Annotated in this window: 103 protein-coding genes and 1 pseudogene (2 of these 104 cut by a window edge); 28 read left to right on the forward strand and 76 right to left on the reverse strand. The window is 62.3% G+C overall.

Annotation, left to right across the window (positions count from 1 at the left end):
* On the forward strand, nt 1-833 hold the final stretch of the coding sequence (locus NCT04_RS19550) for an FdhF/YdeP family oxidoreductase (protein WP_250467326.1). 1,489 nt of this gene lie to the left of the window's left edge; 833 of the gene's 2,322 nt are visible here — the last part of the coding sequence; the start codon falls outside the window, past its left edge; its stop codon occupies nt 831-833.
* A gap of 455 nt (nt 834-1,288) precedes the next feature.
* Here NCT04_RS19550 and NCT04_RS19555 read toward each other — a convergent pair whose 3' ends face one another.
* The 3 genes from NCT04_RS19555 to NCT04_RS19565 are packed head-to-tail and all read right to left on the reverse strand — an operon-like array spanning nt 1,289 to nt 6,483.
* A complete protein-coding gene (locus NCT04_RS19555; RefSeq protein WP_250467327.1) occupies nt 1,289-4,024 on the reverse strand; it encodes an MGH1-like glycoside hydrolase domain-containing protein in 2,736 nt (911 codons plus the stop codon).
* A gap of 51 nt (nt 4,025-4,075) precedes the next feature.
* Complete coding sequence (locus NCT04_RS19560) at nt 4,076-6,010, reverse strand: amylo-alpha-1,6-glucosidase (RefSeq protein WP_250467328.1); 1,935 nt, start codon at nt 6,008-6,010, stop codon at nt 4,076-4,078.
* On the reverse strand, nt 6,007-6,483 hold the full coding sequence (locus NCT04_RS19565) for a nuclear transport factor 2 family protein (RefSeq protein WP_250467329.1): 477 nt from the start codon (nt 6,481-6,483) through the stop codon (nt 6,007-6,009). Before NCT04_RS19565 ends, NCT04_RS19560 begins: the two co-directional genes overlap by 4 nt.
* 409 nt (nt 6,484-6,892) lie before the next feature.
* Between NCT04_RS19565 and NCT04_RS19570 the strand changes: the two genes are divergently transcribed.
* The gene (locus tag NCT04_RS19570; RefSeq protein WP_250467330.1) at nt 6,893-8,272 is read left to right on the forward strand and encodes a hypothetical protein; all 1,380 of its coding nucleotides are present in this window, start codon (nt 6,893-6,895) and stop codon (nt 8,270-8,272) included.
* Nucleotides 8,273-8,276: 4 nt separating this feature from the next.
* Here the strand turns inward: NCT04_RS19570 and NCT04_RS19575 are convergent, their stop codons facing one another.
* From NCT04_RS19575 to uvrA, 3 genes are all read right to left on the reverse strand, one after another.
* Nucleotides 8,277-9,557 carry a DUF445 domain-containing protein gene (locus tag NCT04_RS19575; RefSeq protein ID WP_250467331.1) on the reverse strand — a complete coding sequence of 427 codons (1,281 nt, stop codon included), beginning with the start codon at nt 9,555-9,557 and terminating at the stop codon, nt 8,277-8,279.
* Between the two features lie 6 nt (nt 9,558-9,563).
* Nucleotides 9,564-10,001, reverse strand: a complete 438-nt coding sequence (locus NCT04_RS19580) for an ACT domain-containing protein (protein WP_250467332.1) — start codon at nt 9,999-10,001, stop codon at nt 9,564-9,566.
* A gap of 61 nt (nt 10,002-10,062) precedes the next feature.
* On the reverse strand, nt 10,063-15,885 hold the full coding sequence (gene uvrA / locus NCT04_RS19585) for an excinuclease ABC subunit UvrA (RefSeq protein ID WP_250467464.1): 5,823 nt from the start codon (nt 15,883-15,885) through the stop codon (nt 10,063-10,065).
* 425 nt (nt 15,886-16,310) lie between these two features.
* Here uvrA and NCT04_RS19590 point away from each other — a divergent pair, with 425 nt between their 5' ends.
* A complete protein-coding gene (locus NCT04_RS19590; RefSeq protein ID WP_250467333.1) occupies nt 16,311-18,296 on the forward strand; it encodes a glycoside hydrolase family 28 protein in 1,986 nt (661 codons plus the stop codon).
* Between the two features lie 400 nt (nt 18,297-18,696).
* The gene (locus NCT04_RS19595) at nt 18,697-19,188 is read left to right on the forward strand and encodes a class I SAM-dependent methyltransferase (RefSeq protein WP_250467334.1); all 492 of its coding nucleotides are present in this window, start codon (nt 18,697-18,699) and stop codon (nt 19,186-19,188) included.
* Nucleotides 19,189-19,194: 6 nt separating this feature from the next.
* On the opposite strand, the gene NCT04_RS19600 is transcribed toward NCT04_RS19595, so the two are convergent.
* Together NCT04_RS19600 and NCT04_RS19605 are read right to left on the reverse strand one after the other, a co-directional pair.
* Nucleotides 19,195-20,319 (reverse strand): succinylglutamate desuccinylase/aspartoacylase family protein, encoded by a 1,125-nt coding sequence (locus tag NCT04_RS19600; RefSeq protein ID WP_250467335.1) that lies wholly within the window; start codon nt 20,317-20,319, stop codon nt 19,195-19,197.
* A gap of 28 nt (nt 20,320-20,347) precedes the next feature.
* Entirely contained in the window at nt 20,348-21,112 is a 765-nt protein-coding gene (locus NCT04_RS19605) for a transporter substrate-binding domain-containing protein (protein ID WP_250467336.1), read from the reverse strand.
* Between the two features lie 118 nt (nt 21,113-21,230).
* Between NCT04_RS19605 and NCT04_RS19610 the strand changes: the two genes are divergently transcribed.
* Nucleotides 21,231-22,148: a LysR family transcriptional regulator gene (locus tag NCT04_RS19610; RefSeq protein WP_244829405.1), complete on the forward strand. Its 918-nt coding sequence runs from the start codon at nt 21,231-21,233 to the stop codon at nt 22,146-22,148.
* Here NCT04_RS19610 and NCT04_RS19615 read toward each other — a convergent pair.
* The 15 genes from NCT04_RS19615 to NCT04_RS19685 all read right to left on the reverse strand — a co-directional run bounded on the left by NCT04_RS19615 (nt 22,133) and on the right by NCT04_RS19685 (nt 35,796).
* The gene (locus NCT04_RS19615; protein ID WP_250467337.1) at nt 22,133-22,636 is read right to left on the reverse strand and encodes a DUF6496 domain-containing protein; all 504 of its coding nucleotides are present in this window, start codon (nt 22,634-22,636) and stop codon (nt 22,133-22,135) included. The genes NCT04_RS19610 and NCT04_RS19615 overlap by 16 nt on opposite strands.
* A 72-nt stretch (nt 22,637-22,708) precedes the next feature.
* On the reverse strand, nt 22,709-24,550 hold the full coding sequence (locus tag NCT04_RS19620) for a TadE/TadG family type IV pilus assembly protein (protein WP_250467338.1): 1,842 nt from the start codon (nt 24,548-24,550) through the stop codon (nt 22,709-22,711).
* Nucleotides 24,550-25,227 (reverse strand): TadE/TadG family type IV pilus assembly protein, encoded by a 678-nt coding sequence (locus NCT04_RS19625; protein WP_244829402.1) that lies wholly within the window; start codon nt 25,225-25,227, stop codon nt 24,550-24,552. The genes NCT04_RS19620 and NCT04_RS19625 overlap by 1 nt, the downstream gene beginning before the upstream one ends.
* Nucleotides 25,224-25,706 (reverse strand): TadE/TadG family type IV pilus assembly protein, encoded by a 483-nt coding sequence (locus tag NCT04_RS19630; RefSeq protein WP_244829401.1) that lies wholly within the window; start codon nt 25,704-25,706, stop codon nt 25,224-25,226. Before NCT04_RS19630 ends, NCT04_RS19625 begins: the two co-directional genes overlap by 4 nt.
* Nucleotides 25,707-25,711: 5 nt before the next feature.
* The gene (locus NCT04_RS19635) at nt 25,712-26,608 is read right to left on the reverse strand and encodes a tetratricopeptide repeat protein (protein WP_250467339.1); all 897 of its coding nucleotides are present in this window, start codon (nt 26,606-26,608) and stop codon (nt 25,712-25,714) included.
* Nucleotides 26,605-27,564 (reverse strand): type II secretion system F family protein, encoded by a 960-nt coding sequence (locus tag NCT04_RS19640; RefSeq protein WP_244829399.1) that lies wholly within the window; start codon nt 27,562-27,564, stop codon nt 26,605-26,607. The genes NCT04_RS19635 and NCT04_RS19640 overlap by 4 nt, the downstream gene beginning before the upstream one ends.
* Nucleotides 27,561-28,535 carry a type II secretion system F family protein gene (locus NCT04_RS19645; protein WP_244829398.1) on the reverse strand — a complete coding sequence of 325 codons (975 nt, stop codon included), beginning with the start codon at nt 28,533-28,535 and terminating at the stop codon, nt 27,561-27,563. The genes NCT04_RS19640 and NCT04_RS19645 overlap by 4 nt, the downstream gene beginning before the upstream one ends.
* Nucleotides 28,532-29,941: a TadA family conjugal transfer-associated ATPase gene (locus NCT04_RS19650; RefSeq protein ID WP_250467340.1), complete on the reverse strand. Its 1,410-nt coding sequence runs from the start codon at nt 29,939-29,941 to the stop codon at nt 28,532-28,534. Before NCT04_RS19650 ends, NCT04_RS19645 begins: the two co-directional genes overlap by 4 nt.
* Complete coding sequence (locus tag NCT04_RS19655) at nt 29,941-31,161, reverse strand: CpaE/TadZ family protein (protein WP_250467341.1); 1,221 nt, start codon at nt 31,159-31,161, stop codon at nt 29,941-29,943. The genes NCT04_RS19650 and NCT04_RS19655 overlap by 1 nt, the downstream gene beginning before the upstream one ends.
* A 24-nt stretch (nt 31,162-31,185) precedes the next feature.
* Nucleotides 31,186-31,566, reverse strand: a complete 381-nt coding sequence (locus NCT04_RS19660) for a CpaD family pilus assembly lipoprotein (protein WP_244829395.1) — start codon at nt 31,564-31,566, stop codon at nt 31,186-31,188.
* Between the two features lie 10 nt (nt 31,567-31,576).
* The gene (locus tag NCT04_RS19665; protein ID WP_250467342.1) at nt 31,577-33,076 is read right to left on the reverse strand and encodes a type II and III secretion system protein family protein; all 1,500 of its coding nucleotides are present in this window, start codon (nt 33,074-33,076) and stop codon (nt 31,577-31,579) included.
* Between the two features lie 44 nt (nt 33,077-33,120).
* A complete protein-coding gene (cpaB, locus tag NCT04_RS19670; protein ID WP_244829393.1) occupies nt 33,121-34,098 on the reverse strand; it encodes a Flp pilus assembly protein CpaB in 978 nt (325 codons plus the stop codon).
* Nucleotides 34,099-34,110: 12 nt separating this feature from the next.
* Entirely contained in the window at nt 34,111-34,620 is a 510-nt protein-coding gene (locus tag NCT04_RS19675; RefSeq protein ID WP_250467343.1) for an A24 family peptidase, read from the reverse strand.
* A 64-nt stretch (nt 34,621-34,684) separates the two neighbouring features.
* Nucleotides 34,685-34,861, reverse strand: coding sequence for a Flp family type IVb pilin (locus NCT04_RS19680; protein ID WP_244829391.1), 177 nt, complete (start codon nt 34,859-34,861; stop codon nt 34,685-34,687).
* 497 nt (nt 34,862-35,358) lie between these two features.
* Nucleotides 35,359-35,796: a low affinity iron permease family protein gene (locus NCT04_RS19685; protein WP_244829390.1), complete on the reverse strand. Its 438-nt coding sequence runs from the start codon at nt 35,794-35,796 to the stop codon at nt 35,359-35,361.
* A 47-nt stretch (nt 35,797-35,843) separates the two neighbouring features.
* Between NCT04_RS19685 and NCT04_RS19690 the strand changes: the two genes are divergently transcribed.
* Together NCT04_RS19690 and NCT04_RS19695 are read left to right on the forward strand one after the other, a co-directional pair.
* Nucleotides 35,844-36,428: a DNA-3-methyladenine glycosylase gene (locus tag NCT04_RS19690; RefSeq protein ID WP_244829389.1), complete on the forward strand. Its 585-nt coding sequence runs from the start codon at nt 35,844-35,846 to the stop codon at nt 36,426-36,428.
* A 127-nt stretch (nt 36,429-36,555) separates the two neighbouring features.
* Nucleotides 36,556-37,092, forward strand: a complete 537-nt coding sequence (locus NCT04_RS19695; RefSeq protein ID WP_250467344.1) for a carboxymuconolactone decarboxylase family protein — start codon at nt 36,556-36,558, stop codon at nt 37,090-37,092.
* Here NCT04_RS19695 and NCT04_RS19700 read toward each other — a convergent pair.
* The 3 genes and pseudogenes from NCT04_RS19700 to NCT04_RS19710 form a co-directional block, all read right to left on the reverse strand.
* Entirely contained in the window at nt 37,089-37,862 is a 774-nt protein-coding gene (locus NCT04_RS19700) for a slipin family protein (protein ID WP_244829387.1), read from the reverse strand. The two genes, NCT04_RS19695 and NCT04_RS19700, sit on opposite strands and share 4 nt — an antisense overlap.
* Nucleotides 37,863-37,875: 13 nt before the next feature.
* A pseudogene (locus NCT04_RS19705) lies at nt 37,876-38,361 on the reverse strand (NfeD family protein); the annotation flags it as partial.
* Nucleotides 38,362-38,469: 108 nt separating this feature from the next.
* On the reverse strand, nt 38,470-38,958 hold the full coding sequence (locus tag NCT04_RS19710) for a BON domain-containing protein (RefSeq protein WP_250467345.1): 489 nt from the start codon (nt 38,956-38,958) through the stop codon (nt 38,470-38,472).
* Nucleotides 38,959-39,046: 88 nt separating this feature from the next.
* On the opposite strand from NCT04_RS19710, the gene NCT04_RS19715 reads away from it, so the two are divergent.
* From NCT04_RS19715 to NCT04_RS19725, 3 genes are all read left to right on the forward strand, one after another.
* Nucleotides 39,047-39,466: a secondary thiamine-phosphate synthase enzyme YjbQ gene (locus NCT04_RS19715; protein ID WP_244829385.1), complete on the forward strand. Its 420-nt coding sequence runs from the start codon at nt 39,047-39,049 to the stop codon at nt 39,464-39,466.
* Between the two features lie 72 nt (nt 39,467-39,538).
* On the forward strand, nt 39,539-40,780 hold the full coding sequence (locus NCT04_RS19720; protein WP_244829687.1) for an aspartate carbamoyltransferase: 1,242 nt from the start codon (nt 39,539-39,541) through the stop codon (nt 40,778-40,780).
* Between the two features lie 93 nt (nt 40,781-40,873).
* A complete protein-coding gene (locus tag NCT04_RS19725) occupies nt 40,874-41,188 on the forward strand; it encodes a hypothetical protein (protein WP_244829384.1) in 315 nt (104 codons plus the stop codon).
* A gap of 48 nt (nt 41,189-41,236) precedes the next feature.
* On the opposite strand, the gene NCT04_RS19730 is transcribed toward NCT04_RS19725, so the two are convergent.
* The 8 genes from NCT04_RS19730 to NCT04_RS19765 form a co-directional block, all read right to left on the reverse strand.
* A complete protein-coding gene (locus tag NCT04_RS19730; RefSeq protein WP_250467472.1) occupies nt 41,237-41,419 on the reverse strand; it encodes a hypothetical protein in 183 nt (60 codons plus the stop codon).
* Complete coding sequence (locus tag NCT04_RS19735) at nt 41,337-41,771, reverse strand: BrnT family toxin (protein ID WP_350030017.1); 435 nt, start codon at nt 41,769-41,771, stop codon at nt 41,337-41,339. Before NCT04_RS19735 ends, NCT04_RS19730 begins: the two co-directional genes overlap by 83 nt.
* Nucleotides 41,772-41,784: 13 nt before the next feature.
* A complete protein-coding gene (locus NCT04_RS19740; protein WP_250467346.1) occupies nt 41,785-42,555 on the reverse strand; it encodes a CDP-diacylglycerol diphosphatase in 771 nt (256 codons plus the stop codon).
* A gap of 127 nt (nt 42,556-42,682) precedes the next feature.
* Nucleotides 42,683-44,161 (reverse strand): dihydropyrimidinase, encoded by a 1,479-nt coding sequence (hydA, locus tag NCT04_RS19745; protein WP_250467347.1) that lies wholly within the window; start codon nt 44,159-44,161, stop codon nt 42,683-42,685.
* Nucleotides 44,162-44,207: 46 nt separating this feature from the next.
* Nucleotides 44,208-45,719, reverse strand: a complete 1,512-nt coding sequence (locus NCT04_RS19750; RefSeq protein ID WP_244829381.1) for an NCS1 family nucleobase:cation symporter-1 — start codon at nt 45,717-45,719, stop codon at nt 44,208-44,210.
* Nucleotides 45,720-45,751: 32 nt separating this feature from the next.
* Nucleotides 45,752-47,038, reverse strand: coding sequence for an NAD-dependent dihydropyrimidine dehydrogenase subunit PreA (gene preA / locus NCT04_RS19755; protein WP_244829380.1), 1,287 nt, complete (start codon nt 47,036-47,038; stop codon nt 45,752-45,754).
* A gap of 38 nt (nt 47,039-47,076) precedes the next feature.
* Nucleotides 47,077-48,399 carry an NAD(P)-dependent oxidoreductase gene (locus NCT04_RS19760; RefSeq protein ID WP_250467348.1) on the reverse strand — a complete coding sequence of 441 codons (1,323 nt, stop codon included), beginning with the start codon at nt 48,397-48,399 and terminating at the stop codon, nt 47,077-47,079.
* A gap of 93 nt (nt 48,400-48,492) precedes the next feature.
* The gene (locus NCT04_RS19765; RefSeq protein ID WP_250467349.1) at nt 48,493-49,773 is read right to left on the reverse strand and encodes a Zn-dependent hydrolase; all 1,281 of its coding nucleotides are present in this window, start codon (nt 49,771-49,773) and stop codon (nt 48,493-48,495) included.
* Between the two features lie 352 nt (nt 49,774-50,125).
* On the opposite strand from NCT04_RS19765, the gene NCT04_RS19770 reads away from it, so the two are divergent.
* The gene (locus tag NCT04_RS19770; protein ID WP_250467350.1) at nt 50,126-50,821 is read left to right on the forward strand and encodes a TetR/AcrR family transcriptional regulator; all 696 of its coding nucleotides are present in this window, start codon (nt 50,126-50,128) and stop codon (nt 50,819-50,821) included.
* Nucleotides 50,822-50,842: 21 nt separating this feature from the next.
* Here the strand turns inward: NCT04_RS19770 and NCT04_RS19775 are convergent, their stop codons facing one another.
* From NCT04_RS19775 to NCT04_RS19860, 18 genes are all read right to left on the reverse strand, one after another.
* Nucleotides 50,843-52,168, reverse strand: coding sequence for a DUF1996 domain-containing protein (locus tag NCT04_RS19775; RefSeq protein ID WP_250467351.1), 1,326 nt, complete (start codon nt 52,166-52,168; stop codon nt 50,843-50,845).
* A gap of 453 nt (nt 52,169-52,621) precedes the next feature.
* The gene (locus NCT04_RS19780; RefSeq protein WP_250467466.1) at nt 52,622-52,930 is read right to left on the reverse strand and encodes a DUF4148 domain-containing protein; all 309 of its coding nucleotides are present in this window, start codon (nt 52,928-52,930) and stop codon (nt 52,622-52,624) included.
* Between the two features lie 308 nt (nt 52,931-53,238).
* The gene (gene hutG, locus NCT04_RS19785) at nt 53,239-54,048 is read right to left on the reverse strand and encodes an N-formylglutamate deformylase (RefSeq protein WP_250467352.1); all 810 of its coding nucleotides are present in this window, start codon (nt 54,046-54,048) and stop codon (nt 53,239-53,241) included.
* A gap of 112 nt (nt 54,049-54,160) precedes the next feature.
* Nucleotides 54,161-54,316 carry a hypothetical protein gene (locus tag NCT04_RS19790; RefSeq protein WP_250467353.1) on the reverse strand — a complete coding sequence of 52 codons (156 nt, stop codon included), beginning with the start codon at nt 54,314-54,316 and terminating at the stop codon, nt 54,161-54,163.
* An 18-nt stretch (nt 54,317-54,334) separates the two neighbouring features.
* Entirely contained in the window at nt 54,335-54,910 is a 576-nt protein-coding gene (locus tag NCT04_RS19795) for a HutD/Ves family protein (protein ID WP_250467354.1), read from the reverse strand.
* A gap of 2 nt (nt 54,911-54,912) precedes the next feature.
* Nucleotides 54,913-55,608, reverse strand: coding sequence for a histidine utilization transcriptional repressor HutC (hutC, locus tag NCT04_RS19800; RefSeq protein WP_244829373.1), 696 nt, complete (start codon nt 55,606-55,608; stop codon nt 54,913-54,915).
* Nucleotides 55,605-57,146: a histidine ammonia-lyase gene (gene hutH, locus NCT04_RS19805; RefSeq protein WP_250467355.1), complete on the reverse strand. Its 1,542-nt coding sequence runs from the start codon at nt 57,144-57,146 to the stop codon at nt 55,605-55,607. Before hutH ends, hutC begins: the two co-directional genes overlap by 4 nt.
* Before the next feature lie 119 nt (nt 57,147-57,265).
* Nucleotides 57,266-57,751: a GNAT family N-acetyltransferase gene (locus NCT04_RS19810; RefSeq protein WP_250467356.1), complete on the reverse strand. Its 486-nt coding sequence runs from the start codon at nt 57,749-57,751 to the stop codon at nt 57,266-57,268.
* 129 nt (nt 57,752-57,880) lie between these two features.
* On the reverse strand, nt 57,881-58,258 hold the full coding sequence (crcB, locus tag NCT04_RS19815; RefSeq protein ID WP_244829370.1) for a fluoride efflux transporter CrcB: 378 nt from the start codon (nt 58,256-58,258) through the stop codon (nt 57,881-57,883).
* Between the two features lie 46 nt (nt 58,259-58,304).
* Nucleotides 58,305-58,523 carry a hypothetical protein gene (locus tag NCT04_RS19820; protein ID WP_250467357.1) on the reverse strand — a complete coding sequence of 73 codons (219 nt, stop codon included), beginning with the start codon at nt 58,521-58,523 and terminating at the stop codon, nt 58,305-58,307.
* An 86-nt stretch (nt 58,524-58,609) separates the two neighbouring features.
* Nucleotides 58,610-59,434: a M55 family metallopeptidase gene (locus NCT04_RS19825; protein ID WP_244829368.1), complete on the reverse strand. Its 825-nt coding sequence runs from the start codon at nt 59,432-59,434 to the stop codon at nt 58,610-58,612.
* Nucleotides 59,431-60,441, reverse strand: coding sequence for a DmpA family aminopeptidase (locus NCT04_RS19830; protein WP_250467358.1), 1,011 nt, complete (start codon nt 60,439-60,441; stop codon nt 59,431-59,433). The genes NCT04_RS19825 and NCT04_RS19830 overlap by 4 nt, the downstream gene beginning before the upstream one ends.
* Nucleotides 60,438-61,337: a glutathione ABC transporter permease GsiD gene (gene gsiD, locus NCT04_RS19835; RefSeq protein WP_250467359.1), complete on the reverse strand. Its 900-nt coding sequence runs from the start codon at nt 61,335-61,337 to the stop codon at nt 60,438-60,440. The genes NCT04_RS19830 and gsiD overlap by 4 nt, the downstream gene beginning before the upstream one ends.
* Nucleotides 61,338-61,344: 7 nt before the next feature.
* A complete protein-coding gene (gene gsiC, locus NCT04_RS19840; protein ID WP_244829365.1) occupies nt 61,345-62,265 on the reverse strand; it encodes a glutathione ABC transporter permease GsiC in 921 nt (306 codons plus the stop codon).
* Nucleotides 62,266-62,277: 12 nt separating this feature from the next.
* Nucleotides 62,278-63,807: a glutathione ABC transporter substrate-binding protein GsiB gene (gene gsiB / locus NCT04_RS19845; RefSeq protein ID WP_370652206.1), complete on the reverse strand. Its 1,530-nt coding sequence runs from the start codon at nt 63,805-63,807 to the stop codon at nt 62,278-62,280.
* A 62-nt stretch (nt 63,808-63,869) separates the two neighbouring features.
* Nucleotides 63,870-65,762, reverse strand: a complete 1,893-nt coding sequence (locus NCT04_RS19850) for a dipeptide ABC transporter ATP-binding protein (RefSeq protein ID WP_250467360.1) — start codon at nt 65,760-65,762, stop codon at nt 63,870-63,872.
* The gene (locus NCT04_RS19855; RefSeq protein WP_250467361.1) at nt 65,759-66,727 is read right to left on the reverse strand and encodes an isoaspartyl peptidase/L-asparaginase family protein; all 969 of its coding nucleotides are present in this window, start codon (nt 66,725-66,727) and stop codon (nt 65,759-65,761) included. The genes NCT04_RS19850 and NCT04_RS19855 overlap by 4 nt, the downstream gene beginning before the upstream one ends.
* Entirely contained in the window at nt 66,724-67,695 is a 972-nt protein-coding gene (locus NCT04_RS19860) for a MurR/RpiR family transcriptional regulator (RefSeq protein ID WP_250467362.1), read from the reverse strand. The genes NCT04_RS19855 and NCT04_RS19860 overlap by 4 nt, the downstream gene beginning before the upstream one ends.
* A gap of 192 nt (nt 67,696-67,887) precedes the next feature.
* Here NCT04_RS19860 and NCT04_RS19865 point away from each other — a divergent pair, with 192 nt between their 5' ends.
* Both NCT04_RS19865 and NCT04_RS19870 read left to right on the forward strand, forming a co-directional pair.
* A complete protein-coding gene (locus NCT04_RS19865; RefSeq protein WP_244829360.1) occupies nt 67,888-69,153 on the forward strand; it encodes a mechanosensitive ion channel family protein in 1,266 nt (421 codons plus the stop codon).
* 194 nt (nt 69,154-69,347) lie between these two features.
* Complete coding sequence (locus NCT04_RS19870; protein ID WP_244829359.1) at nt 69,348-70,340, forward strand: LysR family transcriptional regulator; 993 nt, start codon at nt 69,348-69,350, stop codon at nt 70,338-70,340.
* On the opposite strand, the gene NCT04_RS19875 is transcribed toward NCT04_RS19870, so the two are convergent.
* Nucleotides 70,337-70,633 carry a YciI-like protein gene (locus tag NCT04_RS19875; protein ID WP_250467363.1) on the reverse strand — a complete coding sequence of 99 codons (297 nt, stop codon included), beginning with the start codon at nt 70,631-70,633 and terminating at the stop codon, nt 70,337-70,339. The two genes, NCT04_RS19870 and NCT04_RS19875, sit on opposite strands and share 4 nt — an antisense overlap.
* Before the next feature lie 531 nt (nt 70,634-71,164).
* On the opposite strand from NCT04_RS19875, the gene NCT04_RS19880 reads away from it, so the two are divergent.
* Complete coding sequence (locus NCT04_RS19880) at nt 71,165-73,051, forward strand: OmpA family protein (RefSeq protein WP_250467364.1); 1,887 nt, start codon at nt 71,165-71,167, stop codon at nt 73,049-73,051.
* Between the two features lie 89 nt (nt 73,052-73,140).
* On the opposite strand, the gene NCT04_RS19885 is transcribed toward NCT04_RS19880, so the two are convergent.
* A complete protein-coding gene (locus NCT04_RS19885) occupies nt 73,141-73,629 on the reverse strand; it encodes a hypothetical protein (protein WP_244829355.1) in 489 nt (162 codons plus the stop codon).
* A gap of 216 nt (nt 73,630-73,845) precedes the next feature.
* Here NCT04_RS19885 and NCT04_RS19890 point away from each other — a divergent pair, with 216 nt between their 5' ends.
* Complete coding sequence (locus tag NCT04_RS19890) at nt 73,846-74,100, forward strand: GlsB/YeaQ/YmgE family stress response membrane protein (RefSeq protein ID WP_244829354.1); 255 nt, start codon at nt 73,846-73,848, stop codon at nt 74,098-74,100.
* Nucleotides 74,101-74,153: 53 nt separating this feature from the next.
* Here NCT04_RS19890 and hutI read toward each other — a convergent pair whose 3' ends face one another.
* From hutI to NCT04_RS19905, 3 genes are all read right to left on the reverse strand, one after another.
* On the reverse strand, nt 74,154-75,389 hold the full coding sequence (hutI, locus tag NCT04_RS19895) for an imidazolonepropionase (protein WP_250467365.1): 1,236 nt from the start codon (nt 75,387-75,389) through the stop codon (nt 74,154-74,156).
* The gene (gene hutU / locus NCT04_RS19900; RefSeq protein WP_250467366.1) at nt 75,386-77,074 is read right to left on the reverse strand and encodes a urocanate hydratase; all 1,689 of its coding nucleotides are present in this window, start codon (nt 77,072-77,074) and stop codon (nt 75,386-75,388) included. Before hutU ends, hutI begins: the two co-directional genes overlap by 4 nt.
* A 165-nt stretch (nt 77,075-77,239) precedes the next feature.
* Nucleotides 77,240-78,454, reverse strand: coding sequence for an ROK family transcriptional regulator (locus NCT04_RS19905; protein ID WP_250467367.1), 1,215 nt, complete (start codon nt 78,452-78,454; stop codon nt 77,240-77,242).
* A 234-nt stretch (nt 78,455-78,688) separates the two neighbouring features.
* On the opposite strand from NCT04_RS19905, the gene NCT04_RS19910 reads away from it, so the two are divergent.
* Complete coding sequence (locus NCT04_RS19910; RefSeq protein WP_244829350.1) at nt 78,689-78,898, forward strand: hypothetical protein; 210 nt, start codon at nt 78,689-78,691, stop codon at nt 78,896-78,898.
* A gap of 21 nt (nt 78,899-78,919) precedes the next feature.
* Here the strand turns inward: NCT04_RS19910 and NCT04_RS19915 are convergent, their stop codons facing one another.
* From NCT04_RS19915 to NCT04_RS19925, 3 genes are all read right to left on the reverse strand, one after another.
* The gene (locus NCT04_RS19915) at nt 78,920-81,889 is read right to left on the reverse strand and encodes an EAL domain-containing protein (protein WP_409014880.1); all 2,970 of its coding nucleotides are present in this window, start codon (nt 81,887-81,889) and stop codon (nt 78,920-78,922) included.
* Nucleotides 81,890-82,035: 146 nt separating this feature from the next.
* On the reverse strand, nt 82,036-82,710 hold the full coding sequence (locus NCT04_RS19920; protein ID WP_244829348.1) for a hypothetical protein: 675 nt from the start codon (nt 82,708-82,710) through the stop codon (nt 82,036-82,038).
* Nucleotides 82,711-83,333: 623 nt separating this feature from the next.
* The gene (locus NCT04_RS19925) at nt 83,334-83,756 is read right to left on the reverse strand and encodes a hypothetical protein (protein WP_250467369.1); all 423 of its coding nucleotides are present in this window, start codon (nt 83,754-83,756) and stop codon (nt 83,334-83,336) included.
* A gap of 273 nt (nt 83,757-84,029) precedes the next feature.
* Between NCT04_RS19925 and NCT04_RS19930 the strand changes: the two genes are divergently transcribed.
* The gene (locus tag NCT04_RS19930) at nt 84,030-85,262 is read left to right on the forward strand and encodes a sensor domain-containing phosphodiesterase (protein WP_244829346.1); all 1,233 of its coding nucleotides are present in this window, start codon (nt 84,030-84,032) and stop codon (nt 85,260-85,262) included.
* 3 nt (nt 85,263-85,265) lie between these two features.
* On the opposite strand, the gene NCT04_RS19935 is transcribed toward NCT04_RS19930, so the two are convergent.
* Nucleotides 85,266-86,309: an alpha/beta fold hydrolase gene (locus NCT04_RS19935; protein WP_250467370.1), complete on the reverse strand. Its 1,044-nt coding sequence runs from the start codon at nt 86,307-86,309 to the stop codon at nt 85,266-85,268.
* Nucleotides 86,310-86,472: 163 nt separating this feature from the next.
* Here NCT04_RS19935 and NCT04_RS19940 point away from each other — a divergent pair, with 163 nt between their 5' ends.
* Nucleotides 86,473-87,186, forward strand: coding sequence for a lysophospholipid acyltransferase family protein (locus NCT04_RS19940; protein ID WP_244829344.1), 714 nt, complete (start codon nt 86,473-86,475; stop codon nt 87,184-87,186).
* Nucleotides 87,187-87,280: 94 nt separating this feature from the next.
* On the opposite strand, the gene NCT04_RS19945 is transcribed toward NCT04_RS19940, so the two are convergent.
* Both NCT04_RS19945 and pcaQ read right to left on the reverse strand, forming a co-directional pair.
* Nucleotides 87,281-87,649 carry a response regulator gene (locus NCT04_RS19945; protein WP_244829343.1) on the reverse strand — a complete coding sequence of 123 codons (369 nt, stop codon included), beginning with the start codon at nt 87,647-87,649 and terminating at the stop codon, nt 87,281-87,283.
* A 208-nt stretch (nt 87,650-87,857) separates the two neighbouring features.
* Nucleotides 87,858-88,796 (reverse strand): pca operon transcription factor PcaQ, encoded by a 939-nt coding sequence (gene pcaQ, locus NCT04_RS19950; protein ID WP_250467371.1) that lies wholly within the window; start codon nt 88,794-88,796, stop codon nt 87,858-87,860.
* 126 nt (nt 88,797-88,922) lie between these two features.
* Here pcaQ and pcaH point away from each other — a divergent pair, with 126 nt between their 5' ends.
* The 3 genes from pcaH (at nt 88,923) to NCT04_RS19965 (ending at nt 90,639) form a co-directional block, all read left to right on the forward strand.
* Entirely contained in the window at nt 88,923-89,624 is a 702-nt protein-coding gene (gene pcaH / locus NCT04_RS19955) for a protocatechuate 3,4-dioxygenase subunit beta (protein ID WP_244829341.1), read from the forward strand.
* 5 nt (nt 89,625-89,629) lie between these two features.
* Nucleotides 89,630-90,238, forward strand: coding sequence for a protocatechuate 3,4-dioxygenase subunit alpha (gene pcaG, locus NCT04_RS19960; protein WP_250467372.1), 609 nt, complete (start codon nt 89,630-89,632; stop codon nt 90,236-90,238).
* 80 nt (nt 90,239-90,318) lie between these two features.
* Nucleotides 90,319-90,639, forward strand: a complete 321-nt coding sequence (locus tag NCT04_RS19965) for a DUF2288 domain-containing protein (RefSeq protein ID WP_244829339.1) — start codon at nt 90,319-90,321, stop codon at nt 90,637-90,639.
* Nucleotides 90,640-90,674: 35 nt separating this feature from the next.
* Here NCT04_RS19965 and NCT04_RS19970 read toward each other — a convergent pair whose 3' ends face one another.
* The gene (locus NCT04_RS19970; RefSeq protein ID WP_250467373.1) at nt 90,675-91,778 is read right to left on the reverse strand and encodes an AI-2E family transporter; all 1,104 of its coding nucleotides are present in this window, start codon (nt 91,776-91,778) and stop codon (nt 90,675-90,677) included.
* A gap of 248 nt (nt 91,779-92,026) precedes the next feature.
* Here NCT04_RS19970 and NCT04_RS19975 point away from each other — a divergent pair, with 248 nt between their 5' ends.
* Entirely contained in the window at nt 92,027-92,557 is a 531-nt protein-coding gene (locus NCT04_RS19975) for an OmpA family protein (protein WP_244829337.1), read from the forward strand.
* Between the two features lie 17 nt (nt 92,558-92,574).
* Here the strand turns inward: NCT04_RS19975 and NCT04_RS19980 are convergent, their stop codons facing one another.
* The 3 genes from NCT04_RS19980 to NCT04_RS19990 form a co-directional block, all read right to left on the reverse strand.
* Nucleotides 92,575-94,563, reverse strand: coding sequence for an acetyl-CoA carboxylase biotin carboxylase subunit (locus NCT04_RS19980; RefSeq protein WP_250467374.1), 1,989 nt, complete (start codon nt 94,561-94,563; stop codon nt 92,575-92,577).
* A 69-nt stretch (nt 94,564-94,632) separates the two neighbouring features.
* On the reverse strand, nt 94,633-96,240 hold the full coding sequence (locus NCT04_RS19985) for a carboxyl transferase domain-containing protein (protein ID WP_250467375.1): 1,608 nt from the start codon (nt 96,238-96,240) through the stop codon (nt 94,633-94,635).
* A gap of 8 nt (nt 96,241-96,248) precedes the next feature.
* On the reverse strand, nt 96,249-97,430 hold the full coding sequence (locus tag NCT04_RS19990; RefSeq protein ID WP_250467376.1) for an isovaleryl-CoA dehydrogenase: 1,182 nt from the start codon (nt 97,428-97,430) through the stop codon (nt 96,249-96,251).
* Nucleotides 97,431-97,594: 164 nt separating this feature from the next.
* Here NCT04_RS19990 and NCT04_RS19995 point away from each other — a divergent pair, with 164 nt between their 5' ends.
* Nucleotides 97,595-98,329, forward strand: a complete 735-nt coding sequence (locus NCT04_RS19995; protein ID WP_250467377.1) for a TetR/AcrR family transcriptional regulator — start codon at nt 97,595-97,597, stop codon at nt 98,327-98,329.
* Here NCT04_RS19995 and NCT04_RS20000 read toward each other — a convergent pair.
* The 3 genes from NCT04_RS20000 to NCT04_RS20010 all read right to left on the reverse strand — a co-directional run bounded on the left by NCT04_RS20000 (nt 98,322) and on the right by NCT04_RS20010 (nt 101,553).
* Complete coding sequence (locus NCT04_RS20000; protein WP_250467378.1) at nt 98,322-99,215, reverse strand: ferritin-like domain-containing protein; 894 nt, start codon at nt 99,213-99,215, stop codon at nt 98,322-98,324. The genes NCT04_RS19995 and NCT04_RS20000 overlap by 8 nt on opposite strands.
* Before the next feature lie 86 nt (nt 99,216-99,301).
* Nucleotides 99,302-100,753, reverse strand: a complete 1,452-nt coding sequence (locus NCT04_RS20005) for an MFS transporter (RefSeq protein WP_250467379.1) — start codon at nt 100,751-100,753, stop codon at nt 99,302-99,304.
* Between the two features lie 110 nt (nt 100,754-100,863).
* Nucleotides 100,864-101,553, reverse strand: a complete 690-nt coding sequence (locus tag NCT04_RS20010; protein WP_250467380.1) for a TetR/AcrR family transcriptional regulator — start codon at nt 101,551-101,553, stop codon at nt 100,864-100,866.
* 146 nt (nt 101,554-101,699) lie between these two features.
* On the opposite strand from NCT04_RS20010, the gene NCT04_RS20015 reads away from it, so the two are divergent.
* The 3 genes from NCT04_RS20015 to NCT04_RS20025 all read left to right on the forward strand — a co-directional run bounded on the left by NCT04_RS20015 (nt 101,700) and on the right by NCT04_RS20025 (nt 105,789).
* A complete protein-coding gene (locus tag NCT04_RS20015; RefSeq protein ID WP_250467381.1) occupies nt 101,700-103,208 on the forward strand; it encodes an MDR family MFS transporter in 1,509 nt (502 codons plus the stop codon).
* A 251-nt stretch (nt 103,209-103,459) separates the two neighbouring features.
* The gene (locus NCT04_RS20020; protein ID WP_250467382.1) at nt 103,460-104,251 is read left to right on the forward strand and encodes an ABC transporter substrate-binding protein; all 792 of its coding nucleotides are present in this window, start codon (nt 103,460-103,462) and stop codon (nt 104,249-104,251) included.
* A gap of 422 nt (nt 104,252-104,673) precedes the next feature.
* A complete protein-coding gene (locus tag NCT04_RS20025) occupies nt 104,674-105,789 on the forward strand; it encodes a succinylglutamate desuccinylase/aspartoacylase family protein (RefSeq protein WP_250467383.1) in 1,116 nt (371 codons plus the stop codon).
* A 10-nt stretch (nt 105,790-105,799) separates the two neighbouring features.
* On the opposite strand, the gene NCT04_RS20030 is transcribed toward NCT04_RS20025, so the two are convergent.
* Nucleotides 105,800-106,168, reverse strand: coding sequence for a nuclear transport factor 2 family protein (locus NCT04_RS20030; RefSeq protein ID WP_250467384.1), 369 nt, complete (start codon nt 106,166-106,168; stop codon nt 105,800-105,802).
* Between the two features lie 266 nt (nt 106,169-106,434).
* On the opposite strand from NCT04_RS20030, the gene NCT04_RS20035 reads away from it, so the two are divergent.
* The gene (locus NCT04_RS20035) at nt 106,435-107,604 is read left to right on the forward strand and encodes a porin (protein ID WP_250467385.1); all 1,170 of its coding nucleotides are present in this window, start codon (nt 106,435-106,437) and stop codon (nt 107,602-107,604) included.
* A gap of 81 nt (nt 107,605-107,685) precedes the next feature.
* Here the strand turns inward: NCT04_RS20035 and NCT04_RS20040 are convergent, their stop codons facing one another.
* From NCT04_RS20040 to NCT04_RS20055, 4 genes are all read right to left on the reverse strand, one after another.
* A complete protein-coding gene (locus tag NCT04_RS20040; protein WP_244829324.1) occupies nt 107,686-109,326 on the reverse strand; it encodes a bifunctional aspartate transaminase/aspartate 4-decarboxylase in 1,641 nt (546 codons plus the stop codon).
* Between the two features lie 63 nt (nt 109,327-109,389).
* Nucleotides 109,390-111,081: an aspartate-alanine antiporter gene (aspT, locus tag NCT04_RS20045; protein WP_250467386.1), complete on the reverse strand. Its 1,692-nt coding sequence runs from the start codon at nt 111,079-111,081 to the stop codon at nt 109,390-109,392.
* A 446-nt stretch (nt 111,082-111,527) separates the two neighbouring features.
* A complete protein-coding gene (locus NCT04_RS20050) occupies nt 111,528-112,589 on the reverse strand; it encodes an alkene reductase (protein ID WP_244829322.1) in 1,062 nt (353 codons plus the stop codon).
* A 59-nt stretch (nt 112,590-112,648) separates the two neighbouring features.
* The gene (locus tag NCT04_RS20055) at nt 112,649-112,942 is read right to left on the reverse strand and encodes an ArsR/SmtB family transcription factor (RefSeq protein ID WP_244829321.1); all 294 of its coding nucleotides are present in this window, start codon (nt 112,940-112,942) and stop codon (nt 112,649-112,651) included.
* A gap of 181 nt (nt 112,943-113,123) precedes the next feature.
* Between NCT04_RS20055 and NCT04_RS20060 the strand changes: the two genes are divergently transcribed.
* Entirely contained in the window at nt 113,124-113,528 is a 405-nt protein-coding gene (locus NCT04_RS20060; RefSeq protein WP_244829320.1) for a DUF6232 family protein, read from the forward strand.
* A gap of 66 nt (nt 113,529-113,594) precedes the next feature.
* Here the strand turns inward: NCT04_RS20060 and NCT04_RS20065 are convergent, their stop codons facing one another.
* A protein-coding gene (locus NCT04_RS20065; protein ID WP_244829319.1) for a glycogen/starch/alpha-glucan phosphorylase crosses the window boundary here: on the reverse strand, nt 113,595-115,343 show its 3' portion. It continues 705 nt past the right edge of the window; 1,749 of the gene's 2,454 nt are visible here — the last part of the coding sequence; its start codon lies off the right edge, out of view; its stop codon occupies nt 113,595-113,597.

Here is a 115,343-nt window from a genome sequence, read left to right on the forward strand (position 1 = left end):
ATCGCAGCCATCTCGTGCATGGCCGCGACGCGCTCATTCTGCCGACGCTCGGCCGTACCGAGATCGACATGCAGAACGGCGTGGCGCAAGGCGTGAGCGTGGAAGACTCGATGAGCATGGTCCACATCTCGTATGGCATGAACAAGCCCGCTTCGCCGAATCTGCTTTCCGAGGTGGCGATCGTCGCGCGCATGGCGCATGCGACGCTCGGTTCGGGCAAGGTGGACTGGCTTGCGCACGCGAACGACTACGCGCTGATTCGCGACGGCATAGAAAAAGTGGTCGAGGGCTTCGAGCGCTATAACGAGCGGTTGAAGCAACCCGGCGGCTTTCATTTGGGCGTGGCTTCACGCGAGCGCGTCTGGAAGACGCCGAGCGGCAAGGCGCAGTTCATCGTACACCCCATTGCCGTCGATACGCCGATTCACCGCGCCCGCGCCCTGCATGGCGCGCGCCTGATGACGCTCATGACCACGCGCTCGCACGATCAGTACAACACGACGATCTACGGACTCGACGACCGCTATCGTGGCGTGTACGGACAGCGGCGTGTGCTCTTTGCGAACCGCGAGGATATCGACATGCTCGGCTTCGAACCGGGCGACCTCGTGGATATCACGAGTGTCTGGGATGACGATGTCGTGCGCCAGGTGGACGGCTTCACCCTCGTTGCGTACGACATTCCTCGTGGATGCCTGGGCGCATACTATCCTGAGACCAACCCGCTAGTGCCGTTGTCGTCCACTGCTGATGGTGCCGGGACGCCGACTTCGAAGTCCATTCCCGTGTTGCTGAGTTCCGCGAACGAAATCCGCCAGAGCGCTGCTGCTTGAGATCGAAGTTGATGCCGCACCGGGCCACCGCGTTGTGACGCGCGCGGGCGCGTGCGTTCAGGCGGCGCTCCAGTGCATCGGGACCCGTGCACCAGCGGTGAATGACGGCGCCGAGCGCGCCCAGAATGCCGACGCCCGCCATCCAGCCGAGCGCGATGCTTTGCAGCGTGGCCGACACGTAAGCGCCGCCCAGCATGGCCGCCGCGAACACCACCACGACCATTTTGTACGGCGGACTGTCCTGATTCTCGGTCCGTTGGCGGGTTGCGGCGCCCCATTCGGTCTGGTAGCCGCTGACAGAATATCCTTGCGTAGTTTGTTTCATTTTTATCTCCAAACCGTCCTCAAGTTTGCGTTTTCGCAAACTTACGCAGATGGAGACGCAAGCGATATACGACTTTTCCTAACTATCAGCCGGATGGCAGAGGTTGACTTTTAGCGACGATGACGGACCGTTACTTGGCGCCGGCAAACTCCTGCACCTCGGCATCGGTTTCGCCGGCGAGCGGCACGACGCCTGACGGTCCCATCGCCAAGGGCTGCAACAGCAACGCGACGAGCCCGCTCCAGCCGGTCTGATGCGATGCGCCCACGCCGCGTCCGTTGTCGCCGTGAAAGTATTCGTGGAACAACACGAGATCGCGCGAACGCGGGTCCGCCTGGAGTTGCGGATACGCCGCCATCACCGGACGTTCGCCGTTCTTGTCGAGCAAGAAGAGCGTGGTCAGACGGCGCGCGAGTTCGTCGGCGATCTGTTTCAGCGAAAACTTTTGTCCCGAGCCGGTCGGGTATTCCACGCGAAAATCATCGCCGTAATAGCGATGAAATTCGTGCAGCGACGCAATCAGCAGATAGTTCACCGGCATCCAGATCGGCCCGCGCCAGTTCGAATTGCCGCCGAACACGCGCGAGTTCGACTCGGCCGGCAGATACTGCACCGAGAAGCTGTCACCGTTGTGATAGAACACGAACGGATTGTCGCGATGCACCCGCGACAGCGCGCGCACGCCGTGGTCGGAGAGAAACTCGCTTTCGTCGAGCATGCGTCTGAGCAGCGCCTTCATGCGATGCCCGCGCAACAGCGACAGCAGCACGCTATTGCCCTGCCCCGCGATATTCCAGCGCGACACGAGCCGCGCGAGATCCGGCCGATGTTCGAGGAACCAGTGCAGCCGGTCGCGCAGTCCCGGCAGCGCCTTGTGCACGTTCGGTTCGAGCACGTGCACGGCGAACATGGGAATGAGCCCGACGATGGACCGTACGCGCATCGGTACATTCGAGCCGTCCGGCAGACGCAGCTTGTCGTAGAAGAACTCGTCCTCGCCGTCCCACAAACCCGTGTCGCAGTCGTCCTCGCAGCTCACGGCTTCCGCGATATACAAGAAGTGCTCGAAGAACTTCACCGCGATATCCACGAACACCTTGTTCGCGTAGGCCAGTTCGAGCGCGATACGCATGAGGTCGAGCGCGTACGCGGCCATCCATGCGGTGCCATCGGCCTGATCGATATGACCGCCTGTCGGCAGCGGCGACGAGCGATCGAAGATGCCGACGTTATCCAGCCCGAGGAAGCCGCCCTGGAAGATGTTGCGGTCGTCGGCGTCCTTGCGGTTGACCCACCACGAGAAGTTGAGCAGCAGCTTGTGGAATACGAGTTCCAGGAAGTCGCGGTCGCCCTTGCCGGTGATCGCGCGGTCGATCTCGTAGACGCGCCACGTCGCCCACGCGTGCACGGGCGGATTGGCGTCGCCGAAAGCCCATTCGTAGGCGGGCAACTGGCCATTCGGATGCTGATAACGGTCCTTCACGAGCAGCAGCATCTGGCGTTTGGCGAACTCCGGATCGATCAATGCGAAGGCGGCCGCATGGAACGCGAGATCCCACGACGCGTACCACGGATATTCCCACTTGTCGGGCATCGACACGATGTCCGCGTTGCACAGATGCCGCCACTCCGCATTGCGCCCGCGACGGCGCGATTGCGGCGGCGTAGGTTGCAGCGGATCGCCGTCGAGCCAGCGCGTAACGTCGAATTGGTAATACTGCTTCGACCACAGCATGCCGGCGAGCGCCTGACGTTGCACGAGCCGCTGATCGGCGTCGGTGATGTCGTGCTGCAACGCGCCGTAGAACTCGTCGGCTTCCGCGATACGGCGCGCGAAGAGCGCGTCGGCATCGAGCGGCACGGTGTCGGGCGCGGATTCGGGACGCCAGCGCATGAACACTGTCGCCGTCCCGAGTGGCGCGATCTCGAGATGCGCGCGAGCCGTCGCGCGCGTGCCGGTGTCGCGGCGAATCGCGTGTTCGTCCTTTTGGACGATGTAGTCGTTCACGCCATCCTTGAACGGACCCGGACCCTCCATGTTGAAAAGACGCTTGACGTTGGTCTCGTTCTCGCAGAAGAGCCATTCGACATCGGGCGTATCCGGCGACCATGCCGTGAGTACCATCTGTTCGTGTGCGCCGTGTTCCGCCGCGACATAGGTCACGCCGTTCACCGTCTGAAGTTTCAGCGAGGGTTTATCGGACACCTTCTTCCACGACCACGTATTGCGCGCCCACATTTGCGGCATCACGTCGATGGTAGCGGCGCAGTCCGCGCGATTCTCCACTTTCACGCGCATGACGATGTCGTCCGCCGTGTGCTTCGCGTATTCCACCTGCACGTCGAAGTAGCGGCCATCGTCGAACACGCCGGTATCGAGCACTTCGTATTCGGGCTTGTCCGCGCCGCGCCGCGCGTTTTCCTCGATGAGATCGGAATAAGGAAACGCCGCATGCGGATACTTGTAGAGCATGCGCATGTACGAGTGCGTCGGCGTGCCGTCGATGTAAAAGTACAGCTCCTTCACATCCTCGCCATGATTGCCCTGCTCGTTGGTGAGCCCGAAAAGCCGTTCCTTGATGATCGGATCGGCGCCGTTCCACAAGGCGAGCGAGACGCACCAGTTGAGCTTGTCGTCGCCGAATCCGGCGATGCCGTCCTCGCCCCAGCGATACGCCCGGCTGCGCGCGTGATCGTGCGGAAAGTAATCCCACGCGGTGCCGTTATCGCTGTAATCCTCGCGCACCGTGCCCCATTGCCGTTCGCTCAGATACGGTCCCCAGCGTTGCCAGCGCGGGCAATCGCTCGAATGCAGACGCGAGCCTTCGACGGTGTCGATCTGATTGACGGCGCGCGATTTCGGCATGGATATTTCTCCTGATGAGCGGCGTTCGATGCCGCGGGCAAGACTCGTAATTTAGCGTGTTTCGGTCAGAAGCTTTTCTATGCGCAGCAATTCGCCGAGCGACCACGCCTGGAAAGGTGTGCCGCCAGGCGTATGGGGTGCATTGCCGTCGGCGACTTCGGACAGATGATCGAGACCGTACCTGTCCAGATGCGCTTCGAGCGGCGCAATGAAGCGCTCGCGCGCGCCCGCTGCGCCATGCACACGAATCCACGCCTCGATGAACGGCCCGATGAGCCAGGGCCACACGGTTCCCTGATGATAGGCGCCGTCGCGTTCCAACACGCCACCCGCATAACGCGGACGATACGCCGGGTCGGCCGGCGCGAGCGTGCGCAAGCCGAGTGGTGTCAGCAGTTGGGTTTCCACTTGCGCGAGCACGGCTTGAGCGATGTCGCCATCGACGAGCGCGAAAGGCAGACCGCCCAGCGCAAAGATCTGATTCGGGCGGATCGAACGATCGAGCTTGCCGGCTTCGTGATCGGCATCGACGACATCGTACAGCGCGCGTGTGTCGGGATCGACGAAGCGTGCGAGGAAAGCCGCGCGCGCAGCGTCGCGCGGCGCGGTCCAGCGCGCATTCCACGCGCTTGCTATCGACAGCGCGTTGAACCACAGCGCCTCGACTTCCACCGGTTTGCCGATGCGCGGCGTCACCACCCAGTCGCCCGCCTTCGCGTCCATCCACGTGAGCTGAACGCCCGGGACGCCCGCGCGCAACAGACCGTCCGCGTCCGCCGCGATGCCAAAGCGCGTGCCGCGCGTATAGCCTTCGAGAATGGAATCGACCGCGTGTTGCAGGCGGCTCGCGGTCGCGGCGCTGGCGTGGCCCGTCGCCAGGTAATCGTGCACCGCCACGGCGAACCACAGCGAGGCATCGACCGAGTTGTATTCGGGCATGCCGCCGCCGTCCGGGAAGCGGTTGGGCAGCATGCCGTCCGAGAGCGTATCGGCCCATTCGAGCAGAATCGATTCGGCATCGGCGAAACGGCCCGCCGCGAGCAGAAGACCGCGCATCGAGATGAAGGTGTCGCGGCCCCAGTCGGTGAACCACGGATAGCCCGCGATGACCGTCTTGCCAACGTTGCGATCCACGATATAGGCGTCGGCGGAACGCGCGAGCCGCGAGCCGAACGCGGCGCGCCTTTGGCTCTCTCGCGTGGCGAGTCGGGTGGCAAGCGCTACCGCATTGCCCTCGTGCGCCTGTTCGTGGCCGGTGTCGGCATGAAAGATCAGCACCGCATCGCCGCGTACGAGATCGAAGCTGAAGACGCCGGGTGCGGCGAGGTCTTCGGTGAAATCGAGCCCGCGGTCGCGCTCACGCGCATAGCTGAAGTTGCGATACCAGTCCGGCGCGTGCCGATAAGCCCCGTTCGACGTCGCGCCGATAGCCGGCAGATCGGCGTACGGACGCCAATGCACACGCTCCACGTCGACGGTTGCATCGAAGGAAAACGCGCCGTTCTCGTGATGCAGCGCGTGATAGTCGCGGCCCGAAAGAAGCGGCCGCACTTCGAGCGTGGCTTTCGGCACGGGCGTTTCGAGCCGCCAGCGCAGCACCGTCTCGCCGCTGTCCTTTACGACGAACACTTCCGCGCTCGCCACCGTTTCGTCGCCAATGCGAAAGCGCCACGTGGGCCACGGCGAGGTATCGAAGGAGAGGAGGCTCGCGGAGATGTCCGGGTACAGCACGTCGGGCGCGTAGCGTTGCATCGTGAGCGCGTGACGCTTTCCGTTCACATCGAGCCACGCCTCGACGCCATTCACCAGCACGACGCGCCCGGCGGGCGGCGCGGTGGCGGCGAGCAGCAACGCCTGATAGCGCCGCGTGCGCAACGTGCCGACGGTGCCCGACGCGAAGCCGCCGAAGGCATCCGGTTCGAGCCATTCGTCTTCCAGGCGCGCGGCGTCGAAAGGCGCGTCCCGATTCGCTTCGATACGCGTCATGTCGCCGCCTTGTTCCGATAATCGCCGAGCGCGCGCCGCGCCTTCTTCTGGATCGTCGCGCGCATTCGCGGTGTCCAGCCGAGCAGCAAACCGCTCGCGCCGAGCGCCTGACGGCTCCAGCGCCAGAGATCGAAGGTGTCGATGTGCTCGACGATGAAGCCATCGCGGATAGCAAAGCGCGACTCGATACGATTGACGACCGGCCGGCCCGTGGCCGAATAGGTATAACGCGCGATGACGACGGCGCTCGCGGTCTGCCCGATCGAGCGGATTTCATCCACGGTCAGCGAGAAATCCGCCGCGCGGCCGAGCAACATGCGCCACATGTCGCCGACCTCACGGCCGTGCAGCAGGCCGAACGCGGGGTCCTGAAAGCGGATGTCGGGCGCGTAACACGCGGCCATCCCCTCGGCGTCGCGCTCCTGAAAGGCGCGGTAGAACCGCTCGATGAGTTCGGTGTTTGAATTGGGCATGAGCTTCTGGAAGGGCCGCTGGCGCGTGCAAGTTCGCATTCTCTCCCGGCTCGCGCAATGCTGCAGCGCTAATTCTTCGCGACTGCGTGCTTTGTCCGGCGTCTTTTAAACGCGATAGATGCGAAAAAGCAGGATTACAGTCGAGTGATATTCAACTTGTCTTCAAATGCATCTGCAAACGATTACCCACCCATGCACACCCCCCGAAAAAAGGCGAAACCATAATTGACGCCGAAAATTTGTTTATCTAAATTCGTGTCACTTCCTACTTTCTTTAGAAGCCTTCGTTCTAGCCGATACAGCATCGCAATGAAATTGCGGTGAAGCGTCTACACGCTTATTTGGTTTAGTTTCCGGTTTGCGCTTCCAAAAGCCGATCATTTCACAACCGCCCGCTCTCGAGGCAGTCATGCGATTCCGAAAACCAAGAAATGCGCTGATCAATGGGCAGGCCGAGTCCTTTCTCATGGATACCCGAAGCGGCTCGATTATCCGGTCGATCGATAATGCGGATTCTGATTGCGTTACCTACGTGCTTAAAACCCGCGAGAACACACATTATTGCGCGTTATTGAATAAACTCGATCACCCCTACCGAAACGCATTACTGCAGCTTTCAATGGCGCTTGGCTTGCCGGTATCGATCAATGCTAATTGCCAACGATTTATTGACGTTGTTTCCGTAGGCTTGAAACACACGCGGTTATCCGAGACCTCGCTCTTCAAATGGAACCTGCTGAACGACGTCAGGACCGGACTCATCGTGCAGATAGACGATGCCGACAGCGTCGGAACCTTTGGCTATATTCTGCGCTGCCCCGACGGTTCGCATTATTGCGCGCAAATGACGCCGGATGATAACCGCAATCGCCATATGCTGATGCTCATGGCGTTCAGATCGGGCTTGCCGGTGACTATTCGCGCCAGCGCGGATTATTACGTCACGGGCGTTTCGATCGGCTCACGGCGCTTCGGTCCGAATATCGAGTGCACGGCCGAGCCGCTCGGCAATACTCCGCGCACAGGTTTCATCGAAGAGATAATCGATACCGAAACCTGCGACACGCTCGGGATCGTTCTAAAAAGCGTGGACGGCGCGCGTTATCACGCTCGTCTGGAACGGCGACCGGACGCTGAAAAACTCGGGTTAATGATAATGGCAGTGGGTGCCGGCCTGCCACTTACCGTATATGGCAATGAATATCATTATATCACCGGCCTTTCAATCGGCACTTATCTCGCCGAAGAAACGCCGCCGCTGATCTGTTTCAGTCTCAGGCTGACCGAAACGCGTACCGGCTTTCTCACTCGCATAATCGATTACGACATGCTCGATCGAGTCAATTACCTTTTGCGCGCGTGGGACGGCCGCCAATATTGCGTGCAAATGAACGCGAAGATCTGCCCTCACCGCCACCACATGTTGGTCCGCGCGCTGGCGTGGGGGTTGCCGGTCAGTATCACCGCAGACGTCAATTCCGTCGTAACAGGCGTCGCGGTCGGCCTGCCGCGCGCGGGCAGTCCCAGTTTTCATTGTGGTGACGAACGTCATGCCGGCACGAAAACGGGCAATGTCACGCGCTTGATCGATGCCAACTGCGCCGGCGACCAGCCGAGCTACGTGCTCCAGACACCCGACGGCATGGAGTGGCGCGTGCGGACCGCCGCGAACGCCGACGCGAACCGCAACGCATTGCTGGAAATAGCGCTCACTTCCGGCCTGTCCGTGACCATCGATGACGCCGGCGGCAGGCGCTCCGCCGGGCGTCTGAGCGTGGAGCGGCGATAAAGCGTCAGGCCGTAAGAACCGTTACCGCATGAATCAGCAGCCCGACCGCGCCGCCCACGAGCGTGCCGTTCACGCGAATGAACTGCAGATCGCGGCCGATATTCAGCTCGACATCGCGCACGAGCGTGGCGTCGTCCCATTGCTTGACGGTCGCGGCAATGTGTTTCGCAATACCCTCGCGCAACTCCGGCGCAAGCGCTTTCAGCGCGTCGCGCATGTGTTCGTTGATCGAATCGCGCAAGGCCGGATCGCCGCCCAGCGCCTGCGCAAAGCTGCCGGCCACCGCCACGACGCGCCCGTGCAGCGTCGAGTCCGGGCGCTTGAGATCGGCGTCGAGCCAGCCGATGAACTCGTCCCAAAGGCCGCTCACATAGCCGCGCAACTCCGGCCGCGCAAGCCACTCGCGCTTGTGGTCGTCGATACGTGACTTGAACGCCGGATCGCTCCTCAGACGCTCGATGAAGCGCGCGACCGCTTCGTCAAAAGCCTTGCGACGCTCGTGTTCCGGGTCCTCGCTGACATCGTGCAGCCATTGATTCGCGCCGCGCACGAGACCTGCCGCGAACTTCGCGCCGAGTTCCTCCGCGTTCAGTCCGACGAAACCCAGCATGCCGATGAGCTTCGGATACTCCTCGCCCGCCACGCCGACGATGCGCGCCGCCAGCATCTCCTGCACTTCGGGCTTGTCGAGCCACGCGGCCATCTGCTTCAGGCCTTCGTCGAGCAGCAACTGATGACGGCGATCCTCCGTCAGCGTCGACAGTACTTCGCCCGCCGCGCCCGCGAGATCGAATTGCTCGGCGCGGCGGCGGATGGCTTCGTGGAGCATCGACTTGACACGCTCGTCGTCGATCAGGGACAGCAACTGACCGACCGCCGTCACTGCCTTGTTGCCGAGCAACGCGGCGTTCTTGGGCTCGGCGAGCCAGAGCGACAGGCGGCTTGCCGGGTCGAAGGCGTTGACGCGCGCGACGAGCGCATCGGTGCCGAGAAAGCGGTCGCGCACGAATGCGGCGAGGTTGTCCGCCACCCGCGCCTTGTTCGCGGGAAGGATGGCGGTATGCGGAATCGGTACGCCGAGCGGATGCCGGAACAGCGCGACAACCGCGAACCAGTCCGCGAGCGCGCCGACCATCGCGGCTTCCGCGAACGACGAGACCCACGCCCACGCGCCGGCATCGTGCTGACTTTTGGCGAGCGCGAAAAGCGCGCCCGCCGCGACGAGCAGCGCGGCTGCGAACCACTTCATGCGCTTGAGCGCGACGGCTTTATCCTGCGTATCCATGCTGTGCTATCGAGTTGGCGGGTTTGACGAGGGCGCAAGCTTATCAGCGCTTCGCTGCAAGGCTAAGAGGGTGTCGATTGCGCGCCCGGCATGGTCCACCGGCACGAAGATGTGATCGTGATAAGCCGCCGCAAGCACATTGCAACTGATGCCCGCGTCGCCGAGCGCACGCGCGAACGCAGCCGTCAGCCCGACCGCGGCGAGGTCCGAATGCACCGTGAGCGTGATCCACGCGGCGCGAAACAACGGCGCGATGTTGGCCGCTTGCGCCGCCGCTTCCTCCATCACGACGGTCATGCCTTCGCGTTCACGGAACGTGGCGACGATGCCCGCGCCGCTCACCACCGCATCGTGCGGCAGGGACGCGAACACATAGACGCCGGGCTGAAGCTCGGGACGCATCGAAGCGAGCAGCGTGTTCAGATCCGAAATGGCTTGAGACATGATTGCTCCACCCAATGCGACGGCGCGGGCTTGACTGCAAGCCCGCGTCAGATCGCGATTTTCAGGCCGCGTCTTCCGTCGCGCGCGTTCGACCGAGCACGGGCCGCAGCGCCGTTCCGGTGTGACTGCGCGGATGGCTCGCCAGCGTTTCCGGGTCCGCCGCCGCGACGATCGTGCCGCCGTTCACGCCGCCTTCGGGTCCGAGATCGAGCACCCAGTCCGCTTCGGCGATCACATCGAGATCGTGCTCGATGACGATCACGCTATGCCCGCCATCCACCAGCCGATGCAGCACGCGAATCAGCTTGGCGACATCGGCCATATGCAGACCGACCGTCGGTTCGTCGAGCACGTAGAGCGTGTGCGGCGGCTTCTGGCCACGCCGCGTGATGTCGTCGCGCACCTTCGACAACTCGGTGACGAGTTTGATGCGCTGCGCCTCGCCGCCCGAGAGCGTCGGCGACGGCTGGCCGAGCGTGAGATAACCGAGGCCCACGTCCTTCATCAACTGCAACGGATGCGCAATGCTGTTCATCGACGCGAAGAACTCCACGGCTTCGTCGATCTCCATGGTCAGCACTTCGCCGATATTCTTGCCGCGCCAAGTCACCGCAAGCGTCTCCGGATTGAAGCGCTGGCCGTGGCAAACATCGCACGGCACCTTTACGTCCGGCAAGAAGCTCATGGCGATAGTGCGCACGCCCTGGCCTTCGCACGCCGGGCAGCGTCCGTCGCCGGTGTTGAACGAGAAACGCGATGGCGTGTAGCCGCGCGCGCGGGCTTCGAGCGTATCGGCGAAAAGCTTGCGGATGGTGTCCCACATGCCGATATACGTAGCCGGACACGAACGCGGCGTCTTGCCGATGGGCGTCTGATCCACTTCCAGCACGCGATCGATCGACTCGAAGCCGGTCACGCCCGCGCAGCCTTGCCACGCGTGCACGACATCGAACTTAGGGCGCGGCGCTTCGCGCGCGAGCACGGAAGCGCGCGACTTCGCGGGTGCATCGGTCTGCACGGCGCGGCGCGCGCGCCGCACGGCGGGCGACGAAAGCACCGAGCGGCCGACGGCATCGAGCAGGTTGGTCATCAGCACGTCGCGTGCGAGCGTGGACTTGCCCGAACCGGAAACGCCCGTGATGGCGACCAGACGATTGAGCGGCACGCTCGCCGTCACGTTGCGCAGATTGTGCAGCGTCGCCTTTTCGACCGTGAGCCATTGCTCGGGCACGGCGGGCCGCTTGCCCGCGGCCGCGCGCACTTCGCGACGCGGCTGCAACGGATGCACGATCGGGTTCGCGAGCATCTGACCCGTGAGCGAGTCCTTGTGCGCGGCGAGGTCCGACACCGTGCCCTGCGCGACCACCGTGCCGCCACGCTTGCCCGCGCCCGGCCCGATATCGATGATGTGATCCGCGCGGCGAATGGTGTCCTCGTCGTGCTCGACGACGACGAGCGTATTGCCCTTGTCGTTGAGCTTCTTGAGCGCGGACAGCAGGATCAGATTGTCACGCGGATGCAGACCGATGGTCGGTTCATCGAGCACGTAACACACGCCTTGCAGGTTGCTGCCAAGCTGCGCCGCGAGCCGGATGCGCTGCGCTTCGCCGCCCGACAGCGTGGGCGCGGCGCGATCCAGACTCAGATAACCGAGGCCCACTTCCACGAGAAATTGCAGACGCCCTTCGATCTCGCTGATAACATCGCGCGCAATGTCCGCATCGCGGCCTTGCAGCTTGAGCGCCGCGATCCATTCCCGCGTGTCCGTCACGGTCCAGCGACCGACCTCCGTGATCGGATAGTTGCCGAACGTGACGGCGCGCGCCACGTCGTTCAGACGCGTGCCTTCGCACTCGGGACACGGTTGATCGACGATATCGTCCGGTTCCTGATCCACCGAACCGATGCTCTGTTCGCGGCCGCGATCGTCCTGCGCGAAGACCGTATCGTCGAATGCGGCGCGCTGTTCGCGCGTGAGTTTCACGCCCGTGCCCACGCATGTGTTGCACCAACCGTGCTTGCTGTTGTACGAAAACATACGCGGATCGAGTTCAGGGTAACTCGTGCCGCAAGTGGGACATGCGCGCTTGGTCGAGAACACGATGGTCTCTTCCTTGCCGCGCTTCTTGCCATTGGACAACGCGCCGTGCAGATCGTCGAGCGGCGCGCACAGATGCATCACGCCCTTGCCGAGTTCGAGCGCATCGTCCAGCAGGCGGCGCAGTTCCGCTTCGTTATCCGCCGATACCACGAGGTCCGCCACGGGCAGTTCGATCGTATGTTCGCGGAAACGATCGAGCTTCGGCCAGGGATCGACGGAGAGGAATTCGCCATCCACACGCAGATGCGAGTTGCCGCGCGCCTTTGCCCATTTCGCGAGATCGGTGTAGACACCCTTGCGATTCACGACGAGCGGCGCGAGCAGGCCGACGTGCTGACCCTTGTAGTCGCGCAAAATCTGCGCGGCTATCGACTCCGAACTTTGCGCCTGCACCGGCGTGCCGTCGTTGACGCAGTGCTGTATGCCGAGCTTCACATAGAGCAGCCGAAGGAAGTGCCAGACTTCCGACGTGGTCGCGACCGTGCTCTTGCGGCCGCCGCGCGAAAGACGCTGTTCGATTGCCACGGTCGGCGGAATGCCATAGACCGCATCGACTTCCGGCCGGCCAGCGGGCTGCACGATGGAACGCGCATACGCATTGAGCGATTCGAGGTAACGGCGCTGACCTTCGTGGAAAAGAATGTCGAAGGCGAGCGTCGATTTGCCCGAGCCCGACACGCCCGTGACCACGTTAAATTTGTTGTGCGGGATATCGACATCGAGCGACTTCAGGTTGTGTTCGCGCGCATTCACGATACGCACCACGTCCTCGCCCTGTAGAGCACGGCGCGCGCTTGCCACTTCCGCGGCTAGTTGCAGCGGCACGCCCGCGCGCTTGTCGGCGGCGCCGGGCGTCATCGCTTCTTCATAATCGACGAGCGCGCGGCCCGTGTGCGAATGCTCGCACGCGGCCACTTCATCCGGCGTGCCGACACATACCACCTGACCGCCGCCGTCGCCACCTTCCGGACCGAGATCGATGATCCAGTCGGCCGCGCGAATCACGTCGAGATTGTGTTCGATGACGATCAACGAATGCCCGCGTTCGAGCAGACGGCCGAGCGCACGCATGAGCTTGGCGATGTCGTCGAAATGCAGGCCCGTGGTGGGCTCGTCGAACATGAAGAGGCGGCCGTGCTTCGCTTCGCTCTTGCTCGCGGGCGACGCGGTTTCCGCCAGAAAACCCGCGAGTTTCAGGCGCTGCGCTTCGCCGCCCGAAAGCGTGGGCACCGGCTGACCGAGCTTCACGTATTCGAGGCCGACATCGACGATAGGCTGCAACACACGCAATACTTCCGCATCCTTCGCAAAGAGCTCGACGGCTTCGCTCACCGTGAGTTCGAGCACGTCCGCCACGCTCAGATGCCGGCCGCCGCGCTCGATCTTCACATCGAGGATTTCCGCGCGATAACGCCTGCCGTCGCAATCGGGACACCGCAGATAGACGTCGCTCAGAAACTGCATCTCGACGTGTTCGAAGCCCGAGCCGCCGCAAGTCGGGCAGCGGCCATCGCCGGAATTGAAGCTGAACATGCTTGCGCTATAGCCGCGCTGTGCGGCAAGCGGCGCTTTCGCAAAGAGCTTGCGCAACTCGTCGAACGCGCCGACGTAACTCGCCGGATTCGAGCGCGCCGTGCGGCCGATAGGCGATTGATCGACGAAGACCACATCGCTCAGTTGCTCCGCGCCCTTCAACGCGCGAAATGCGCCCGGCGTCTCGGTCGCCTTGCCGAAGTGACGCATGAGCGCGGGCGCGAGCACGTCCTGAATCAAGGTCGATTTGCCCGAACCCGATACGCCTGTCACGCAGACGAGGCGTTGCAACGGAATCTCGACCGTCACGTCTTGCAGGTTGTGATCGCACGCGCCTTCGAGCACGAGACGCGGCGTCTTCGCGTCGGTCGCGCGACGATTCCAGTTCGACGCGTGCGCCACTTGCTTGCGGCCGCCGAGATAGGCGCCGGTGAGCGTGTCGCTCGACTCGATATCGCCCGGCGTGCCGTCATAGACGATCTGCCCGCCGCGTTCACCCGGCCCCGGACCCATGTCGATGAGACGATCCGCCGCAAGCATCACCGATGGATCGTGCTCCACGACGACGAGCGTATTGCCCGCATCGCGCAGACGATGCATGGCCTCGACGATGCGGTTCAAGTCGCGCGGATGCAGCCCGATGCTCGGTTCATCCAGCACGAAAAGCGTATTGACGAGCGAGGTGCCGAGCGCGGTCGTCAGATTGATACGCTGCACTTCGCCGCCCGACAGCGTGCGGCTCTGCCGGTCCAGCGTGAGATAGCCGAGCCCGACATCGCAGAGATACTTCAGACGCGTGCGCACCTCGGCGTGCAAGAGCTTGAGTGCTTCATCGAGCAAGGTCGAGGGCAGCGTGAGCGAATCGAAGAAGCGGCGGATGCGCTCTATCGGCATCAGCATGAGATCGTGCACGGTGAGACCGGGCAGCGCTTCGAGCTGCTCGCGTGTCCAGTCGACGCCCTTCGGCATGAAGCGACTGGCCGGCGCGAGCACGGCATCGGCCTGCTCCTTCGTGCCAAGACGCCACAGCATGGATTCGGTCTTCAGACGCGCGCCGTCGCATGTCGGGCACGTCGTATAGCTGCGGTACTTCGAGAGCAGCACGCGGATATGCATCTTGTACGCCTTCGACTCCAGATAGTCGAAGAAGCGCTGCACGCCGTACCACTGGTTCTGCCACTTGCCGGTCCAGTCGGGCGATCCGTGGATGACCCAGTCGCGTTCCTTCTGCGTGAGTTCGTTCCATGGCACGCCTAGACGAATGCCCGCCTTCGCGCCATAGCGCACGAGATCGTCCTGATTTTCTTTCCACGCGGGCGTTTGCAGCGTCTTGACCGCGCCCTCGCGCAGCGTCTTCTTTTCATCGGGAATGACGAGGCCGAAATCCACGCCGATCACGCGGCCGAAACCACGGCACGCTTCGCACGCGCCGTAGGCCGAATTGAACGAGAACAGCGCGGGCTGCGGGTCCGCGTAACGCAGATCGCTTTCGGGGCTATGCAGACCGGTCGAGAAGCGCCAGATTTCCGGCTCGCCTTCGTCCTTCAGCATGTAGACATTCACGCGACCGGTGCCGCGCAAGAGCGCGCTTTCGATCGCTTCGAGCGCGCGCGAGCGTTCGGTGTTGTGCAGGCGAAAACGGTCCGCGACGACGTCGAGCAACTGGCGCTTGCCGCTTTCGGTTTCGATGTGACGTTTCGCCTGAACGCGCGTATAGCCGCTCGCGGAAAGCCATTGAGCAACTTCGTCATCGCTTGCGCTGTCCGGCAATTCGACCGGGAACGTGATCGCGAGACGCGGGTCGTCCGTGCGCGTGCGCTCGAGCAGTTCGGCGTAAATGGTTTCCGGCGTGTCGTGACGCACGCGCAGCGCGGACTTCTTGTCGAACAGTTCGGCGGCGCGGGCGTAGAACAGTTTCAGGTGATCGTTCAGTTCGGTCATCGTGCCGACGGTCGAGCGCGAGCTGCGCACCGGGTTCGTCTGGTCGATGGCGATGGCGGGCGGCACTCCATCCACGCGATCCACCTGCGGCCGGTCCATGCGATCGAGAAACTGCCGGGCGTAGGCGCTGAAGGTTTCGACATAGCGCCGCTGGCCTTCGGCATAAAGCGTGTCGAACACGAGACTCGATTTACCCGAACCGGAAGGGCCGGTGACAACCGTCATCTGGCCGGTGTGCAGGTCGAGATCGAGATTCTTGAGATTGTGTTGCCGAGCGCCGCGGATGCGGATTGCGTTGTTCGATGCCAATTTTTCAACCGGTTCAATGAGTTGGACGGCTGTCACGAGCCGTTTGCAGCGGCGCGTCGATTGCTCGAAACGCGCCTCTTGCAGCGAACAGTACTGTACACGCATACAGTATTCGCTGCCAAACGTCGCGGAAGTGTCAGCCGGGGTGTTGGGTAGTGTCGCAAAGTTCTCGCCCGGCGATCGGCGAAGAGAGCGGCCGCTGTTCGGTTGCGTTCGGCCTGCGACCTATGCGGGAAAGTCCCAACCCGACGCTGCCTGACTTTACTTGACCAATGCCTGACAACTTCGATATCGTAAGTCAGGAAAACGATTTCCCGAAGCTTCGTCGCGATCCATTTGCTGCAACTCAAGCATCCGGTTAACCGTTGTACGAAGACTTCACCGAATCTACAAAACCGGCCCCGACCGGATCTAGGAGACAACAAATGAAATCCCCAAAACCGTCAGCAGGTTCACTATCACGACGTTCTTTCGTCAAACTCGCGGGCGTCTCGGCAAGCGCCCCACTTTTCAGCGGAATCAGCGCAATGAGCCTTCTTAGCGCCTGCGGCGGTCATGACGATTCGGCCCCGGCCACCGTGCAAGACGCGATCTGGGGGCCGTCCGGCTCCGCCACGCAAATCGTCAATGCGCTCAAGGGTGTATCGACGTCGATGGTGCCGAGCCGCCAGTTCCTCGTCACCGATTACGGCGCGAAGCCATGCGCTGTCGTGGCGGCGGTGAATCCTTATACGGATGCCACGAAGTCGCCCCTGAGCAGCGGCGCCGATCAGACGCAAGCGCCCGGCTCGTTCGATTCGCGTCCCGCCTTTTTCGCGGCCATCGCGGCGTGCAGCGCGGCGGGCGGCGGACGCGTCGTCGTGCCAGCGGGCAACTGGTATTGCGCGGGGCCGATCGTGCTGCAATCGAACGTCGACTTTCACCTGAGCGCGAACTGCGAAATCTTCTTCAGCCCGAATCCGGCCGACTACGCGAAAGACGGCCCGATCGACTGCGGCCCGAACGGCAAGTTGTTTTACAGCCGCTGGCAGGCAAACGATTGCCTCAACTACGGCCCGCCCGTCTATGCGCGCAATCAGACCAACGTCGCGCTCACTGGCGAAGGCGACACGTCCGTGCTCAATGGCCAGGCAATGACGCCCTTTGCCGGCAGCGGCAACACCGCGACGAGCTGGTGGACGTGGAAGGGCAATAACGGCGTGTATGGCTGCGTCAGTTCGTCGACGCCGTCACAAGCGTCGAGCAACTCGAAGAACGTCGATCTCAAAACCGCCGCGCCCGGCATCTCCGATACGCTCTATGCCGAACTCACCAACCCCGCCACGCCGTGGCAGCAGGACCAGAACTATCTGCCCGCGCTGTCCGAGGCGGGTGTCGCCATCGAGAAGCGCATCTTCGGTCTCGGGCATTATCTGCGGCCTTGCATGGTGGAATTCATCGGTTGCACGAACGTGTTGATGGAGAGCTACCGCACCATCAATACGCCGTTCTGGCAGCATCATCCGACCGACTGCAAGAACGTGGTAATGCGCAGCGTGACGGTGGACAGCATCGGTCCGAACAACGATGGCTTCGACCCCGACGCCTGCGACATGGTCCTGTGCGAAAGCGTCGTGTTCAACACGGGCGACGACTGCATCGCCATCAAGTCGGGCAAGGATCTCGACACGCAATACGGCCCGGCGCAAAACCACGTCATTCAAAACTGCACCATGAACAGCGGCCACGGCGGCATCACGCTAGGCAGCGAAATGGGCGGCGGCGTGCAGAAAATCTATGCGCGCAATCTGCAGATGCTCAACAAGTTCTGGGCGACCAACTCGCTGAACATTGCGATTCGCGTGAAGACGAACATGAATCGCGGCGGCTTCGTGAAGGACTTCTACGTCGATAACGTGACCTTGCCCAACGGCGTCAGCCTCACGCCGTCCGGTTACGGCAGCAGCCTGCTCGCGGGCAGTCCGATCAACGCGACCGTGCCGCTCGGCGTGGCGACGGCCAGCGCGGCGAATCCATCGGCGGCGCAGGGCGGCATCATCACCTTCGATTGCGATTATCAGCCGTCGAAAGACGCCATCCGCACGCGTCCCGCCCTCGTGCAGAACGTGAACATTTCCAACGTGAAGGCGAGCAACGTCACGGCGAACGGCGCGACGGGATCGTGTTTTCAGGCGATCGTCGCGCAAGGACCGGTCGCGTTCGATTACAACGGCCCCGCGCCGGTGCCGGCCATTCCGGCCATCACCGGGGTGACCATCACCGATTGCGATTTCGGCACGCCCGTTGCGGCCGGACCGGCGACGGCGGCAACGCCCGGGCCGATCTATGCGTACAACGTGCATGACATCGTGTTGAAGAACACGGTGATCGCGGGGCAGACGTTGAATCAGACGGTGAGTGACGCGCGGTAAGAAGCTTCGGGTTGCGGGCTTCGAGTCCGCAGCCGCTTGCCGTTATGTGCCCATTCGCGGCATGTTGAAATGCGCGCCCACTTTCATCTGATACGACGATGTTGTTCGACGGCATGAATAAGGCTGCGCCTTATTCAACATGCGAATGCTGCGCGAAACCGAGCGCCCTGTGTGGACTCGCCGACTTCTCGCGCGGTGGCGCGGATCATCTGGCTGGATGTAAAGTCGATCCGTATTTCGGCACATCGATCTACTACCATCGTTGCGAGCAATGCGGATTTATCCACGCGCCCGCCTTCGACGAATGGACGCCGAACGACTTCAGCGAACACATCTATACGCGGCTTACGAACGGCAAGATCTTGACTACACCTTCGCGCGGCCAAATGCCAACGCACGGATGATCGCCGAGTATTTTCCCGGCCTCGCGCAGGAAAAGCTTCTCGATTACGGCGCCGCATCAGGGATTCTCGAACAGCAACTTCGGCTTCGCGGGTTCGAACGGATACGCTCGTACGATCCCTTTGGCGAAGCGTCCGACCATACGTCACTGATCGACCGATACGGCGTCGTGCTTGCATTCGAAGTCTTCGAGCATCACGTCGAACCGCTTAGACTCGTCGATACACTGGCAAGGCTTATCGACGGCAACGGCGCAATCCTCTTCAGTACGCTGTTCGTTCCTCAAAGCAATTTGCGCGATGATATCGGACAGTGGTGGGATTGCATGCCTCGCAACGGCCATGTGTCGTTTTATACGGCGTCTGCACTGTCGCTACTGGCATCAGTGAACGGTCTCGAAGCCGCGACATTCAGCGAAGGCCTGCATCTTCTTTATCGCCGCGAATTTCCGGATTGGGCGAGGCACGTCAACCACACGCTCTTGCACTAACCCACCTCATGCCCCGATCAACACCCCCGTCCTGAACGCCGTCTGCCCCGTCACCCGCCCCATCGGTGCACCGGCCTGCGCGAAACGGATCGCACGCCGCATATAAAACACGCCATCGTTTTTCGTCGCGACCGTGGTCACGGCATCCGTCAGTGGATCGACGATATCGAACACCGCGTCGCCAGCCTTCAATCTCGCCCCGACCGACGCGCGATACACGACGATGCCGCTCACCGGCGCAATCAACTGCTCGCTGCCCGCAAGCGGCGTCGCGCCGAGTACGAGCGGCGGCAACGCGCGCGCCTCGCCTTCGATCACGCCGCGCGCGATCAGAAAGTCAACGATGGCATCCGCATCGTGTTGCGCCGTCTCGTAGCTCACGTCGCGCTGCCCGCGATGCTCCACCGTCGCCGCGATGTTCGGCGCACCGAGCGGCACGTCGCCGCCGAGCAACGCACGGACTTCGTTCCACAAGAGCGCGTGGATTTCGTCGAACGACTGCCCGCCCGAATCCGTTGCGAGCAGCACGCCGTTCGCGCCGAGATAATGTGCAAGCGGTTCCAGCGCGGGCCAGCTTGCCGGGCTCGTGTAGAGATGCATCGTGGCTTCGAGCGAACAATGCAGATCGAGCACGATGTCGGCATCGGATGCGAGCGTCAGCAGCGTCAGCCGCAGCGACTCGAACTCGTTCTTCGCGCGCATTTCGCCGAGCATGTCCCGCACGGCGCGACGCAAGAGGCGCGCGTTGTATGCGGCGTCGCTGCTCGACCACGCCATGCCGATACGTTCGATCAACGCCTGCGCGGGCGGCATCGGAAAACCGCGGTTGAAGTTGTGGCCGCTATTCGCGTCGAAGCGGCCAAGGAATTGCCCGAGCACATGCTGCGACAAGCCGACAGGATTCGCCACCGGCACGAGGACGATCTCGCCACGCAAGCGCCCTTCCCCTTCGAGTTGCAGCAGACGCTTCTTCAGCTGCCACGCCGTGAGCATCGCGGGGGTTTCGTCGGCATGCAGCGAGGCCTGGACATAGACCTTCTCGCCGCTTCGTTCCGCACCGAAATGAAAGCTGACGAGTTCGCGCGCCGTACCGAGCGTCGTGGAAACGAGCGGCGTGTGTCGTGTTTGCATCAATGAAAAAGTCCGTGAAAGATGAGGCTCAGTCGCCGTAGACGTCGAAGTCGAAGTACTTGTGCGCGATCTTCTGATACGTGCCGTCCGCGCGCATGTCGGTCACGGCCTTGTCGACCTTCGTCTTCAGCGCGGCATCGTCCTGGCGCATGCCCATGCCCACGCCGTGATCGCCCATGGAAAGCGGCGCGCCGACGAACGCGAAGCCCGCGCCGCGCGCGGTCTTCAGGAAGCCGTGCTCCGCTTCGACGGAGCCGAGCAACGCGGCATCGAGCCGGCCCGCGACGAGATCGTTGAACACACCCTCCTGACTCTGATACGCAACGATTTCCACGCCGCCCGGCTGCCAGTTCTTCATGGCGTAGGTCTCGAACTGACTGCCGCTTTGCACGCCGACGCGCTTGCCGGCGAGACCCTGCGCGCTCGGCGCGAGCGACGCTCCGCTCCTTGCGATCAGACGAGAGCGGAACTGGAACAGCTTCGTCGAAAATGCGATCTGCTTCATGCGCTTGTCGGTGATCGCCATCGACGACATGATCCCGTCGATCTTGCGCGCTTGCAGCGCCGGAATCATGCCGGAGAATTCCAGCTCGACCCACTGGCAGCGCATCGCGATGCGGCGGCAGATTTCATCGCCGAGATCGACGTCGAAGCCCGCGACATGGCCGTCGGGCGTCTTCACATCCATCGGCGGATAACCAGGGTCGATGCCCAGGCGCAAGGTATCGGCGTCCTTCGCGCTTGCAACGAACGGAGACATCGCAAGCGTGGCGGCAAGAGCGCTGCTGAGCATGAACGTTTTGAACATGGGTCGGCGGGATATTTTCGGGATTGGAGCGCTCATGCTAAGCGGACAAAGCGCCCTTAAAAAGAGGCATTTTAATTATCATGATCACTTTTCGAGATCGCCGATGGAATTGACGCTGACCCAATTGCGAATCTTCGTGGCCGTTGCAGAGGCGGGCAGCCTGCGCGCGGCCGCGCGGCGTCTGACAATTGCGCAGAGCGGCATCACTCAGCAGTTACGCAAGCTGGAAGCGCTAGCGGGCGGGCCGCTTTTCGAACGCGATGTACGTGGCGTGCGGCTGACGAGCGCCGGCGAACGCCTGCGTGTGCGCGCCGATCTAATACTCGGCGAATGTGCGAAGACCGAAGAAGAGATGCGTCAGATGCGCGGCGAATTAACCGGCAGCGTTGCGCTTGGTCTGGCAGCCGATGCGACCATGCGGCTGTTTCCCGCGCTGCTCGCGAGCTTCAGAGAGCGCTGTCCGCGTATCGATGTGCATTTGACGAGCGCGACGTCGCGCGTGCTGACGTCATGGGTGCGCGAGGGACGGCTCGATTTTGCCCTCGCACTCATTGCGCCCGACGCGGACATCCATGATATGGAGACGACACGGCTTTTCGATTCCAATGTCGCGGTGATCGCGCGGAAGGGGCATCCGCTTGCACGCGCGCGCAAGCTTTCGAGTCTCTGCAATGCCGAGTGGGTGAGCACGCGTCACGCGGGCAACAAGCTGTCCGCGCTATTCGATACGGCCCGGCTCACGCCGCCCAACGTCGCGGTAACCACCGAAGCGGTCTTCGACACGCTTCATTGCATTACCGCAAGCGACTACCTCGCGCTCGAACCGGCGAGCCTCGTGGCGCATCCGTTTTTTCGGGAACACATCACCGTGATCCCGATTGCCGAACGCGCCGCGCCGACGCCCGTCTGCCTGCTTCGAAGAGCGGGCGTGCCGCTCACGCCCGCGGCGCAAGAACTCGCGATGATGGCCGTATCGTTCGCGCGAATGCTCCCGCGCGCGGCGGATCAACGTGCCGAGTGACGCGCAGATGAACCCTTCGATGCAGCGCTGGCGTTCTTGCGCCGCGTTGCCCAGCCCTTCTTCGCGGCAGCCGAGCGATCCGCCGCCGAGCGCCGGCTTGCGCTTGCATGCGCCTGCCGCGACAGCGACTTGTGCGATGCCGCCTTCGTGCTTTCGCGCTTCAGCACGCGCGTGGACGTCGCGGAACGCTTTGCCTTCGACTCCGTGCTCGGACTCTTTCTCGTGCGATGCGCGGCTTTCGTGTCTTGTGCGGCTTTCTTGCGCGTGGCCTCGGACGTGGTGGCCTTCTTCGGCGTCTTGACCTTTACGCCGGAGCGGCGGGCTTCGGATAGACCGATGGCGATGGCCTGCTTCGCGGACTTCGCGCCATGCTTGCCCTCGCGGATGTGATCGATCTGTTCTTTCACGAAATTGCCCGCCTGGGTGCTGGCGGACTTGCCTGCGCGCTTCGCCTTGGTGGCGCTTTCGACGGTTTTCTTTTCGGGCATGTCGGTACTCCTTGGGAAGTTGACTTGCACCGGGAGAGGCAAGCAACGCACGTGCCCGCCTGCCGCTTTCCCTTACTGCGTAAGACGCAATACACCCAGGTTGCCCGCAATCTGCTGGAAGATCTGATTGAGCGTTGCGTTGTCGGGTGCGTGATAGTAGTTGCCGCTCGTCGCGCAGGATTGCATCGTGTTTTGCGCAGCCACGCTCGCCGAGTCCGTCCCGTAGGTGCCGAAAGTGATCGCGTAGATGATGATGCCGCTGTTCTTCATCGCCTGACAGATACCGAGCTGGAACGTATTGACGTCGTCCGGGCTGGACACCAAACCGTTCAGCGCGTTACCTGTCGAGTCGTACACCGTCGGCGACTTGAGCGTCTGATTGCCGAGCGCGAGCTGATTAAAGAACGGCTGCGGCATGGTCCCCGACGGATCGCCGGGATCGTTCTCGCCGTCGGTCAGAACGATAGCGACACGCTGCAAACCTTGCGTCGTTTCCGGACGCGGCAGCGTGCCGTCGTTCGAAATCCAGCCGTTGTTGCTGCCCGCCACCGACTTGGACCAATCCGATGAAAGCATGCGCCAGCCCCACAGCAGACCTGTCGGAATCAGAGTCGAGCCATTGGCCACCATGTTGTTGATGGCCGTCGTCAGCGCGTTCTGGTCTTGCGTCAGGAACACGGCAGGCTGGATGGAGCATGGCCGGCTGTCGTAGTCGCTGCCATTCTGGTCATAAGTGACCGTACCCGAATACGGATACTGCGCCATGAAGTTGGTCGGCACCGTGGTCGGCGTCTTCGACTGGCAAAGCCCCGGCGATGCGTAGTAATACGCGTAGCTGAGCGGCACGCCCTTCACGACCGTCGTGCCGTTCTTCTGCAGATTACAGTTGTTGTCGTAAGTCTGGACCGTGAAGCCGGTAGACGGCACGTTGAAATACCAGGGCGTAAAGCCCGGCGAATCCTTCGGCGCGTAAGCCTTCGGATAGACGTTGCCGGCCGTGTCGCGTGGCTCGACCGCGCACCCACCCCACTTCGACATCGACATGTTGGTGGGGTTGTAGGCGAACTGCTTGCTCGTGGTCTGCGTCATCCAGGTTCCGCTCGAACTGAGTGCCGAGCCGACGTTCACCATCGTCGTGAACGGCACGAGCCCGATATACGAGTCGTTGCCCTGCACGCCAAGGATATTCGCCACGAGCGAGTTGGCGGCATCCTGCAGGCCGCTCAGCTTGCTCGTCTTGCCGCCCTTGGCGGCGGCGGAAGCCATCGAGCCCGTGTTGTCGAGAATCAACGCGAGTTCGAGCGTGCTCTTGGGCACGCGCAACGCCGTATTGCTCGCCGAGATAGTTTGCGTGCTGGGCAAGGTGCTGCCCGAACTTCCGGAGCCCGAACCCGATCCACTCGACGATGTCGACTTGGTGTTGAGGAAGGTCGGCGCGTAGAGCGGCACCGAACCCGATGCCGACAGCTTGATGACCTGCCCGGTGGCTGGCGTGCCGCTCACCGACGCCGCGAAATTCTGGTCGGGCATGGTGAGCGACATGTAGCCCGTCGGCATGTTCGCGTTGTAATAGGCGCGCGCGTCGGCCTGCCATGCAGCGAGGTCCGCGCTCGTTGTCATTGCATAGTGCGAGAGGTCGGCACCGGCCGAAAGCGTCGCCACGTCGAGCGCCATCTGCATGCGGCCCTGCGTCTGCGCATAGTCGATGGTGTCGATCGCCGTGCACAGCGTGCCGATCATCATGCTCGCGGTCACGGCGAACAGCACGGTCAGCGCGCCCTCGTCGCCACGCACGAGTTGAGCGAGCGTGCGGGGTGCGGCGGGACCACCGAAGTTGGCGAAGAACGGCGCGCGCAGCGCGGGCGTCGCGCAGGAGGAAGCGCCGCGGCGCATCGGAAAGAGTCGGCGTTTCATCAGGAGCTCGCCAGGTCGAGCGGCTGGCCGGTTCGCGAGCGCACGTAGATGCGTTGATAAAGCGTCTGCGTGCCGACCGAGTTCTTCCAGAATGCGGAGGTCATGGCAAACGGGTTGAACTGGTAGTAGATCTCGACGATGATCGCCGAGTCGCCCGCGCGAAACGGCCAGGTCGACGGCAACGGCGCGGTGCTCGACACCTTGGTCGTCAGGCCCGACAAGTTCCACGGCGCCGATGCGCGCCAGTGAACGACGGCCTTGCCAGGATCCGTCCCCGGCTTGCCCGGCGGCAAGACGCAGGTCGTGGCATTGGTGTCGCACACCGAGGTGATGATGACCGCGCCCTGCCCGTTGATCGTATTGGGTGCGGCGAGCAGCGTGGCCGCCGACCACAGCGAACCGAGGTTATTGGCGTTGCTGGTGGAATTGTCGTTGATGACGCGCGGCATCTGACCGAGCGAATCGGCGAGTGTGAAGGTCGCATGTTCCAACACGCTCACCGCGCGCAGATACATGTACGCTTCGACGAAGCCGGTCAGGATCAGCGCCATCAATGGGAAGATGATCACGAACTCGATCGTGACGCTGCCGCGCTTCGAGCGCCACAGGCGGGAGAGAAAGCTGCGGCGGCGCGACGCGCTGGCGGCCCCGGAAGCGGATGAGCGAGCGTGGGTCATTTTTCGTTCTGCACGATGTAATTGCGCTGGAACGTCAACTGGTTGACGCCGAAGATACGGGGAATGCCGGTGATGGGCGGCATGGTCAAGGTGATGTTGTAGGACACGACATCGCCGAAATTGCCCATGCTGCTCTGGTAGTTGCTCGTGCCCACGTTGCTGTAAGTCCCGTAGGTCAGCGTATTGATCGTTATCGTCGCGCCGATGTTGGTCCAGCCGCCGAGCATGTTGTTGATGAGGTTCTGAGCCTGCTGATCGCGCGTTCCGCTCGCCGGCGCGCTGGTCGTGAGCCCGGCGCGCGACGCTTGCTGCGCGGCGATCTGCACGGTGGCGTCCACCATCATGTCGAGACCGAATTCGATCGTCGCCAGAATGAGGATGAACGAGAGCGGCGCGAGTATCGCGAACTCGATCAGCGAGCTGCCGCCGTCATCGCGCAAGAAGCGCGACACGTTGCGGTGTGCCCGGGCATGAAGCACGGCGCTCACCTGAGGCTCACGGCGGCCACCGCCGGCGCAGCGACGGGCGCCACGCTTGCGTTGGAGCCGCTGGTGGCCGACGCGCCCGAAGTGCCCGAAGTGCCGATACGCTGGCGCTGCAGTTCGTAGAAGCGCAGGTTGTCCTGCACCGACGCCTTCGGCAAATCGCGGCTCAGGATTTCGGCGGCGGCGTCATCGTTGCCGAGCAAACCGTAAGCAAGCGCGAGATCCTGGCGGGCTTGCGGCGGCGCGGCGGGAAAGCGCGTCACGTCGAGCAGCACGTTCGCGCCATCGCGCGGCTTGCCCGCCATGATGAGCGACGTGCCCAGGTTCACGGAAAGCGAGGTATCGCCGGGATTGCGCTTGAGCGCATCGCGCAGCACGGCTTGCGCCGTCGCGTGGTCGCCCTTCATGTCGTACGCGGCGCCGAGACCGGCGGCCGCAAGCGGATCGTCCGGGCTTTCGGCGAGCACATGCCGATACGTCGCGATGGCGTCGTCGAAACGGCGCTGATGAATCGCCACGCGCGCCATGCCGATGAGCGGCGCGGGGGCGTTTCCGTCGATGGCTGCCGCCTTGCTGTAATAGACGCCGGCGCGCGTAAAGTCGCCCACCGAGTAGAGCGTGTTGCCAAGGCCGGTCATGGCTTCGACCGAACGCGGATTCGCCCGCAGGATCTTTTCGTAGATCGTGGTCGCCATGTCCATGTTGCCGGATTCGAGCGCGGATTCGGCGATACGCAATTCGCTCATCGCACCGGGAGCGCCGTCTTGCGAAACGGAGCGCATGCCGGACACCTGATGCGAGGTCGTGGCAGTGGTCGTGCAGCCGCTCGCGACGAGCGCGATGAGCACCGCGCCGGCAAGCACGGGAAGGCGGCGAAGATAGAAGTCGGTCTTCATTTGGTTTTGGCGATAACGTCCAGTAGTTGGAGCACGGCCGGCCCCGCGGCAATCACGACAATGGCCGGGAGAATGAACAGCATCATCGGCACGACCATCTTGGGGGCGAGCTTCGCGGCCTTTTCTTCCAGCGAGACGATATGCTGCAGACGCTCGGTACGCGACAACGTGCGCAGCGCCTGCGTGATCGGCGTGCCGTAGCGCATCGACTGAGTGAGGGTGGAAATGAGCGCGCGGATCGAAGGCAGATCGATGCGCTCCGCGAGCCCGTTCAACGCGCGCGTGCTGTCGCCAGAAAGCTTCAGTTCGTCGGCGGTAAGGGAAAATTCGTCGGAAAGCGGCGGGCAGATGCTTGCGAGTTCGTCGGCCACGCGACGGATCGACACGCCGAGACTATTGCCCGCGTTGGTGCAGATCACGAGCAAGTCGAGCGCGTCGGGCAGCGAGGCGGCCATCGCCCTGCGGCGGCGAGCACCCACGAAATTCAGCAGATATTCCGGAACGATCATGCCGACGATGAACACCATCAGCATCGCCGCGCCGCGCACCGCGGGATACGCGCCGATCATCGGAATATGCGAGCCCAGCATGACCGTGAGCGTCGCACAGATGAGCCCCACGCAGAATTTCGACGCCAGCAGAACCGAGACGGCGAGATTGCTGCGATAACCGCTTCTGATCAGTTCCTTGCGCAGCTTCAGGCGATACTTGGCGTCGAAGAGCGGCAGCTTGTCGCCAATGCGCGCGAGACGGCGCATCACGCGCGCGCGAAAGTTGAGTTCGTCGTCGTTGCCGGTAGCGAGGTCGATGCGCTCGGCATGCGCCGCGAGCCGGGTGCGCTCCGCAATGCGGCCGCGCTGGCCGCCATGGCGCGTCAGCCACCAACCCGCGAGCCCGGCAAAGAGCGCAATCAGCATCAGCAGGTTGATGAGCGTCTGGATCTGTTCCGGGTTCATCGCGAGGTATCCAGCTTCGAAATCTTGTTGATGACCATGAGTCCCATGACGATCGAGATCACGGCGAAGGTCAGGAGCTTGCTGCCGCTGTCGGTGTTGGTGAGCACCTTCATGTAGTCGCGGTTGAGGAAGTACAGGCTGCCGATAATGCAAGCCGGCACCGCCGCCAGAATCTTGGTGGTGATGCGCGCCTCGCCTGTGAGCGCTTTGGTCTTGACGCGAATCTCGCGGCGCGTGCGCACGATGTTCGCCAGGTTTTCGAGCGTCTCGCCGAGCTGACCGCCGGTTTCCCGCTGCAGGAGCAAACACACGCAGAAAAAAGAGAAGTCCGCGATCTCGATCCGCTTGACCGCCACCGTCAGCACTTCCTCGAGGTCTAGACCCACTTGCAGGGAATCGCTCATGATCCTGAACTCGCTCCTGAGCGGCTCGGCGCATTCGTCGGCTGCCGTGGTGATGACGTGCGTGACCGGCACGCCCGCACGCACCGCGCGCACGATCAGATCGATCAGTTCCGGGAAGCCGTTGAGAAAACGGCGGCGAAAGCGCTCCACGAGAAAGTTGTACGCCTTGACCAGCGTGAAGACCGGCAGGAAGACGATCAGAAGCGGCTGGACGAAACTCGGCAGCGGCATGATGTCCACCATGCCGATGGCGAGCAGCTCGCCGAGAATCGCCGCGACGATCACGATTCGCATGCCGTTCTTCCCCGCCACCGTTTTCAGGCGCGACACCTTGGGCCCGAGAAAGCGCGAGTACACGCTCTCCTGCTTCTTGACCTTGAACAGATTGATCTCGTTCTTGCTTGCGTTCTTCTCGGGCGAACCGTGCATCTCGAACGATTCGCGCATGCGCGTGCGAATGCGCGCATGCGGCTGGTTATTCCGCATGTCCTGCACGATGAAAAACATCATGCCGCCGAGAATTGCAATGACGAACGCGCAGATCGTGACGAGGTTGATCGTGTTCATGGCTGCATCGCCTCGAGCAATGCATCTTCGAGACCGTAGTACTGAGCGCGCTGCGAGAACGCCGGGCGCACCGCCGCCGATTCGTACGCGCCCTTCACTTCCTCGCTGTAGGCGGTTGCGTCGTAGCGGAACGTGAACAAGTCCTGCGTGATGATCACGTCGCCTTCCATGCCCACCAGTTCGGTGATGCGCGTGACGCGGCGCATGCCGTCACGCATCCGCTCGATCTGCACGATCAGGTGCACCGCGCTCGCGATCTGGCGGCGAATGGACAGGAGCGGCAGATTGCCGTTTGCCATCATCACCATGCTCTCCAGACGCGTGATGCCGTCGCGCGGCGTGTTCGCGTGGATGGTGGTCATAGAGCCGTCGTGGCCGGTGTTCATGGCCTGCAATACGTCGAACGCTTCGGAGCCGCGCGTTTCGCCGAGAATGATGCGGTCCGGGCGCATCCGCAGCGCATTGCGCACGAGGTCGCGCTGCGTCACGGCGCCGAGACCTTCGGCATTCTCGGGGCGCGTTTCCAGGCTCACGACGTGCGGCTGCACCAGTTGCAGTTCCGCCGCGTCCTCGATCGTCACCGTGCGTTCGCCGTGACCGATGAAGTGCGACAACGCGTTGAGCAGCGTCGTCTTGCCCGAACCCGTACCACCCGACACGATGACGTTGAGCCGGCACGTGCTCGCGAGTTTGAGCACGGTTGCCATCGCGAGGGACATGTTGCCCTGCTGCGCCATGCGGTGCAGCGTGATGTTGCGCTTCGAAAACTTCCGAATGGAAATCGACGCGCCATGAATCGCGAGCGGCGGGAGCACGACGTTGACCCGGCTGCCGTCCGCGAGACGCGCATCGACCATCGGGCTGCTTTCGTCGACGCGCCGCCCCACGCCCGCCGCAATCCGCTGCGCGACGTTGGTCACGTGCGCGTTGTCGCGGAACTTGCAGCTCGTGAGTTCGAGACGGCCGTGGCGTTCCACATAGACCTGATCGGGACCGTTCACCAGCACGTCGGTGATGCTTTCGTCGGCGAGCAGCGGCTCGATCGGCCCGAGGCCGTACATGTCGTTGAGCAGTTCGCCCACGATCTGCTGCTGCTCGGACATCGTGACGTTCAAACCTTCGCGCTCGGCGATCTCCATCACGAGCTGCTCGATGCCCGGCTTCATCTGCTCGCGCGTCTTGCCGACCACCACCGATGCGTTCATCGAACCGAACACGCCTGCGCGAATCACCTTGAACAGATCCGAGCGCACCAGCGATTCGCTGCTCTCCGCCACGTGCAAGCGCGCGGGCGCGTCCGCCACCGGAATGGCCGGCTCGGCAATACTCGCCTGGTCGGATGCTCCTTCTTGAGCCAGTGCAAATGCAGAATGCGTCGCCCGGGATGCCTGCTTCTGCCCGAACATCAGCCTCTCCTCAGACTGAACTTGCGCAGCAAAGAGCGCCCGGCGGCAGCTTGCTGGCCGGTGAGATCGCTCGCAATACGCGTAATAGCCTGATTGAACCCGTTCGGCGTCTTATCTTTGGGCGCTTCGCCAAGGTTTTCGGCGGTGGCGAGCGCCTTGGCTTCGAATTGGATCTCATGCAGAACGGAGCGGCCCACCGCCGACATGAAGTCGTTCGGCTGCACCTTGCCCGCGCTCACCGCACTCGGGTTATTGAGCAGGATCGAGGTCGGCGGATTGTTGTCGCGATTCTCGATGTAACGCAAAAGGCGGATCGACTCGCGCGTCGAATGCACGGAACGGTCGGTCACGAGATACGCGCGGGACGCATGGTTTAACGCTTCCTGCGACAACGGCGCGCTCGGATTGCCGATATCGATGATCACATAGTGAAAGCTGTCGCACAGCAGTTCGATCACGCGGGCGAGCGCACCGGGCTTGTACGGCGGCTCGGCGCCGTAGTCGATATCCGCGGTGAGCATGAACAGACGGCTGCCGTTCGCCATCAGCGTGCGCTCGACGTATTGCGGATCGAGACGATGCGCATTTTCCAGCACGTCCGAAAGACCATTGTTGCTCTGCGTGCCGAGCATGCAGTTGGCGGCGCCGCCGGTGAGGTTCAGATCGACATACGCGACCCGCCGATGCGTGGTGTCTGCCAGATGTCGCGCAAGATTGAGCGCGAGCGTCGTCACGCCGACGCCGCCGCGCGTGCCCGCGAACGCAATGGTCTTGCCCGTGCGCGTGAGCGTCACCGGCGTCACCTTGCCGTCGGCGGTGTTGACGGTGCGCTTGAGCAACTCCACCGTCAGCGGCTTGACGAGATAGTCATGCACGCCGATCTTGAGCAGGCTGCGGAACAGGCCGACGTCGTTGCGCTCGCCAATGCCGATCACCTGCACCGAAGGCTCGCACACTTCGGCAAGCCGGCCGAGGTCGGACAGAGGCATCGCCGAGTCGTGCAAATCAACCAGCAGAAACTGCGGCGAACGCTCGAGCTTGGTGACATGCGAGATGGCATCGTCGATACTGCCCACCGCGATATGCGCGTGCGGCATCGCCTGCTCCAGCACGAAGGCTTTCAGAACCTGCTCGGTCTGGCGGTCGGCGACGAAGGCGATGAAGTCTGCGGCCCGCACGGCGGACTTGCCTTTGATCAACGAGAATTCAGTGGTGCTCATGGCGTCGGTGTCTCGAAGGCGCGCTTACTTGCCATTGCGCGTAGTCGTCGTGGTGTCGAGCGGAATCACTTGACCCGTCTCATAGCGATGCACGGCGCTCGCGGCGACCGCGGCATCGGCGGGGCCGAGCGTCTGCGGATTCACGAGGTCTTGCGGGTTCGCGACCTGCGCCGCGAGGTTGGTGTAGGTGGCACAGCCCCATTGCATCGACGGGCGTCGCACGCCGGAATCGAACAACAGCGAGGCGCGCGTGAGTTTCTCGCAGTCGGGCGGCACGGCGGCGTTGCCGTCGTAACCAATGACGCGTGAATCGGGCATGCTCACGGGCGGCTTGATGAAGCAGCCAGCAAGCGGCAAAGCGAGCGAGCAGGCGGTGAAGAGCGAAATGAAACGTGCGTGGTTCATGGCATCAGGCTCAATAGACGTAGCCGGCCGCGCCGACGAGACGAGGGTTTCCCGGTGCCGATTCGGTGCCCCCAAACATTCGGGCGAAACCATATTCGATGTCGCCGCTCGGCGACACCAGCGACTCGATCGGTGTGCGCAGCTTGGCCGGATCGGTCGGCTCGACGATATACGGCGTCACCATGATCACGAGCTCGGTCTTGTTGTTCTGGTAGTTCGACGAGGAAAACAGCTTGCCGAGCACAGGGATCGAGCCGATGCCGGGTACTTGCGATACGAGGTCGGTCGTATTGCTCTGGAGCAGCCCGCCAATGGCGAAGCTCTGACCGCTCGCCAGTTCGACGGTGGTATCCGCGCGGCGCACCGAAAGGCCCGGCACGGTCACGCCGTTGGTCGTCACGCTTGCCGTCGTGTCGATCTGGCTGACTTCCGGCCGCACTTTCAGGCTGATGCGGCGGTCGTTGAGCACGGTCGGCGTGAAGTCGAGCTTGACGCCGAACTGCTTGAATTCGACCGTGATCGCGCCGTTGATCTGCGACACCGGAATCGGAAACTCGCCGCCCGCGAGGAAGCTCGCCGTCTGGCCCGAAAGCGCGACGAGATTGGGCTCGGCGAGCACCGTGAGCAGGCCTTCCTGATTCAGCGCATCGACTAGCGCGCGGATATCGGTGTTGGCCGTCCGGAACCCGCCGAACAGCGAGTAAGCGTTGTTGGTCGCGAGATTGAGCGGATAGGTCACCGAGCCCGACGAAGTCGTGATGGGCTGGTTGTAGTTGTAGATCTGACGGCCGCTGAAGATGCCGCTATACCAGTTGCCGGCCGCGCTGCCGATAGCCTGCCAGTTGATGCCCCACTGCTGCGTCACGTTGCGGTCCACTTCCGTGATCCGCACCCGCAGTTGAATCTGCAAGGGCTTGTCGATGGTCATGCGATTGACGAGCACTTCCTTGTCCGCGAGCATCGGTGTGATGGCCTGCACGACGGTATCCGCCTCGGCGGGATTCTGCGCCTGGCCCGTCAGAATGAGCGAGCCCTGTATGCCGTTCACATCGATATTCGTGTTGGGAAAGCGCGCCTTCAGCATGGCGCGCAACGCGACCATGTCGCGCGTCACGACAACGGTCTTCTGAAAGATCGGCTTGTTGTTCGCGCCGAGCGCGTAGACCGTGGTGGAACCGGCCTTCTTGCCGAGCACGAAGACCGCGCGCGGCGACGGCACCTGCACATCCGCGACGCTCGGGTCGGCCACGAACACCGAAACGGCGTCCTCGGGCAGATGAAGCATCGAGCCTTTGCCTGCATCGAGTGCGAGTACGCCCTGGCTTGCCTCGGCGGTAGCGGCACCTTTAGACGGCACGGCGCCCGCGCCCGGACGAGCCGCGACGTTGATCACCTGAGCGCCGGCGGCATGCGCGAGCGGCGTCAGGCCGAATGCCGCGCACACGAGCGCGAGCAGGCTCGCCGCGGTGGGCAGCATCGGCGTCGATCTCCAACTGAACTGCGTTTTCATGACTATCTTTTCCTTGGTCGCCGGATCACCGCCGGCTTGGGGCATTAGCGCTGGACGGGAAGCGACGGAACGCCGGGCAACGGTGGCGCGTTTTCGGGCGCCCCGCCTGCCGCCTGGGCGACGTTCTGACCATCCGACTTTTCCGAGCCCCGATAAACCATCACGGTGCGCGGCATGGGCGGCGCGGCGGCCACGCCAGGCGCGCTCTGCGGCGCGCGGCTTGCGTGCGGCAACGAGCGAACGGCGCGCGAGATGTCGCCGGCCCAGATTGGCGGACGTTCGGTCGACGTCGCGCTGGCTGCCGCGGCGGCGGCGGCCGGATCGCGACTTGCAGTAGCAAACGAGCGCAAGGCGAGCGAGAGACTGCCGAGGCGCGCGGCAACCGCCACGACTTCGCCCATGCGCGGCGTCACTTCGAGCGTGACGGTGCGCGCGCGCGCGCTCATATCGGGTACATCGCTGCTGGCTTTCGGGCGCTTGATTTCTGAACCGACGGCCAGTACGCGCACATGTTCGACCACCGTTTCGCTCGACACCGCGAGGTCCGGCGAATCGGTGCGGCGGTCCATCTGCTGCGTGAGGATCAGGTCGATGTAGTCGCCCGGCTGGATCAGGCCGGCATTGCCGGAGACATCGTCGACGGCTACGGAGACGGCGCGCATCTCGGGCTTGAGCGTCGCGGCGAGAAAGCCCGGCGCGTTCGGCAGAATCACGTCGTCGGCGACGAGTACCGCGCCGCTTTCGACCGGATGGCGCAACAGCGCACCCTTGAGTTCCGGCGCATTCTGCGCGCCCGACACGACGGCATTGACCGGCACTTCGTTGGCCGGCATCGGTTTCCAGGTGATGTCCTCGTCACGCAGAAGCAAGCCCTGCGGCAAGGCGGCTGCACTGACCAGCACCTTCTCCGTGTTGACGGTGGGCGCGGACGGCTTGCTCGCGCTTGCCACCACCACACGCACGACCAGAGCGATGAGCAGGGCGCCGACGAGAAGAACGGCGAACTTGATGAAGTTGGACATGTGAGTGCCGGCCTAATGCGTCATTAACAAGGGAAGCGCGGCCGGCAGCACGATCACAAGACCGCCGCCGAGCGCCAGCGCCACGCCGTAAGGCACGCCGCGCGCGCCGGAGAACATCGCCAGCGCGCGCATGGGCGACGATGTCTGATCGGCCTTCATGTTGCGGGTGGCGAGACTGACGAGGGACACCACGGTCCCGATCAGCGAGATGAGCGTGAGAGCCGGCAGCGACAGACTGACGCCAGCCCAGAGAAAGATGACGGCCGCGAGTTTCGCATCGCCTCCGCCGAGCATCTTTGCGGCGAAAAGCGCGGCGCAGACCGCGAACACGACACACGCGAGTATCAGATGCGCGATGATCTCGTCGAGCGACAGCTTTCGCAGCAACGCATCGACAAAGAAGAGCGAACCGATCGCAAGCACGATCCCGGTCGGCAGGCGACGCGCACGGACATCGATGACGGCGAGCACCAAGAGCGCGCACAGCACGATGAGACGGATGGCAAGGGATGCGAGCAGCACGATGGACCGGATACCGAGTGAAAGAAAGGGGGAGATCCGCGAGACGCGGATCTCGAATACGTCGTTACTTCTGGGCGGCGGTGACTTTGGTGTTGAGGTACGTGAACCAGCCCGAAACGCTGGTGCTGAACGTGCCTGCCACGGCGACGAGCGCCACGCCGACGATCCCAGCCAGAATCGCGTATTCCATCGCGCTGACGCCACGTTCGTCGCGGATGAATTTCTTGAAAAACTTGGTCATTTTGGTCATTCCTTGTTTTTGCATTGAGTAGGTAGGTGCGGCCCGGCATTAGGGGTACCGGGTACAGCAATCCTAGCTAGAGCCACAAGGAATTACTTCGCCATTTAGAGGCCGGAAATGGCCTTAATTCGACGTTTTAAAATGAATGAACTAGACCGCTGTCGGCAAACAACGCTAAAACTTTATAGAGAGAAATTTTTCTTTTAGCGGGTTTGAAGCGTGTCTTGACAGCGAGCGCGCGACTCTTCGTGTCTTTGTATTTTTTTCAGAAAACGTTTGCCAAGCGTACGGGCTCCGCCTTTACATGCAGGGCTTCGACGGCGTTCGAGGCCGTCACTCCGACCGATGCTGCTTAATATTCAAGCATCGCTAAAACCGGATATCGCGCTGTAAGGTTAATGCTACAACCATTAATACCTGCTTGTCACGCGCTTTAGCACGTTCTGCAAACTTTTTGTTTAACCTTGAGCGCGACTGTCATCGTGCGCAATATCCCACTATTTCTTTTCCTTGCGTCTGGCATCGTTCGGGAAAATCGGCATGTCGATATCCTTGCTCGCCGAGCGCAAGTCGTCACGCGCTTCCTCCGCCAGTTTTGCATAGCGCTTACGAAAAATGGCCAGGTCTTTCTCGTCGAGTTCTTCGAGGTCGAGTAAAGCGTTATGCGCGTTGTCCACTGCACGGATCAATTCATCGAGCTTGATCTGCATGGCGGCCGTATCGCGGTTCTGGGTGTTCTGGATGAGGAACACCATGAGAAACGTGACGATGGTCGTCGACGTGTTGATGACAAGCTGCCATGTGTCGCTGAAGTGAAAGATCGGCCCGGAGACGGCCCACACGATCACCAGCACGACCGCAATGATGAACGTCGACGCATGTCCCGCCACGCGCGAGAGACCATTCGAGAATTTGAGGAACCAGGAAGACTTCATGTGAGCATCTCTCCGTCGTTATCTTGTGCGCGGTTAGAATACCTTCTGTGAAAGCCAAGCCCACACTCCATTCTGCTATCGACTTCAATGCCGCGTCGGACATCGTGGCGCGGCGGCTGATCGGCGCCATCGTCACTTTCGATGGCGTCGGTGGACGTATCGTCGAAACCGAAGCATACGACCGCGAAGATCCCGCTTCGCATACTTTCTCGGGTCTCACGCCGCGCAACGCGGTCATGTTCGGACCGTCCGCTCATGCTTATGTCTATCGATCCTATGGCATCCACTGGTGTCTGAACTTCGTTTGCCGCGAAGAAGGTCATGGCGCCGGCGTGCTGATTCGCGCCATCGAGCCGCTCGTCGGACTCGATCTCATGCGCGAACGACGCGGGCTCGAACCCATCAAGCTGCTTTGTTCCGGTCCGGGCCGCCTAGCGCAAGCCCTGGGCATCACGCATAAGCAGAACGGCATGTCGCTGCTCGAAGCGCCGTTCTGCGTCGAAGCACCGGACGATGCAGTCGATATCGTGAGCGGGCCGCGCATCGGCATTTCCAAGGCAATGGACGTGCCCTGGCGCTTCGGCCTCGCCGGGTCGAGGTTCGTGAGCAAACCCTTTCCATCCTCTTCTTGAAACATCATCCACTCGATTGAGACGCGCGAGCATCTTTCCGAGCCTGGAGAGCATTCACGCGATTCCCGCAAAGACATACAGTGCATCCATGCCAGGACACATGGCAATCAACCAAAAGGAGCACACCATGTCCCGCATTTCCAAAGTCGATGTGAACGAAGCCACGGGCGACGCCGCCGAACTCTTCGCCAAGATCAAGAAGGCCGCAGGCCGCGTACCCAATGCGTATGCAATCGTCGGCACGCATAGTCCCGGCGCGCTCGCGGCATCGCTCGCCAATGACGCGACGCTCGCTAAAAGCAGTTTGAGCAAAGCCGATATCGAAGCCGTGAAGCTCGCCGTCAGCGGACAGGCAGGTTGTGATTATTGTGAAGCCGCGCACACGGTCGTCGGCAAGCTGGCCGGTCTCACGCAGGAAGAAACGAAGCAGATTCGCGCGGGTACCGCCACCGGCAACGATAAACGCGATGCGCTCGTGCGCTTCGTGCGCGAAGCCACCGGTTCACGCGGCACGGTGAAAGCCGAAGTGCTCGATGCCGTGCGCGCGGCAGGTTACAGCGACGCGCAAGTGATCGACGCGCTCTTCGCCGCGAGCGTCATCAACTTCACGAATCTCTTCAATCGCGTGAACGACACCACGCTGGACTTCCCCGCGCTGGTTTAACTCTCGCGGCCACCCTTGCCGATCTTGTCGAGCACCGCGCTCACGATATCGATCGGTATGGGGAAGACGATCGTGGTGCTCTTGTCGCTGGCGATCGTCGTCAACGTCTGCAAGTAGCGCAGTTGCATGGCTTGCGGCGCCTGCGCCAGCATCTGAGCCGCTTGCAGAAGTTTCTCGGATGCCTGCAACTCCCCTTCCGCATGAATGATCTTCGCGCGGCGCTCGCGCTCGGCTTCGGCCTGGCGCGCGATGGCGCGGATCATCGTCTCGGCGATATCCACGTCCTTGATCTCGACATTCGATACCTTGATGCCCCAGGCATCGGTCTGGGCATCGAGCACGCGCTGAATGTCGCTGTTCAGGCGCTCGCGTTCCGAAAGCAGATCGTCGAGTTCATGCTTGCCGAGTATCGCGCGCAAGGTGGTCTGCGCGAGCTGACTCGTGGCTTCCAGAAAACGCGCGACCTGAATCACCGCTTTCTCCGGGTCGACGACGCGAAAGTACACCACCGCATTCACCTTCACCGAGATGTTGTCGCGCGTGATGACATCCTGCGGCGGCACGTCGAAGACGACGGTGCGCAGGTCCATCCGCACTACTTGCTGCACCGCCGGAATGATCAGCACGAGCCCCGGCCCCTTCACTTTCCAGAAGCGGCCGAGCGTGAACACGACGCCGCGTTCGTACTCGCGAAAAATGCGCACCGACGAAAGCACGAGAATGATGACGAGCGCAATGACAATGCCGCCAAACCCAAAAGTAAGCCCCATTTTTAATGCCTCGTTAGTGTTGATGCGATTGCCGGTCGCGCTCCAGCGCTTCGACCATGAGCGTCAGTCCGTGCCGCGACAGCACACGCACGAGCGCGCCCTCGCCTGGAAGTTCTCGCGATGAAGCCGTCTGCACGCGCCAGCGTTCACCGTGCACACGCGCCCAGCCACTTGCGGGCGCGGCGCCGGTTGCATCGAGCATCACGCCGATACTGCCTGGCATCGCTTCGCTGCCGCTCACCACGGGCCGCTTGCGCGCCTTCAAGGCGACGCTCGACACGCCGAACACGAAGAGCGCGGCCACGATAGCGAACCCCGTCAAGAGGCTCAAGGGCATGCCGAAGGCAGGCACTCCGCTATTGATGAGCATGAGCGCGCCGGTCGAAAACACAATGATTCCGCCGATGCCGAGCGCGCCGAAGGTCGGCAGGAACATTTCCGCGACGAGTAAGCCGAGCCCCAGCACGACGAGACCCAGACCGGCGGAGTCGAGTGGCAAGAACGTGGCCATCAGCGACATATGACTGAGCCACTCGGAAAGATGGGTTTTCATGGGCGACGACCGCCGGGGACGATGCTGCTTTCAGCTTACGCGCGAATTGCGCGCTCAGGGCTGCGTTGTCGTCCGGTCGATGATCTTTTCGACATCGGCGGTCTCGCCTAATTCCGATACGAAGCGCGCTTTGTCGAAATCGCGCGTGACGCAGCCGTCGAGATAGATGAAGCGGCGCTGGATCGTGAGCCACAGGCTGGTGTGCTCGCGCCACTGCAGCGACGCGTTGAGCGCGTTGAGGCGGCGCGTCGTGCTCTCGGCGATTTCCCGGTCGTACGCGTAGCTGTTCGAGAGGCGGCAGCGTCCCGCGATCCAGCAGCTATTGCCGCGCTCGATGCGGTAATGCGCTTCGTCGCGCCATTCCTGTTCGGTTTCGACGGGACCGCGTGGGGTCGGGCAATTCGCGATTGCTTTCGATACTTGCATGAACGGGTCGTCACCGCGATTGACGCGTGCGTCGTCGGCGAGTGCCGCAAGCGTGACGGGCAGCAGGCAAGCCAACGCGGTCAGATAGCGCCATCCGGGCGGGACTTTCGATGTCATCGCTCTTTGCTCCCTTGCCAAAAGCATAGCCGGTAGACTGACAGAAGCATCTTCCCGCATCTTTCGTATCTTTTCGAACGGGACCGACATGAAACAGGCACTTCAACATCTGACGGTTGCAACCGGCTCGCGCGGTTTGCACGAAGTCACGCGCGCCATCGACCGCTGGGTCGATCATCAGGATATCCGCACCGGCTTGCTGACCATCTTCTGCAGACACACGTCCGCGTCGCTCTTGATTCAGGAGAACGCTGATCCCGACGTGCGCACGGACCTCGAACGCTATTTCGAAACCGTCGCGCCCGAAGCGCCGGGCCGCTATGTCCACGACGCCGAAGGTCCCGACGACATGCCCGCGCATCTGCGCACCGCGCTCACCACCGTCCAGCTCTCGATTCCGGTCGAAGCGGGCCGCATGGTGCTCGGCACGTGGCAAGGCATATACGTATTCGAGCACCGCACGGCATCGCATGATCGCGAACTGGTGTTGCATCTGATCGGCGAGTGACCTAATATACGCTCCGCGTACATTCAAGGAGCGACGACCGTGAGCCAGCAACAGACCGTGCTTCGCGACGCCATGCGGCGTCTGAACATGACCCGCGATGCCTTCGCGGCCCGCATCGGCGTGTCGCGGCGTGCGCTGGACACATGGCTTCTGCCGGACGAGTCGCCGGAATCGCGCGCCATGCCGGAGATCGCCGCGCGCTATGTCGGCGAGATTCTGGACGGCATGCCCGAGGGTGGAACATCTACGCAAAGCGTATACCCGTCGATTGCGTACGAAGGCCGCCCGCAGCTCGTCTCCATCGATCAGTTCTCGCGTGAATCGGCCGAAGCGCTCTTTCGCACAGCGGACATGATGCAGCCCATCGCGCGGCGCCGCAAAATCACGCGCGTGCTAGAGGGCGCGGTGCTGGCGAACCTGTTCTTCGAGGCGAGCACACGTACCCGTGTGAGTTTCGGCTCGGCGTTCTGTCGGCTCGGTGGCTCGGTGGTCGACACGACCGGCTTCACGTTCTCGTCGATGGCGAAGGGCGAATCCATCTACGACACGAGCCGCGTGATCAGCGGCTATGCGGACGCTATCGTCGTGCGGCATCCCGAGCAAGGCTCCGTCGCGGAGTTCGCGCGTGCGACCAACATTCCCGTGATCAACGCTGGCGACGGCCCCGGCGAGCATCCGAGCCAGGCGCTGCTCGACCTCTACACGATCCAGCGCGAGTTTTCGCGGCTCGGGAAAATAGTCGATGGCGCGCATATCGCGATGGTCGGCGACCTCAAATATGGCCGCACCGTCCATTCGCTTGCCAAGCTACTCTCGCTTTACAAGGGCCTCAAGTTCACGCTGATTTCGCCGGGTTCGCTGGAAATGCCGGCGCATATCATCGAGCGCATCGCGCGGGGCGATCATGTTATCGAACAGACGAGCGATCTGCGCGCGGGTCTTGCGGGCGCGGATGTCGTCTATGCCACGCGCATTCAGAAAGAGCGTTTCGCGGACGAGTCCATCGAAGGCTATACGCCGGACTTCCAGATCAACCAGGCGCTCGTGAACGAAGCCTGCGGACGCGACACGCTCATCATGCATCCGCTGCCGCGCGACAGCCGTCCCGGCGCGAACGATCTCGCCACCGACCTGAATCACGATCCGCGTCTTGCCATCTTCCGGCAAACCGACAACGGCATTGCAGTTCGCATGGCGATCTTTGCCGTTCTGCTGGGCGTGGAGCATCAGGTGCGGCATTCCATGCGCGACGCGACGTGGAAATCGCCGGCTTCCATCGGCCCGGACGACGCGGTTTTTCAGGGCTTCGATTGATGAGATTTTTACGCGCCGCATCTGTTTCCTGATACGGCGTTGACAAGGCCCCGCGTATGCTTATATCAAGAAAAGACGCGATGGAGCCCGATCATGGATATGACACTTGCGCAGTTTGCCGGCCATCACGGCGGCGCTTGTCAGCGGTTGCGGATCATGGCGCGCGCCCGCATGGCGAACGACGATGCATCTTGCGAGCGCATCCGCCAGTTGTTTCACTCGCCTCTCGGCGTATATGTCAGTCAGGCGCAGCGCGAAGGATGCGCGCTAAGGCTCGAATTCGATGTAGCGAGCGAAGACCTTGCGTTCACATTACGCACTTTGCGACGGGTCATGCCGGAAGCGCGGGTCGAAGGCGTCGGTCCGCGAGTGTTCGCGCATCGAGTGATAAGCCGTGAAGCGCATTGACCCGTTGCGGCGCGACTGACTGGGGAAGTCAGTCGCACATGCAGGACGTCAACGCGGCGGCGTAACTTGATTTGCGGTTAATTCACCGGACTGGCTGTCTGCCCAGCGCATGGCGGCTTCGAACTCGGCGTCGGACATGACGTAGGTGTCAGGGTCCATCTGAATGCCCCGTTCGATCTCCGCCTCCTCTTCCGGCGTATTGCGGTAAAACCTGTACGATGCTTCGCTCATATCTCTCATTCTCCCGGTTATTGGCGCGACGCAAGCTGATGATTCGCAATGCGCCGCCTCGCTGCGTGAACACCACGCAATGTACTTTCCCTTCTATCGGCACGAAGCCGACCTCGCGTACCTCGCCGTAGTCGCGACGAGCGTCTGCGTGACACATCACCTCTCGCCACGCGATTTCCCGCGTACGTTCCAGCGACATGCCATGACGATTGACGTTCGCCGCGTCCTTCTGCGGATCGAACAAGATGTCGATGTGCATTATCGTGACTACATGAAAGAAGTTTGACAAGAGGCGTCCAAGCGGCGTCACAAAATTTTTCTTCGTGATCCGAATGAAACAGCCTGCCGTCATTCTTGCTCTTTCGTCACGGTTTCTCTATAGACCGATCGGCTAACGCGCACGTGTGATCCTGCAGTTCTTCCGACGAAGCCCAGTCACCCGGTTGCACATGATCGTTGAGAAGAAAGAATCCGGGCTTGCCATCGGGCAACCATGCGCCGGCCAGCAATAGCGTCTGGTCGCCCATCGTTTGTCCGCGACGCGCCGCGTAAGGCGCGAGCAGCGCAAAAGGATCGGTATGCGTAAGATCCGCGTCGTCGATCCGCATGGCGTCGTACCGATGCCCGCGCAAGCGCACCGGCAACGGCGCCCATTCGCGGCCGATGCCCGTCCCGACTTCGCGCAACGTCTGCGCGACGTCGGACGCGAGGCAGTCGATATGAATATGCAACTGGTTCTGCGTGCGCCCGCTTGCCGAGTTGATTGCAAGCGACACTTGATCGCGTGGCAAGGAGCGGCGAAGTTTGTCATCGACATAACGGCGCGCTCGCCATGCGTCGCGCCAGTAATTCGGCGTCTGCGGCTCCAGTATCAAGGGACTTTCGATGCCGCTCACACGCGCCGTCGGAATCAACAGATATTGCGCGACGCCCACGATATCCTTCAGCACCGCGTAGCCGTCCGTGAGGTTTACGTCGGCGCATTTCTGCTTGACCGGCGCGCCCTCGGCGGCGGGCTCGCAATAGTCGTGGACGATTTCCCACAGCGCGTTCGGATTCGCCGCGCGCGCAGTGGAAAGCGTCGTGCAAAAGGCCGTCGTGACGGCGAGAAGGCAAAGCTTGTGGAGGTTTCGCATCGGCATGATTCGGGCAGCGCTGGATAAGAGGACAGCGTGCCGGATTATGCTTGCAAGCGTGTGAACATGCTTCGGATGTGACCAAGCCCCGTGCAGCGTCGAGCCACACGAGGCCGGTTCGAACCACTCAGGCGGCCTTCATCGCCTTATCCCCCGCGCGCTCCACCGGGTGCTGCTCCTTCAGCTTGTTCTGCACGCGCGCCGCCTCGAAGTACGACGAATTTGGCGGACGCTTCAGGTATTGACCCGCGCCGCGTACCGCGCGCAAATCGCCATCGGTCCAGGCGAGTTCGCCGCGCGTGAGCGTATGCGTGGCCACGCCTTGCACCGTCATGCCCTCGAACACATTGAAGTCCACCTTCTGATGATGCGTCTTCACGGAGATGGTCCGCGTCGCCGCCGGGTCCCACACGACGAGGTCCGCATCCGAACCCACCTGCACCGCGCCCTTCCTCGGATACAGATTGAAGATCTGCGCCGCGTTGGTCGATGTCACGCGCACGAACTCGTTCGGCGTGAGACGCCCCATGTTCACGCCGTGATGCCACAACACCGACATCCGGTCTTCCACGCCGCCGCAGCCGTTTGGAATCTTCGTGAAGTCCTCTCGCCCCATGGCCTTTTGCGATGCACAGAACACGCAATGATCCGTCGCCGTCGTGTGAAGCTGCCCGGACTGCAGCCCGCGCCATAGCGCCTCGCGATGCTCGCTCGTGCGAAACGGCGGGCTCATCACGTGCGCGGCGGCACGCGTCCAGTCGGGATCGCGATACACCGATTCATCGATCACGAGATGCCCCGGCAGCACTTCGCCGAACACACGCAGGCCATCGTTGCGAGCACGCGCGATGACATCGACGGCATCTTTCGCCGATACATGCACGATGTAGATAGGCACGCCGAGCACCTGCGCGATGCGAATCGCGCGATTGGCCGCCTCGCCCTCCACTTCAGGCGGCCGCGAAAGCGGATGCGCCTCCGGTCCCGTGAAGCCCTTCGCAAGCAGTTGCTTCTGCAACTGGAACACGAGCTCGCCGTTTTCCGCATGCACGGTCGGCAGCGCGCCGAGTTCGAGCGAGCGCGTGAAGCTGTTCACGAGCACTTCGTCATCGGCCATGATCGCGTTCTTGTAGGCCATGAAATGCTTGAAGCTGGAGACGCCGTGCTCATGCACGAGCAGGCCCATGTCGCGATGCACCGATTCGTCCCACCACGTCACCGCGACGTGAAAGCCATAATCCGCCGATGCCTTCGCGGCCCAGCCGCGCCACTCCTTGAACGCTGCCATGAGCGGTTGCTTCGGGCTCGGAATCACGAAATCGATGATGCTCGTCGTGCCGCCCGACAAGCCCGCCGCCGTGCCGGTATAGAAGTCGTCGCTGGCGGTCGTGCCCATGAAAGGCAGTTCCATGTGCGTGTGCGGATCGATCCCGCCGGGCATCACGTACTGTCCGCCCGCGTCGACGATCTTCGTGCCCGCCGGTGCTTCGAGATCCGGCCCGATCGCCAGGATCGTGCCGCCGGACGCGGCGTCGGCGCACAAGACATCTGCGCGATAGCTGCGTTCCGGATCGATGATGGTGCCGCCGCGAATCAGGGTTGGCATTGTCTTCTCCTTGCGAATCTTGGGCTTCGAAAATTCCTTCGGACGCTCATGCGCTCAGAACCCCGGCCTGCGGGCTGCCACGCAGCTTCATCCACGAACCATACACGAGCGCGGCCAGCACGAGCCCGACGAACCAGGCATACGTATAAAGCATGTTGAAGAACGCCGGCACGTTAGGGAACGACGCGGGGAACGCCGTATGCAGGAAGCCCGGCAAATTGGGCAGCACGCCGACGAGCAGCGCCACGACCGCCGCGATATTCCAGCCGCCGCTATACGAATATTCGCCGTGTTCATCGAAGAGTTCGCGGTGATCGAGCCGGGTGCCGCGAATCAGGAAGTAATCGACCATCAGAATGCCCGCGACGGGCCCGAGCAACGCCGAGTAACCGACGAGCCAGGTAAAGATATAACCCTGCGTGGTGGCGAGAATCTTCCACGGCATCATGACGATGGCGATCGTCGCCGTGATCATGCCGCCCGCGCGATACGAAATGCCCTTTGGCCAGAGACTCGAAAAATCGTAAGCCGGACCGACGAGATTGGCCGCGAGATTGCAGCACATGGTATCGAGCGTGAGGATGACGAGCGCAACGCCCACGCCGATGCCCGTCATGCGGCTCGTCAGGTCGATCGGGTCCCAGATCGCCTTGCCGTAGATCACGACGGTCGCCGATGTCACCACCACCGAAATCACGGACAACAAGGCCATCGGCGCAGGCAGACCGATGGACTGCCCGATCACCTGATCGCGCTGCGAGCGGGCGAAGCGCGTGAAGTCGGGAATGTTCAGCGCGAGCGTCGCCCAGAAGCCGACCATCGCGGTGAGACCCGGCCAGAACGTCGCCCAGAAGAGTCCTTCCTTCTTGCCACCCGCGACGAACTGCGACGGCGCCGACAACATGTTGCCGATGCCGCCCGCCTTGCTCGTCGCCCACCAGACGAGCGCGATGCACATCAGCACCTTGATCGGCGCGGACCAGCTTTCGAGCCAGCGGATTGAATCGGTACCATGCACGATGAAGTAAATCTGCAGCGCCCAGAACACGAGGAAGCACGCAAGCTGTCCGGCAGAGATGTCGAGAAGCGGCAGCGCCGCGCCGTGCAGCGCGTTGCCCGTGAGAATGTTGAGCAGCGTGTAGATCGCGCTGCCGCCAAGCCACGTCTGGATGCCATACCAGCCGCATGCGACGACGGCTCGCAACAGCGCCGGTAACTTCGCGCCCTGCGTGCCGAACGACGAGCGCACCAGCACCGCGTAAGGAATGCCGTGCTTCGCCCCCGCGTGACCTATCAGGAGCATCGGCACGAGCACGATCAAGTTGCCGAGCAACACCGTCACCACCGCCTGCCACGGCGACATGCCCTGCTCGGTGAGCCCCGCCGCGAGCATGTAGGACGCGATGTTCATCACCATGCCGACCCACAGCGCCGCGAAGTGATACCACTTCCACGTGCGCTGCGCGGGACCCGTTGGCGCGAGGTCGTCGTTATACAGGCTGCTCGCCTGCAAGTTGGCCGCGAAATTCGGATCGACAGATTGCGTTGTCTGCTTCATCGGACGAACTCCTGTTGATCGTTGCAATGACTTCAGGCGGCTTTGGCTGCTTCTTCCGCATCGACACGCGCCGGATTGTTCGGATGCGTGGTCCAGTTCGCGTACTCGCCGGCATCGACGCGTTCCATCGTGATGCATTGCTCGACCGGGCATACGTGCATGCACAGATTGCATCCGACGCACTCGGCATCGACGACTTCGAAGTGACGCTTGCCGTCTTTCTCCTTGAGAATGGCCTGATGAGACGTGTCCTCGCACGCAATATGGCACAGCCCGCACTTGATGCACTTGTCCTGATCGATGCGCGCCTTGATGTCGTACTTGAGATTGAGGTACTTCCAGTCCGTCACGTTCTGCACCGCGCGCCCGCGAATGTCGTCGAGCGTGGCGTAGCCTTTTTCGTCCATCCAGTTCGAGAGGCCGTCAGCAAGATCGGAGACGATGCGAAACCCGTAGTGCATCGCCGCCGTGCACACCTGCACGCTGCCCGCGCCGAGCACCATGAATTCGGCGGCGTCGCGCCAGGTGGAGATTCCGCCGATGCCCGAGATCGGCAAATCGGGCGTTTCGGGGTCGCGCGCGATCTCGGCGACCATGTTGAGCGCAATCGGCTTCACGGCCGGGCCGCAGTAGCCGCCGTGCGTGCCTTTGCCATCGACGGTGGGCATCGGCGCCATCTGGTCGAGGTCGACGGAGACGATCGAATTGATGGTGTTGATGAGCGACACGCCATCCGCGCCGCCCTTGAACGCCGCGCGCGACCCCATGCGAATGTCGCTGATATTCGGCGTGAGCTTCACGAGACACGGCAACTGCGTGCCTTCCTTCACCCAGCGCGTGACCATCTCGACATACTCCGGCACTTGCCCGACCGCCGCGCCCATGCCGCGCTCGCTCATGCCATGCGGACAGCCGAAGTTGAGTTCGACCGCATCCGCGCCGGTGTCTTCCACCTGCGTGAGAATCCACTTCCAGTCTTTCTCGTTGCACGGCACCATCAACGAGACGATCAGCGCGCGGTCCGGCCAGTCGCGCTTCACTTGCGCGATCTCTTTCAGGTTGATGTCGAGCGGGCGGTCGGTGATCAGCTCGATGTTGTTCAGCCCCGCCATGCGTTGCCCGTTCCATTGCACGGCGCCATAACGCGAACTGACGTTGACCACATGCGGGTCGAGTCCGAGCGTCTTCCATACGACGCCGCCCCAGCCCGCTTCGAACGCGCGGTTGACGTTATACGCTTTGTCGGTCGGCGGCGCCGATGCAAGCCAGAACGGATTCGGCGATGTAATGCCTGCGATAGTGCAGCGAAGATCGGCCATGTTTTTATCGGCTCCGTATCGAATGCGTTGCGGGGTTTTTACGCGGCCTTGATCGCCGTGAGTTCGAAAGACGCGCCAATGGACGCCGCCGCGAGCTTGCCGTCCTGCACGGCCTGCACGGTGAGATCGAGTCCTTCGTGCGTCGCGCAGTCGCCGCCGGCCCAGACTTTCGCGAGCGTCGTCTGACGGTTCTCGTCGGTGACGATGCGCCCGCCATCGAGACTCAACAATTCCCGGTCGATACCCACCGGCACGAGCGTCTGCCCGATGGCCTTCAGCACCATGTCCGCTTCGATGATCAAGCGCTCGCCCGCGCGGTCGAACTCCACGCCCGTGACGTGTCCGTCCGCGCCGATCAGACGCACGGGGTTCGCATGCGTCACGATGGTCACGTTGTTGTTCTGCGCGAACTCCTGTTCCGCCCAGGTCGCGCCCATGTTCTCGACGCCGCGCCGGTACGCCATGGTCACCGAGGTCGCGCCGAGCTTGCGGCTTTGCACGGCGGCATCGACAGCCGTATTGCCGCCGCCGATCACCACCACACGCCGCCCGACCGGCACGCTCGCGAGGTCATCGGCCTGACGCACTTGCTCGATGAAATCCACCGCGTTCATCACGCCTTCGAGCGACTCGCCTTCCAGCGCCAGCTCACGCACACCCGCCAGACCGAAGCCGATGAACACCGCGTCGTATTGCTTGCGCAGTTCGTCGAGCGTCACATCGCGGCCGAGCGCCACGCCCGTTCTGATTTCGATACCGCCGATCGAATGCAGCCATTCGATCTCGCGTTGCGCGAAGTCTTCCACCGTCTTGTACGCCGCGATGCCGTATTCGTTGAGACCGCCGGGTTTGGCGCGCGCATCGAAAATGATCGCCTGATGGCCGGCCAGCGCGAGGCGATACGCACACGCAAGTCCCGCCGGTCCCGCGCCGACGATCGCGATTCGTCGTCCCGTTTCCGGCGCGCGCTTGAACAAGGGTTCGCCGCGTGCCATCGCCGAATCGGTTGCATGGCGCTGCAGCGCGCCGATTCGCACCGGCTCGTCACCCGGATGGTTTCGAACGCAACTACCTTCGCACAGTATCTCGGTCGGACACACCCGCGAGCACATGCCGCCGAGCGGATTGGCCGAGAGAATATCGACGGCCGCGCCTTTGAGATTACCGTGACTGATCTTGCGGATGAAGCTCGGAATATCGATCTGCGTGGGACAAGCCTGCACGCATGGCGCGTCATAACAGTAATGACAGCGGCTTGCCGCGGCGGCGGCGGCAGTCGCATCGAGCAAGGGCGCGACATCCGAAAACTCGCATGCGAGTTGTTCCTGCGTGAGCCTGTGGCCCGCGATCTTCATGGTCATATGCGTTCCTTCTTCGATATGAGGACGTAGCGATTCCCGCCGTTCGCGCGGGACGACGCGAACGGTGCTTTGGAAAACATCGACGAATAGCCGTTAAGAGACGGGTTCCGACGCGCGCTCGAGCATGGCGTGCAAAAGCACGTTCGCGCCCGCTTCGATCCATTCCTGCGAGGCGTCTTCTACTTCGTTATGGCTGATGCCGTCGACGCAAGGTACGAATACCATCGACGTCGGCGCGACTTGCGAGAGGTAGCACGCGTCGTGGCCCGCGCCCGACACCATGTCGCGATGCGAATAGCCGAAGCGTTTGGCTGCCGCGCGCACGGAGTCGACGCACGCGGCATCGAACTTGACGGGTTCGTAGTAGAAGATCTGCTCGAGTTCGGTTGTGAGGCCGATGCCGCCCGCAATGTGCTCGACGCCTTCGCGCAGCGCGGCGTCCATTTTCGCGAGCACGGCGTCGTCGGGATGACGGAAGTCCACGGTGAAGAACACGCGGCCCGGAATCACGTTGCGAGAGTTCGGATAGACCTGCATCATGCCGACCGTGGCGCAGGCGAGCGGCGCGTGATCCAGTCCGATGCGGTTGACGAGATCCACCACGCGCGATGCGCCGAGCAACGCGTCTTTGCGGCGCGGCATGGGCGTCGGGCCCGCATGCGCTTCCTGACCCGTCAGTGTGATCTCGTACCAGCGCTGGCCCTGCGCATCGGTGACGACGCCGATGGTCTTGTCCTCGGCTTCGAGAATCGGGCCCTGCTCGATATGCAATTCGAACGCCGCGTGCAGCTTGCGGCCGCCGCACGGAACGTCGCCTGCATAACCAATACGTTCGAGTTCTTCGCCGATGGTCTTGCCATCGACGTCCTTGCGCGACAACCCGTAATCGAGCGAGAACACGCCTGCGAATACGCCCGATGCGACCATCGCCGGCGCGAAGCGGGAGCCTTCTTCGTTGGTCCAGATGACGACCTCGACGGGATGCTCCGTCTCGATCGCGTGATCGTTGAGCGTGCGGATTACTTCGAGGCCGCCGAGCACGCCGTAGATGCCGTCGAAGCGGCCGCCTGTCGGCTGCGAATCGGCGTGAGAGCCCGTCATGACGGGCAGCGCGTCGGGATGACGGCCCGCGCGGCGCATGAACACGTTGCCCATCTGGTCGACGCTCACCGTGCAGCCCGCTTCTTTCGCCCAACTCACGATGAGATCGCGCCCTTCCTTGTCCAGATCGGTCAGCGCGAGCCGGCAGACACCGCCTTTGGGCGTTGCGCCGATCTTCGCCATCGACATCAGGCTGTCCCACAGACGTTGACCGTTGACCTTGATGGACGTGTCGAGACCAGCCTCTCTCATTGCATCCGTAACCGCGTTCATGCGCCTCGCTCCTTACGATGAACTTCGTATGTCGGGGACTGCTTTTCGTGCATCCAGCGCGCGGCGGGTGCAGACTTGCACGCGCGCGGTGCATGCTTTTACTTGTACGATCGATGCTGCATTCGAGCCATTCGGTTTCGCTTCAAATCCTGTCCGACTGGACAGGTTGTAGCCGATTAAAATAAGCAAATCAACGTCTTTCGTGTTGAAGCGAACAGAGCGAGAAGCGTGCCATTGCGCTGCAGCATCACTTGGTCGAACTTGCTGAGGCATGCAGAATTGAGAACAGCGCGGCATGCACGAACGCCGCAAATCAGGCACGATGCGGCACACGAGGCCTACGGAAGGAACAATGAGACACGACGAAGCGTCGCCCGGCATCGAAGAAAGCAGTAACGCCGTTCCGCCTTTGCGGCGGCGCAAGGCACAAATTCGCGAGACCAACGAGGCTCACCTTTTGGCTTGCGCCGAAGCCGTTTTCGCCGAGAAAGGACTCGAAGGCGCGAGCACCGCGATGATCGCCGAGCGCGCCGGCCTGCCGAAAGCCAATCTGCATTACTACTTCCCGACCAAGCTCGCGCTCTATCGACGCGTGCTCGAAGACCTCTTTGAAGACTGGCATCGCGCGGCGGATACGTTCGAATGCAGCGACGATCCTGCCGAAGCAATCGGCGGTTATGTGCGCGCAAAGATGGAGTTGTCGCGGCGCCGGCCGCTCGGATCGAAAGTCTGGGCAAGCGAGATCATTCACGGCGCGCATCACATGCAAGACGTGTTGAACGAACGCGTAAAACCGTGGCTCGATACGCGCGTCACGGTAATCGAAGGATGGATCGCGCGTGGACTGCTTGCGCCTGTCGAACCGCAGACCTTCATGTTTCTGATATGGGCGATCACTCAGCATTACGCCGATTTCGACGCGCAAATTCGCGCGCTGAAGGGCAAGCGCGCGCTGACTCGAAAGGCGTTCGACGAGGAGACCGAGGAAGTCGTGCGGCTGGTGCTTCGCGCGTGTGGCGCGCGTTCGCCGGGCAACGAAATCCGATAGCCGCCTAGGTGGCGGCCAGCGTTATTTCAAAAACAGTGCAGGTACGCCGTTTTTCACTTCCCGTGAGTTGAATTCGACGACCTTGCTCGTGTTGTTTTTAATGCAGATCGCAATTTCAGGCGCCTTCGCGGCAATTTGCTGCTTGACGTATGCGTCGATGGAATTTATCCGGAGTTTATTAACGTTGTCGAGATAGATAGCGCCAACGGACTGCGGCGTGCAGGCACTTCCGGTAGGTGGCTTGTTTTGATCGTCCCAATTGGTTGCGGCGGCGAATAGGTACAAGTAGACCGCCGTGGAGTCGGTGACGTCGCCGCCCTGAGTCTGTATGAACGCGGTTTGATAGGTATAGTCCGTGATTACAGGCGTCGGAAACTTCATGAAAATAATGTCGCCCGGACCTACGCGCAGTTTCTCGTCTGCATTGTGCGGAGTGCCGCCGGAGTCAAGCCACGTATCCGAACTGGACTTTACATAGTAGGTCGGAATATCGCTGCTGCACGCGGTGTTTCCATTATTGGAACAATTGTCGGTTGCGTATTGAAGGCTATCCGGCTTCCATGCATTGATAAAGTCGGCGTGAGCGGTATATAAACTGCCCCATTGCGGCGTCAGCACGCCGTTCACCATGATCGGGTCCATCGACAACTGCGCGCCGTTCAGATCGCCGTTATTGCCAAGTGTGTATTGCAAGTTTAATTGCAGTTGCTGAATCTTGATCGGATACGCTTCGGGACATGAACCATCTTTGTTATTGTGGTAAGCCATGTTCTGAACGCCCGAGGAGAAATCCGGTTTAATGTGCTCGCCGTCCCAACAGTCCGGAAAATAGATCACGATGTCAAACTGCGCGTTGCCGTTCACAACGGGACAACTCGTCGGCGGATTCGCCATGTAGCCTACATTCTGGCAAAAATATGCAATAGCCGGATTTGCCGCGGTTCCGTGGTGGTCGCCGGCAAGCATCTCCAGACCTTGCGGGATGGCGGTGACGACCGGGAGTTCGGTATTCTTTTGGTAGTAGGTCTTCTGGAAGTCGGGGACCACTATTCCGGCGGCGCGCTTCAATTGCGGCACCCAATAAGCGGACGCATCGACCGTAATGTTGCACGTCGTGGCTTTATTCACATTCAGCTTTGCGAGGTCGCTAAAGGCATCGGTCGACCGGTTGCCGAAAAAATCGTGCTGCATGGCGAGTCCGGGTAATCCGTAACGAACAATGGAATCGTCGGGCTTCGTGTGAGAATACGCGCACTGTACGCTGAACTGACCGGCATAAACGCCGGTTGTCGTAGCTGCTAGGAGGATTAGCAATAGAAGTCGCAGCAAGGAGGTGGCTTTTTTCATGACTATTCTCAGCTCTCTCGATAAAGTGAAATGCTCGCCGCAAGCATTGATTCACGTTGAATATCGACCGTTGAATTTATTGGCCGTCGTTCTGCCACATGAATTCTAGGATACCGGGACATCGAGAGAGCCTCGTTTTATTATTTTATTGACGCTCCTTTGCAAGTACGCGCGATATTTAACTCGTGCACATAAGCCGACTCATTTCGAAAGTGAACAAAACTGATCTGCGTTTCTTTTTTCGCGCCGATTAAATCGAGCGATCGCCGCATTAAACAACGCGTCGAAATAAAAACGCCGGCCGCAAAAATCGCGGTCGGCGTTCCTGGTGCTGCTTACTGCAGAACTGCTCTACTACACTTCTCGCAAGTTACTACGCTTTCTGCCATCTACCTCACCTTCAACTGCCACTGCTACTGCCACCACCACTGCGACTTGCCGTTATTCGATCTATTAATGACCGAAGTAGACCGAGTTACGATCCGACATCGACGCTGACGGACGTGCGCCCGCTTGCGACGAACCCGCAGTCGATGCGCCGTACGACGACGTACCTTGCTGTGCATCCACGCGCGCTTCGGCTACCTGGATGTTTTGCGGGTAGAACGCGTGGTCCGTCGACGGGTTATAGCCAGCCTTTTCCAACTGGACCAGCTCGGCGCGAACTTCTGCGCGGGTCACAGGGCCGTTGCTTTGTGCAAAGGCGAAAGTCGGAGCGGCCAGAGCCGAAGCAATAACGAGAGCCGGAACGAAAGACTTGATCATGATGAACCTCCTGGAATTTTGTTTTGAAATCGAAGACGAAGCCGGAAGCTTTTAAACAGTTTCTGATTTCGTTTCGCTTGGAAACAGTGTAGGAGGGACGCGACTTAGGGGAAACCCCGATTTGCAGGAAACATATTTGTCGAAGTCGCAACAATGGCGGACGCGCAACTGCATGGCCTCGGCAGTTCGACAGCCTTTAAGTCATTGTTTATATTGATACTTCCGCGCCAGATGATGGCAGTACAACCAGTGCCGCCGAAAAACATCATCACAGCGGCGTCAGACAATGGTCATCCTGACGCCAGCTAAATTTGGGGCGCTCGCACATGCTCCAACGCCGCGACGACCAACTCCCGCAACAAGGGCTGAACGTCGCTCGCGCGCGCCTCATCGTAGGAATAAGGCGGTGCCTCGTTCATGTAAGTGGCCTGCGTGAGCTCCAGTTGCACCGCGTGAATCCCGTTGGCCGGCTGACCGTAGCGACGCGTTATGTAACCGCCCTTGAAGCGCCCGTTAGCCACCGTTGTGTAACGTCCGTCCGACTCCACGACCTGCGCGAGCCGCTCGGCCAGTTCAGGCGCCGCCGATGCTCCATCCGCCGTGCCGAAGTTGAAATCCGTGAGCCGGCCATTGAAGAAGCGCGGCACGACTGAGCGAATGGAGTGCGCCTCCCACAGCAACGCGTGCCCATGTTCCTCGCGCAAGGCGGCAAGTTCGGAAGCGAGCGCATCGTGATAAGGCTGCCAGTAGAGCGCGCGGCGCGCCTCGATTTGTTCGCGTGAAGGCTCATGACCTTCGAGATAAAGCGGCTCTTTCTCGAACGTATCGACGGGACAGAGGCCAGTCGTATCGCGGCCCGGATAAAGATTGGCGTCATCGGGCGGACGATTCAAATCGATGACATAGCGCGCGAATTGCGGCAGCAGAATCGACGCGCCCATCTCGCGCGCAAAGTCATAAAGCCGTTCGAGATGCCAGTCGCAATCATCCACTTTCCGCGCGACTGGCGTCATTTCTTGCGCGAGCCCGTCGGGTATACGCGTGCCGCGGTGCGGGATCGAGATGAGCAACGGCGCCGTGCCGCGCTCGAGCGTGTAGATCGCACAATCGTCCATGTGATGCCTCGCGTTTTATTAGTCGATGAGTGAACGCAATGCGTCTTCGTCCGCCTGACAACTTGCGTCGAGGATCTTGCATCCGCCGACGAAGACGTCGCGTTTCGGCGATTCACCATGCTCGCAGAAAACCATATCGGAAAGCCAGCTTTTGGAGCCGCGTTCCTCCGTCGAGCGCGGCATCGAACAGACAGTTGGCGCGATGCCGCACGCGTTGGCCGTCTTCCATCCATTCGAGCATCATGTTGCGTTGCCAGCCATCGGGCATCTGGCGCGATCCACGCGTTCACGGCGTATGGATGCCTATCTGCAACCACGACGCATCTTGCGATGCTTCGCAAGCGACGCGTCCGTCCGCCCTTTCGATACGCAAGCTGTCGCCCGCTGCGAGCGCGATGCGTTCTCCGTAGGCCAGCATGACGTTCAACATGCCGCGCGCGCAATGCAGAAACGTGACGTCGTGGTCCGGCGTCCATTCATGCGACTCGAAGCGGCTCGTCACCGAAGCATGCGCGCGACCGCGACGCGTCATCACGTTGAAGTCGCGCGTCGGACCTTGCACGAGCGCCGCGTGGATGGGCGTTTCGCCGGCAAAGCGCGCCATCGCGAGCGGCTCGTTCAACGTATGCACATAGTCGGGTTCGGCGAGCATCATGCCCGCGCCATCGAGCAGGATCAGCACGCGATCCACGCCCGCGAAGCTCGAAAACGCGCCATCCGCCGACACATCCGCGATGGAAAGCCGCCACGCGAACGTATCGATCGACGCGCCTTCCGGTCCCGCCGCGAGTTCGCGCGTATAGCCGCCGCCGTTCTTCCACGGCACGGCTGCGAGCGATGATGCGCGCAGAACGGTTGCCATGATCAAAAGTGGCCGGTGAACTGATAGCGGTCGCCGGGATGCCACAGATTCGCGACCGACGCCACCGTGTCGCGCGACCATGTTCGCCGATGCAGCAGCAGACACGGTTCGTGATCTTTCATCGCCAGCGCATGGCGAATCTCCGGCGATGGCAACGACGCCTCGATCCGATATTCGACCCGCTGCAAGGGCGCGGCCACCATCAGATATTGATTCGGCGTGATCTTCGTGAAGTCCTGACGCGCGTACTCCGGCGCAATGGCCGGGTTCACGTAGCGCTCTTCGAGTTGCACGGGCTCGTCGTTCTCGAAGTGCAGCACGCGCGAATGAAACACGGGACTGCCGAGCGCAAGCTGCATTTCGGCGGCTAGCGCTTCATCGACGATAGAGGCACCCAGATGCAGCACCGCCGCGCGATACGCATGCCCGCGCGCGACGATTTCATCGGAGATACTGCGAATCTCGACCAGTGTCGAAGCGTATTTCGGCTGCGCCACGAACGTGCCCGCGCCCTGCACACGCGTGAGCACCTGTTCGGCCGTCAGTTCACGCACCGCGCGATTCACCGTCATGCGCGCCACTTTGAACTCGCGCGCGAGCTCGTTCTCGGAGGGCACCTGATCGCCCTCCTTCCATTCGCCGCCGTGGATGCGCTCGAGGATGTAGTCCTTGATCTCCTGATACGCGGGCGTGCTCATGCGCTTCGATCCGCGCTCTGTTCCGAGGCAAAGGAAAACGGACTATGCTTTGCAATTTCGCCCGCCTGCACGAGCGTCGCAATGGCGGCGATATCGGGCGCGAAGTAATGATCGAGGTCGTAATGCGCGACTTGCGCGCGGATGGTCTGCATCACGTCGATAAGCGGCGCGCTCGTGCGATGCGGCGCGCGCAGATCGACGCCTTGCGCTGCCGCAAGCAGTTCGATGGCGAGAATATTGGCCGTGTTGCTCGCGATATCGCCGAGCTTGCGCGCGGCAAAGGTCGCCATGGACACGTGATCTTCCTGATTCGCCGAGGTCGGCAAGGAATCCACGGAAGCAGGATGCGCGAGCGTCTTGTTCTCGGACGCGAGCGCCGCCGCCGTCACATGCGCGATCATGAAGCCGGAGTTCACGCCGCCATCGCGTACGAGAAACGGCGGCAAGCCGGAAAGCGTCGAGTCGATCAGAAGCGCGATGCGGCGCTCGGCCAGCGCGCCGATTTCGGCGGCGGCGAGTGCGAGGTTATCGGCGGCGAAGGCAACGGGTTCCGCGTGAAAGTTGCCGCCTGAGAGCACTTCGCCGGTGTCCGGGAAAATCAGCGGATTGTCGGAAACCGCATTCGATTCGATCAAGAGCACGTCGGCCGCATGACGCATCTGATCGAGACACGCGCCCATCACTTGCGGCTGACAGCGCAGGCTGTACGGGTCCTGAACCTTCTCGCAATCGGCGTGCGACAGGTTGATGCCCGAGCCCGCCAGCAACGTGCGATACGCCGCCGCCGAATCGATCTGCCCGCGATGTCCGCGCAACTCATGGATACGTGCATCGAAGGGCACGACGGAGCCCGCGGCCGCGTCGACGGACAGCGCGCCCGCAACGAGGCCGGTTCGGAACAGGTCCTCGATGGCAAAGAGGTTGTAAAGCGCGAGCGCCGCCGATGCCTGCGTGCCGTTCAACAGCGCGAGCCCTTCCTTCGCCTGCAGCGTGAGCGGTTCGAGCCCGGCGAGCTTGAGGCCATCGAGCGCGCTTGCGCGTTCGCCGCGCACCATGACTTCGCCGATACCGAGCAGCACCGTCGACATATGCGCGAGCGGCGCGAGATCGCCCGACGCGCCGACCGAGCCTTTCACGGGGATGACGGGCAATACATCGGCATTGAAAAGCGTGACGAGGGCGTCGATCACTTCGCGGCGAATGCCCGAATGGCCGCGCCCGAGACTCGACAGCTTGAGGGCCATCAAAAGACGCACGACCGGTCGCGACATCGGTTCGCCGACGCCGACCGCATGCGATAGCACCAGGTTGCGCTGCAGAAGTTCGAGCTGATCGGCGGGAATGTGAGTGTTGGCGAGCCGCCCAAAGCCCGTATTGATGCCGTAGGCCGGATCACCCTTGGCGGCGATCGCGGCAACGGCGCGCGCGCTCGCGTCGATGGCGGCGAAGCTCGCGGGATCGAGACTCAGCGAATCCGATCCGCGCGCGATGCGGCGCAATTGCGGCAGCGTGAGCTTGCCAGGCGTGAGCGTAATCATGTTTCTTCCTGTCTATACAAGTTAGGCACAAGTCTAAACGGGCAGAAAGGACGAAACAAGGGGCTATCCGGGATTACACGGAGGCAATCCCGAACATAGCGCTTGACTTGTCTATACAGCTACAGCACTTTCTCCATCACGAGTTGCGCGAAGCGCTGCCCCCGCACCTCGACAGCCCGCGCAAGCAGCATGGTGAAGCCGCAATACTCGAAGAACGGCTGCGAGCCCAAGCTCGCATACGTGTGCAGCACGCGCATGCCGTTTTTCTCGGCATGCTCCTCGATGGACGCGAGCAGCGCGGTGGCCACGCCTTTGCGCTGATGCCTCGGCTCGACGAACATCATGTCGATGAGCCCGTTTTTGTGGACATCGGCGAAACCGGCGAGCTCGTCGTCGGTGAATGCCACCCAGGTTGGCCGGCTGAGGCGGGCGGCATGCCACTCCTCGCGGTCGGTTTGCGCCCAGGCATCGATTTGTGCCGGGCTGTAGTACTCGGACGCGCTTTCACGAACGGCGCGCACGAACAGATCGATCACGCCGTCGAGGTCACTCGCCTGGTACGGTCTGATGTCAACTCTCGGGAACTGGGACTCGAACTCGACCATCTCATCACCTTCGTATTGCAGTCAAAAGAAACAAGCCGCGTGCGCAAAGCAGCGGCGAAAGAGCGTGAAGACACGCGGGAAAAAAGTAGGAGTTCATGCGGAACGCGGCGCTGCGGCAACGTGCGTGGATCAGCTGACCCAGGCCACCGTCGCAATACCGAGCGCGGTCATTGCGAGCGACGCGCCGACGTGCAGCGCGATCTCCGCGAGCGCCCAGCCGGGCCGCCCTTGCTGAAGATGCGCGACCACTTCGGCCGAGAACGTGGAGAAGGTGGACAAGCCGCCCATTAGACCGGTCGTGACGAAGAGACGCCATTCGACGGAGATGTCCGGCAAGCGCGCAAAGGTCGCGACCGCCACGCCGATGATGTATCCGGCAATCACATTCGATGCAAAGGTGCCGAGCGGCAGGTTTGGAAAGATTCCATTGAGGCGCAAACCGAGCGCCCAACGAAGCAGCGATCCCAGCCCGCCGCCTATTCCCACCGCGATGATCGACAAATACATAAATAAAATCGATGTGATTGAAAGGTTGTCCGCACTCGGGATGCGCTCAGGCGTCAGTGGCAAGCCGCTCGATCAGCGCCGCGCGGCTCGTCTCGACGATCCACTGCTCGGCGTGCGGCAGCCGCGCCGCCCATGTGCCATTGCGCCGCTCTTCCCAGCAACCGGCTTCGTGGCCGTCGATGAAAAGCGAGCCGCGCATGACGAGTTGCGGAGCGGCGGGATCGAGCGTCGCATCGTCGTTGTGTTCGAGCTTCACGTCGTGCATGAAAGCGCCTGCAAAAAATCGTTGAAGAAAGTACCGTGCCGATGACCGATCAGCCAAGACCTCCATTCTAACGATAGTTCCTCCGTTCACCGTAACATGAAGGACATTGCCGAAAGGCAATTGAGTGTGCGTACGACCTGTTCGATGCCGGGCGCATCGAAGGCGAGCGTGACGGCATCGAGCCGTTCGAGCGTCGGCCACTGACAGAAGAGATCGGCATAAGCGGAGCTTTGCGTGCGCAGTTCGCAACGGCGTGAGTCCGGTGCATGGTGTGCGCGTGAACTTGAATGACGCGAGGCCTCGACCGTCTCCTTCGCCGCACGCCTGATCGATGCGCACGCGGCTTCTGGCGTATCCGTAACGCCGCTCGAATAGCCGTGCGCCGTCTTCACGCAAACGAAGTTCGCATCCGGGAACACGGGCAAGGTCTCCGCGCCGAACACGTCGTCGCCCGTGATGAGCGCGACGCGTGCGCCGCGCGCCTCGGCAAGCTGCCCATAGAGCGCGGCCTCGCCAACCTCTTCTCCGTCGAGCATCACGCGCGCAAATGCAGCGCTGTTGATGGTATGCGCGAGAATTCCGCGACTCTGCGCCCGCGCGTGATAGCCGACCATGAACACCAGTTCCGGCGACGCCTCCAGTCCCGCCATCATGCCGAGCGTGCGCGGCTTGCCGAGCACGAGACGCGCGCGCGGATCGAACGCGTTCGGCAATAGATTACGAAAGCCGCCGTGAGAATCGTTGACCCAGACTTCGGTCGCGCCGCCATCGAAGGCACCGAGCACGGCGGCGTTCGCTTCGTTCGTCATGAAGCGGCGCGCCTGTTCGTATTCGCCGTTGCCCGCGCGCGTTTGCTCCGGATGGAACACGCCCGCGACGCCTTCGATATCCACCGAAATCAACACTTTCATTGGCTTTTCCACACTTCGTTGAGCGACGCGCGACGATGCCCGTCGCGGCCCGTGACGCTTTCGGCGCTGAAGAGCGCGTCGAGAATGGCCTGTTCGGTGGCGTCCGCCACGCATTGAAAGAGCGGATCGAGACGCGCGTCCGGCAGCAAGCGCGGCAAGTCGATGAACTCGGCGTCATGAGGCACGGTGTACGCCGTCGAAAACGCCAGCGCAATGTCGCCGCTACCATGACCGAAGACCGAACCGGTGCGCGCGAGCCCGGCTGCGGCGCGCATGGCGAGACGGCGAAGCTGCCGCGCATCGAGCGGTGCGTCGGTGGCGATCAGCATGATGATCGAACCTTGCTCGCGTTGTGGCGCCTGCGCTTGCAGCGTGCGTCCAATAGCATCGCCGGCAATCGTGAGTTGCGGCAAGCGTCCGAAGTTGGCGAGCACGAGCGCGCCCGTGGTGTAGCGTTCATCGCCGATATCGACGACACGCGAGGCCGTGCCAATCCCGCCCTTCAAGTCGAAGCACGACATGCCGCGTCCCGCGCCCACGGCGCCGCGCGCGAAGTCCGGCGAACACGAAGCGAGCGCATGCCGGTATTGCGCTTCTTCGACGGCGAACGCCTGCATGTCGTTCAGAAAGCCGTCGTTGCATTCGAGCACTAGCGGATTCACGCTCGGCCAGTCGCGGCCAATGCGCGGATTGCCTTCGAGCGCCGCGCGGATCTGCGCGTTCGCCACCGTGCCCGCCGCGAAGGTGTTGGTGAGCGCGACAGGCGTTTCGATCACGCCGAGTTCATCGATCTGCACGAGCCCGACGCTCTTGCCGAAGCCGTTGATGACGCATGCCGCCGCTGGCGTCTTGTTGCGATACGCATCGCCGTCATGCGCGCGCACCACCGTCACGCCGGTTTGAATCGCGCCATCGGCGAGGGTGTAATGGCCAACGCTCACGCCCGTCACGTCCGCGATACTGTTGCGCGCGCCCGCGTCGAGCACGCCGATATGCGGCGGCTTCACGGCCGGTCGAGCTTGGGATCGAGCGCGTCGCGCAGACCGTCGCCGAGCAGATTGAACGCAAGCACCGTCAGAAAGATGGCGAGGCTCGGGAAGATGGCGACGTGCGGTGCCATCGCCATGTCGGCGCGGGCTTCGTTGAGCATCGCACCCCACTCGGGCGTCGGCGGCTGCGCGCCGAGGCCGAGAAACGAGAGACTCGCCGCCGTGATGATCGACGTGCCGATACGCATGGTGAAATACACGACGACCGAGGAAATGGTCCCCGGCAGAATGTGCCGCATGATGATGGTCCAGTCCGACGCGCCTATGCTGCGCGCCGCCTCGATATACGTCAGATGCTTGAGCGCGAGCGTGTTGCCGCGCACGAGCCGCGCGAACGCGGGAATGCTGAAGATAGCCACCGCGCAGATCACGTTGATCATGCCGTTACCGAGAATGGCCACCACGCCGATGGCGAGCAGAATGCCGGGGAACGCGAACAGCACGTCTGAAATACGCATGACGATGCGGTCCCACCAGCCTTCGTAGTAGCCCGCGAGCAGCCCGAAGAACGTGCCGATCACCGCGCCGATCACGACCGACAGCAAGCCCGCCGAGAGCGAAATGCGGCTGCCGACGAGAATGCGGCTCAAAATGTCGCGGCCGAGCGAGTCGACACCGAACCAGTGCGCTGCCGAAGGCCCCGCGTTGAGCGCGTCGTAATCGAAATAATTTTCCGCGTCGTAAGGCGCGATATACGGCGCGATCACCGCGATCAGTATCAGAAGCACGACGAACACGGCCGCCGCGAGCGCCACGGGCTGACGCTTGAGCTTGCGCCAGAACTCCGTCCACGGCGTGCGGATGTCCTGTTGCGGCGCGACCGCGACCTTGGCCTCTGTGGCTGTCACACTCATGCGGTCCTCACTTGAAACGAATGGTCGGGTTGATGACCGCGTAGAGGACATCGACCACCAGATTGATGACGATGAATTCCAGCGAAAACAGCAGCACTTCGGCCTGGATCACGGGATAGTCGCGCATCTCGACGGCATCGACGAGCAGGCGCCCGAGCCCCGGCCAGTTGAACACTTTCTCGACCACGATCGAGCCGCCCAGCAGGAAGCCGAACTGCAGGCCCATCATGGTGACGACGGGGATCATCGCGTTACGCAGGCAGTGTTTGACGATAACCATCGGCTCGTGCACGCCCTTCGCGCGCGCGGTGCGCACGAAGTCCTCGCCGAGCACTTCGACGAACGACGCGCGCGTGAAGCGCGCCATCACGGCGGCCACGGCCGCGCCGAGCGTGAGCGACGGCAGCACGTAGCTCTGCCACGAACCATCGCCGACGATAGGCAGCCAGCCGAGCTTCACCGAGAAGATTTCCATCAGCAACATGCCGAGCGCGAAGGCGGGAAACGAGATGCCCGATACCGCGATGGTCATGCCGAGCCGGTCCGGCCACTGGTTGCGCCAGACCGCAGAGACGATGCCAATCGCCATGCCGAACGCCACGGCCCACGCCATGCTCGCGAGCGTGAGCCAGAGCGTCGGCATGAAGCGCTCGCCGATCTCCGTGCTCACCGGCCGCTTGCTGCGCGTGGACATGCCGAAGTCGAAGTGCACGATCTTGCCGAAGAAGCTCGCGAATTGCTGCGGCAAGGGCTTGTCGAGACCGAGATCGGCCCGCACGAGCGCAACCGTCGCCTGATCCGCTTCGGGCCCGGCGGCCAAACGCGCGGGATCGCCCGGCAACATGTGCACGAACAGAAACACCAGCACCGCGACGATGAAGAGCGTCGGCAAGAGCCCGAAGAGGCGTTTGGCGAGGAAGGTAAGCATCGTCGAGGCGCTTTACTTGATCGCGATGTCGTCGAAATTGAACGAGCCGTCGGGCATGACGTAAGCGCCCGTCAAACGCTTGCTGCGCGCATACACCACTTTCTCCGTGACGAGGAAGATCCACGGGGCGTCGTCCCAGATGCGCTTTTGCGCGTCGGCGTAAAGCTGCGTCTTCTCCTTACGGTCGGTCGTGGTGAGCGCCTTTTGCAGATCGGAATCGACGGTATCGTTCTTGTAATAGGCCGTGTTGAAGAGCTTCGGCGGAAACGACGAACTCGCGAGCAAGGGCGAGATGGCCCAGTCCGCTTCGCCCGTCGACGACGACCAGCCGACGTAGTACATGCGCACCGGCGCGGTGGCCGGCTCCGGCGCGCTTTCCACGCGCTGCACGCGCTGGCCGGCTTCGAGCGCTTCGATCGTGGTCTTCACGCCCACTTGCGCCAGCTGCTGCTGCACGAACTGGATGATCTTCTGCGCCGTCGTGTGGTTATAGCCCGACCACAACACGGTTTCGAAACCGTTCGGGTAACCCGCTTCCTTCAGCAGCTCGCGCGCCTTGGCCGGATCGTATTTCCACGGCCCGAGCTTGGTGGAGAAGTCCACGCCCGGCGGCGCCACGCCTTCGGACGGCACCGCGTAACCGGCAAATGCAACCTTCACGAGCGCGTCCTTGTTGATCGCATAGTTGAGCGCTTGACGCACCTTCGGATTATCGAAAGGCTTCTGCGACGTGTTCATGCTCACGTAGCGCTGAATGATGGAAGGCGCCGCGATCAGATCGACCTTCGGGCTCGCCTTGAGCGTCGCGGCCTGCTCGAACGGAATCGAAAAAGCGAAGTCCGCTTCGCCCGTTTGCATGAGCGCGGCGCGCGTGTTGTTATCGACCACCGGCTTCCAGTCGATCATGTCGATCTTCGGATAGCCCTTCTTCCAGTAGCCCGCGAACTTCTTCACCTTCAGGTCGTCGGTCTGCTTCCATTCGACGAACTCGAACGGTCCCGTGCCGACCGGATGAAACGCGATGTCCTTGCCGTATTGCTTCAACGCGGTGGGCGAAATCATCACGCCCGCCGGATGCGCGAGCACGTTGATGAACGCGGAAAACGGCATCTTGAGCGTGATTTTCACCGTGTACGGGTCGATCACTTCGGTCTTCTCTATCTTGTTGAAAAGACCGTAGCGCTTGAGCTTGTTGTTCGGGTCCGTGACCCAGTCGAAGGTCGTCTTCACGGCTTCGGCGTTGAAGTCGGTGCCGTCCTGAAACTTCACGCCCTGCCGCAGCTTGACCGTGTAGACCTTCGCGTCCGGACTCGCTTCGTAGCTCGTCGCGAGCACGGGCTGAATCTTCATGTCCTTGTCGAAGCCGAAGAGCCCTTGATAGAACGACTTGGCGACCGCTTGCGAGAGCGTGTCGTTGGCATCGTAAGGGTTCATCGTCGTGAAGGTCGAGGCCACCGCCATCACGGCGGTGCTCTGGGCGAACGCGGGCGCGGCGGCAAGCGCGCTGAATACGCATGCGCTCGCGGCTAAAAGCGCGCGCATGGAGCTGGATTTCGTTGACGGCATCGTTAGACTCCTTTGACTTGACTGATCTTGACTAGCGCTTAATAAGCGCCGCCGACATGATGCTCGGCGACATAATGGTCCGGGCCGACCGCAACGAGTTTCGCCACCACCGGTTCGTCGCCGAGTTTGCGAATGGGGCTCGGTATTTCGTCGGCGGCGAGCATGCGTTTGGCGTGACGGCGCGCGGGATCGGCCACCGGCACCGCGCTCATCAGCTTTCTCGTGTACGGATGACGCGGCGCTTCGAACACCGCCGCGCGCGGCCCGATCTCGACGATCTGCCCGAGATACATCACCGCCACGCGATGACTCACGCGCTCGACCACCGCCATGTCGTGCGAGATGAAGAGATACGCGACGCCGAGTTCGCGCTGCAGATCGAGCATGAGATTGACGATCTGCGCGCGCACGGAGACATCGAGCGCGGAGACGGATTCATCGGCGATCACGACTTTCGGGTTCAATGCAAGCGCACGCGCAATGGCGATCCGTTGACGTTGCCCGCCCGAGAATTCATGCGGATAACGCTGCGCGGCTTCGGGCGGCAAGCCGACTTTTTCGAGCAGCCAATCCACGCGTTGTTGCGCTTCCCGTCCGCTTGCGACGTTGTGGACGAGGAGCGGTTCCATCACGGAAAAGCCCACGGTCAAACGTGGATTCAGCGAGGCGAACGGGTCCTGAAAGATGAACTGGATATTGCGGCGCAGCGCCTGAAGTTCGGGGCCTTTCAGCGCGCTGATGTCGCGTCCGTCGAATTCGATGGAACCGCTCTGGCTTTCGACGAGCCGCAAGAGCGAGCGCCCCGTGGTCGACTTGCCGCAGCCCGATTCGCCGACGAGCGCAAGCGTCTCGCCCGGACGCAGATCGAAACTCACGCGCTCGACCGCATGCACCGCCGCCGTCGTGCGTCCGAAGATGCCGGTCTTCACCGGATAGCGCGTGACCAGATCGCGCACGCGCAAAATTGGCCGCGCGGTTTCGTCGATGGCGGGCTGCGTCTCTCTTTCGACCGCCGCGGATGGCCGCAGCGCGCTGGCATCGTCGGGGGCGAGTTCGGCAGGCTCCACTTCGAGAATCGGAAACTTGGCGGGGCGATCGGTGCCCTGCATCGCGCCGAGCGTCGGCACGGCGGCGAGCAGCGCCTTCGTGTACGGATGCCGCGGACGCGCGAACAGCGCGTCGGATTCGGCTTCCTCCACCTTCTCGCCGCGATACATCACCAGCACGCGATCCGCCACTTCCGCGACCACGCCCATGTCGTGCGTGATGAAGATCACGGCCATGTTCATCTCGTCCTGCAGGCCGCGTACGAGTTGCAGAATCTGCGCCTGAATGGTCACGTCGAGCGCGGTGGTCGGTTCGTCGGCAATGAGCAGCGCGGGCCGGCACGAAAGCGCCATGGCGATCATCACGCGCTGCCGCATACCGCCCGACAACTGATGCGGATAGCGCCCGAACACGCGGCGCGCCTCGGGAATGCGCACGAGATCGAGCAGACGCAGCACTTCGTTCTTCGCCTCCGCGCGGCTCTTGCCCTGATGCAGCGCGATGGCTTCCGCGATTTGATCGCCCACCGTGAACACTGGATTGAGCGAGGTCATCGGCTCCTGGAAGATCATCGCGATATCGGCGCCGCGCACGCCGCGCATCGTGGCGGACGAGGCTTGCGCCAGATCGAGCACTTGCCCGCTGCGTCGCCGGAACGCCATGCTGCCTGCCGTCACCGCGCCGCCGCCGTGTTCGACGAGACGCATGAGCGCAAGCGACGTCACCGACTTGCCCGATCCCGATTCGCCGACAATGGCGAGCGTCTCGCCACGATCGACGGCAAAAGACATGTTGCGCACCGCTTCGACCGTGCGCGAGCGCGAGCGGAAAGTGACGGAGAGATCGCGTACGTCGATGACGCGTGCGTCGGGTAACGTCGTCATGTGCGGTAGATCGCCGTGAAGGGTTGCTCGCCCACGCGCGCGAATCCGCGATACATCCCTTCGGTATTGAACGGCAGCGTGACATTGCCCTTTGCATCGACGGCGATGAGTCCGCCGCGTCCATCGATACGCGGCAGCTTGTTCATCACGACATCGCGCGCGGCGACTTCGAGCGGCAGCCCGCGATATTCCATCTGCGCCGCCACGTCGTAGGCAGCCAGCATGCGCATGAACATCTCGCCCGTGCCCGTGGTCGAGACCGCACAGGTCGCATCGTTCGCGTAGCAGCCCGCGCCGATCAACGGAGCATCGCCGACGCGGCCGATCTGCTTGTTGGTCATGCCGCCCGTCGATGTCGCGGCCGCGAGATGACCGTGCGCGTCGAGCGCCACCGCGCCGACCGTGCCGAACTTCTTCGCAGGATCGAGCGGATCGTCTTCGCCTGCGGCGAGCGTCGCCGCGTCGTGATCGAGCATTGTGCCGGATGCGCCACGCGCCTTCTGCCATTGCTCGTAGCGCGCATCGGTATGAAAGTACGACGGCTCGACGAATTCGAGGCCTTGCGCCGCCGCGAACGCTTCCGCGCCGGCCGCCGTGAACATCACGTGTTCGCTCACGTCGAGTACGCGGCGCGCGGCGAGCACCGGGTTCTTCAAGCGCGTCACGCAAGAGACGGCGCCCGCTTCGAGCGTCGCGCCGTCCATGATGGATGCATCGAGTTCGTGCGTGCCCGCGGACGTGAAGACCGCGCCGTGACCTGCATTGAAAAGCGGACAATTTTCGAGCAGACGCACGGCTTCGGTGACGGCGTCGAGTGCGCTGCCGCCATCGGCGAGCAGGCGTTCAACCGCGCGCAGAATCTCCGCGAGCGCCGTGTGATAGCGCGCTTCGGCGTCGCTCTTGAGCGCGGCGCGTACGATCGTGCCGGCGCCGCCGTGAATGGCAATGACCGGAATGGCGTTCATGATTCGCGCGGCTCCGTGTGGGGATGTCGAGTCTGCCGGCGGCGCGGTGTTTGCACGCCGGACGCACTCTTGAGGATAGAAGGTGCGACGAGCCACGGCAGCACGAATTCGGTCAATCCGGATGCCGCCTCGACCGAACGCTTCGCGCGATGCGCAACGGCGTCGCACAAGGCTTCGATGACGGCAAGCACGGCGGTGTCGCAATTCGCGGCGAGCCGCCGTTCCGCGCCGATGGTCAGCACGAGATCCGCGATACGCGCGAGCGGCGACAAGATGCTGTCGGTGAGCGCAACCACGCGAACGCCATGGTCGCGCGCTTGCCGCGCAAGCGTGATGGTGTCGTCGACATAGCGCGGGAAGGCGATGGCAACGAGCAAATCCTCGCGCGATGCCGTGAACAGACGCCGCGCCGCATGCGATGGCCCGCCCGTCAGCGCGAGCGACTGCACGTTCGCGCAATAAGGCGTGAGGCCATGCTCCATGAGACCGGCGAGGAACGCGCTCGCGCCGTAACCGAGCACGAAGACCTGGCGCGCCGCGAGAATGGCTTCGACGACGGCGACGGCCTTCGCGGCATCGACGGAAGTCTGGGCAAGACGCAGGTTCGCCGACGCCTGCGCGAGCGAGGCATCGAAGACGTCCGCGCCGCTCGCGGGCGATTCCAGCGCGGAGCGCAATCGTTCGACCGGCGCGATGGTCGCTTCGAAGCCGCGCACCAGCGCCTCGCGAAACGCGGGATAGCCGGAAAAACCGAGCGCGCGCGCAAAGCGGTTCGCCGTGGCAACCGATGCCCCGACCGCTTCCGCCAGTTCGTCGATCCGCATGGTGGCCGAGCGAAACAGGTTGGCGAGCACGAACGCGCCCATGCGCTGATGGATCGGCGTCAGGCCCGGCATGGCCGCCGCGATGCGCGCGGAGATCAGATCGTCGGCATCCGTCGACGGATGGACCGCTGGTAAGCGTGACATGGGCGTTGGAACAATTCCCGCTGTAAGCAAATGCAATGAAAGTATATTTACCCAAAACAATCGCCGAAAAAAATTCATTTTCATCGAACGCGGGTTTTCGATAAGACGGTCAACGAGCAAACCGTGCGCGCGGAAATGGTGCGCGTTCATGCACAATACGGGGCGCCTTGCATTCGCCCTTTCGTGGAAGCCATGAATCTCGATTTTCTGCCCGACCAGTTGCAACAGCATTTGCCCACGCATCCGTGGGCGCAGCTGGTCTTCGGCATCGTCATGCTGGCGCTCGTCGCGCTCTTCGTGCAGTGGGTGGTCGCGCGCATCGTGCTCGTGATCGCGCACCGGCTGCTCGTGCTGGCCGGACACACCGCGTGGGATCAGGCGTTCATCCGCCGGCGCGCCTATCACCGGTTGTGGTACGCGGTGCCGTTTGCGACCATTGCGCTCGGTATCGACGACGTGCCGCATATCGGCCGCTGGGCGACGGTCATCGAGCGCGTGGCGCACAGCGGCGCGTGGGTGTGCGTGTTCCTCGCGACGGGCAGCGCGTTATCGGCGTGGCAGGACGTTTATGCGTCGAGCAAGGAAGCGCAGACGCGCTCCATCAAGGGCTATGTCCAGATCGGCAAGCTCGCGCTCGCGCTGGTGTGCAGCGTGCTCGTGCTGTCCATTCTCATCGACCGTTCGCCGCTCTGGATGCTCTCGGGTCTCGGCGCGTTGTCCGCCGTGCTGCTGCTCGTGTTCAAGGACACGCTGCTGTCGCTCGTCGCGAGCACGCAGCTCACGTCGAACGACATGCTGCGCATAGGCGACTGGATCGAGATGCCGCAAGCATCCGCCGATGGCTTCGTGAAGGACATCGCGTTGCATACGGTCAAGGTGCAGAACTGGGACAACACGGTCACCACGGTGCCGACCTACAAGCTCTTTTCGGAGAGCTATCGCAATTATCGGCACATGTTCGAATCGGGCGGGCGGCGCATCAAGCGGACCATGCGTATCGACGCGCAATGCGTGCGCTTTTTAAGCGACGACGAAACCGACCGTCTCATGCGCTTTCGCCTGCTGCACGATTATCTGCAGCAAAAACAAACGGAAGTCGAACAGGCCAACCGCAATCTCGGCGAACTCGCCAACGAACCCGCGAACCGGCGCAGGCTCACGAACATCGGCACGTTTCGCGCCTACGCGCTGGCTTACTTGCAGCGGCACCCCGAGATCCGGCAGGACATGACGATCATGGTGCGCATGATGGAGCCCGAATCGCAGGGCATTCCGGTGGAGGTCTACTGCTTCACCGCGACGACCGCCTGGACGCAGTACGAGCGCATTCAGGGCGATGTCTTCGACCATCTGCTGTCCATTCTTCCGGAGATGGGATTGCGGCTCTACCAAGCGCCGTCGGGCGCGGATATGTCGGGACTCTCGGGCCGTCTGCGCGGCGAAATGCCGACGCTTTGATTACGCCTTCACACGGGCGCGGGAAGAATCGGGCAAGAATCGTCCAGTTTTGTGTATTCACGCAAGGGTTTCGAATCCTTACGATGTGATCATCGCCGATGTGCCTTGTTTCCCGCCGCTTCGCCTGCCCGGTCAAGCGGCGGTGTGTAGTGGCGCGCATCGCCTTTCCATCGTCGGAATAAGGAAAACTCAACGTGATCGATCGCGTCCATGCCATGCGTGTCTTTACGCGTGTCGTCGATACGAACAGCTTCACGCGCGCTGCCGAATCGCTCGGCATGCCGCGTGCAAGCGTCTCGACGACTGTGCAACAACTCGAAGCATTGATCGGCGTGCAATTGCTCGCCCGCACCACGCGCCGCCTGAACCTCACGGTCGACGGCGCCGCTTATTACGAACGTTGCGCGCAGATTCTCGCGGATATCGACGAACTCGAATCCGGCTTCGGCGCGGGCGAGGAACGTCTGCGCGGACGGTTGCGCGTGGAGATGCCGGACACCGTCGCGACGTCCATCGTCGTGCCCGCGTTGCCGGAGTTCCATGCGCGTTATCCGCAGATCGAACTGTCGATCGGCATCGGCATGCGTAATGTCGATCTGGTCGGCGAAGGCGTCGATTGCAGCGTGCAGCTTGGCGAATTGCCTGACTCGGGGCTCATCGCGCGGCGGCTTGGCGTGCTCGAACAAGTGACTTGCGCGAGTCCCGCGTATCTGGAAAAGCACGGCATGCCCGCATCGGTCGATTCACTCGCGCAGCACGTCGCGGTGAACTGCGTGTCGAGCAAGAATGGCCGCCCCGCCGATTTCGATTTCGACGTGGACGGTGAAGCCGTCACCATGAAGATGCGCGGCTTCGTCCAGGTCGCCGATGAACACGCGTATCTCGCGTGCGGCATAGAAGGGCTCGGACTGATACAGCCGTTGCGGATCGCCGCGCAGCCGTATCTGCGCTCGGGGCAACTGGTGGAAGTGCTGCCGCAATGGAAGTCGCCGCCGCTGCGGGTCTCGGTGGCGTTCTTGAAGAGCAGGCAGGCGACGCCGCGCGTCTCGGTGTTCGTCGACTGGCTCGCGGACCTCTTCGAGCGCACGCAGCAAATGGACGATACGCTCACGAGCCTTTATCGCGCCGCGCGCCGCAACGCGCCCGCACGCCGCGACCGGCCTTCGGAAGAAACGGCCGACGTCTAACGAACGGGCGTGGCCGCGTCCTCGCCCACCACGGTGTTCCACTTGCGCACTTGCCAGCGTTCGACGAGACCGTTCACCACGTAAGGATCGTTACGTGCGAACGCCTCGGCGGCCGCGGGCGAGTCGCCCTGAAACAGCAATATGGCGCGATCGGCGGGCGCATCGAGCGCACCGGCCAGCACGATCTCGCCGCGCTCGGCTGCCTGCCAGGCGAGCTTCAGATGCGCATCGCGAAATTCCGCGCGCCGCTCGAGATAGTCGGCGCTGAGTTCGTAGATCATCAGGTAATGCATCGTCTGTCTCCTCGATGTGATTGCGAACGTGCGAAGTATCCTATTTTGCATGCTTTCGGAGTTATTTTAAGACTCCAATCAGAAGCGTCCGATCGCGTTCCCCGCAAGGATCAAACATCATCGACAGGTTAAGTCAAGGACCCGTCATGAAGCGCGATCAACCTCCCTGCAGTAGCTGCTCGAAGCACGAATGCCGTGCTTGCGTGTGGACCTCACCTCTCGATGCATCGTATCGCGCGTTCGTCCATTCGAACCCGGTCTACGCCATCCTCGCATCGAACGTGCATCAGCACGAACCCATGCCATCCGAAGCATCATGGCTCGGAATCGCCGCCAAACGCGTGGCCCGCTTTTTCTCGGATTCTTCCCTTCGGGCACGCTGATTCGAGCTCATGCCCGCTCAACCGTGACACGAACGTAACGGTTTCTGTAAATAAGTATCTCGAAAATATTTTAGGATAGCTGCGCATATAAAATGCGTCGCGTCAATGCGCCTTCATCTGGCGCTACAGCATATAGGATAGACAGTCGATGAGCATCAATCTGGTCCAGGCAGTCAGGTCCGCGATTACGGACCAAATCGCGGAACAGCTATCGCAGAAATTCGGTATCCCTGCGCAAATCGTTCAGCAGCTGACCGCACGCGCAGTGCCTGGTCTCGTTGCATCTCTCATGGAACGTTCGGCTTTTGCTGATGGCGCGAACGCGCTGTACACGGTCGTCATGTCGCCGGACGCGAACGCTTTTATCGCGGATCAGTTGAGCAACGTGATAACCACGACGAGTGGCCTCAAACACCTCGAAGCAAGCGGACATTTGATGGCCGCGCGCGCGACGGGACAACGCATCGACGCTCTGACAGATGCGGCTTCCATTGAGACCGGCGTGCCGGCACAAGCTACATCGGCCCTCTCGGGCATGCTCTCCGCCGTGTTGTTCGGTGTGCTGAAGCATTACTTCCTGCTCTCGCAGGTTTCGGTGCATGCGTTGCCCGCGCTGTTGCGCGATCAGGTAGCCGAAATCCGCGCAACGCTTTCGAACGGAATCGCGGCCGCCATTGGTCTTGGCAACACGGAAGGTTTTGCCAGCAATATCGCGGGCCGCCTGGATGCCGTCGGTTCGACGCTGGAACCGGCACTTGAGCCCGCTATTGCAACCATTCCGGCAACGGCGGCCATTGCGACGACAGCCCCACCGGCGCCGCGAGCCATTGCGCCTCTGGCACCCGCGCCCGCACCCGCACCCGCGCCCGCACCCACGCCCACGCCTGCGCCTGCTTCCACTCCCGCCCCCGCTTTCGCGGCCGCAACGACCCAAATGCGAGCACCCGTGCGCAAGCCCGCGCCGAAAAAGTCGCACAAATGGATTTGGCTCCTGTTTGCCATGCTCGCCGCGATTCTCGCGGCGGTGTACTACCGTGGCTTTACGAACGGCGACAAGTTCGACCTGAGAGCGTCGACCGCTGCATCACCCGTCACGCAGGTCACACCGGCTGCATCTTCGGTCGATACACAAGTCAATGGTTCAGACACGCTGCGCACGGACACGGCATCCGCAACGGCGATAGCTTCCTCGGTCGATGCCGCAAGCGGCATCGCGGCGGCTTCCGTACCCGATGCAGCACCGGCGAAGTCTAAAGACGCCAGCTTGCTGTTCCACGTGAGTTCTGCCGGCGTTCCTTCGATCGAGGCAACCGTTGCCACGGACGCCGAGAAGCAACGTCTGATCGATGCACTCGAACAGCACTTTGGCAAGAACTACAGCGCCAACGTTTCCGTCGATGCACAAGCGCGTCCCGCCACGTGGCTTTCGCACGTGACGGATCTCTTGCCGCTAATGGCCGTGCCGGGCGCGGAAGCGAAAATCGCGGGTTCGAAGGTTGAACTGAGCGGCACGGCCGCCGAAGCGAAATTCGGCTGGATGGATCGCTTGAAAACCACCTTCGGCGACATGTTTCAGGTTACCTCGTTCAACGTGGACAGCGCGGTCGCCAATGCCACGCAATCGTTCCGCAGCGCCATGAAGACACTGCTCGCCGCGGAAGATTCCTGTTCCGGCGACAAGCTCTCGAAGGTGCTCGATCTGCAGGTGGTCAACTTCGGACGCTCCAGCGCAACCGTGCCGCAAGACGCGTATGCCACGCTGGATCAGACTGCCGCGTTGCTGAAAGACTGCGCGGCCAAGGGTTCGATGGTCAAACTCGAAGTCGCGGGATACTCGGACGCAACAGGTGTTCCGTCAGCCAAACTGGAAATGTCGAGGGAACGCGCTCAAGCCGTGCGCGGCTATTTGATGAAAGCCGGCGTGCCTTCGAATTCCCTCACGTCGAACGGCTACGGCGACGCAAACCCTATCGCCGATAACGCCACCGCAAGCGGTCGTTTCGCCAACCGTCGTATCGAGTTCGTCGTGAAATAAGCTGCGGGTCGGTGACTCGCTGCTCGTTGTCTGCAAGCCGTCGCAAATGCGACGGCTTTTTTATTGCGCTGACGCTTTTCGAGCGCCGCTCAATGCGGCGCCGCGTAGTCGTTCTCGGCCCAGCGTTCGGCGCTTGTCTTGCTCAGCTTGAACGCAGGCGACACGCGCACGTGCGCGAGTTGCGTGCCAAATGCATCGAAGGCCTTCAGGTTGGCGTAGGGGTCGTCATCGTCGGGGACGATTTCCAGCGTGACGGTAACGTCTTCGCCACGTACGTCGATGGAAACGTTCTTGTGCAGCATGGCATGCCGCTGCTGCTCGTGACGGCGCAATACCTCCGACGCCGTCTTGACCAGCGTGCGAAAAGCGTTCGCGTCCAGCGGCTTCGGGTTCTTCTTGTCGCGGCCCATGGTCCACGGGCCGACGAGCGCGGGCTCGGCCTCGCCCGCCTGGATCATCGCGACGGCCCAGCCATCGTCGTCTTCGTTCTTCATGACGCGAGCGGTCCAGCCGTCGTCGCGCCAGAGGCGGTCTTCGTGAATCGGGTCGTCGGTTGCGGGGAAATCGGAATCAGTCATGGCGGCGCCGTGCAGGCAAAGTGATGCAGAACACGGATTTTACCGCGCGAGATGACGTGGCATCCCACGTGCTAAGGAGACTGGCCGAATGGCCAATCCCGGCCAAGTCGCGCGGCGTGTCATATCCAAACGCATTGTCGCGTGCTACTTTGGACGTGCCGGAATGCGTCCGGAGCAATCTCAGCCAACGAGCAGCAATTCAGAAGGAGCTACCGCATGTTTGCATTCATCGGGACTTTGATCGTCGGACTGGTTATCGGGCTCATTGCGCGCGCCGTCAAACCAGGCGATGACAGCATGGGCTGGATCATGACCATCGTGCTGGGGGTCGTCGGTTCGCTGGTGGCGGGCTATGTGGGACGCGCGCTCGGCTGGTATCAGCCCGGGCAGCCCGCCGGATGGATCGCCTCCGTTATCGGCGCAATCATCTTGCTCGTCGTGTGGGGCATGATCCGCAAGCGCAGCGTGTGATTCTTATCGGTTGTCGAAAAACGCCTCGTGCTTTTGGACGAGGCGTTTTTTTATTACCTTAACGCCGTAAGGCCGTATTGCCAGACAGAAGTCGTCACTACTTCGCCGTTTCGCACCACGCAATTGGGCAATGAACCGCCCAACCAATAAGCCAGCTCGGCCGGCCGACCGATTTTCCACGCGACGAAGTCCGCCGCCTTTCCCGCTTCCAGCGATCCATGCGAGCCGTGCAGGCCAAGTGCGCGCGCCGCATGAAGGGTCACGCCAGCGAGCGCTTCTTCCGGCGTCAGACGAAAGAGCGTGCAGCCGAGGTTGAGCATCATCCGCAACGAAAGCGCGGGCGATGTGCCGGGATTCAGATCGCTGGCGAGTGCAACTGGAACGCCGTGGCGCCGCAAGGCATCGACGGGCGGTAGCTGCGTTTCGCGCAGCATGTAGAACGCGCCAGGCAGCAACACGGCGACGGTGCCAGCGCTTGCCATCGCCGCGGCATCCTCGTCCGTCATGTATTCGAGATGATCGGCGGAAAGCGCCTGATAGCGCGCCGCGAGCGTCGAACCATGCAGCGACGACAACTGTTCGGCGTGCAGCTTCACCGGCACGCCGTGTTTTTGCGCGGCGAGAAACACTCGCTCGACTTGTTGCGGCGAAAACGCGAGATGCTCGCAAAAGGCATCGACGGCATCGACCAGGCCTTCATCGATGAGCGCCGGCAACATTTCATCGCAGACGAATGCGATGTAGTCGTCCGCGCGATTCGCATACTCGGGCGGCAGTGCGTGAGCTGCGAGACAGGTCGCGCGCACGGTCAAGGGCAGCGTTTCGCCAAGGCGCCGCGCGACTCTCAGCATCTTGCGTTCGTTCGCGAGATCGAGCCCGTAGCCGGATTTGACTTCAAGCACGGTCACGCCATCGCACAGCAGGCCGACGGCGCGCGCGCGGGCGCTTTCGAACAGCGCGTCCTCGCTGGCTTCACGCGTCGCGCGTACCGTGCTTGCAATACCGCCGCCGCGCGCCGCGATCTCCGCGTAGCTCGCGCCTTCCAGACGGGCCTCGAATTCGCCGCTGCGGTCGCCGCCGAAGACGAGATGCGTATGGCAATCGATTAGACCCGGCGTAACCCACGCGCCTTCGAGATCGATACGCTCGCAATCGCGCTCCGGCGCGGCGACGCGCGGCCCGATCCATTCGATACGCCCGCCATGCGTCAGGATCGCGGCATCTTCGATGATCGAATACTTGCCGCCCGTCATGGTTGCGACGTGGCAATGCTGCCAGAGCTTGTTCATCGCTTGCCGTTCGCTCCGTCGATCATCGGCAAGTCGAGGCCTTGCTCGCGCGCGCAGTCGACGGCGATGTCGTAGCCCGCATCGGCATGACGCATGACGCCGGTGGCCGGATCGTTATGCAGCACGCGGGCGATACGCGCGTCGGCTTCGACGCTGCCATCGCAGACGATCACGACGCCCGCGTGCTGCGAAAAGCCCATGCCGACGCCGCCGCCGTGATGGATCGACACCCACGTTGCGCCGCTCGCCGTGTTGAGCAGCGCGTTGAGAAGCGGCCAGTCGGAGACGGCGTCCGAGCCGTCCCGCATCGACTCGGTCTCGCGGTTGGGGCTCGCGACCGAACCGGAATCGAGATGATCGCGGCCGATCACCACCGGCGCGGACAGCTCGCCGTTGCGCACCATCTCGTTGAACGCGAGGCCGAGCTTCGCGCGTTGCCCGAGGCCGACCCAGCAGATGCGCGCCGGCAAGCCCTGGAAGCTGATGCGTTCGCGCGCCATGTCGAGCCAGCGATGCAGATGCGCGTCGTCCGCGATCAGCTCCTTCACCTTCGCGTCGGTCTTGTAGATGTCCTGCGGATCGCCAGAAAGCGCGGCCCAACGGAACGGTCCGACGCCCCGGCAAAACAGCGGCCGGATATAAGCGGGCACGAAGCCGGGGAAATCGAACGCATTCGTGACGCCTTCGTCCTTGGCCATCTGGCGGATGTTGTTGCCGTAATCGAACACCGGCACGCCTTGTTCGCGGAAGGCGAGCATTGCCCGCACGTGTTCGGCCATCGATTGCTTCGCCGCCTTCACCGTGCCCTGCGGATCGCTTTGCGCGCGATCGCGATACTGCGTCCACGTCCAGCCGTTCGGCAGATAGCCGTTGAGCGGATCGTGCGCGCTCGTCTGATCGGTTACGAGGTCCGGGCGCACGCCACGGCGCACGAGTTCGGGCAGAACATCGGCGGCGTTCCCGCAGAGTGCGACTGACACCGCGCGTCCTTCGGACGTGTATTGCTGCATGCGGGCAAGGGCATCGTCGAGATCGGTGGCTTGCTCATCGACATAACGTGTCTTCAGACGGAAATCGATCCGGCTCTGCTGGCATTCGATATTGAGCGAACACGCGCCCGCGAGCGTCGCGGCGAGCGGCTGCGCGCCACCCATGCCGCCAAGTCCGGCGGTCAGCACCCAGCGTCCCTTGAGATCGCCGCCGTAATGCTGCCGACCGGCTTCGACGAAGGTTTCATACGTGCCCTGCACGATTCCCTGGCTGCCAATGTAGATCCAGCTTCCCGCCGTCATCTGACCGTACATGGCGAGACCTTTGGCATCGAGTTCGTTGAAATGCTCCCAGTTCGCCCAGTGCGGCACGAGATTCGAATTGGCGATGAGCACGCGCGGCGCGTTCTCATGCGTCTTGAAGACGCCAACCGGCTTGCCCGATTGAATCAGCAGGGTTTCATCCGCTTCGAGCCGCTTGAGCGTTTCGACGATCTTGTCGAAGCTCGGCCAGTCACGCGCCGCGCGGCCAATTCCTCCATAGACCACCAGTTCGCGCGGATTCTCGGCGACTTCCGAGTCGAGATTGTTCATCAGCATGCGCAGCGGTGCCTCGGTCAGCCAGCTTTTGGCATTGAGTCGTGCGCCGCGCGGGGCGCGAATTTCAGTGTCGCGATAACGAGAAGATGAGGTCACGAGGCAGGCTCCTGCGCGTCGGAAGATTGAGCGAACGGACGCGGATTTCTCGCAGGCCCGAATTCCAGTTCATGTTCTTGTATATACAACTTTCGTTGTATTAGGGATTTCCCGACGCCAATTTCTCGTGTTTGGCAGCGCCTTGTATAGACAATGCAATCCGCCTCAAGTCTCCAGCGGCTTCAAGAACAATTCATGCTTCGGCGCGAAGTGCGCGTAAAGCGGCAGAATGGCGCCGCCCATCGCGCGTGCATCGGTGCCGATCTGTCCTTCCACCAAACGTGGACGCGTCATGCCTTGCCAGTCGAAATGGCTGAGCGCTTCATCCGTACGCCGGATGATCTCGCGCAGCAAGCCGCGATCGATTTCGCCGTCGATCACGACCGCCTCGAGATCCAGCAAAGCCGCCGACGACGCGATGCTCAACGCGATCGCCGGGCACGCGTCGTCGAGCCACGCCTCGGACAGCGGCCGCAGCGAAGCCGACCATGCGCGTTCGTCGTGAGCGGCGGCGGCGGGCGCGCCGGCCGCCGCGAACGCCTTTTCGAGCACATAGACCGACGCGGTGTTGAGCAACTGCGCCGCACCGTCGCGCTTTTGCAGCGGCAGCGAGCCGATTGCTCCCGCGTTGCCGCCCGGCCCCGCGTGCAAGCGGCCGTCGATGACCAGCCCGCCGCCGATGAACGTCCCGATGAACACGTACAGGAAGTTGCGCAACCCGCGCCCCTGCCCCATCACGAGTTCGGCGGCGCAGGCGGCCGTGGTGTCCTTTGCAAACTCGACGGGCAAGGCCGTGAGCGCCTGAATGCGCCCGCGGATATCGATCTCGTTCCATGCGGCGAGCACGTCGGGCGGCGTATCGAAGAAATCGCGCCAGCCGCCGAGCCACAACGGCGCTGCCACGCCGATGCCCGCGATCTTGCACGCGTCGTCGCCGAGCGCGTCGATGGCGCGCGTGAGCCGTGCGGCAAGTTCCGTGAAAAGCGCGGCGGGATCGGGATAGGGATAGTCGAGCGTGTCGCGCGTGCGAATGGCGCCGGTGAAGTCCATCGACAGCACGTCGAGGCTGCGTCGCCCCACTTTCACGCCGATGGAAAACGCGCCGTCCGCTCGCAGCGCAATCGGCACCGATGGCTGCCCGAGGCGCCCCGGCACACGCGTTCGCGCTTCCTTCACGAGCAGGCCGTCGTCGATAAGGTGATCGACGATCATCGACGCCGTTTGCATGGAAAGGCGCGTGAGGCGCGCGATGTCCGCCTTCGGCAGCGCGCCGTGCAGACGAATGGCCTGCAGCACGATGCGCTCGTTGAATTGGCGCATGCCGAGCTGATTCGAGCCGACCGAATGAACAGACGCTTGGCGCGAGGATCGATCAGGCATGCGCGCCCTCTTCGCAGCGCAAACACGCGCCATGCGAAGCGCGCTCCAGGTCGTTCATAAGCGGCTCCCGCTTCAAGTCCGGCGCGTTGATCGAGTTGAGGCATTCGCGCCGATTCTAGCAAGCTCCTGTAAGGAAACGGCCGCGTGGAAAGTTTCGCGCTGCAATATGTTTCGCGATTTTTATCGGGTTATGGTGACGCCGACGTTCCCTATTCACCGGCCAGGCCACGCAACATGAGCACACTCGAAGCCCTTCACGCGATTGTCAACGACGACAACGCCCCGCAGATCATTCGCGATCACATCGTCGATTCCCTGCAGTTCGCGCTGCGCAATCATCCCGGCTATTTCACGCAAAAGGAGATTCAATGGCTCGCGCAATGGGACGACACGCGCATTCCCATCGCGGCGAACAAGATTTTGAGTGAATCGAAACCCGCCTGAAAACGGGTTCGAGAATAAAAGTTAATGGGTGCCCGCGGCGCGGGCGCGCCATTCATAGTCGAATGCGAGCGCCTGCGCCGGCGCGGACAGGCACTCGACAAAACTCACCACTTCCGGATCTTTTACGAAACTCGCAGCGGAAGTCGCCGAAAGAATGGCGACGCTGTCTTGCGGTTTCGCGACTAAAAAACCCTGCACATAATCGACGCCGATTTCCTGCAATGCGCGCAGGGTATCGATGTCTTCGACCCATTCCGCCACGCTGCGCATGCCGAGATTGCGCGCAAGCGCGACGATGGCTTCGACAATGGCGATATCCGCCGGATGCGCACACATGGAGCGCACGAATTCGCCGTCGATTTTCAGCGCATCGGCGGAAAGTGCCTTCAAATATTTGAACGAGGAATAACCCGCGCCAAAGTCGTCGAGCGCGATTTTGCCGCCCATGTCATGGACGCGCGCGATGAAGCGCTGCGTGTTCTCCAAATCGTGCAGCGCCACGCTTTCAGTGATTTCAAGGCAAAGGTAATGCACCACTGATTGATGCCGCGCGAACAACGCGAAGATATCCTCCATGAATTGCTCGTCGTTGAGCGAACCGCCTGAAAGGTTGACGCAAATGAATTGCGTGTTCTTCAATTCATGGCGATGCGCCTCGATCCATTCGAGCAACGTGGTAATGACCCAGCGGTCGATTGCAGCAATATTGCCGGACTCTTCCGCCGCGACGATCACCTTGCCCGCGGGCAGCGTTGTGCCGTCCGGCGCGCGCATGCGCAGAAGTACTTCGAAATTAAGCGATTCCGTTGGCGCCGATAACGACATGATCGGCTGCATCACGAGAAAAAGGCCCGGCGGCAGACGATTTCGGCCGAGCGTCTCGACGAGTTTCAATTCTTCCGCGCGCTCCTCGAACGCCGCCGCGCCCTTGCGGTACGTGACGAGGTGAGTATGCGCGACCTTCTTCGCTTCGCGGCACGCGCGATCCGCATGCGACAGCGCGTCCTGCACGCGCACGCCCTGCGAGCATTCGACGAGACCGATCGAAGCCTTCACCTGAAACGCGCGATTGCCGACCTGATAGGGCGCGTCAGAAAGAATGGAAATGAGTTCGCGGCATTCCGCGATGGCGTCTTCAATCGACGTGTCGTGCATGACGCAGACGAACTCGTCGCCACCGATTCGCCCCACTGCATAATTGCGCGCGAAGTGCGCCCGCGTGCGTGCCGCGACCTGTCGCAAGACTTCGTCGCCACTGCGGTGGCCGAAGAGGTCGTTCACGAGTTTGAAGCGGTCGAGGTCGACATAGGCAAGCGCCCACGGCAACATTTCATCGCTTTGGGCGGAAATAGCTTTCTCGATACCGCGCCGGTTCAGCGAGCCCGTCAGCGGATCATGCTCCGCGAGAAAGCGCAGACGCTCGACGGCGCGCGAACGTTCGGTCGTGTCCTGCAGCGAGCCTTCGATCCAACCGTTCGAGCGGATAGCCTTCAACAGATAGCGCCGCTCGCCCGTGCCGCGCGCGGCGGAACCGCCCATTTCGAGCTCACCGTCACTGCCTTTCGATGCCAGCGCCTGCAGCGCGCCCCACGCGCCGGGCTCGAAGTAATCGTTCCAGTGGCGGACTTTGTATTCCGCTTTCTGCAGGTCGAGCATCGAGCGCAGCGCCGGATTGGCGCGCACGAAGCGGCCGTCGGTATCGAGCGTGAAGAGACCGATTGGCGTGACTTCGTAAGTGTTGCGTAATTCCATCTGCGCCTGACGGCGGAAGTCGCGCTCGGCGCGCATCTGCTCGGCGATGGCAAACGCCGCCATCATGCTCGATGACAGCGCGGCCATTACCGTGTTCACGCCGCCGACCAGCACCTTGAGGCCGAACGCCGCGCCGAGTACTTCGGAGAACGTGGAAAACAGCACGATGGCGAGCGACGCCACGTACCACATGACCGTGCGCGAACGGGCCATCCACACGAGCCGCACGAGGAAGAACAGCAGCACGCAGATACCGAAGCCGGCAATGACCCACAGCGTCGGAATGAACAGCGAATACGGCAACGCAACGGCTGCCCCAAGGAGCACGATGCCGACGTACTGAATGACGCGCAGAAGCCACCGGTAACCGACCACGCGCAATTCGCGGCGGAACAGCTGCTGGAATAGCGCGGCGGTCAGCAAATAGTACGCGGCGAACGTGATTTGCCTGAGCGGCGTCATGAAGTCGGCTGGCAGTACGCGGCCGAGCCACTGCATGTCCCAGCCCATGGCGTTGGCGCACAAACGCAGATTGCCGACGAGCCACACCGCGAAAATCACGTACGTCCATTCGTGATTGATCAACGCGGTGACGAAAACGAATACCGCGAGCGTGAGCAAACCGCCCGCGATCAGCCCGGAGCTTTCCTGGAAGTCGAGCGCCGAGCTTCGGAGACCTTGCCATTCCCACGCAAACGCGTTGATCTGCGCCGGGCCCGAATAAACGCCGCGGCAAATGACGGACAACGGTGCCTTGATGCGCCCCACCTGCACGAAAAAACCGGCCTTGACCGGATGCATCTCGCCGCTCACGCTTTCGCGATCGGCGGTGCCGAGCGGCTGGAGGTTACTGGCGTTCCAGCATGAAAGCGACTGCGCGTGGCGCGAAGGCAGTTCGATTGCAGTCGACGACTCCGTGCTCATGACGGGCGCCGTGATGGAAAACCAGACGGGTTTTTCGGAGAGATGCGTGTTGTAGCGCGTGGTGGCCGGTGCGGCGCGCAGGGCTTCGCGCGCGGCTTCGGGACCGAGCGAGTCGCCATGATCGGCGAGAACGTGGAGTTCGAGCGGGACCGCGCCCCGCGTTTCGTACTGGCGGGGTAAAAAGAAGAGCGTCGCTAGCGTACCGAGTGCGATCAGAAACGGGACCGCGTAGACGGCGACCGCGTACAACGCGCCGTCGATCCACGAGCCCGAGCGTCTGAATCTCGATAAGGAAGCTGGAATAACCGACGCCATACCTGAATAAGCCCCCCGTTTGCGCCGATCTTGCCGGCGAGAGGCGCGGCGGAGCCGAGCTTGCCCCCGCCACCGCACTCTTTGGCCAACCGGACCACTTCGGGCCCGGCTTTTTTGCTCTTGCTTTCGTTACCGCAGCCCTTCTTCTACCGGCCGTAAGCCATCAGCGGAGCCTCAGGGCATCGTACCGGTTCCCAGTCAAAAGATAAATCTACAGATTGCAAATCGATGTCCGGATGATGCGTATTCACCATGTAGTTGAACAATGGGTGACGCGCCTCTTCCCAACGCTGCCGCGCGACCGCCACTTCCTTGGCCAGCACGCGATGCGGCATGCCGCCCACGTGCGCCATCGGCAGATACTCGTTTACGCCGAACACGTCCTTGAACAGCATGGCTTCGTATTCCCGGTCGAGCGGCGCACGCGCGGTAATCACCATCCAGTCGATCTCATGCAGTTCGCAGAACATCCACAACGCCTTGCACAACGCCACCTTCACGACTCGTCCCACCATGCCGCCCGCCACGCCGAGGCGCGTCGCTTCCGCGAGACGGCTTTCGGCGAGATGACCCGGCAGCTTGATCGATTGCTCGACCGCGAGCGGCGCATACGCATTGGTCTGAATGCGCATGGTGCCCAACGGCGCGCCATCGAGTTTCGATTCCGCGAGCAAAACCGCGGTGCCGCTATCGCGATCGGAATGCTCGATCGTCATTTTCTCGGCGAATTCGGGCAAATGCCGACCATACGCAGAACGCCTGATGCTTACGGCTTTCTGGAGCCCGTCGTCGTCCTGGACGATACGGATAGTAAACGGCATGCGTTCCGTTTTCTGAAGTGCGGGCACTACCGTGAGTGTCGGACGAAGCGCCGTTTCAGATTGGTTAGCGGCGGCATTCGTGGCAAGGTTCAGACGTTCCATTTTGTAAACCCCATTTTTCTTGGCGATTAGGAAATTGCCGCGTGATATGGGCGTTTTAAGGTTGTGCCCTCACACGGCGAATCGAGCCTCTCACGAAGTCAAATAACGGGGTGCGCGCTTGCCACTGTTTCTCAGCAAAATTCAGGCTAAACAATTAGAACTTTTATTCTAATTGCCGAACTAATCGCCGGGCAACTGCTGCAAAAATAAATATGCATAGCCGGTATTCGAATATGCATGCACAAGAAGAGTGAAAAGAAACGAGGGCCAACAGCCACCAAATGCCGTGAGAGGTATTCAGGAGAATAGCCGTCTGTCAAGCAATACGAAATATCGCGTAATCACGTCAAAAGACTAAAAAAAGGGGACACGGTAACGTTTGCGCTTCACGCAACACTCGAAAACAGAAAACGGCAACAAATGGGATCGTTGGGGAAATGAGCGGACGCAAAAACGCGGATACCAGGACTTTTGGCATCCGCGAATCTCACAACATGTTGAACAAATCAAAGACGGGGTAATCAGTCTTCTTCGTCGAGCCAGGGAATGTCGACGTCGGTAATGAAAGCAACCATGGCGAGCGGGCGTCCCTCCTGACGGCCGAGATTGCCGTCGGCACGCTGCCATTCGCAGCGGAAGATGGTGGCCGGCGTGTCGGCGAGCAAGGTGATCGTGCGAATTTCGTCTGGATCGTTCTCCTCGACAGGGCCGTCGAGCGAAACGAGCAACTGCTGCGGCCACGCGCCGTCGGCGGGATCGTAGATCTTGTCGCCGTCGTTAACGACCACGTGCGCTTCGACGCCGATGGTCGCCGACGCCTCCACGATCATCTTGCCGAGTGCGCGCAACACCGCCGTAGCGCGAGCCGAATTGGCCTGACGGATGGCGAGATCGCCGCGCGTGAGCGCCTGCTCGAGTTTTGGATTGGTTTTCTGTTGCGCCATCGATGTCTCTCAAAGGTTTTGGTGCAAGCTTCGACGAGCCTTGCGCCGCTTAAGTTGCAGCGGGATCGTATCACCGCCTCTTCAAAGATAGGTCGCGGCGCGGGCGCGGGCAAACACGACGCCGCCACTCAAGTTTTCGCACGCTCGGCCGATACTGCCTTGTATCCCCATCTCGCCGCGTGCCATTGCCGTGCCGTTCATCGACTCGTATGTGCATTCTCCCCGACGCTGTGTCCGCACGCAGCCGTCAGGCCTCGGCCGGCGTGGTCCGACGTGTTGACGGCGCACACCGGAGTCGTCGACGGCATCACGCTTCGCACGCATCTGCAGCCGATCTACAGCCTCCCGCATCAGCGCGAAGTCGGTTACGAGGCGCTGTTGCGCGGCGATGCGGGCGATGGCGCGCTGATCGGCCCGTTCGATCTGTTTGGCCGCGCGATCGTCTCGGGCGAGCTCACCGCGCTCGACCGCATGAGTCATCTGGCGCACCTCCGTCATGCCGCGCCGGTGCTGCCGAGCGCGCATTGGCTGTTCGTCAACATGAACCCTGCGACTTTCACGGACCCTGGCTATGCGAAACAGTTCGCCGCGCTCACGCACGCGGCCGGGCTCGCGCCGGAGCGGATCGTGATCGAAGTGCTCGAATCGGGTGGTTCGGATGTCGCGGAGATCGCGCGCGCGACGCGCTCGTTTCGCGCGCAGGGCTTTCTCGTCGCCGTCGACGACTTCGGTGCCGGGCATTCCAATATCGATCGTCTGCTCACGATGCGGCCGGATATCGTCAAGCTCGACCGCAGCCTGGTGCGCGCGCAGAGCGGCAAGCGACGCACGCCGATGCGCGATGCGCTGATGCCGAAGCTCGTCGATCTGCTGCATGAATCCGGTATGTTCGTGGTGGCCGAAGGAATCGAAACCAGCGACGACCTGATGCTCGCGGCGCGCTCCAACGTGGACTTCGTGCAGGGTTATCTGTTCGGTCAACCCGCCGCGCAACTCGCCGAACGCGGCGCGGCCACGCCGCTCTTCGAAAACGTATTCGATTCGCTCGCGCAGACGCGCCGCACCGAGCGCCTCGCGAGCGACTTGCTGCTGATGCCGTATCGCTCGAATCTGGCGCAGGCCGCGACGCGCCTCGCGGGCGGCGCATCCGCCGAGCATGCTTGCGCCGCGTTGCTCGCGCTGCCTTGTACGATCAGTTGCTTCTTTCTCGACCACGCGGGTCGCGAATGCCTGCCGACGCTCGCCGGCGCGTGTGAGCGGCGCTCGGCCGACCGCTTCGCGCCCATTGCGGACGCCTCGACCGGCCGCTGGGACACGCGCCCCTACTTCGTCGATGCCCACACGCGGCCGCAGCAGGTCATCACGAGCGCGCCGTATCTGTCGGTAACGGGGACGTCGCTGTGCGTCACGCTCACCATCGCGACGCAGCGCAACGGACGGCTGATCGTCGCGGGCGCGGATCTCGACTGGCGACGCCTGACCGAAGCGGCGCCGTCGATCCTGTAAGCGTCAGCTTGCCGCGATGGCTTGAGCCAGGGCCACCGCGCCTTTGCGCAATGCCGTCACGTTGTTGGGCTCGAAGGTCCAGTGCCCGGCGACATCCACGATGGCGAGTTGCGCGCCCGGCCAAAGCGCGGCGAGGTCGAACGCCTGATCCGCGGGACACACCATGTCGAAACGTCCGTGGACGATACTGCACGGCAGATGCGCAATGCGCGCGACGCGCGGCAGCAGCGGTTCGGGCGGCAGTTCGTGCGCCATGTAGTGACGTTCGAGCAGCGCCATGGAAACGGCGGCGGAGTTGGCCTCGGCGCTCGGGCGCTTGTCGTCCTGCTTCGGGTCGCTCGAGTCCTTCGCTTCGCTCGATGCTTGCGCTTCACCCGATACTTTCGCCTCGTCCGCTTCCTTCGCCTCCTTCGGCGGCTTGTTGACCACCGACAAGGTGGTCTCATACAGCGTCCACGCGCGCGCGAGCCGCGTGCCGGCTTCATCGAAACGCGCGAGCGGCGCTTCCGTCAGTTGCAGGATCTCCTCGCCGCTCGTCGGACGCTTCCCGCTCGCGGCTTCGATGGCGTCCAGAAACGCGCGATGCGCCTCCGGAAACACGCGCCGCACGTCCCACAGGAACCAGTCGATGTCCGCGCGCCGCGCGAGAAACACGCCGCGCAGCAAGAAGCCCGTGCAGCGTTCGGGATGCGTGACGCCGTAGGCAAGCCCGAGCGTCGTGCCCCACGAACCGCCGAACAGCGCCCAGCGCTCGATGTTCAACCCGACCCGCAGCTTCTCCATGTCGCCGACGAGCGCATCGATGCCGTTCGCCTCCAGCTTGCCGAAAGGCTTCGACTTGCCGCAGCCACGCTGGTCGAAGAACACGACGCGCCACTTGTCCGCTTCGAGCACCTCGGCCCATTTGAGATTCATGGCGCCGCCGGGGCCGCCGTGCACGACGAGCATGACGGGCGCCTCGCGCGGACCTTGCGCGCGCCAGTAGATGGAATGGCCGTCGCCCACGTCGAGCATGCCTTCGTCGAAACTCACCGGCTCCTGATCCATGTGTTCCCTTGCGATGTTGAGATAAGCGGTCGATGACCTGCACGCGCCATTGTTGCATCGCGCGCCCGAAGACGCATGAGCGAAGCGGCGGTTTTTGCCTCGTGCGTTCACGGCTCGATACCGTTATGCTTCTGGGCTTTCCTCCGTCGATCGCACGATTTCAATGCGCAGCACCCTCGTCAAGTGGCTCTTCGCCACCTATCTGCTCGGCAGCGGCACGATCTGGTCGATCCTGATCCTGCCGCTTTTCCCGTTCGTCGGCAGAAACGGACGCTATTGGTTAGCCAGGCAATGGTGCCGCGCGATGGTCACGATGATGCGCGTCATCACCGGTGTGGGCGTCTCGGTCGAAGGACTCGAACACTTGCCGCACGGGCCATGCATCGTGTTGAGCCGCCATGAATCGACCTGGGAGACGCTCGCGTTCATGGCGCTCTTTCCGCGCCGCATCAGCTTCGTGTTCAAGCACGAACTCATGCAGATTCCTTTCTTCGGCTGGGTGCTGCGCGGTCTGGACATGGTGAGCCTCGACCGCGGCTCGATCCGTCAGGCGCACCAGGCTGTCACGCGTGAATGCGCCGCGCGGCTGAAGAAAGGCGATGTCGTGGTGATCTTTCCGGAAGGCACGCGCGTGGCGCACGATGCGCCGCTCAAGCTCGCTTCGGGCGGCGTGCGGCTCGCGTGCGCGACCAAGGTTCCGGTCGTGCCTGTTGTCCACGACGCGGGCAAGGTCTGGCCGGCGAAGGGTTGGCCGGATCATGGTGGACATATCCGCGTGATCGTCACGCCCGCCTTGCCGCTCGAATGCGAAATTCCGCAGGAGTTGAACCGGCTCGCTCAAGCGCAGATGGATGCGGCGCTGGCGGAGTTGCGCTGATTGGTTAAGCCGCAAGCCTTTGCCTCGTGGATGCCGACTTGAGGCCTTGGTCGTCGCGTTCCGAGATTCTCGTCGAAGCGCAAGCAGCAGCCGTTCAATAAAGCGGCCGCTTCTTTGCGGCACACAGACGGTTCACGGCCGCAACCAGCGTCTCCATCTCGACCGGCTTGCGCAGATACCCGTCGTAGCTCACGAAAGCCGGCGGATTCGGATGCCCTGAAATCATCAGGAAAGGGATGTGCGCGAGCGCGGCGTCGTTCTTCATCGTTTGACAGAGAAGCGCGCCGCCGAGTCCCGGCATCATCCAGTCGGACACGACGATGTCGACCGTCTGCGCGCCGAGTATCGACAGAGCGCCGTTGCCGTCGACGGCGTAGAGCACGCGGCAATCCTCCCCTTGCATGCAGAGGGTCCAGGCTTCGATGGTGGCGGGGTCGTCATCGACGAGCAGAACGGTCTTCATGGAGCGAACGAGTTGACAGCAATGCGGCACCAAGTGCGGGAAATGACGTCGATGCGCCGAAGCGGCACGCGTCGATAAGACCGGCGCCACGAGCGTTCGTTGCAACCGATTCGCTGTCCCGGCGGGCTTACGTCATAGTATTTGTTTCGCGCGAAATCTGCGCGGTAAATGCTGCTCTAGCAAGGTGTGCGCCGCGGTGCACGACCGGTCACTTGTTCCCGGCGCGCGCACGGCCCGCTTCGCGCAAGGCATCGACCAGACTTTCTTCCACGGGCGTGCGCGCGGAGTCGTTGCGACGTATCAAGCCGATCGGCTCATCGGTGCCGGCGAAGGGCATGGGCAAGGCAACGAGCAAGCCGAGCGCGATGTCCTGCGCGACCGCGCCCGCTGGAACGAACCACACGGCGTCATTGTGCAACGCGAGCGCGCGGCCAAGCGAAACCGACAGCGTTTCGATCAACGCGGTGAGCGCATGCGCGCCGAACGCTGTCAGAACGCTTTCAGCCGACTGACGAATCAACGTCCCGAATGGCGGCACGACGATCGCGAAACGCGCAAGCAACGCGGGCGCGAGCGGCGCCTCGAACGTCAGCGGATGCTCGCGCCGGACAATCACCGCTAGCGGTTCACGATAAATCTGCTCGAAGGAAAGCTCGTGCATGGCTTCCGGCTCGGAGAGCCGGCCGACGACCAGATCGACGTCGCCCGCCTTCAGCCGTTCGAGCAGTTGCGCGTTCGAATCCGTGCGAACGGCAAGCGAAATCGCCGGCCATTGCTGCCGGAAAGCAGCGAGCGCGGGCGGCAGCAAGGCCGTGGCGACAGTCGGCAATACGCCGATGGAAATGGTCCCCGGCACATCGCCACGTTCGCGCAGCAGCATGTCCACGCCTTCGCGCAGCGACGCCACGCACGCGCTCGCATGCGGCGCGAAGAGCCGGCCCTCGCGCGTGGGAACCGCGCCGCGCCTGCCACGCTCGAACAAGCGCACGCCTAGAATGGATTCGAGTTCCCCTATGGTCTTCGACACGGCCGGCTGCGTAATCGACAGGCTGTCGGCCGCGCGCTGCACGCTGCCGAGCTGCGTGACGGCAAGGAAACACTGAAGGTGGCGGAACTTGACGCGAGTGTTGGTGAAGTCGGTATCCATGACGAGTCGTTATGCAAGCAGGCACGAAACATCATTTTCCATAACTCGCTGCATTCGATAAAGTAGTTGCCAGAAATATCCGATTGAAAAAACCCGGACACCCTACAAAACAGGAGACACGTCGTCATGACCTCGCCTATTCTCACGCCTCGCGACTGGGATTCCCACCCGCCGTATCTGTCTCCGGGCTACCGGTCATCCGTGCTGCGCAGCCCTTCGCTGCCGCTCATCCCGCTGAAGGAAAATCTGCGCAACCGCCGCGTTCCCGTCTATGGCGCGGACGACCTGGGCACGCTCGATAACGACCTCACGCGCAATGCCGCCAAGAACGGCGAGCCGCTCGGCGAGCGCATCATCGTGACGGGCCGGGTGCTGGACGACAACGGCCGCCCGGTGCGCAACACGCTCGTGGAAGTGTGGCAGGCCAATGCCGCCGGACGCTATGTCCACAAGGCCGATCAGCATGACGCGCCGCTCGACCCGAACTTCCTCGGCGCGGGCCGCTGCCTGACCGACGACGAAGGCCGCTACCGCTTCATGACGATCAAGCCGGGCGCGTATCCGTGGGGCAATCACACCAACGCGTGGCGCCCGAATCACATTCACTTCTCGCTCTTCGGCGACTACTTCGGCTCGCGTCTCGTCACGCAGATGTATTTCCCGGGCGACCCGCTGCTCGACCTCGATCCGATCTATCAAGGCATTCCCGAGCAGGCGAGAAAGCGCCTCGTGTCGCGCTTCTCGATCGACACGACTCAGGAAAACTACGCGCTCGGCTACGAATTCGATATCGTGCTGCGCGGCCCGGACCAGACGCCGACGGAGTGAACGACATGACCACGCTCAAACAAACCCCATCGCAGACCGTCGGACCGTACTTTGCCTACGGCCTCGTTCCCGAGCAATACAACTTCGATCTGAAGAGCCTGTTCACGGCATCGGCGGCAGATCGTGAAGTGCCGGGCGAGCATATCGCCGTGGTCGGCAACGTGTACGACGCGGAAGGCAAGCCCATTGGCGACGCGCTCATCGAAATCGCGCAGGCTGACGCGAACGGCCGTTACGTGGAAAGCGCCGAAGCCGCGCGCGAGTCGGGCTTTCGCGGATTCGCGCGCGTCGGCACGGGCACGGACCCGAAGCTGCGTTTTATCGTCGATACGGTGAAGCCCGGCAAGACCGCCGACGATGCCGCGCCGCATCTCGATGTCATCGTGCTAATGCGCGGCATGCTGCTGCACAGCTACACGCGCATCTATTTCGACGATGAAACCGAAGCCAACGCGAACGACGCCGTGCTCGCCGCCGTGCCGGCCGAGCGCCGCCATACGCTGATCGCCAAGCGCGAAGCGGGACCGACGGGCAAGCCGGGTGTGTCGGGCACGATCTATCGCTTCGACATTCATCTTCGCGGCCCGAACGAGACCGTGTTCTTCGACCTCTAAACGTCCGCTTCAAGGCGAAACGAAGGCGTCCGGCACTGCGCTATAGTGTCGGACGCCTTTTCGTTTCCATCGCTTCCTTTATGACCGACGCTTCCAACCAAAGCCCCAGCCCGCTCTACACCAAGCTGCTTGCCGAAACGGCGCAGATCGGCTGGTCCGAACTCGAACGCTTCTTCGCAAAGGGCGCGCTGATTTGGGTGAAGGGCGACCTGGATCTAGTGAGCGTCGCCGAGGCTGTCGCCAACGACGACACGCAGCAGGTCACGCAATGGCTCTCGGCCGGACTCATCGAGCGCTTGCAGGCGCAGACCGCCGTGGATATCGCCGCGCGCGATCCCGAGTTGTGGGCCGTGGTGGTATCGCCCTGGGTCTGCGTGCAGGAACGCGGCGCGGGCATCTGAATTACGTCACGCGCGGCGCTTCATCGACTTCGTCTTCAATCGCGCACCCAGTCCGTCCATAGCACGACGAGAATCGTCATCAATGCCGGGCCGATGAAAAGCCCGATCAGCCCGAACGTTTCCGCGCCGCCCAGAATGCCGAACAAGACGAGCAGAAACGGCAGGCGCGTGGAGCCGCCAATCAGCACTGGTCGCACGAAATGCTCGGAGATGAAGACCACGATCAGTCCGAAGATCGCCACGCTGGCAGCCGAAATCACGGAGCCTTGCGCGAGCAGCCATAGCGCCGAGCCGAGGAAGACGATCGGCGCGCAGAACGGCAGCATCGCGGCGACCGCGGTCAGCATGCCGAGCAAGGTGGCGTGCGGCACGCCCGTGATGCCATAGGCGATACCGAGCAAAGCGCCCTCGCCCAAGCCGACCACCACGAGACCGATCACCGTGCTGCGCACGGAGTCCGCCATGCGCCGGATGAGCGCCGCACCGTCCGCGCCAAACGCGCGCCGCGATCCCGCGATCAGTTGCTCGCCGAGCCGCGCGCCCGCCTGGAACATGAAGAACAGCGTCATCAGCATGAAGCCGAAAATGACGAGCCCATGCACCACGCGTCCGCCGAAATGGCGCGTCATCGCGACGACCGTCGCGCTATGCAGACGCTTCACGGCAGGGGAAGATTCGAGCGGTGTCGCCAGATTCTCCTGCCACCAGTGCGAAACCTGCTGCGAACCCATTGGCAGATGCTCGAGGAAAGCGGGCATCGGAATACCGGTGCGCAAGACGTCGTGGAACCAGCGGAGCATGTCGCTCGCTTCGTTGGCGGTCTGCGCGGCGACGATGGCGAACGGCACCACGAAGAGCAGCCCGACCGCTGTGGCAAGAAACGCCGCGAGCAAGATATTGTGCCGCCTGAACAGCGGACGCTGCTCTAGCCAGTGCAGCGCCGGCCATAATGAAATGGCGATCACGATAGCCCATACCACCGCCGGAATGAACGTGCGCGCCGTATAGAGCGCAATCAGCACGAGCACCGTGTAAAGCGCCGCCGACGCCGCCCGCTGTACCTTGTTGATGCGTGCGCCCGGGTCCGTATCATGCTCGTTGCTGCGCTCTGGATTACGCGGATATCGCGGTGTAGACATGACGGTGAAAGCTCGCAGGAAGAAAGACGGAAATTCGAATCGATAACCTGAATGGTCGCACGCATTGTAAGCGCGTCGAACGTTCGGACGAAGTTGGCGCCCTGTTGACGCCCAGTTGGGTCTAGGTTAGCGCTCGATTCGCACAAAGCGTTACGCATAGTTGCGGGCAAGCAGCAAATGTTATTTACAACGGCAAGATTCGGGCTCCGTATAATCAAAGCCTCTCTAAAGAGAAGGGAAAGCACGGGATGGCAGGTAGAGCATTACAGTCGGCCGTTGGAACATGCGCGTCGCTTGCGATGCTGGCGAGTTTATTCTCAGGCTGTTCGAGCGGCCTCAGCCGCACGAAGGAAGACAAGCTGAACGCGCAATACGGCATCACCATGCTGCAGGTCAAAGGCGGCGTGGAGATGCGCCTGCCCGACGCGCCGCTCTTCGATAGGGACGAAGCGCGCATCCGCGTGCAGAACATCGCCGTGCTGGACCGCGTCGCGGATGTCCTCAAACGCAGCATGCGGCCTGTTCTGATCGAAGGCCATACCGACGACGAAGGCTCGCTCGCCTACAACCGCGAACTGTCGCTGGCGCGCGCGAATGCCGTTGCGAATGCGTTGATCGCGCGCGGCGTGCCGGCCGAGCGCATTACGACCAAGGGCATGGCTTACCTGCGGCCCATCGCCAATAACGACACGCCGCAGGGCCGCGCGCTAAACCGGCGCGTCGAGATTCTGGTGCGCACCGAGAGCCAGGACACGTTACTCGGCAGGCCCAGGAAGTAACGCGCTTCTAGCTTCCTTCAACTCGTTTCGAGCACCAGCAACTGCGAACCGTCGGCGACCTGATCGCCGACATCGAAGAGAATCTCGCCGATTTTTCCCGCCGTGGGCGCAACGATCGTATGCTCCATCTTCATGGCTTCCATGACGATGAGCGGCGCGCCCTTCGCCACCATCGCGCCTGCCTCCACCAATACCGCGATGACCTTGCCGGGCATCGGCGCGGTGAGACGGCCTTCGTGCTCGGCATCGCCCGCATGAGCCATCAGGTTTTGCCATTCGAACTGGAATTCCGCGCCTTCGAGAAAGACGTGGAAGATGTCGCCTTCGGTGAAGACGGTGCCTTTTAGCAGGTTATCGTCCAATTGCACGGTGTAATCGGTCGCGCCGCCATGCGTCCAGTCGAAGCGCGCGCTCTTGCCATCGAGCGCGAGCCGCTTCTCGCCGTCTTTCGTGTAGACGACCTTGAGCATGTCGTCGTGATCGACCTCGCGCCAGTTCAGGTCCTGGCTATAACCGCCCGCCATGCGCCAGTGCGAGAGCGCGTCCCACGGCGAGTGACCGTGCGCCTCGCCGCCTTCGCGCGTAAGCAGCGCGGCGCAGGCAAGCGCGAGCGCCTTGTTGCGCGGTACGGTTGGCCGCGCGAACAAGGTGTCGCGATGACGCTCGATCAAACCGGTATCGAGCTCGCCTTGCGAAAACGGCTCGCTTTTCACGATACGTTGCAGGAATTCGACGTTCGTATGCAGCCCGACGATCTCGCATTCGGCCAGCGCCCGTGCCATGCGGGCGAGCGCATCTCGACGGTCGCGGCCATGCACGATCAGCTTCGCGATCATCGGGTCGTAAAACGGCGTGATGGCGTCGCCTTCGCGCACGCCGCTGTCGATACGCACGTCGCCGTCGATCGAAAAACTCACCGCCTGCGGCAATGCGAGATGCTTGAGCGTGCCCGTCGATGGCAAAAAGCCGCGCGCCGGGTTCTCCGCATAGATGCGCGCTTCGATGGCATGACCGTGCACCTTCAGCGCGTCTTGCAACAGGGGCAAAGGCTCGCCCGCCGCCACGCGCAGTTGCCATTCGACCAGATCGAGCCCGGTCACCATCTCGGTCACCGGATGCTCGACCTGCAAGCGCGTATTCATCTCCATGAAGTAGAACTGGCCGTCCTGCGTCATGATGAACTCGACCGTGCCCGCGCCGACGTAGTTCACCGCGCGTGCCGCCGCCACGGCGGCTTCGCCCATTGCGCGTCGGGTGGCATCGGAAAGACCGGGCGCGGGCGCTTCTTCGAGCACCTTCTGATGCCGACGCTGCACCGAGCAATCGCGATCGAACAGATAGACCGCGTTGCCGTGCGTATCGGCGAAAACTTGCACTTCGACGTGACGCGGGCGCAGCAAATATTTTTCGATCAGCACGCGATCGTTGCCGAAGCTCGACGCCGCTTCGCGCTTGCATGAAGCGAGCGCGGCCGCGAAGTCCTCGCTCTTTTCGACGACTCGCATGCCCTTGCCGCCGCCGCCCGCGCTTGCCTTCAGCAGCACCGGATAGCCGATGCGATCCGCCTCGCGTTGCAGGAGCGCGGCGTCCTGATCGTCGCCGTGATAGCCGGGCACGAGCGGCACCGACGCGGATTGCATGAGCGCCTTGGCCGCGGCCTTGGAACCCATCGCGCGAATGGCTTCGACCGGCGGCCCGATGAAGACGATGCCCGCTTTCTCGCATGCATTGGCGAAGTCTTCGTTCTCGGAAAGAAAGCCGTAGCCTGGATGCACGGCTTGCGCGCCGCTCGAAAGCGCTGCCTCGACAATTCGCTCCATCCGCAGATAGCTTTCGGATGCCGCCGCGCCGCCCACGTGCACGGCTTGATCGCAGACATCGACGTGTTTCGCTTGGGCATCCGCGTCCGAATAAACGGCGACGCTGCCGATATTCATGCGCTTCGCCGTCGCCGCGACACGGCAGGCGATCTCGCCGCGATTTGCAATCAGAATCTTGTTGAACATGGCTTCACATCCGTGGATCAGCTTGAGGTGCGAGACGCGAGTCGGGCGCCTGGGTCCCGACGTCTGGCGTCACATGCGGAATACGCCGAAGCGCGTGTCTTCGATCGGCGCGTTCATCGTCGCGGCAAGGCCCAAGCCCAGCACGTCGCGCGTTTGCGCCGGATCGATCACGCCGTCATCCCAAAGACGCGCGCTTGCATAGTACGGATGACCCTGCGCCTCGTATTGATCGCGAATCGGCGCCTTGAACGCTTCCTCTTCGTCCTTCGACCACGCGCCGCCCTTCTTCTCGATGCCGTCGCGCTTGACGGTTGCGAGCACGGACGCGGCCTGTTCGCCGCCCATGACCGAGATGCGCGCGTTCGGCCACATCCACAGAAAACGCGGCGAGTAGGCGCGGCCGCACATGCCGTAATTGCCCGCGCCGAACGAACCGCCGATGATCACCGTGAACTTCGGCACCTTTGCCGTGGCCACGGCCGTCACCATCTTCGCGCCGTTACGCGCGATGCCTTCGTTTTCGTACTTGCGCCCGACCATGAAGCCCGTGATGTTCTGCAGGAACACGAGTGGAATCTTGCGCTGGCAGCATAGTTCGATGAAGTGGGCGCCCTTCAACGCCGACTCGGAAAACAGAATGCCGTTGTTCGCGACGATGCCGACCGGATGCCCCCAGATATGCGCGAAGCCGGTGACGAGCGTCGTGCCGTAGCGCGCCTTGAATTCGTCGAAAGCGGAATCGTCGACGATGCGCGCGATCACTTCGCGCACGTCGAAAGGCTTGCGGGTATCGACCGGAATCACGCCGTAAAGGCTCTCCGCTTCATGGCGCGGCGGCAGCGGTTCCTTGAGCGCGAGCGGCGGCGTCTTCACGCGATTGAGATTGCCGACGATACTGCGCGCGATGCCGAGCGCATGCGCGTCGTTCTGCGCGAGATGGTCGACGACGCCGGAAAGACGCGTGTGCACGTCGCCGCCGCCGAGATCCTCGGCGCTGACTTCCTCGCCGGTCGCGGCCTTGACGAGCGGCGGGCCGCCCAGAAAAATCGTGCCCTGATCCTTTACGATGATCGACTCGTCGCTCATCGCCGGAACATAAGCGCCGCCCGCCGTGCACGAGCCCATGACCACCGCGATTTGCGCGATGCCCGCCGCCGACATGTTCGCCTGGTTGTAGAAGATGCGGCCGAAGTGATCGCGGTCGGGGAACACGTCGTCTTGATTCGGCAGGTTCGCGCCGCCCGAATCGACGAGATAGACGCACGGCAGGCGGTTCTGTTCGGCAATTTCCTGCGCGCGCAGATGCTTCTTCACCGTCACTGGATAGTACGTGCCGCCTTTCACGGTCGCGTCGTTGCAGACGATCACGCACTCCTGTCCCGCAATGCGCCCGATGCCCGTGATGATGCCCGCGCCCGGCGCGTCGTCGTTGTACATGCCGTAGGCCGCGAGCTGCGAGAGTTCGAGAAACGGCGTGCCCGGATCGAGCAGTTGCGCAATGCGGTCGCGCGGCAAGAGCTTGTTGCGCGACACGTGCCGGTCACGCGCGGCTTGACCGCCGCCTTCCGCGAGCTTCGCGACTTTTGCCTTGAGATCCGCGACGAGCGCTTCGAGCGCGGCGGCGTTGGTCCGAAAATCTTCGCTGCGCGGGTTCAGTTTCGATTCGATGATCGCCATGACGCGCCTCAAGCCGTCTCGGCGAACAGTTCGCGACCGATCAGCATGCGGCGAATCTCGCTCGTGCCCGCACCGATTTCATAGAGCTTGGCATCGCGCCACAGGCGTCCCACCGGATACTCGTTGATGTAGCCGTTGCCGCCAAGAATCTGGATGGCTTCGCCGGCCATCCACGTGGCTTTTTCGGCCGTGTAGAGAATCACGCCCGCGCAGTCCTTGCGCACCTGGCGCACGTGGCCCGAGCCGAGCGTATCGAGCTGGCGGCCCACCGCGAAGAGATATGCGCGGCACGCTTGCAGCGTGGTATAGAGATCCGCGACCTTGCCTTGAATCAGCTGGAATTCGCCGATGGCTTGCCCGAACTGCTTGCGGTCATGGATATACGGCACGACCGCATCCATGCAGGCGAGCATGATGCCGGTCGGCCCGCCCGCGAGCACGGCGCGCTCGTAGTCGAGACCGCTCATCAGCACCTTCGTGCCGCCGTTCAATGCGCCGAGAATGTTTTCCTTCGGCACTTCCACGTTCTCGAACACGAGTTCGCCCGTATGCGAGCCGCGCATGCCGAGCTTGTCCAGTTTCTGAGCGACCGAGAAGCCCTTCATGCCCTTCTCGACGATAAAAGCCGTGATGCCCCGCGCGCCCGCTTCGATATCCGTCTTCGCGTAGACGACGAGCGTGTCGCAATCCGGGCCGTTGGTGATCCACATCTTGGTGCCGTTGAGCACGTAATGGTCGCCCTTCTCGTCCGCGCGCAGCTTCATGCTGACGACATCCGATCCGGCGTTCGGCTCGCTCATGGCAAGCGCGCCGACGTGTTCGCCGGAAACGAGCTTCGGCAGATACTTGCGCTTCTGTTCTTCCGTGCCGTTGCGATGAATCTGGTTCACGCACAGGTTCGAATGCGCGCCGTACGACAGCCCGACCGATGCCGACGCTCGCGAGATTTCTTCCATCGCGACCATGTGCGCGGTGTAGCCGAGATTCGCGCCGCCGTATTCCTCGGATACCGTCATGCCGAGCACGCCCATGTCGCCGAATTTCTTCCAGAGGTCCATTGGGAACTGGTCGGTGCGGTCGATTTCGGCGGCGCGCGGCGCGATTTCCTTCAACGCGAAATGCTGAAGCGTGTCGCGCAACATATCGATGTCTTCGCCCAGCGCGAAGTTCAGGCCCGGCACGGTGCTCATGGGGTGTCTCCTCCAGATGCAATGTTTCGGCGCGTCGCGTTTGAGTTTCACTCACAGCATATGGAGCGCCGCAGAATGGGCCAATTTCATCCTCTATTCGTCTTTCCGTCAATAGGTTTTTGAGCTACGCTCACATTTCTTGCGCACGCTCTTCCGCTACCGCCATGTCCACGCAAAGCACCGCTTCCAACCGCCGCACGCCGTCGGGCGTCAAATCGCAACAACGCGTGCGCGAAATCCTCCAGGCCGGCCGCGAGGTCTTCGCCGAGAAAGGCTACGACGGCGCCACCAGCGCGGAAATCGCGCAGCGCGCCGGCATTTCGGAAGCCACGGTGTTCAGCTATTTCAGCGGCAAGCGGGAATTGTGCGCCCGCGTGATCGCGGACTGGTACGACGAAATCATCGATGCCTTCGAGACCGGCATGCCGCGCGACGGCTCGGTGCGCCAGCAGTTCGCGTTCATCGTGAGAACGCATTTGCGGTTGATGCTGATGAACGGCACCGGTCTGTGCGCGCTCGTGCTCTCGGAAGGCCGCACGCGCCAGCACGATCTGTCGGACACGCTCACCGAATTGCAGCGCCGCTACACCGCGCCGCTCATGGACGTGCTCGCGCGCGGACAGACGCTCGGCCACGTGCGCGGCGACGTTCCGCTGCGTCTTTTGCGTTCGCTCGTTTTCGGGCCGATGGAACACGTGTTGTGGGACGCCACGCTTGCAAAACGCCGCCTGAGTCAGACTCAGATCGAGACGACGGCGAATGAACTGGTGGAAGTGCTGTGGGCCGCGCTGCAACCCGCCGATGCGAAAACGGCGGCGCTAGCGCAGTTTCGACAGGATGTCGAAGACGCATCGCGCCGCTACGAAGCGGCATCGAGCGAAGAGAAGCCGCTTACTTGACGAAGCGGCGCGCGAGACGCGCGAGCATCGGCACGGTGGTCGGGCGCAAGAGCCGCGCGTCGTAACCGCTCATGCGACGCGCGTTTTCCGCGAGACAAAGGTCGATCAAGGAAGCGACGGAAACATTGCCCGCCACGGAATCGCCGACGTTGGCCGGGAAGTTGGCATCTTGCGCCGCGCCGCTCGTGTCGAAACCTCGCGCGAGCGAAATGCGGTCGCGAATCAGCGAAATCCAGACGCTCGCGGTTTTGAGCAGGAAACCAGGCTTGCGATACCACGGCAGACTGCGCCGATACCACGCCGCCCAGTTGGCAAAAAACAGAATGTGACGCGCTTCTTCCTGAATCACCGGCTCGAAGGTTTCGACGAGCGCTTCGGGAAAATAGCCTGACTGGCGCGCCGCCTCGAACAAGCCGAACGCAAAGAAACTGTCGATGCACTCGCTATAGCCCGTGAGCATCCACGCGCGCAATGCGTCGTCCGGTGCGGGATACGGCGGCTCGGGCGCGAGCTCGATGCCATAGGCTTCGACGAGTTTCGAGAGTACGAGCTTGTGGCGCGCTTCTTCCCCGCCGTTCATGCGCAAGGCTTCGCGCAAATGCGGGTCGTGAACCGCCGCCGCGTAAGTCGCCACGCGAATGGAGGCGCGCCCTTCCGTCTGCACCGCGATGTCCCAGATGGGCAGCGACGTCACGCGCTTGAGCGCCGCCGGGTCCAGCTTCGGCCACTCGATCACGGCCGGTTTGTACGGATTGTGCGTCGTCAGCAACATCTCGCAGAACATCCGCAGATGCTGATCCGAGCCAATCCGAATCTTTCCTGACGATCGATACGTCCAATTACGCATCGCATGATCTGCTTCTACCGGAGTGAGCGTGTCGGACATATTCGAAAATTGAGCGACGATCGGGTACGTTCTGCGGATTTTGGCATACCGGCCGACAATCCGCAGCAATCGCTGCTCAATTCACGTCAATGCGAGATTTTTTCGAGCGCCATGTCGCGCGTACGCGGTCCCATCAGGCCGATCGCCGCCATCACGACGAGCATGGCGCCCGCGATGAACACGAACACGCCGGTCGTCCCGAAACCCTTGAGCACGGCCGCGATGATGAATGACGTGAAAATCGCCGAAAACCGGCTCCACGAATAGACGAAGCCGACGGCGCGCGCGCGGATGCTGGTCGGGAACAACTCGGTCTGATACGCGTGGAAGCTGTACGACATGATGTTCGACGACAGCGTGAGCCCGACGCCCATCGCGATCAGGAACATGGCGTTCGACGACTGGCTGAACAGCAGCCCGCAGACGATATTCGCGCCCGCCATGGCGACGATGGCCGTCTTGCGCTCGATGCGGTCGGCAATCAAGAGCCCGATGATCGGCCCGATGGGCGCCGCGATCGCGATGATGCTCGAATACATGAGGCTCGACGTGACCGTGACGCCCTGCTTCACGAGCAAGGCCGGCACCCAGTTGGCGAAGCCGTAGAAACCGACCGTCTGGAACACGTTGAAGATGATCATCATCGTGGCGCGGCGGCCGTAGGGCGGCTTCCACATATCGGCGAACGAGCCTGCGCCCTGCGCGGCGTCGAGCACCGGCTCGGGCGCGGCGGGCGGCGGCAACGGCCGGCCGTATTCGCGTTCCACCTTGGCTTCGAGCGCCGACATTACGCGATCCGCTTCGGCGAGGCGGCCCTTTTGCGCGAGCCAACGCGGACTTTCGGGCAGCGTGCGGCGAATCCACCAGACGAAGAGCGCGCCATGCGCACCGATCACGACGACCCAGCGCCATCCGTCGAAGCCGAACGGCGCGCGCGGCACCAGCAGATAAGCGAGGAACGCGACCCCCGGCACCGCCATGAAACCGACTGCCTGCTCGCAGGCAAAAGCGCGTCCACGGATGTGCTTCGGCGCGAGTTCGGAGATATACGTGCCGATCGTCACCAGTTCCACGCCGATTCCCACGCCGGCGATGAAGCGCCAGAAGTTGAGGCCGGTCGCGGTGTCCTGAAACGCCATGATGAGATTCGCGACGGTGTACCAGAGCAGCGAATACGTGAAGATCGCGCGGCGGCCGAAACGGTCGGCGAGAAAACCGCACGCCACCGTGCCGATGAACAGCCCCGCGAACAGCGACGCAATAAAGCTCGCCACGCCTGTGAAACCGAAGAAACTCGCTGTCGTCGGCGTGAGGATGCCGCTCTTTACCAGCCCCGGCGCGACGTAACCGGAGTACAGCAAGTCGTAGAGCTCGAAGAAGAAGCCGAGACTCAGGAGCGCGATGAAAGTCCAGATGGTGCGCGTGGCCGGCAGCCGGTCGAGACGCGCGGAAATGAGCCCGGCGGTGATTTCGGGTGGCGCGGACGCGGACGCAGCGGCCGATGCGCGCTGTGCGCCCGCCGCGGGGGAAGTTGCCATTGATATGTCTCCTGTCGACCGGACGGTTCTTTTGCGGATGTGGCGTCCCGCGCGAGGGGGTGGTCTTCGGCGCGCGGGACGAGGGCCGCATTTTAGCTGCGAGGGGCGTATCAGTCAGCCCGAATCCCATCCATCAACAACGCCACCGCATGCCGCGCGATCTGCTCCTTGCTGATCGCGCCTGCGCCCTGTCCGCGCCAGCGAGATGTCGCAAGCGGAAACACCGCGAGTCCGAACAACGATACGAACACGAGCGATGGCTCCAGCGCCGGATTTACCTTGCCCGCTTTCTGCCATCCGGCGATGCGCTCGATCGCCAAATCCTTGCGCTCGTCGCCGAAGCGTTCTGCCATGCGCTGACGCAGCACGCCACCTTCGCTGATCACTTCGCGTACCCACAGCGCCGCGAACCACGGATGCTTGTCCACCGTCGCGACCAGCGCCTCCACGAAGGCGCGCAAGGTGTCGGCGGGCTCGGCCGAGGGATCGTTGAATACGCGTCCCAGTTCCGAGCGCAACGGCGCGAAGCGTTCGTCGATCAACACATCGAGTAGCTGCTCGCGCGTCTTGAAATAGTAATGGACCATTGCGGGCGTTACGCCGGCCTCGCGGGCAATCGCCCCGAGCGTCGTTTCGCCGATGCCCTGCCGCGCAAACAACATCAGCGCCGTATCCAGCAAGTGCGCCCGCGCCTCGGCGTTGTGACCGCCGCTCGGACGGCCCGGCCGCCGCCCCGCTTTCTTCAGTTGAACCTCGCCCGATTCGCCGGGCAACTCGGCTCCGATTACATCGTTTGACATAGAGATGGTTTGACGAGCCTTCGATGATCGTTTATATTAACTTTCATGTTAATTAAATTCAATCCGTTTTCGGCGGGCAGCGCTGAGAACCGGATTGAAGCGCTTTTCACGACGCCAAAGGCGTCCCTACGCAAGTACAGGTCGATATGACATCTTTACACCGAACCGCCCCTGCAGGCGTCGACGAAGCCGCAAAACCGCCGCTCGGCCTGCTCTTCACGGCGCTTTTGCTCGTCATGCTGCTCGGCGCGCTCGATCAAACCATCGTGTCGACAGCGCTCCCGACCATCGTCGGCGAACTCGGTGGACTCGAAAACTTATCGTGGGTCGTCACGTCCTATCTGCTCAGTTCGACCATCGTCGTGCCGCTTTACGGCAAATTCGGCGATCAGTTCGGACGCAAGGTCGTGCTTCAGGCATCCATCCTGATATTCCTTGCCGGGTCTATCCTCTGCGGCGTCGCGCAGAACATGACGCAATTGATCGCGCTGCGCGCGTTGCAGGGGCTCGGCGGCGGCGGGCTGATGGTGGTCACCATGGCCGCCATCGCCGATGTCATCCCACCCGCCGAACGCGGTCGCTTCCAGGGGCTTTTCGGCGGTGTGTATGGCCTTGCCACGGTCGTCGGGCCGCTGCTTGGCGGCTTTCTGGTCGAGCATCTGTCGTGGCGCTGGATTTTCTACATCAACGTGCCGCTCGGCGTGATCGCGCTCGCCGTCATCCAGACCGTATTCAAGCCGCATACGGCGCACGTGAACCATCGCGTGGACTATATGGGCGCGGGCTTTCTAGCCGCCGCGCTCACCTGCATCATCCTGTTCACCAGCGAAGGCGGCGCGCTCTTGCCGTGGAGTTCACCGCAACTGTGGTGCACGCTCGCGCTCGGCTTGATCTGCATCGGCGGATTCGTCTATGAGGAACGGCTCGCCGCCGAGCCCATCATGCCGCTCTCGCTCTTCAAGGAACCCACCTTCGTGCTGGCCGGGCTGATCGGTTTCATTGTCGGCTGCGCGCTGTTCGGCGCGGTTACGTTCCTGCCGCTCTATTTGCAAGTGGTCAAGGGCTCCACGCCGTCGCAGGCCGGTCTACAGATCACGCCGATGATGGCCGGCGTGCTGCTTTCCTCCATCGTGAGCGGCCGGGTCATCAGCAAGATCGGGAAGTACCGGTTTTTCCCGATCGCGGGCACGGGACTCGTCACGCTCGCCATGGTGCTGCTGTCCACGCTGCGCCTCGACACGCCGCTGCCGGTCATGTACGGCTACATGCTGCTGCTCGGCCTCGGGCTCGGCATGGTGATGCAGGTGCTCGTGCTGGCGGTACAGAACGTGGTCGAATTCCGGATGATCGGCGTGGCGACCTCCAGCGCGACGCTCTTTCGCTCGATTGGCGGCTCGGTCGGCGTGGCCGCTTTCGGCGCGATTTTCTCGGGAAGCCTGCGCGGCCGGCTCGAAACGCTGATTCCGGCCGGCACGGAGATGCCGCGTTCGCTCGGGCCGCTCGCGGTGGCGAATCTGCCGGCCGCGTTGCATGACGATTATCTGAGCGCGTTCGCCGGCTCCATGCACACGGTTTATTTGGTCGCGGCTTGTATTGCGTGCATCGCTTTTGCGCTGTCGTGGTTTCTCAAGGACCATCCGCTTCGCAAGCATTGAGAAAGTAATCAGCAAGGAAGTCGGTAGAATTCAGACAAAACCACTTGCTAAATCATGTGAAGGAAAGTTCTAAATCGCCGCTATCGGTGCTTTCACTAGATGCCTGACAATTTTGGCTTGGTACCCTTCTGCCGATTCTGCCCGGACACGATCCGCGGAAGACCCAAAGGTCCGGCGTCGCCAATTACGGCGCCGGATGCCCGGATACGAGACCTGCCGGGATGAACCGACCACCATCTGGAGTAATAACAGTGAAGAAACTGATCGCGGCCCTGACGATGTCCCTCCTTGCCGCCACGTCGCTCACCGCCGTCACCGCGCACGCCAAGGACTATTCGACGATTCGCTTTGGCGTCGACGCAAGCTATCCCCCGTTCGAATCGAAGGGTTCGGATGGCAAGCTGACCGGTTTCGATATCGATCTCGGCAACGAGATCTGCGCGCGCCTGAAGGCCAAGTGCGTATGGGTGGAGAACGATTTCGACGGCATGATCCCCGCCCTCAAGGCGAAGAAGTTCGACGGCGTGCTCTCGTCGATGTCCATGACGCCGCAACGCGCCGAGCAGATCGCCTTTTCGAGCAAGCTGTTCAACACGCCGACGCGTCTCGTCGCGAAGAAGGGCAGCAACATCCTGCCGACGGCCGAAAGCCTGAAGGGCAAGACCGTGGGTGTGGAACAAGGCACGATCCAGGAAACCTACGCCAAGACCTACTGGGCGCCGAAGGGCGTGACGGTGACGCCGTACCAGAACCAGGATCAGGTCTACGCCGATCTGACTTCGGGCCGTCTGGACGCCGCCCTGCAAGACGCCGTGCAGGCGGAAATCGGCTTCCTGAAGACGCCCCGCGGTGCTGGCTATGACTTCGCGGGCAAGGATATCGTCGACAAGAAGGTGCTGGGCGAAGGCGCGGGCATCGGCATGCGCAAGGAAGACACCGACCTCAAGACGCAAGTCGACAAGGCAATTGCCGACATCATCAAGGACGGCACGTACAAGAAGATCGAGAAGAAGTACTTCGACTTCGACGTGTACGGCAGCTAAGTCATGCCTTCGGGCGAAGCGCCGGTCACACCGGCCTTCGCTCGAGTGGGCTACGAAGCGGGCTCCGCGTTTTTTTGCGGAGCCCGCTTTGTTTTTGGCGCCTGGCAGGGGTCGCTTTTGCTGAGTCTGCTTTTGTCGCAGCAACGGTGCGCTCTTCAGTGCCCGCCTTGGCCTTCCGCGCAACTCCGCAAACGTCCCGACGCGCCGCCGCGCGGATTTCGGCTAAGATCGAACGTCCGAGGCAAAGCCGACGGCAGCAATCTCGCATGGAACCGGAACCGGGCGCGGCAAGCACCATCAGCGCTCATTCCGGTCGACAGGAGACGCCATCGCCATGGCACGCGGCAATCTCGCCCGTGCACGCTGGCCCGCCATAAACATCATTCGAGACAAGACCGCGCACTCGCATGCGCGCGCACATCATGCAAACCAAGACTCATCAACTCATTTCGCCGACGCTCGGCACTTCCCGCACCATCACGAGTTATCACTACGGCTCGGGCGGCGGTCAGAAAATCTACATTCAGTCCTCGCTGCACGCGGACGAATTGCCCGGCATGCTCGCCGCGTGGAAATTGCGCCGCCTGCTCGCCGCTTTCGAAGCCGACGGCAAGCTCAAAGGCGAAGTGGTGATCGTGCCGGTGCCGAATCCCATCGGGCTGAATCAGATCTTGCACGGCCAACTGCTCGGCCGTTTCGAAGCCAATAGCGGCCACAACTTCAACCGCAATTTTCACGATCTGGCCGCGTTGATCGCGCCGCGCATCGAAGCGCGCCTTTCCGGCGACAGTCAGGCGAACCTGCTCGCCGTGCGCGCCGCGATGAAGGAAGCGCTCGACGAGCAAACGGCGCACACCGAACTCGAATCGCAACGTCTAGCGCTGCAAAAGCTCTCGTACGACGCCGATGTCGTGCTCGACCTGCATTGCGATCTCGACGCCGCGCTGCATCTCTACACGAACCCGGATATCTGGGCCGATGTCGAACCGCTCGCGCGCTATCTCGATGCAAAGGCGTCCCTGCTCGCGCTGAATTCGGTCGGCAACCCGTTCGACGAAATCCACAGCTTCTGCTGGTCCGACTTGCGTACGCGTTTCGGCGAGCGTTTCCCTATTCCGAACGGCGGCATCTCGGTGACGGTCGAGTTGCGCAGCCAGCACGACGTCTCGCATGAACTCGGCGATAAGGACGCGCAGGGCATCGTTAATTATCTGATTCATCGCGGCGTGATCGATGCGCCGCAAGTGCCGCTGCCGCCGCTCGCGTATCCGGCCACGCCGCTCGCGGGCGCGGAGCCGATCGTCGCGCCTGCGAGCGGCATTCTCGTGTTCCGTGCGCAAGTGGGCGCGTTCATCGAGGCGGGCTCGGCCATCGCCGATGTGATCGACCCGCTCGCCGATACCATCACCACGCTCAAGTGCACGACCTCCGGCGTTTTGTACGCGCGGCATATCACGCGCTTTGCGACCGCCGGGCTGGAAGTGGCGCGCATCGCGGGAGCGAAGGCTTATCGCACGGGGTCGCTTTTGTCCGCCTGAGCCTTGAACGTCAGAATGGAATGAGACCGCACTGCGCCGCGACGATGCGCCAGCCGTTCGCGGTCTCGCCCCACGTTCGCGTGTAGCGCAAGCTGCCCGCGAACGGCGCGCCGCCGAATGTCCCGGCGAGCGCGACGCGCGTGACAGTCACGGCAAACGCGCCGTACACGCGCACGCTTTGCTCCACCACCTCCAGCTTGTCGATGCGCTGCATGCCATGCCGATGCCCGCTCAGGTCATCGGCCTTGCTCCAAATCTTTCCGGTGGCATCGACGAAAGTCAGGTCGTCGGCCAGAAGCGCGTCAAGCGCAGTCACGTCCGACGCCATCATCGCCTGCTTCAGGCGTTCTTCCAGTTCGCGGATTCCGTGTTCGTCCATTTTGTTTCTCGCTTGTCCGTCATGGGGCGGAGTTGTGAGGATACCGCGCGTCTCGCGCAAGCGGACGCACGCATGAAACGCCGTCGCCACGCTAGCGCTGTTGCAGCCGCGACACACCGCAAGCCATCCGAAAGCGCTGTCATATTTCTTTAGTCAGCGGCCGCTACATTTGCGCCCGTTGCACCGAGCGTCAGCAGAACGCAGCGCGACATCGACGAACACGCACGATCACACACCACACCCGCGAACTCATCCCGGAGCACGTTTTGAAGAAGAACCTTCTGGCAACCGCCGCCCTCGCCGCCTTCGCCTTCGCCACTTCCGCTCATGCGCAGAGCAGCGTCACGCTGTACGGCATCATCGATGCAGGCGTCAGCTACGTGAACCACAGCGCCGTCACTGGCGGCAGCGATCACAACTTCAAGTACGACGACGGCGTGGCCCAGGGCAGCCGATGGGGCCTGAAAGGCGCCGAAGACCTCGGCGGCGGCCTGAAGGCCATCTTCACGTTGGAAAACGGCTTCAACAGCGGCACCGGCGCGCTCGGCCAGGGCGGCGCGGAATTCGGCCGCCAGGCGTATGTCGGTCTCGCGAAGAACGACATTGGCTCGGTCACGCTCGGCCGTCAGTACACGTTCTCGACCGATTACCTCGGCTCGGCCTACTCCATCGGCGGCCAGACCGTCGCGGGCAACTATGGCTATCACATCAACGACGTCGATCAACTCACGTCGAGCCGCATCAACAACTCGGTCAAGTTCAGCAGCGCGAGCTTTTATGGCGTGACGTTCGGCGCGATGTACGGCTTCTCGAACCAGGCAGGCGCCTTTGCGGGCACACCGACGACGACCGCGGGCGGCGTGACCACCGCCGGTTCGTCGCGTGCCTACAGCTTCGGTGTGAATTACAAGGCCGGTCCAGTCGGCGTGGGCGCGGCTTATACCGACATCCACTATCCGGGCGCGGCGACGCCCGCGTTCAGCACGGCGCTCGCGAACCTCGCGACTGGCGGCACGAAGGACCTGCGCACGTTCGGCATCGGCGCGAACTATGCATTCGGCGCCGCGACCGTGTTCGGCCTCTGGACCAACACGCGCTTCGAACCGATCACCGGCGCGAGTTCGAAGCTCAATGCGTTCGACATCGGCGGCAAGTACGCCTTCACGTCCGCGATCACGGCGGCGCTCGGCTACACCTACATGGACGTGACCGATGGCGTGGAAGGTCACTGGCATCAGATCGATGCGAGCTTCGACTACGCGTTGAGCAAGCGCACGGACGTGTACGCGCTCGGCATCTATCAGCGTGCTTCGGGTTCGAATCGCGGCGTCGAGAATCAGGCGCAGATCGGTTCGTCGACGAGCTACTTCGGTACGTCGGGCACGGGTTCGAACAACCAGCTCGCGTTCCGCCTGGGCGTGCGTCACAAGTTCTAAGCGCTGCCCGTTACGGTAAAACAAGGCGCAAAAAAGGGCCGCTCGGTCGAACGAGCGGCCCTTGTCGCATCATGCGTGCGCCTACTTGCTCTTCTTGCCCGTCTCCTTGTTGAAGCGCTCGACATACGAGTCCATCAGCTTGCGGATGGCGCGGCCAATCTGCATGTAGTCGCTCTCGTTGAGATTCGCAAGCGACACGCGTCCCGAAGGATGCTGCGTGCCGAAGCCGCGTCCTGGCAGCAACACGACGCGCGCTTCCCTCGCCAGCTGGAAGAGCAAGTCCGAAGGCTTGGTGTTCTTGAGCACCCAATCGACGAACTCGCGGCCGTGCGACTTCTCGCCCATGTATTCGAGGTCGAGGATCGCGTAGTAATCGACCTGATTTTCGTCCTCGTCTTCGAGCGCAATGCCGATTTCCCGATACAACGCGCGTTTGCGATTGCGAATCAACCGTTTGAGCGCGCTCTTGTAGGCGTCGGGCGTGTCCATCAGCGAGAAGAGCGAGAACAGCACCATCTGCACTTGCTGCGGCGTGGAGAGCCCCGCCGTGTGATTCAGCGCGACCGTGCGGCTGTCGGCCACCAGCCGGTCGATGAACTTCAGCTTGTCCGGCTCCGTCGTGATGGATTCGTAGCGTTCATGCAGGATGGCTCGCTGGTCTTTCGGCAGCGCGGCGAGCTGATCGTCGAAAATATTATGCCGATGCGTCGCGATGGTCCCGAGCCGCCAACCCGTCGCGCCAAAATATTTCGAATAGGAATATACGAGGATCGTGTTTTTCGGACACAGCGCAAAGAGCGAGACGAAGTCGTCCGCAAAGGTGCCGTAGACATCGTCGGTCAGGAGAATCAGGTCCGGCCGCTCCTTAACGATCTCCGCGATATATTCGAGACTCTCGGCATCCATCTTTACCGATGGCGGATTGCTCGGATTGACGAGGAAGAACGCCTTCACCTTCGGGTCGCGCAGCTTGTCGAGTTCCTGCTTCGAGTATTGCCAGCCGTTTTCAACCGTGGCCTCGAGATTCACGACGTTGAGCTTGTAATCGTTCAGGCGCGGGATCTCGATGTACGGCGTGAAGATCGGCGTGCCGAGCGCGATCGTGTCGCCTTCCTTGATCAGGAAGTTCTCGCGCATCGTGTTGAAGATATACGTCATCGCCGCCGTGCCGCCTTCGACCGCGAAGATGTCGAAGTCGCCGACGAACGGGTGCTTGCCGATCATCTCGCGCCGCAGATACTGCCCGACGATGACCTCCGACAGTTTCAGCATGCGGTCGGGCACAGGATAGTTCGAAGCGAGAATGCCTTCGCACATCTCGTAGAGAAAGTCGGCTGCGTTCAGTCCGAGCTGGTCGCGCACGTAAGACACCGCGCCCACCAGAAAGCTGATGCCGGGCGTTCCCTTGTGGTCGCGCGCGAAGATCTCGAAGCGTTCTTCAAGGCCTTCGTGCTTCGGAAAGCCGCCCACGCCTTCGGGCATATAGGCGAACGAGCGCTCGGATTCGCGCATGGCGAAGAGGCCCAGTTGCCAGAAACCGTGACGCGGAATCGTCGCGAGAAAGTTCGGATTGCCGCGACCCGCGTTGAGCATCGACAAATTGGCGGGACGCTCGACCGCGCCGCCGCCGGCCGCCTTGATGAGTTCGTCCTTAAGTTCGAACGGACTGAGCGCCGCCATTGCGGCCTGATCGTCGGAACCCGACTTAGAGGATTTGGACATCCGACACCCCCACTGGCAAAAGATACGTAGAGTTGAACAACGGAAGCACGAAAGGCTCGGGCATCATGTCAGCAACATCACGATCACCATGCCCCAGATCGTGAGCAGCGTATTGCCGACGGCATAAGTCACCGTATAACCAAGACCCGGCACCTGGCTCTTCGCGGCATCGCAAAGCATGCCGAGCGCCGCCGTGGTCGTGCGCGCGCCCGCGCAGATGCCGAGCAACAGCGCCGGGTGAAACTTGAACACGTACTTGGCGATATACATGCCGATGATGAGCGGCACCGACGACGCGAAGATGCCCCACAGAAAGAGGCTCACGCCGAGCTTCTGCAGACCCGCGACGAAGCCCGGTCCCGCCGAGATGCCGACCACCGCGATGAACACATTAAGCCCGACCGAATTCATGAACCAGATGGTGGGCCCCGGAATGCGGCCGAAGGTCGGATGGATCGCGCGCAGCCAGCCGAACACGATGCCCGCGATCAGCGCGCCGCCCGCCGTGGACAACGTGATGGGAATCGCGCCGAAGCGGATCACGACTGCGCCGATCAGCGCGCCCAGCGTGATCGCGAGCCCGACGAAGGCCATGTCGGCGGCATCGGTCGGACGGTCGATCACGCCGACCGCTTTCGCCACGGCCGACGTATCCTGCGTGCGGCCGACGAGCGTGATGGTGTCGCCGCGATGCAGCTTGGTGCTCGGCAACACGGGGATGGCCGTTTCGGTCGCGCCGCGCTTGATCTTGCGCAGGAACACGCCGCGCGCGCCGGGCAGCTGCGAGAGTTCCTCCAGCGTCTTGCCGTCGACGGCCTTGCTCGTCACGTAGACATCGACGCCTTCCACCGGCACGGCGAGCAGTTCGGCATCGTCCACTTCGGTTGCCACGCCGCCCAGCAGATTCACGAGATGCTCGCGTCGTCCGACGACGGCGACGACATCGCCCGCTAGCAGGACGTCGTCGACCTTGGCTTCTTGAATCGTCCCGCCACGCCGGATTCGTTCGATGAAAAGCCGCACGCCTGCAGGTTCGAGCGCCTCCGCTTCGCCGACCTTCATGCCGACCACACGCCCCTCTTCGCCAATGCGATACGCGCGAAGCGCGAACTGATGCCAGCCGCTGCCCGCGCCGCCCAATTCGCCGCTGCCGCCCATCTCTTTCTCGTACTGCTGGCAGGCCGCCACGAGGTCGATGTTGAGCAGCTTCGGCCCGAGCAGCGCAAGGATCATCGCCGAACCGATCGTGCCGTAGATGTACGTGACGGCGTAGGCGGTCGGCATCGCGTCGAGCAGTACCTTGGCGTCGTTCGCCGCCAGGCCGAGCCGGTTGATGGCGTCGGTGGCGAGGCCCATCGAAGCGGAGATGGTCTGCGATCCCGCGAAAAGTCCCGCCGCCGAACCGACGTCGTATCCGGCCAGTTTCGCCGCGAGATAAGGAAAGGCGAGGCACAGCACGGACTGAATGACGGAGAAGATGGCCTGCGGCAAGCCGTCCTTGGCGATGCCGCGCACGAACTGCGGACCCACGCCGTAACCGACCGCGAACAGGAACATCAGGAAGAAGACGGATTTGACGTTCGGCGAAATGGTGATGCCGAGCTGCCCGATCGCGATGGCGGCCAGCAAGGTAGACGTTACCGCGCCGAGGCTGAAGCCCTTGAAGCTCTTGCCGCCGAACCAATAACCGATACCCAGCGAAAGAAAGATGGCTATCTCGGGATAGCTGTGCAGCGTTGCTGTGAACCAGGACATGTGCACTCCTCTCGGGGATCAGCCCCGCGACCGTTACATGCTTCTTGGGCAAGGAAGGAATGAAGGAAAACGAATGACCTGCAACGATGCGCTCCCCGTTGCCGCAATACGGGCGAGTGCTTGCGAGAGAAAATCGAGTTGCATCGAACGGTTCATGGGCACGAATCGCGATCTGCAAACGGATGACGCACAGAGAATTGGCGCATGCGTCACGACGAAAAAAGAGGCCTCAACACGGCTGTCTGATGCCTAGCAATACACTATTTTCGCCACGCAGTTGAACTAAAAAACGATAGTTTCGGAGGCCCCTCCTGCTCGTTGCGGGCGTTGCACGAGTCGATTCGAACCGTCCCCGGCCGATCGTGCGGACGAAAAAAAACAGCGGCCGAAGCCGCTGTTTCCATGGAACCGAAATGCTTGCTGCGTTCTGTCCGACGCGTTGCAACTTACTCGGTGGTTTCGAGCAACGGATAATCCGTATAGCCCGTCGCGCCTGCTGAATAGAACGTCGAGGTGTCCGGCGCGTTGAGCGGCGCGTCGAGTTCGAAGCGTCGCACGAGATCCGCATTCGCGATGAACGGCTTGCCCCACGCGACCGCGTCGGCGTCGCCGCGCTCGATTGCCGCTTCCGCGCTTTGCTTGGTGAAGCCTTCGTTGGCGATATACACGCCGCCAAACGCCTTCTTCAGTTGCGGCCCGAGACTGTCGGCGCCTTCCGACTCGCGCGCGGCGATGAACGCCACGTTGCGCTTGCCGAGTTCGCGCGCGACGTAACCGAAAGTCGCGGCGCGGTCGCTGTCGCCCATGCTGTGCGAATCGGCGCGCGGCGCCAGATGCACGCCCACGCGATCCGCGCCCCATACGTCGATACATTGATCGACCACTTCGAGCATGAGACGCGCGCGGTTTTCGATTGCGCCGCCGTATTCGTCGGTACGCTTGTTGGTGCTGTCCTGCAGGAACTGGTCGAGCAGGTAGCCGTTCGCGCCATGCACTTCCACGCCGTCGAAGCCCGCGCGCTTCGCGTTTTCCGCGCCCTTGCGATAAGCCGCGACCACGCCTTCGATTTCATCGAGTTCCAGTGCGCGTGGCGTCACGAACGGACGCTGCGGGCGCACGAGGCTCACGTGTCCGCTCGCTGCAATCGCGCTCGGCGCAACCGGCAGTTCGCCGTTCAGGAAGATGGGGTCCGAAATACGGCCGACGTGCCACAGTTGCAGGAAGATCTTGCCGCCCGCTTCGTGCACGGCGTGCGTCACGAGCTTCCAGCCTTCGACTTGTTCGTCCGACCAGATGCCGGGGGTATCCGCGTAGCCCAAGCCTTGCGGCGTGACCGAGGTGGCTTCGCTCAAGATGAGACCAGCCGACGCGCGGTCGGCGTAATACTGCGCCATCAACGCGTTAGGCACGCGTTCCACGCCTGCACGTTGCCGCGTGAGCGGCGCCATGATGATGCGGTTCTTGAGCGTCAACGCGCCTACTTTGAGCGGATCGAAAAGAGTCGGCATAGATGTAAGGTATCCTGAAGAAATGTAAAGAAGGTTCGCCGTGGAAAGGGCTGCCGCGCTCAGAGATTCCCGATGGAATCGCGAAACGCCTGTATGACCGTTTCGTCGCGTTTGAAGAACACCCATTGCCCCACGCGCTTCGTGGTGACGAGCCCGGCTTTTTGCAAGGTCGAGAGATGCGCCGAAACGGTGGACTGCGACATGCCGCAGCGCCCATCGATTTGCCCCGCGCACACGCCATGCAGGTGCGGCAATTCCTGTTCGGGAAAGTGCAGCTCCGGCGTCTTCAGCCACTCGAGAATCTCGCGGCGAAGCGGGTTGGCAAGGGCCTTGTGAATTGCGTCGATGTCCATTTCGTTGCTCGTTCGTCCGACGGCGGAAGCTTCGCCGCATCGCCTTAAAACGAATCATATATCGGAAATGTCCGATACGCAAGCGTCCACATGCGTTTCGTCAATGCGATGCGTGTCATCGTGGCGCGCCGTCTGGTAATCTGCCCGGTTTAGCTGCCGTCAATTTTCGATCTAATTGCATATGGATACACCGTTCAACGAACGCGGCGTCACGCTCTCGCGCGTCGGCCTGTCGGCCTCGGGCCAGTTGATTCCGCTGCGCGATCTGCGCGCCGCGCGGGTCGTGAAGATATCGCGCAAGAAGCCGCTGCCGATCATCCTTGCGCTGATCGGGCTCGCGGGAATCGGCGTGGGCATCGCAACGGGTTCGGGGCCGGCGCTCGTACTCGGCATCATGGTGGCCGTGGTCGGCTATCTGTCGTGGATCACGCAGGACGTGATCTATCAATTGATGGTCGCAACGCCCGAAGGCGAGCGCGAAGTCATCATCACGAAAGACGAGGAATTTGCGGATCGCGTGGCCGCGCTGGTCGGCGACGCGGTCGCGAAACATGCGCAGACAGCGGCCGCAAAGCCGCAAGCCTGACGCCGCTACAAAAGAACACGCGCGGGACGTACCCGCGCGCGGCACTTACTTCAGTTCAAGCCATCGTCAAGTCAGATTCAGCGGCTCGACGTGCCAGATATCGCGGGCATATTCCGCGATGGTCCGGTCTGATGAAAATATCCCCATTCCGGCGACGTTCTCGATCGCGCTCTTCGTCCACGCTTCCTTGTCTCGGTACTTGAGATCGACCTCGGTTTGCGTCTTGTCGAAGCTGTCGAAGTCCGCGAGCACCATGTAGTGATCGCCCCAATCCACGAGCGTATGAAAGATGTCGTAGAAACGGTGCGGCTCTTCCGGCGAGAAGTGTCCGAGGCGAATCTGGTCCAGCGCCACCTTGAGCTCCGGATTGTCCTCGTAGATTTGCCGTGGCCTGTAGCCCGCCGCCCGCAGCGTTTCGATCTCGTCGGTCGTGTTGCCGAAGATGAAGATGTTTTCGCGGCCCACCGCGTCGCAAATTTCGATGTTCGCGCCATCCAGCGTGCCGATGGTCAGCGCGCCGTTCAACGCAAGCTTCATGTTGCCGGTGCCCGATGCCTCGGTGCCAGCCATCGAAATCTGCTGCGATAAGTTCGCGGCGGGAATGATGAGCTCCGCCACGCTCACGCCGTAGTTCGGGACGAAGCCTACCTTGAGCCTGTCGCCGACGAGCGGGTCCGCGTTGATCTTCTTCGCGACATCGTTGATGAGCTTGATGATGCTCTTCGCCATCTTGTAGGCCGAAGCCGCCTTGCCCGCGAACATGACCACACGCGGCGTCCAGTCCTGTTCGGGATTCTCGCGAATACGGTTGTAGCGCACGATCGTATACAAGATGTTGAGCAACTGCCGCTTGTATTCGTGGATGCGCTTCACCTGCAAGTCGAACAGCGCTTCGGGATTGATGATCGCGTTGGCTTCGCGTTTGGCGCGCTCGACGAGGCGCAGCTTGTTGGCGAACTTCGCGTCCTGAAACGCCTTCTGGAACTCGGGGTCGTCGCGCCATTCGCGCAGCCGGCCGAGTTCGAACAAGTCGCTGCGCCAGCGCGGTCCAAGCCGCTTGTCGATGAGCGATGACAGCGACGGACTCGCTTGCGCGAGCCAGCGACGCGGCGTAATGCCGTTCGTCACATTGGTGAAGCGCTCCGGGTACATGCGCGCGAAGTCGGCGAAAATGTTCTGCGTCATCAGTTGCGAGTGCAGCTTCGAGACGCCATTCACCTTGTGACTCGCGACGATCGCCAGATGCGCCATCCGCACGCGCCGCTGGCCGTATTCATCGACGAGCGAAATGCGGCGGATCAGTTCCACGTCGCGGCCGAACTTCTCGGTCACTTGCTTCAGAAACTGCGCGTTGATCTCGAAGATGATCTCCAGATGCCGCGGCAACAGACGCGACAACATTTCGACATCCCACGTTTCGAGCGCTTCGGGCATCAACGTGTGATTCGTGTAGGAGAACATCTGCTGAATCAGTTTCCACGCCTTGTCCCACGGCACGCCGTGACGATCCACGAGCAGGCGCATGAGTTCGGGGATGGCGAGCACGGGGTGCGTGTCGTTCAGATGCACCGCGACCTTTTCCGCGAGACGCCCGAAATGCGTATGCGTGCGCTGATAGCGGCGGATCAGATCCTGCATCGTCGCGGAGACGAAGAAATATTCCTGACGCAGACGCAATTCGCGGCCGGCTTGCGTCGAGTCATCCGGGTACAGCAAGCGCGAGACGTGCTCCGACGTGTTCTTCGCTTCGACCGCGCGCCGATAGTCGCCCTGATTGAACGCGGAGAGATCGAACTCGTCGGTGGCGCGCGCCGA

It is taken from the genome of Caballeronia sp. GAFFF2, assembly GCF_023631485.1.
GTDB lineage: Bacteria > Pseudomonadota > Gammaproteobacteria > Burkholderiales > Burkholderiaceae > Caballeronia.

Coding starts and splice junctions, on each gene's coding strand:
- NCT04_RS19555 (WP_250467327.1), bottom strand. CDS start 4,024: ATGCCGAAATCGCGCGCCGTCAATCAGATCGACACCGTCGAAGGCTCG.
- NCT04_RS19560 (WP_250467328.1), bottom strand. CDS start 6,010: ATGACGCGTATCGAAGCGAATCGGGACGCGCCTTTCGACGCCGCGCGC.
- NCT04_RS19565 (WP_250467329.1), bottom strand. CDS start 6,483: ATGCCCAATTCAAACACCGAACTCATCGAGCGGTTCTACCGCGCCTTT.
- NCT04_RS19570 (WP_250467330.1), top strand. CDS start 6,893: ATGCGATTCCGAAAACCAAGAAATGCGCTGATCAATGGGCAGGCCGAG.
- NCT04_RS19575 (WP_250467331.1), bottom strand. CDS start 9,557: ATGGATACGCAGGATAAAGCCGTCGCGCTCAAGCGCATGAAGTGGTTC.
- NCT04_RS19580 (WP_250467332.1), bottom strand. CDS start 10,001: ATGTCTCAAGCCATTTCGGATCTGAACACGCTGCTCGCTTCGATGCGT.
- NCT04_RS19590 (WP_250467333.1), top strand. CDS start 16,311: ATGAAATCCCCAAAACCGTCAGCAGGTTCACTATCACGACGTTCTTTC.
- NCT04_RS19595 (WP_250467334.1), top strand. CDS start 18,697: ATGATCGCCGAGTATTTTCCCGGCCTCGCGCAGGAAAAGCTTCTCGAT.
- NCT04_RS19600 (WP_250467335.1), bottom strand. CDS start 20,319: ATGCAAACACGACACACGCCGCTCGTTTCCACGACGCTCGGTACGGCG.
- NCT04_RS19605 (WP_250467336.1), bottom strand. CDS start 21,112: ATGCTCAGCAGCGCTCTTGCCGCCACGCTTGCGATGTCTCCGTTCGTT.
- NCT04_RS19610 (WP_244829405.1), top strand. CDS start 21,231: ATGGAATTGACGCTGACCCAATTGCGAATCTTCGTGGCCGTTGCAGAG.
- NCT04_RS19615 (WP_250467337.1), bottom strand. CDS start 22,636: ATGCCCGAAAAGAAAACCGTCGAAAGCGCCACCAAGGCGAAGCGCGCA.
- NCT04_RS19620 (WP_250467338.1), bottom strand. CDS start 24,550: ATGAAACGCCGACTCTTTCCGATGCGCCGCGGCGCTTCCTCCTGCGCG.
- NCT04_RS19625 (WP_244829402.1), bottom strand. CDS start 25,227: ATGACCCACGCTCGCTCATCCGCTTCCGGGGCCGCCAGCGCGTCGCGC.
- NCT04_RS19635 (WP_250467339.1), bottom strand. CDS start 26,608: ATGAAGACCGACTTCTATCTTCGCCGCCTTCCCGTGCTTGCCGGCGCG.
- NCT04_RS19640 (WP_244829399.1), bottom strand. CDS start 27,564: ATGAACCCGGAACAGATCCAGACGCTCATCAACCTGCTGATGCTGATT.
- NCT04_RS19645 (WP_244829398.1), bottom strand. CDS start 28,535: ATGAACACGATCAACCTCGTCACGATCTGCGCGTTCGTCATTGCAATT.
- NCT04_RS19650 (WP_250467340.1), bottom strand. CDS start 29,941: ATGTTCGGGCAGAAGCAGGCATCCCGGGCGACGCATTCTGCATTTGCA.
- NCT04_RS19655 (WP_250467341.1), bottom strand. CDS start 31,161: ATGAGCACCACTGAATTCTCGTTGATCAAAGGCAAGTCCGCCGTGCGG.
- NCT04_RS19660 (WP_244829395.1), bottom strand. CDS start 31,566: ATGAACCACGCACGTTTCATTTCGCTCTTCACCGCCTGCTCGCTCGCT.
- NCT04_RS19665 (WP_250467342.1), bottom strand. CDS start 33,076: ATGAAAACGCAGTTCAGTTGGAGATCGACGCCGATGCTGCCCACCGCG.
- cpaB (WP_244829393.1), bottom strand. CDS start 34,098: ATGTCCAACTTCATCAAGTTCGCCGTTCTTCTCGTCGGCGCCCTGCTC.
- NCT04_RS19680 (WP_244829391.1), bottom strand. CDS start 34,861: ATGACCAAGTTTTTCAAGAAATTCATCCGCGACGAACGTGGCGTCAGC.
- NCT04_RS19685 (WP_244829390.1), bottom strand. CDS start 35,796: ATGAAGTCTTCCTGGTTCCTCAAATTCTCGAATGGTCTCTCGCGCGTG.
- NCT04_RS19695 (WP_250467344.1), top strand. CDS start 36,556: ATGTCCCGCATTTCCAAAGTCGATGTGAACGAAGCCACGGGCGACGCC.
- NCT04_RS19700 (WP_244829387.1), bottom strand. CDS start 37,862: ATGGGGCTTACTTTTGGGTTTGGCGGCATTGTCATTGCGCTCGTCATC.
- NCT04_RS19710 (WP_250467345.1), bottom strand. CDS start 38,958: ATGACATCGAAAGTCCCGCCCGGATGGCGCTATCTGACCGCGTTGGCT.
- NCT04_RS19715 (WP_244829385.1), top strand. CDS start 39,047: ATGAAACAGGCACTTCAACATCTGACGGTTGCAACCGGCTCGCGCGGT.
- NCT04_RS19720 (WP_244829687.1), top strand. CDS start 39,539: ATGCGGCGTCTGAACATGACCCGCGATGCCTTCGCGGCCCGCATCGGC.
- NCT04_RS19725 (WP_244829384.1), top strand. CDS start 40,874: ATGGATATGACACTTGCGCAGTTTGCCGGCCATCACGGCGGCGCTTGT.
- NCT04_RS19730 (WP_250467472.1), bottom strand. CDS start 41,419: ATGAGCGAAGCATCGTACAGGTTTTACCGCAATACGCCGGAAGAGGAG.
- NCT04_RS19735 (WP_350030017.1), bottom strand. CDS start 41,771: ATGACGGCAGGCTGTTTCATTCGGATCACGAAGAAAAATTTTGTGACG.
- NCT04_RS19740 (WP_250467346.1), bottom strand. CDS start 42,555: ATGCGAAACCTCCACAAGCTTTGCCTTCTCGCCGTCACGACGGCCTTT.
- hydA (WP_250467347.1), bottom strand. CDS start 44,161: ATGCCAACCCTGATTCGCGGCGGCACCATCATCGATCCGGAACGCAGC.
- NCT04_RS19750 (WP_244829381.1), bottom strand. CDS start 45,719: ATGAAGCAGACAACGCAATCTGTCGATCCGAATTTCGCGGCCAACTTG.
- preA (WP_244829380.1), bottom strand. CDS start 47,038: ATGGCCGATCTTCGCTGCACTATCGCAGGCATTACATCGCCGAATCCG.
- NCT04_RS19760 (WP_250467348.1), bottom strand. CDS start 48,399: ATGACCATGAAGATCGCGGGCCACAGGCTCACGCAGGAACAACTCGCA.
- NCT04_RS19765 (WP_250467349.1), bottom strand. CDS start 49,773: ATGAACGCGGTTACGGATGCAATGAGAGAGGCTGGTCTCGACACGTCC.
- NCT04_RS19770 (WP_250467350.1), top strand. CDS start 50,126: ATGAGACACGACGAAGCGTCGCCCGGCATCGAAGAAAGCAGTAACGCC.
- NCT04_RS19775 (WP_250467351.1), bottom strand. CDS start 52,168: ATGAAAAAAGCCACCTCCTTGCTGCGACTTCTATTGCTAATCCTCCTA.
- hutG (WP_250467352.1), bottom strand. CDS start 54,048: ATGGACGATTGTGCGATCTACACGCTCGAGCGCGGCACGGCGCCGTTG.
- NCT04_RS19790 (WP_250467353.1), bottom strand. CDS start 54,316: ATGCCCGATGGCTGGCAACGCAACATGATGCTCGAATGGATGGAAGAC.
- NCT04_RS19795 (WP_250467354.1), bottom strand. CDS start 54,910: ATGGCAACCGTTCTGCGCGCATCATCGCTCGCAGCCGTGCCGTGGAAG.
- hutC (WP_244829373.1), bottom strand. CDS start 55,608: ATGAGCACGCCCGCGTATCAGGAGATCAAGGACTACATCCTCGAGCGC.
- hutH (WP_250467355.1), bottom strand. CDS start 57,146: ATGATTACGCTCACGCCTGGCAAGCTCACGCTGCCGCAATTGCGCCGC.
- NCT04_RS19810 (WP_250467356.1), bottom strand. CDS start 57,751: ATGGTCGAGTTCGAGTCCCAGTTCCCGAGAGTTGACATCAGACCGTAC.
- crcB (WP_244829370.1), bottom strand. CDS start 58,258: ATGTATTTGTCGATCATCGCGGTGGGAATAGGCGGCGGGCTGGGATCG.
- NCT04_RS19820 (WP_250467357.1), bottom strand. CDS start 58,523: ATGCACGACGTGAAGCTCGAACACAACGACGATGCGACGCTCGATCCC.
- NCT04_RS19825 (WP_244829368.1), bottom strand. CDS start 59,434: ATGAAAGTGTTGATTTCGGTGGATATCGAAGGCGTCGCGGGCGTGTTC.
- gsiD (WP_250467359.1), bottom strand. CDS start 61,337: ATGAGTGTGACAGCCACAGAGGCCAAGGTCGCGGTCGCGCCGCAACAG.
- gsiC (WP_244829365.1), bottom strand. CDS start 62,265: ATGCTTACCTTCCTCGCCAAACGCCTCTTCGGGCTCTTGCCGACGCTC.
- gsiB (WP_370652206.1), bottom strand. CDS start 63,807: ATGCGCGCGCTTTTAGCCGCGAGCGCATGCGTATTCAGCGCGCTTGCC.
- NCT04_RS19850 (WP_250467360.1), bottom strand. CDS start 65,762: ATGACGACGTTACCCGACGCACGCGTCATCGACGTACGCGATCTCTCC.
- NCT04_RS19855 (WP_250467361.1), bottom strand. CDS start 66,727: ATGAACGCCATTCCGGTCATTGCCATTCACGGCGGCGCCGGCACGATC.
- NCT04_RS19860 (WP_250467362.1), bottom strand. CDS start 67,695: ATGTCACGCTTACCAGCGGTCCATCCGTCGACGGATGCCGACGATCTG.
- NCT04_RS19865 (WP_244829360.1), top strand. CDS start 67,888: ATGAATCTCGATTTTCTGCCCGACCAGTTGCAACAGCATTTGCCCACG.
- NCT04_RS19875 (WP_250467363.1), bottom strand. CDS start 70,633: ATGCATTACCTGATGATCTACGAACTCAGCGCCGACTATCTCGAGCGG.
- NCT04_RS19880 (WP_250467364.1), top strand. CDS start 71,165: ATGAGCATCAATCTGGTCCAGGCAGTCAGGTCCGCGATTACGGACCAA.
- NCT04_RS19885 (WP_244829355.1), bottom strand. CDS start 73,629: ATGACTGATTCCGATTTCCCCGCAACCGACGACCCGATTCACGAAGAC.
- NCT04_RS19890 (WP_244829354.1), top strand. CDS start 73,846: ATGTTTGCATTCATCGGGACTTTGATCGTCGGACTGGTTATCGGGCTC.
- hutI (WP_250467365.1), bottom strand. CDS start 75,389: ATGAACAAGCTCTGGCAGCATTGCCACGTCGCAACCATGACGGGCGGC.
- NCT04_RS19905 (WP_250467367.1), bottom strand. CDS start 78,454: ATGCCTGATCGATCCTCGCGCCAAGCGTCTGTTCATTCGGTCGGCTCG.
- NCT04_RS19910 (WP_244829350.1), top strand. CDS start 78,689: ATGAGCACACTCGAAGCCCTTCACGCGATTGTCAACGACGACAACGCC.
- NCT04_RS19915 (WP_409014880.1), bottom strand. CDS start 81,889: ATGGCGTCGGTTATTCCAGCTTCCTTATCGAGATTCAGACGCTCGGGC.
- NCT04_RS19920 (WP_244829348.1), bottom strand. CDS start 82,710: ATGCCGTTTACTATCCGTATCGTCCAGGACGACGACGGGCTCCAGAAA.
- NCT04_RS19925 (WP_250467369.1), bottom strand. CDS start 83,756: ATGGCGCAACAGAAAACCAATCCAAAACTCGAGCAGGCGCTCACGCGC.
- NCT04_RS19935 (WP_250467370.1), bottom strand. CDS start 86,309: ATGGATCAGGAGCCGGTGAGTTTCGACGAAGGCATGCTCGACGTGGGC.
- NCT04_RS19940 (WP_244829344.1), top strand. CDS start 86,473: ATGCGCAGCACCCTCGTCAAGTGGCTCTTCGCCACCTATCTGCTCGGC.
- NCT04_RS19945 (WP_244829343.1), bottom strand. CDS start 87,649: ATGAAGACCGTTCTGCTCGTCGATGACGACCCCGCCACCATCGAAGCC.
- pcaQ (WP_250467371.1), bottom strand. CDS start 88,796: ATGGATACCGACTTCACCAACACTCGCGTCAAGTTCCGCCACCTTCAG.
- pcaH (WP_244829341.1), top strand. CDS start 88,923: ATGACCTCGCCTATTCTCACGCCTCGCGACTGGGATTCCCACCCGCCG.
- pcaG (WP_250467372.1), top strand. CDS start 89,630: ATGACCACGCTCAAACAAACCCCATCGCAGACCGTCGGACCGTACTTT.
- NCT04_RS19965 (WP_244829339.1), top strand. CDS start 90,319: ATGACCGACGCTTCCAACCAAAGCCCCAGCCCGCTCTACACCAAGCTG.
- NCT04_RS19970 (WP_250467373.1), bottom strand. CDS start 91,778: ATGTCTACACCGCGATATCCGCGTAATCCAGAGCGCAGCAACGAGCAT.
- NCT04_RS19975 (WP_244829337.1), top strand. CDS start 92,027: ATGGCAGGTAGAGCATTACAGTCGGCCGTTGGAACATGCGCGTCGCTT.
- NCT04_RS19980 (WP_250467374.1), bottom strand. CDS start 94,563: ATGTTCAACAAGATTCTGATTGCAAATCGCGGCGAGATCGCCTGCCGT.
- NCT04_RS19985 (WP_250467375.1), bottom strand. CDS start 96,240: ATGGCGATCATCGAATCGAAACTGAACCCGCGCAGCGAAGATTTTCGG.
- NCT04_RS19990 (WP_250467376.1), bottom strand. CDS start 97,430: ATGAGCACCGTGCCGGGCCTGAACTTCGCGCTGGGCGAAGACATCGAT.
- NCT04_RS19995 (WP_250467377.1), top strand. CDS start 97,595: ATGTCCACGCAAAGCACCGCTTCCAACCGCCGCACGCCGTCGGGCGTC.
- NCT04_RS20000 (WP_250467378.1), bottom strand. CDS start 99,215: ATGTCCGACACGCTCACTCCGGTAGAAGCAGATCATGCGATGCGTAAT.
- NCT04_RS20005 (WP_250467379.1), bottom strand. CDS start 100,753: ATGGCAACTTCCCCCGCGGCGGGCGCACAGCGCGCATCGGCCGCTGCG.
- NCT04_RS20010 (WP_250467380.1), bottom strand. CDS start 101,553: ATGTCAAACGATGTAATCGGAGCCGAGTTGCCCGGCGAATCGGGCGAG.
- NCT04_RS20015 (WP_250467381.1), top strand. CDS start 101,700: ATGACATCTTTACACCGAACCGCCCCTGCAGGCGTCGACGAAGCCGCA.
- NCT04_RS20025 (WP_250467383.1), top strand. CDS start 104,674: ATGCAAACCAAGACTCATCAACTCATTTCGCCGACGCTCGGCACTTCC.
- NCT04_RS20030 (WP_250467384.1), bottom strand. CDS start 106,168: ATGGACGAACACGGAATCCGCGAACTGGAAGAACGCCTGAAGCAGGCG.
- NCT04_RS20040 (WP_244829324.1), bottom strand. CDS start 109,326: ATGTCCAAATCCTCTAAGTCGGGTTCCGACGATCAGGCCGCAATGGCG.
- aspT (WP_250467386.1), bottom strand. CDS start 111,081: ATGTCCTGGTTCACAGCAACGCTGCACAGCTATCCCGAGATAGCCATC.
- NCT04_RS20050 (WP_244829322.1), bottom strand. CDS start 112,589: ATGCCGACTCTTTTCGATCCGCTCAAAGTAGGCGCGTTGACGCTCAAG.
- NCT04_RS20055 (WP_244829321.1), bottom strand. CDS start 112,942: ATGGACATCGACGCAATTCACAAGGCCCTTGCCAACCCGCTTCGCCGC.
- NCT04_RS20060 (WP_244829320.1), top strand. CDS start 113,124: ATGGATACACCGTTCAACGAACGCGGCGTCACGCTCTCGCGCGTCGGC.